Origin of the sequence: Streptosporangium sandarakinum, assembly GCF_050942225.1 — a bacterium.
Lineage (GTDB): Bacteria > Actinomycetota > Actinomycetes > Streptosporangiales > Streptosporangiaceae > Streptosporangium > Streptosporangium nondiastaticum.
In genome coordinates, this window is the sequence record NZ_CP192034.1 from 1,918,339 (window position 1) to 2,033,442 (window position 115,104).

96 protein-coding genes and 2 pseudogenes (2 of these 98 cut by a window edge) are annotated in these 115,104 nt (G+C 73.5%); 50 read left to right on the forward strand and 48 right to left on the reverse strand.

Annotated features, from left to right (window positions below; all coding sequences use genetic code 11):
• From ACQP10_RS09060 to ACQP10_RS09070, 3 genes are all read right to left on the reverse strand, one after another.
• Positions 1–46 carry the beginning of a hypothetical protein gene (locus ACQP10_RS09060; protein ID WP_433541208.1) on the reverse strand. 1,178 nt of this gene lie to the left of the window's left edge, so the window shows 46 of its 1,224 coding nt (coding positions 1–46); the start codon lies at positions 44–46; its stop codon lies off the left edge, out of view.
• A 135-nt stretch (positions 47–181) separates the two neighbouring features.
• Positions 182–832 (reverse strand): trypsin-like serine peptidase, encoded by a 651-nt coding sequence (locus ACQP10_RS09065; RefSeq protein ID WP_433541209.1) that lies wholly within the window; start codon positions 830–832, stop codon positions 182–184.
• Complete coding sequence (locus tag ACQP10_RS09070; protein ID WP_433541210.1) at positions 829–1,272, reverse strand: hypothetical protein; 444 nt, start codon at positions 1,270–1,272, stop codon at positions 829–831. Before ACQP10_RS09070 ends, ACQP10_RS09065 begins: the two co-directional genes overlap by 4 nt.
• 208 nt (positions 1,273–1,480) lie before the next feature.
• On the opposite strand from ACQP10_RS09070, the gene dxr reads away from it, so the two are divergent.
• From dxr to ACQP10_RS09090, 4 genes are all read left to right on the forward strand, one after another.
• Positions 1,481–2,653, forward strand: a complete 1,173-nt coding sequence (gene dxr / locus ACQP10_RS09075) for a 1-deoxy-D-xylulose-5-phosphate reductoisomerase (RefSeq protein ID WP_433541211.1) — start codon at positions 1,481–1,483, stop codon at positions 2,651–2,653.
• A 36-nt stretch (positions 2,654–2,689) separates the two neighbouring features.
• Positions 2,690–3,859, forward strand: a complete 1,170-nt coding sequence (gene ispG, locus ACQP10_RS09080) for a flavodoxin-dependent (E)-4-hydroxy-3-methylbut-2-enyl-diphosphate synthase (RefSeq protein ID WP_179819018.1) — start codon at positions 2,690–2,692, stop codon at positions 3,857–3,859.
• Between the two features lie 126 nt (positions 3,860–3,985).
• The gene (locus ACQP10_RS09085; RefSeq protein ID WP_433541212.1) at positions 3,986–5,671 is read left to right on the forward strand and encodes an alpha/beta hydrolase; all 1,686 of its coding nucleotides are present in this window, start codon (positions 3,986–3,988) and stop codon (positions 5,669–5,671) included.
• A 56-nt stretch (positions 5,672–5,727) separates the two neighbouring features.
• Positions 5,728–6,570 (forward strand): GNAT family N-acetyltransferase, encoded by an 843-nt coding sequence (locus ACQP10_RS09090; RefSeq protein ID WP_179822919.1) that lies wholly within the window; start codon positions 5,728–5,730, stop codon positions 6,568–6,570.
• A gap of 106 nt (positions 6,571–6,676) precedes the next feature.
• Here ACQP10_RS09090 and ACQP10_RS09095 read toward each other — a convergent pair whose 3' ends face one another.
• Together ACQP10_RS09095 and ACQP10_RS09100 are read right to left on the reverse strand one after the other, a co-directional pair.
• The gene (locus tag ACQP10_RS09095) at positions 6,677–7,054 is read right to left on the reverse strand and encodes a DUF3037 domain-containing protein (protein ID WP_229810903.1); all 378 of its coding nucleotides are present in this window, start codon (positions 7,052–7,054) and stop codon (positions 6,677–6,679) included.
• A complete protein-coding gene (locus ACQP10_RS09100) occupies positions 7,051–7,872 on the reverse strand; it encodes a HipA family kinase (protein ID WP_390002434.1) in 822 nt (273 codons plus the stop codon). Before ACQP10_RS09100 ends, ACQP10_RS09095 begins: the two co-directional genes overlap by 4 nt.
• A 246-nt stretch (positions 7,873–8,118) precedes the next feature.
• Here ACQP10_RS09100 and ACQP10_RS09105 point away from each other — a divergent pair, with 246 nt between their 5' ends.
• Together ACQP10_RS09105 and ACQP10_RS09110 are read left to right on the forward strand one after the other, a co-directional pair.
• Positions 8,119–10,224: a protein kinase domain-containing protein gene (locus ACQP10_RS09105; protein ID WP_433541213.1), complete on the forward strand. Its 2,106-nt coding sequence runs from the start codon at positions 8,119–8,121 to the stop codon at positions 10,222–10,224.
• 285 nt (positions 10,225–10,509) lie between these two features.
• Positions 10,510–12,753, forward strand: a complete 2,244-nt coding sequence (locus ACQP10_RS09110; protein WP_399499777.1) for an MMPL family transporter — start codon at positions 10,510–10,512, stop codon at positions 12,751–12,753.
• Between the two features lie 96 nt (positions 12,754–12,849).
• On the opposite strand, the gene ACQP10_RS09115 is transcribed toward ACQP10_RS09110, so the two are convergent.
• The gene (locus ACQP10_RS09115; RefSeq protein WP_433541887.1) at positions 12,850–13,509 is read right to left on the reverse strand and encodes a response regulator; all 660 of its coding nucleotides are present in this window, start codon (positions 13,507–13,509) and stop codon (positions 12,850–12,852) included.
• Between the two features lie 35 nt (positions 13,510–13,544).
• Positions 13,545–14,759, reverse strand: a complete 1,215-nt coding sequence (locus ACQP10_RS09120; protein WP_433541214.1) for a sensor histidine kinase — start codon at positions 14,757–14,759, stop codon at positions 13,545–13,547.
• A 256-nt stretch (positions 14,760–15,015) separates the two neighbouring features.
• On the opposite strand from ACQP10_RS09120, the gene ACQP10_RS09125 reads away from it, so the two are divergent.
• The 3 genes from ACQP10_RS09125 to ACQP10_RS09135 all read left to right on the forward strand — a co-directional run bounded on the left by ACQP10_RS09125 (position 15,016) and on the right by ACQP10_RS09135 (position 19,387).
• A complete protein-coding gene (locus ACQP10_RS09125) occupies positions 15,016–16,077 on the forward strand; it encodes a lipocalin-like domain-containing protein (protein ID WP_346020792.1) in 1,062 nt (353 codons plus the stop codon).
• 758 nt (positions 16,078–16,835) lie between these two features.
• Positions 16,836–17,426 (forward strand): SSI family serine proteinase inhibitor, encoded by a 591-nt coding sequence (locus tag ACQP10_RS09130; RefSeq protein ID WP_433541215.1) that lies wholly within the window; start codon positions 16,836–16,838, stop codon positions 17,424–17,426.
• A 146-nt stretch (positions 17,427–17,572) separates the two neighbouring features.
• Complete coding sequence (locus ACQP10_RS09135) at positions 17,573–19,387, forward strand: trypsin-like peptidase domain-containing protein (protein WP_386150439.1); 1,815 nt, start codon at positions 17,573–17,575, stop codon at positions 19,385–19,387.
• 108 nt (positions 19,388–19,495) lie between these two features.
• Here the strand turns inward: ACQP10_RS09135 and ACQP10_RS09140 are convergent, their stop codons facing one another.
• The 4 genes and pseudogenes from ACQP10_RS09140 to ACQP10_RS09155 form a co-directional block, all read right to left on the reverse strand.
• Entirely contained in the window at positions 19,496–21,538 is a 2,043-nt protein-coding gene (locus ACQP10_RS09140) for a CHAP domain-containing protein (protein ID WP_433541216.1), read from the reverse strand.
• A gap of 249 nt (positions 21,539–21,787) precedes the next feature.
• Positions 21,788–22,129, reverse strand: a complete 342-nt coding sequence (locus tag ACQP10_RS09145; protein WP_179819007.1) for a VOC family protein — start codon at positions 22,127–22,129, stop codon at positions 21,788–21,790.
• Between the two features lie 110 nt (positions 22,130–22,239).
• On the reverse strand, positions 22,240–23,433 hold the full coding sequence (locus tag ACQP10_RS09150) for a hypothetical protein (protein WP_433541974.1): 1,194 nt from the start codon (positions 23,431–23,433) through the stop codon (positions 22,240–22,242).
• Positions 23,434–23,627: 194 nt separating this feature from the next.
• Positions 23,628–24,086, reverse strand: a pseudogene (locus ACQP10_RS09155) (protein kinase domain-containing protein); the annotation flags it as partial.
• 130 nt (positions 24,087–24,216) lie between these two features.
• Between ACQP10_RS09155 and ACQP10_RS09160 the strand changes: the two are divergent.
• The 3 genes from ACQP10_RS09160 to ACQP10_RS09170 all read left to right on the forward strand — a co-directional run bounded on the left by ACQP10_RS09160 (position 24,217) and on the right by ACQP10_RS09170 (position 26,806).
• Complete coding sequence (locus tag ACQP10_RS09160; protein WP_346020786.1) at positions 24,217–25,776, forward strand: BCCT family transporter; 1,560 nt, start codon at positions 24,217–24,219, stop codon at positions 25,774–25,776.
• Between the two features lie 146 nt (positions 25,777–25,922).
• Positions 25,923–26,270, forward strand: coding sequence for a DUF3147 family protein (locus ACQP10_RS09165; protein WP_346020785.1), 348 nt, complete (start codon positions 25,923–25,925; stop codon positions 26,268–26,270).
• Positions 26,267–26,806, forward strand: coding sequence for a DUF3147 family protein (locus tag ACQP10_RS09170; protein ID WP_399499773.1), 540 nt, complete (start codon positions 26,267–26,269; stop codon positions 26,804–26,806). Before ACQP10_RS09165 ends, ACQP10_RS09170 begins: the two co-directional genes overlap by 4 nt.
• 119 nt (positions 26,807–26,925) lie before the next feature.
• Here ACQP10_RS09170 and ACQP10_RS09175 read toward each other — a convergent pair whose 3' ends face one another.
• The gene (locus ACQP10_RS09175; RefSeq protein WP_346020783.1) at positions 26,926–27,180 is read right to left on the reverse strand and encodes a GntR family transcriptional regulator; all 255 of its coding nucleotides are present in this window, start codon (positions 27,178–27,180) and stop codon (positions 26,926–26,928) included.
• Positions 27,181–27,345: 165 nt separating this feature from the next.
• On the opposite strand from ACQP10_RS09175, the gene ACQP10_RS09180 reads away from it, so the two are divergent.
• Entirely contained in the window at positions 27,346–28,605 is a 1,260-nt protein-coding gene (locus ACQP10_RS09180) for an alpha/beta fold hydrolase (protein ID WP_346020782.1), read from the forward strand.
• A 91-nt stretch (positions 28,606–28,696) separates the two neighbouring features.
• Here ACQP10_RS09180 and ACQP10_RS09185 read toward each other — a convergent pair whose 3' ends face one another.
• The 5 genes from ACQP10_RS09185 to ACQP10_RS09205 all read right to left on the reverse strand — a co-directional run bounded on the left by ACQP10_RS09185 (position 28,697) and on the right by ACQP10_RS09205 (position 34,943).
• On the reverse strand, positions 28,697–30,112 hold the full coding sequence (locus ACQP10_RS09185; protein ID WP_433541217.1) for an ATP-binding protein: 1,416 nt from the start codon (positions 30,110–30,112) through the stop codon (positions 28,697–28,699).
• A gap of 70 nt (positions 30,113–30,182) precedes the next feature.
• Complete coding sequence (locus tag ACQP10_RS09190; RefSeq protein ID WP_346020780.1) at positions 30,183–31,850, reverse strand: FAD-dependent oxidoreductase; 1,668 nt, start codon at positions 31,848–31,850, stop codon at positions 30,183–30,185.
• Between the two features lie 76 nt (positions 31,851–31,926).
• Positions 31,927–32,613 carry a TrmB family transcriptional regulator gene (locus tag ACQP10_RS09195; protein WP_433541218.1) on the reverse strand — a complete coding sequence of 229 codons (687 nt, stop codon included), beginning with the start codon at positions 32,611–32,613 and terminating at the stop codon, positions 31,927–31,929.
• Positions 32,614–33,035: 422 nt separating this feature from the next.
• The gene (gene glnII, locus ACQP10_RS09200) at positions 33,036–34,049 is read right to left on the reverse strand and encodes a glutamine synthetase (protein WP_346020778.1); all 1,014 of its coding nucleotides are present in this window, start codon (positions 34,047–34,049) and stop codon (positions 33,036–33,038) included.
• A gap of 246 nt (positions 34,050–34,295) precedes the next feature.
• The gene (locus ACQP10_RS09205) at positions 34,296–34,943 is read right to left on the reverse strand and encodes a MerR family transcriptional regulator (protein WP_346020777.1); all 648 of its coding nucleotides are present in this window, start codon (positions 34,941–34,943) and stop codon (positions 34,296–34,298) included.
• 238 nt (positions 34,944–35,181) lie between these two features.
• Here ACQP10_RS09205 and ACQP10_RS09210 point away from each other — a divergent pair, with 238 nt between their 5' ends.
• The 5 genes from ACQP10_RS09210 (at position 35,182) to ACQP10_RS09230 (ending at position 40,213) form a co-directional block, all read left to right on the forward strand.
• Positions 35,182–36,057, forward strand: coding sequence for a MurR/RpiR family transcriptional regulator (locus ACQP10_RS09210; RefSeq protein WP_346020776.1), 876 nt, complete (start codon positions 35,182–35,184; stop codon positions 36,055–36,057).
• 3 nt (positions 36,058–36,060) lie between these two features.
• Complete coding sequence (locus ACQP10_RS09215) at positions 36,061–36,831, forward strand: sugar isomerase domain-containing protein (protein ID WP_433541219.1); 771 nt, start codon at positions 36,061–36,063, stop codon at positions 36,829–36,831.
• Positions 36,832–36,850: 19 nt separating this feature from the next.
• Positions 36,851–38,260 (forward strand): N-acetylglucosamine/diacetylchitobiose ABC transporter substrate-binding protein, encoded by a 1,410-nt coding sequence (gene ngcE, locus ACQP10_RS09220; protein ID WP_346020774.1) that lies wholly within the window; start codon positions 36,851–36,853, stop codon positions 38,258–38,260.
• 139 nt (positions 38,261–38,399) lie between these two features.
• Positions 38,400–39,302: a carbohydrate ABC transporter permease gene (locus ACQP10_RS09225; protein WP_399499770.1), complete on the forward strand. Its 903-nt coding sequence runs from the start codon at positions 38,400–38,402 to the stop codon at positions 39,300–39,302.
• Positions 39,302–40,213: a carbohydrate ABC transporter permease gene (locus ACQP10_RS09230; RefSeq protein WP_346020772.1), complete on the forward strand. Its 912-nt coding sequence runs from the start codon at positions 39,302–39,304 to the stop codon at positions 40,211–40,213. The genes ACQP10_RS09225 and ACQP10_RS09230 overlap by 1 nt, the downstream gene beginning before the upstream one ends.
• Positions 40,214–40,465: 252 nt before the next feature.
• Here the strand turns inward: ACQP10_RS09230 and ACQP10_RS09235 are convergent, their stop codons facing one another.
• Complete coding sequence (locus ACQP10_RS09235) at positions 40,466–41,182, reverse strand: DNA alkylation repair protein (protein ID WP_346020771.1); 717 nt, start codon at positions 41,180–41,182, stop codon at positions 40,466–40,468.
• A 269-nt stretch (positions 41,183–41,451) separates the two neighbouring features.
• Entirely contained in the window at positions 41,452–42,150 is a 699-nt protein-coding gene (locus tag ACQP10_RS09240) for a TetR/AcrR family transcriptional regulator (protein WP_179818984.1), read from the reverse strand.
• 91 nt (positions 42,151–42,241) lie between these two features.
• Here ACQP10_RS09240 and ACQP10_RS09245 point away from each other — a divergent pair, with 91 nt between their 5' ends.
• On the forward strand, positions 42,242–43,870 hold the full coding sequence (locus ACQP10_RS09245; protein WP_346020770.1) for a sensor histidine kinase: 1,629 nt from the start codon (positions 42,242–42,244) through the stop codon (positions 43,868–43,870).
• Positions 43,871–43,973: 103 nt separating this feature from the next.
• The gene (locus ACQP10_RS09250) at positions 43,974–44,630 is read left to right on the forward strand and encodes a response regulator (protein WP_433541888.1); all 657 of its coding nucleotides are present in this window, start codon (positions 43,974–43,976) and stop codon (positions 44,628–44,630) included.
• A gap of 398 nt (positions 44,631–45,028) precedes the next feature.
• Here ACQP10_RS09250 and ACQP10_RS09255 read toward each other — a convergent pair whose 3' ends face one another.
• Positions 45,029–45,658, reverse strand: coding sequence for a phosphatase PAP2 family protein (locus ACQP10_RS09255; protein ID WP_433541220.1), 630 nt, complete (start codon positions 45,656–45,658; stop codon positions 45,029–45,031).
• A 304-nt stretch (positions 45,659–45,962) separates the two neighbouring features.
• Between ACQP10_RS09255 and ACQP10_RS09260 the strand changes: the two genes are divergently transcribed.
• Positions 45,963–47,483, forward strand: a complete 1,521-nt coding sequence (locus tag ACQP10_RS09260; protein WP_346020768.1) for a glycoside hydrolase family 3 protein — start codon at positions 45,963–45,965, stop codon at positions 47,481–47,483.
• Between the two features lie 136 nt (positions 47,484–47,619).
• On the opposite strand, the gene ACQP10_RS09265 is transcribed toward ACQP10_RS09260, so the two are convergent.
• The 3 genes from ACQP10_RS09265 to ACQP10_RS09275 all read right to left on the reverse strand — a co-directional run bounded on the left by ACQP10_RS09265 (position 47,620) and on the right by ACQP10_RS09275 (position 50,454).
• Positions 47,620–48,408, reverse strand: coding sequence for an aminoglycoside 3'-phosphotransferase (locus ACQP10_RS09265; protein ID WP_433541221.1), 789 nt, complete (start codon positions 48,406–48,408; stop codon positions 47,620–47,622).
• A gap of 144 nt (positions 48,409–48,552) precedes the next feature.
• Positions 48,553–49,422, reverse strand: coding sequence for an AraC family transcriptional regulator (locus tag ACQP10_RS09270; RefSeq protein WP_179818973.1), 870 nt, complete (start codon positions 49,420–49,422; stop codon positions 48,553–48,555).
• 144 nt (positions 49,423–49,566) lie between these two features.
• Positions 49,567–50,454, reverse strand: a complete 888-nt coding sequence (locus ACQP10_RS09275; RefSeq protein WP_346020766.1) for a TetR/AcrR family transcriptional regulator — start codon at positions 50,452–50,454, stop codon at positions 49,567–49,569.
• Positions 50,455–50,518: 64 nt separating this feature from the next.
• Here ACQP10_RS09275 and ACQP10_RS09280 point away from each other — a divergent pair, with 64 nt between their 5' ends.
• Entirely contained in the window at positions 50,519–52,255 is a 1,737-nt protein-coding gene (locus tag ACQP10_RS09280; RefSeq protein WP_433541222.1) for a right-handed parallel beta-helix repeat-containing protein, read from the forward strand.
• A 22-nt stretch (positions 52,256–52,277) separates the two neighbouring features.
• Here the strand turns inward: ACQP10_RS09280 and ACQP10_RS09285 are convergent, their stop codons facing one another.
• Positions 52,278–54,890: a GNAT family N-acetyltransferase gene (locus ACQP10_RS09285; RefSeq protein WP_433541223.1), complete on the reverse strand. Its 2,613-nt coding sequence runs from the start codon at positions 54,888–54,890 to the stop codon at positions 52,278–52,280.
• 144 nt (positions 54,891–55,034) lie between these two features.
• On the opposite strand from ACQP10_RS09285, the gene ACQP10_RS09290 reads away from it, so the two are divergent.
• The 4 genes from ACQP10_RS09290 to ACQP10_RS09305 are packed head-to-tail and all read left to right on the forward strand — an operon-like array spanning position 55,035 to position 60,188.
• Entirely contained in the window at positions 55,035–56,522 is a 1,488-nt protein-coding gene (locus tag ACQP10_RS09290) for a pyridoxal phosphate-dependent decarboxylase family protein (protein ID WP_433541224.1), read from the forward strand.
• Positions 56,523–56,551: 29 nt separating this feature from the next.
• Complete coding sequence (locus ACQP10_RS09295; RefSeq protein ID WP_346020762.1) at positions 56,552–57,841, forward strand: lysine N(6)-hydroxylase/L-ornithine N(5)-oxygenase family protein; 1,290 nt, start codon at positions 56,552–56,554, stop codon at positions 57,839–57,841.
• Positions 57,838–58,389: a GNAT family N-acetyltransferase gene (locus tag ACQP10_RS09300; protein WP_346020761.1), complete on the forward strand. Its 552-nt coding sequence runs from the start codon at positions 57,838–57,840 to the stop codon at positions 58,387–58,389. Before ACQP10_RS09295 ends, ACQP10_RS09300 begins: the two co-directional genes overlap by 4 nt.
• Positions 58,386–60,188 carry an IucA/IucC family protein gene (locus ACQP10_RS09305; protein ID WP_433541225.1) on the forward strand — a complete coding sequence of 601 codons (1,803 nt, stop codon included), beginning with the start codon at positions 58,386–58,388 and terminating at the stop codon, positions 60,186–60,188. The genes ACQP10_RS09300 and ACQP10_RS09305 overlap by 4 nt, the downstream gene beginning before the upstream one ends.
• Positions 60,189–60,335: 147 nt before the next feature.
• Here the strand turns inward: ACQP10_RS09305 and ACQP10_RS09310 are convergent, their stop codons facing one another.
• Positions 60,336–61,928, reverse strand: a complete 1,593-nt coding sequence (locus ACQP10_RS09310) for a serine/threonine-protein kinase (RefSeq protein WP_346020760.1) — start codon at positions 61,926–61,928, stop codon at positions 60,336–60,338.
• Between the two features lie 120 nt (positions 61,929–62,048).
• Entirely contained in the window at positions 62,049–62,624 is a 576-nt protein-coding gene (locus tag ACQP10_RS09315) for a TetR/AcrR family transcriptional regulator (protein ID WP_346020759.1), read from the reverse strand.
• A gap of 76 nt (positions 62,625–62,700) precedes the next feature.
• Here ACQP10_RS09315 and ACQP10_RS09320 point away from each other — a divergent pair, with 76 nt between their 5' ends.
• On the forward strand, positions 62,701–65,238 hold the full coding sequence (locus ACQP10_RS09320) for an MMPL family transporter (RefSeq protein ID WP_346020758.1): 2,538 nt from the start codon (positions 62,701–62,703) through the stop codon (positions 65,236–65,238).
• 311 nt (positions 65,239–65,549) lie between these two features.
• On the opposite strand, the gene ACQP10_RS09325 is transcribed toward ACQP10_RS09320, so the two are convergent.
• A complete protein-coding gene (locus ACQP10_RS09325) occupies positions 65,550–65,825 on the reverse strand; it encodes a heavy-metal-associated domain-containing protein (RefSeq protein ID WP_346020757.1) in 276 nt (91 codons plus the stop codon).
• Between the two features lie 372 nt (positions 65,826–66,197).
• Here ACQP10_RS09325 and bla point away from each other — a divergent pair, with 372 nt between their 5' ends.
• Positions 66,198–67,202 carry a class A beta-lactamase gene (gene bla / locus ACQP10_RS09330; RefSeq protein ID WP_346020756.1) on the forward strand — a complete coding sequence of 335 codons (1,005 nt, stop codon included), beginning with the start codon at positions 66,198–66,200 and terminating at the stop codon, positions 67,200–67,202.
• Between the two features lie 160 nt (positions 67,203–67,362).
• Positions 67,363–68,193: an ATP-grasp domain-containing protein gene (locus ACQP10_RS09335; RefSeq protein WP_346020755.1), complete on the forward strand. Its 831-nt coding sequence runs from the start codon at positions 67,363–67,365 to the stop codon at positions 68,191–68,193.
• A 156-nt stretch (positions 68,194–68,349) separates the two neighbouring features.
• On the opposite strand, the gene ACQP10_RS09340 is transcribed toward ACQP10_RS09335, so the two are convergent.
• Positions 68,350–69,111: an SDR family oxidoreductase gene (locus ACQP10_RS09340; protein WP_346020754.1), complete on the reverse strand. Its 762-nt coding sequence runs from the start codon at positions 69,109–69,111 to the stop codon at positions 68,350–68,352.
• 410 nt (positions 69,112–69,521) lie between these two features.
• On the opposite strand from ACQP10_RS09340, the gene ACQP10_RS09345 reads away from it, so the two are divergent.
• The 6 genes and pseudogenes from ACQP10_RS09345 to ACQP10_RS09370 all read left to right on the forward strand — a co-directional run bounded on the left by ACQP10_RS09345 (position 69,522) and on the right by ACQP10_RS09370 (position 75,867).
• Positions 69,522–71,375 carry an ABC transporter substrate-binding protein gene (locus ACQP10_RS09345; RefSeq protein ID WP_433541226.1) on the forward strand — a complete coding sequence of 618 codons (1,854 nt, stop codon included), beginning with the start codon at positions 69,522–69,524 and terminating at the stop codon, positions 71,373–71,375.
• Between the two features lie 7 nt (positions 71,376–71,382).
• A complete protein-coding gene (locus ACQP10_RS09350; RefSeq protein WP_346020752.1) occupies positions 71,383–72,438 on the forward strand; it encodes an ABC transporter permease in 1,056 nt (351 codons plus the stop codon).
• Positions 72,435–73,430 (forward strand): ABC transporter permease, encoded by a 996-nt coding sequence (locus ACQP10_RS09355; RefSeq protein ID WP_386150410.1) that lies wholly within the window; start codon positions 72,435–72,437, stop codon positions 73,428–73,430. The genes ACQP10_RS09350 and ACQP10_RS09355 overlap by 4 nt, the downstream gene beginning before the upstream one ends.
• Positions 73,427–74,383: pseudogene (locus ACQP10_RS09360) on the forward strand (ABC transporter ATP-binding protein); the annotation flags it as partial. The gene ACQP10_RS09355 and the pseudogene ACQP10_RS09360, both read left to right, overlap by 4 nt.
• A 203-nt stretch (positions 74,384–74,586) precedes the next feature.
• A complete protein-coding gene (locus ACQP10_RS09365) occupies positions 74,587–75,600 on the forward strand; it encodes an ABC transporter ATP-binding protein (protein ID WP_433541227.1) in 1,014 nt (337 codons plus the stop codon).
• 81 nt (positions 75,601–75,681) lie between these two features.
• On the forward strand, positions 75,682–75,867 hold the full coding sequence (locus ACQP10_RS09370; protein ID WP_389956069.1) for a hypothetical protein: 186 nt from the start codon (positions 75,682–75,684) through the stop codon (positions 75,865–75,867).
• Positions 75,868–76,010: 143 nt separating this feature from the next.
• On the opposite strand, the gene ACQP10_RS09375 is transcribed toward ACQP10_RS09370, so the two are convergent.
• Together ACQP10_RS09375 and ACQP10_RS09380 are read right to left on the reverse strand one after the other, a co-directional pair.
• Entirely contained in the window at positions 76,011–77,309 is a 1,299-nt protein-coding gene (locus ACQP10_RS09375; RefSeq protein ID WP_346020748.1) for a DUF2252 domain-containing protein, read from the reverse strand.
• A complete protein-coding gene (locus tag ACQP10_RS09380) occupies positions 77,251–78,120 on the reverse strand; it encodes a class I SAM-dependent methyltransferase (protein ID WP_433541228.1) in 870 nt (289 codons plus the stop codon). The genes ACQP10_RS09375 and ACQP10_RS09380 overlap by 59 nt, the downstream gene beginning before the upstream one ends.
• A gap of 212 nt (positions 78,121–78,332) precedes the next feature.
• Here ACQP10_RS09380 and ACQP10_RS09385 point away from each other — a divergent pair, with 212 nt between their 5' ends.
• Positions 78,333–79,067: an SDR family NAD(P)-dependent oxidoreductase gene (locus ACQP10_RS09385; RefSeq protein ID WP_433541229.1), complete on the forward strand. Its 735-nt coding sequence runs from the start codon at positions 78,333–78,335 to the stop codon at positions 79,065–79,067.
• Between the two features lie 64 nt (positions 79,068–79,131).
• On the opposite strand, the gene hpnH is transcribed toward ACQP10_RS09385, so the two are convergent.
• From hpnH to ACQP10_RS09420, 7 genes are read right to left on the reverse strand one after another with little or no spacing between them, the layout of a single operon-like run.
• Positions 79,132–80,136, reverse strand: coding sequence for an adenosyl-hopene transferase HpnH (hpnH, locus tag ACQP10_RS09390; RefSeq protein WP_179818931.1), 1,005 nt, complete (start codon positions 80,134–80,136; stop codon positions 79,132–79,134).
• 5 nt (positions 80,137–80,141) lie between these two features.
• Positions 80,142–80,876 carry a hypothetical protein gene (locus ACQP10_RS09395; RefSeq protein WP_433541230.1) on the reverse strand — a complete coding sequence of 245 codons (735 nt, stop codon included), beginning with the start codon at positions 80,874–80,876 and terminating at the stop codon, positions 80,142–80,144.
• Positions 80,873–82,942, reverse strand: coding sequence for a squalene--hopene cyclase (gene shc, locus ACQP10_RS09400; RefSeq protein ID WP_433541231.1), 2,070 nt, complete (start codon positions 82,940–82,942; stop codon positions 80,873–80,875). Before shc ends, ACQP10_RS09395 begins: the two co-directional genes overlap by 4 nt.
• On the reverse strand, positions 82,939–84,393 hold the full coding sequence (hpnE, locus tag ACQP10_RS09405) for a hydroxysqualene dehydroxylase HpnE (protein ID WP_390002526.1): 1,455 nt from the start codon (positions 84,391–84,393) through the stop codon (positions 82,939–82,941). The genes shc and hpnE overlap by 4 nt, the downstream gene beginning before the upstream one ends.
• Complete coding sequence (gene hpnD, locus ACQP10_RS09410) at positions 84,390–85,307, reverse strand: presqualene diphosphate synthase HpnD (protein ID WP_399499760.1); 918 nt, start codon at positions 85,305–85,307, stop codon at positions 84,390–84,392. Before hpnD ends, hpnE begins: the two co-directional genes overlap by 4 nt.
• Positions 85,294–86,214, reverse strand: a complete 921-nt coding sequence (gene hpnC, locus ACQP10_RS09415; RefSeq protein ID WP_433541232.1) for a squalene synthase HpnC — start codon at positions 86,212–86,214, stop codon at positions 85,294–85,296. The genes hpnD and hpnC overlap by 14 nt, the downstream gene beginning before the upstream one ends.
• A 54-nt stretch (positions 86,215–86,268) precedes the next feature.
• A complete protein-coding gene (locus ACQP10_RS09420) occupies positions 86,269–87,252 on the reverse strand; it encodes a polysaccharide deacetylase family protein (protein WP_433541233.1) in 984 nt (327 codons plus the stop codon).
• Positions 87,253–87,281: 29 nt separating this feature from the next.
• Here ACQP10_RS09420 and ACQP10_RS09425 point away from each other — a divergent pair, with 29 nt between their 5' ends.
• On the forward strand, positions 87,282–88,439 hold the full coding sequence (locus ACQP10_RS09425) for an MGDG synthase family glycosyltransferase (RefSeq protein ID WP_433541234.1): 1,158 nt from the start codon (positions 87,282–87,284) through the stop codon (positions 88,437–88,439).
• Here the strand turns inward: ACQP10_RS09425 and ACQP10_RS09430 are convergent.
• From ACQP10_RS09430 to ACQP10_RS09450, 5 genes are all read right to left on the reverse strand, one after another.
• A complete protein-coding gene (locus ACQP10_RS09430) occupies positions 88,426–89,265 on the reverse strand; it encodes a DMT family transporter (RefSeq protein WP_179818921.1) in 840 nt (279 codons plus the stop codon). The genes ACQP10_RS09425 and ACQP10_RS09430 overlap by 14 nt on opposite strands.
• 97 nt (positions 89,266–89,362) lie before the next feature.
• Positions 89,363–90,565, reverse strand: coding sequence for an FAD-dependent monooxygenase (locus tag ACQP10_RS09435; RefSeq protein ID WP_346020738.1), 1,203 nt, complete (start codon positions 90,563–90,565; stop codon positions 89,363–89,365).
• Between the two features lie 99 nt (positions 90,566–90,664).
• Positions 90,665–93,988, reverse strand: coding sequence for an AfsR/SARP family transcriptional regulator (locus ACQP10_RS09440; RefSeq protein WP_433541235.1), 3,324 nt, complete (start codon positions 93,986–93,988; stop codon positions 90,665–90,667).
• Positions 93,989–94,052: 64 nt separating this feature from the next.
• Positions 94,053–94,502 carry a flavin reductase family protein gene (locus ACQP10_RS09445; RefSeq protein WP_390002545.1) on the reverse strand — a complete coding sequence of 150 codons (450 nt, stop codon included), beginning with the start codon at positions 94,500–94,502 and terminating at the stop codon, positions 94,053–94,055.
• Positions 94,503–95,153: 651 nt separating this feature from the next.
• A complete protein-coding gene (locus ACQP10_RS09450) occupies positions 95,154–95,474 on the reverse strand; it encodes a hypothetical protein (protein ID WP_433541236.1) in 321 nt (106 codons plus the stop codon).
• A gap of 167 nt (positions 95,475–95,641) precedes the next feature.
• Here ACQP10_RS09450 and ACQP10_RS09455 point away from each other — a divergent pair, with 167 nt between their 5' ends.
• The 3 genes from ACQP10_RS09455 (at position 95,642) to ACQP10_RS09465 (ending at position 98,249) form a co-directional block, all read left to right on the forward strand.
• Positions 95,642–96,388, forward strand: a complete 747-nt coding sequence (locus ACQP10_RS09455) for a GntR family transcriptional regulator (protein WP_346020734.1) — start codon at positions 95,642–95,644, stop codon at positions 96,386–96,388.
• A gap of 402 nt (positions 96,389–96,790) precedes the next feature.
• Positions 96,791–97,495 (forward strand): GNAT family N-acetyltransferase, encoded by a 705-nt coding sequence (locus tag ACQP10_RS09460; RefSeq protein WP_246423920.1) that lies wholly within the window; start codon positions 96,791–96,793, stop codon positions 97,493–97,495.
• Between the two features lie 79 nt (positions 97,496–97,574).
• The gene (locus tag ACQP10_RS09465; protein WP_179818912.1) at positions 97,575–98,249 is read left to right on the forward strand and encodes a copper homeostasis protein CutC; all 675 of its coding nucleotides are present in this window, start codon (positions 97,575–97,577) and stop codon (positions 98,247–98,249) included.
• Between the two features lie 92 nt (positions 98,250–98,341).
• Here ACQP10_RS09465 and ACQP10_RS09470 read toward each other — a convergent pair whose 3' ends face one another.
• Together ACQP10_RS09470 and ACQP10_RS09475 are read right to left on the reverse strand one after the other, a co-directional pair.
• A complete protein-coding gene (locus ACQP10_RS09470; RefSeq protein ID WP_346020732.1) occupies positions 98,342–99,523 on the reverse strand; it encodes a DUF6986 family protein in 1,182 nt (393 codons plus the stop codon).
• 104 nt (positions 99,524–99,627) lie between these two features.
• Positions 99,628–100,932 (reverse strand): FAD-dependent oxidoreductase, encoded by a 1,305-nt coding sequence (locus tag ACQP10_RS09475; RefSeq protein WP_399499755.1) that lies wholly within the window; start codon positions 100,930–100,932, stop codon positions 99,628–99,630.
• Positions 100,933–101,252: 320 nt separating this feature from the next.
• On the opposite strand from ACQP10_RS09475, the gene ACQP10_RS09480 reads away from it, so the two are divergent.
• The 4 genes from ACQP10_RS09480 (at position 101,253) to ACQP10_RS09495 (ending at position 105,958) form a co-directional block, all read left to right on the forward strand.
• Positions 101,253–101,882 carry a hypothetical protein gene (locus ACQP10_RS09480; protein ID WP_346020730.1) on the forward strand — a complete coding sequence of 210 codons (630 nt, stop codon included), beginning with the start codon at positions 101,253–101,255 and terminating at the stop codon, positions 101,880–101,882.
• Positions 101,883–102,080: 198 nt separating this feature from the next.
• A complete protein-coding gene (locus tag ACQP10_RS09485) occupies positions 102,081–103,823 on the forward strand; it encodes a proline--tRNA ligase (RefSeq protein WP_346020729.1) in 1,743 nt (580 codons plus the stop codon).
• Between the two features lie 207 nt (positions 103,824–104,030).
• Positions 104,031–104,762 carry a class I SAM-dependent DNA methyltransferase gene (locus tag ACQP10_RS09490; RefSeq protein WP_346020728.1) on the forward strand — a complete coding sequence of 244 codons (732 nt, stop codon included), beginning with the start codon at positions 104,031–104,033 and terminating at the stop codon, positions 104,760–104,762.
• A 104-nt stretch (positions 104,763–104,866) separates the two neighbouring features.
• Complete coding sequence (locus tag ACQP10_RS09495) at positions 104,867–105,958, forward strand: iron-containing redox enzyme family protein (protein ID WP_346020727.1); 1,092 nt, start codon at positions 104,867–104,869, stop codon at positions 105,956–105,958.
• A gap of 1,148 nt (positions 105,959–107,106) precedes the next feature.
• Here the strand turns inward: ACQP10_RS09495 and ACQP10_RS09500 are convergent.
• The 4 genes from ACQP10_RS09500 to ACQP10_RS09515 all read right to left on the reverse strand — a co-directional run bounded on the left by ACQP10_RS09500 (position 107,107) and on the right by ACQP10_RS09515 (position 108,892).
• Positions 107,107–107,343 (reverse strand): CDGSH iron-sulfur domain-containing protein, encoded by a 237-nt coding sequence (locus ACQP10_RS09500; protein ID WP_390002565.1) that lies wholly within the window; start codon positions 107,341–107,343, stop codon positions 107,107–107,109.
• Positions 107,344–107,492: 149 nt separating this feature from the next.
• The gene (locus tag ACQP10_RS09505; RefSeq protein WP_346020726.1) at positions 107,493–107,681 is read right to left on the reverse strand and encodes a DUF4236 domain-containing protein; all 189 of its coding nucleotides are present in this window, start codon (positions 107,679–107,681) and stop codon (positions 107,493–107,495) included.
• 154 nt (positions 107,682–107,835) lie between these two features.
• Entirely contained in the window at positions 107,836–108,264 is a 429-nt protein-coding gene (locus ACQP10_RS09510) for a ferritin-like domain-containing protein (RefSeq protein ID WP_433541889.1), read from the reverse strand.
• Between the two features lie 100 nt (positions 108,265–108,364).
• Entirely contained in the window at positions 108,365–108,892 is a 528-nt protein-coding gene (locus ACQP10_RS09515; protein WP_346020724.1) for a hypothetical protein, read from the reverse strand.
• A 189-nt stretch (positions 108,893–109,081) separates the two neighbouring features.
• Here ACQP10_RS09515 and rimP point away from each other — a divergent pair, with 189 nt between their 5' ends.
• The 6 genes from rimP to rbfA form a co-directional block, all read left to right on the forward strand.
• Entirely contained in the window at positions 109,082–109,582 is a 501-nt protein-coding gene (gene rimP / locus ACQP10_RS09520) for a ribosome maturation factor RimP (protein WP_346020723.1), read from the forward strand.
• Between the two features lie 11 nt (positions 109,583–109,593).
• Entirely contained in the window at positions 109,594–110,598 is a 1,005-nt protein-coding gene (gene nusA / locus ACQP10_RS09525) for a transcription termination factor NusA (RefSeq protein ID WP_179818898.1), read from the forward strand.
• The gene (locus ACQP10_RS09530; protein ID WP_346020722.1) at positions 110,582–110,884 is read left to right on the forward strand and encodes a YlxR family protein; all 303 of its coding nucleotides are present in this window, start codon (positions 110,582–110,584) and stop codon (positions 110,882–110,884) included. The genes nusA and ACQP10_RS09530 overlap by 17 nt, the downstream gene beginning before the upstream one ends.
• 142 nt (positions 110,885–111,026) lie before the next feature.
• The gene (infB, locus tag ACQP10_RS09535; RefSeq protein ID WP_346020721.1) at positions 111,027–114,161 is read left to right on the forward strand and encodes a translation initiation factor IF-2; all 3,135 of its coding nucleotides are present in this window, start codon (positions 111,027–111,029) and stop codon (positions 114,159–114,161) included.
• 128 nt (positions 114,162–114,289) lie between these two features.
• Complete coding sequence (locus ACQP10_RS09540; protein WP_179818894.1) at positions 114,290–114,589, forward strand: DUF503 domain-containing protein; 300 nt, start codon at positions 114,290–114,292, stop codon at positions 114,587–114,589.
• 64 nt (positions 114,590–114,653) lie between these two features.
• Positions 114,654–115,104 carry the 5' portion of a 30S ribosome-binding factor RbfA gene (gene rbfA, locus ACQP10_RS09545; protein WP_346020720.1) on the forward strand. It continues 38 nt past the right edge of the window, so the window shows 451 of its 489 coding nt (coding positions 1–451); it begins with the start codon at positions 114,654–114,656; its stop codon lies beyond the right edge, outside the window.

Genomic DNA, 115,104 nt, shown 5'->3' on the forward strand with positions numbered 1-115,104 from the left:
CGGCGACGAGCGCGGCACCCGCAAGCAGGGGGAGGCTTGAGGTCATGAGACCCGATTTTGCACTACGTGGTGTGTCGTTGTGACTACTTTCGGTCAATGCGGCATGGTGGCGCGCCGCTCCCGGCGGCCCGGACGGCCCCGCGATCCGGCCCGGTGAGGGGACGGGTCCAGGGCCCGTCCCTCAGGGCGCGGTCGCTCCCTGGGCGGCCTCGTAGACGTCGCGGGCCTCGGCGCCGAAGTACGGGCCGAACATCCATCCGCCGGCGAAGCCGTACTTGAAGCTGTTGACGGAGTTCACCGTGCCCAGCCCGGTGCTCTCGTCGAAGCCGGTGAACCACGGGCCGCCGCTCGACCCGCCGTTCATGGTGCAGTTCAGGCCGATGTCGCGGGACATCATGAAGTCGTCGAACGTCTGGCCGGCGCAGTAGACCAGCTTGGAACCGTCGTAGGGAGCGGCGGCGGGGTAGCCGAAGGCGTGCATCCGCTGACTGCGGGGCTGGTTGAAGGAGACGCCCTGCCCGCCGACGACGTCGGTCAGCGACCTGCCGTCCAGCGGGGCCACCACGGCGGCGGCCACGTCGTAGTTGACGTCCTCGCCGTTGTTCCACTGAGGGGTGGTGTAGAGGGCGGTCGCCACCCAGGTGCCGTACGGGCGCCGGCCGTTCGCGTAGCCGGGGACGAACACCCAGTTGGTGTGGAAGGCGCCGCCCATCCGCACGCAGTGCCCGGCGGTGATCACCGTGCTCTCGTTGTCGCCGGTGACGGCGGTGGCCGAGCAGGAGGCGTTGCGGCCCTGGTAGGTGAAGAACACCCGCCCGGCGGACCTGGTCACCGCCCCGCCGCGGGTCCACGCGGCTCCGCTGGACGTGCGCGCCGCCGCGGCGGCGGCGGGCGTCGCGGTCTCGCCCCCGGGCGGGTGGCCGGGATCTCGACCGGGTCGGCCGCGGCCTGCGCGGCGGTCGCGGCCGCGGTGAGCCGGACGCCCTCCTTTCTGGGCGCGAGCGCGTCGAGCGGCTTGGCGGACTCCATCTTCGCCTCGGTCCAGTAGCGGCGGACGGCGAGCTGCTCGCTCCGGGTGTCGGCGGCCTCCTTCTCGACCGGCTCCGGGGTGGTCTTCGCCGCGGCGGCGTGCGCGGCGGGTCGCGAGGCGGCCCGCGCCGCGGCGGCGCCGGGTGCGGCCGCCGCCGATGCGCCGTGGGCGAACGCCGCGGGCAGCAGGACGCTGCCCGCGGCGAGCGTGAGGGTGGGGACCAGACGTGCCGTACGGCGCATTTCTCTACCTCCGAAAAACCTGAACGATGGGTCGGGAAGCTAGTGCGCCACATGTATGCATTTCTCAAGATTTACGAGTATTGCTATATTTAAATCCGGACTTAAATCTCGCTTTTTATCGCCCGCCTCCCACGTTCCGCGGAACCGGCCGCCGGCGCGGGCGCGACCGGTGGGCGGGAGCCGCGAGAATGGGGCCGTGGACCCAGACATGACACGCTCCGTCGTCCTGCTCGGCTCGACCGGCTCCATCGGAACCCAGTCCCTCGACGTCATCGCCCGCAACCCGGGCGGGTTCCGGGTCGCCGCGCTCGCCGCCGGGGGCGCCCGCGTCGACCTGCTGGCCCGCCAGGCGGCCGAGTTCCGGCCCGAGGCGGTGGCCGTCGCCGACCCCGCGGCCGTCCCCGCGCTGCGCGAGGCCCTGTCCGCGCTCGGCGTGACCGCGAAGGTCCTCGCCGGGCCCGAGGGCGTCGCCGAGGTCGCGGCCTGGCCGTCCGACATGGTGCTCAACGGCATCACCGGCGCGCTGGGGCTGACCTCGACGCTGGCGGCGCTGAAGGCGGGCCGCACGCTGGCCCTCGCCAACAAGGAGTCCCTGATCGTCGGAGGCCCGCTGGTCAAGCGCCTGGCCGGGCCGGGACAACTGATCCCGGTCGACTCCGAGCACAGCGCGCTCGCCCAGTGCCTGTGGGCGGCGAGCCCCACCGGCCACGACCCCTCGGCCGTACGCCGGCTGATCGTCACCGCGAGCGGCGGCCCCTTCCGCGGCAGGCCGCGCGCCGAGCTCACCGGGGTCACCCCGGAGCAGGCGCTGGCCCACCCGACCTGGTCGATGGGGCCGGTCATCACCGTGAACTCCGCCACGCTGGTCAACAAGGGACTGGAGGTCATCGAGGCGCACCTGCTGTTCGACATCGGCTTCGACCGCATCACCGTCGTGGTCCACCCGCAGTCGATGATCCACTCCATGGTCGAGTTCACCGACGGCTCGGTCGTCGCCCAGGCCAGCCCGCCCGACATGCGGCTGCCGATCTCCCTCGCCCTGGGCTGGCCCGGCCGGGTCGCCGGCGCCGCCTCCCCGGTCGACTGGACCCGCGCCCACACCTGGACCTTCGAGCCGCTCGACGACGAGGCGTTCCCCGCCGTCGCGCTGGCCCGGCACGTCGGTGAGGCCGGCGGCACCGCCCCGGCCGTCTACAACGCCGCGAACGAGGTCTGCGTGGAGGCGTTCCTGGCCGGCCGGCTGCCGTTCCCCGGCATCGTCGACACCGTGGCCGCGGTGGTCGCCGAGCACACCGTCACCGAGGCCGGTTCGGTCGAGGAGGTGCTCGCCGCCGACACCTGGGCGCGGGTTCGTGCCCGGGAGCTCACCGGTGCTGCCTAAACTGTGAACGCCGTCGACTTTCACAAGGGCTGAAAAATGACTTCTGTTGCACTCGGTATGCCGTCCGTGAGGACCCGGCCGATCGCCGAGCGTCGCAAATCCCGCCAGATCATGGTCGGTTCCGTGCCGGTCGGCGGGGACGCGCCGGTCTCGGTGCAGTCGATGACCACCACGGTCACCGCCGACATCAACGCCACGCTGCAGCAGATCGCCGAGCTGACCGCCGCGGGCTGCCAGATCGTCCGCGTCGCCGTGCCGTCCCAGGACGACGCCGAAGCGCTGCCGATCATCGCGAAGAAGTCGCAGATCCCGGTGATCGCCGACATCCACTTCCAGCCGAAGTACGTCTTCGCCGCGATCGAGGCGGGCTGCGCGGCGGTCCGGGTCAACCCCGGGAACATCAAGAAGTTCGACGACAAGGTCGGTGAGATCGCCCGCGCCGCGTCCGACCACGGCGTGCCGATCCGGATCGGCGTCAACGCCGGCTCGCTCGACCGCCGCCTGCTGGAGAAGTACGGCAAGGCCACCCCCGAGGCGCTGGTGGAGTCGGCGCTGTGGGAGTGCTCGCTGTTCGAGGAGCACGGCTTCCGCGACATCAAGATCTCGGTCAAGCACAACGACCCGGTCGTGATGGTCCAGGCGTACCGCCTGCTCGCCGCCCGCTGCGACTACCCCCTGCACCTCGGCGTCACCGAGGCGGGCCCGGCGTTCCAGGGCACGATCAAGTCCGCCGTCGCGTTCGGCGCGCTGCTGGCCGAGGGCATCGGCGACACCATCCGGGTGTCGCTGTCGGCCCCGCCGGTCGAGGAGATCAAGGTGGGCGCCGCGATCCTGGAGTCGCTGGGCCTGCGCGAGCGCGGCCTGGAGATCGTCTCCTGCCCGTCCTGCGGCCGCGCCCAGGTCGACGTCTACACCCTGGCCGAGCAGGTGCAGGCCGGGCTCGCCGGGCTGAAGGTCCCGCTGCGCGTCGCGGTGATGGGCTGCGTCGTCAACGGCCCCGGCGAGGCCCGCGAGGCCGACCTCGGCGTCGCCTCCGGCAACGGCAAGGGCCAGATCTTCGTCAAGGGCGAGGTCATCAAGACCGTCCCCGAGTCGCAGATCGTCGAGACCCTCATCGAGGAGGCCCTGCGCCTGGCCGAGGAGATGGGCGTGGAGGTCGACCTCGACGACGAGGACGGCCCCGGCGCCCAGGTCGTCGTCGGCTAGCGGCCGCCCCCGTCTCCCGCGGAGGTAATCGGCCGGGCGCCCGCCGGTAAAGAACCGGCCGTGTCGCCGGTGGTCCCGTCGCATCCCGGGAGACCATCACCTCTGCCGTAGAAGTAGGGGGACGATGTGAAAAGGGTCATCAGGGTCGTCGCGGGCGTCGCGCTGCTGGCCGCCGGGATCGGAGCGCCCCAGGGGGCGGTGGCGCAGCGGCGGGACGAGCCGGTCTGGAAACCCTGCGGCGGGCAGCGCGGCACCGGGATCTTCGGGCCCCCGGCCGTCCCCGGCCGGGCGGCGAACGAGGAGGAGTGCGCCTGGGTGCGGGTGCCGCTCGACTACGGCGACCCGTCCCGGACGATCAGCCTGGCCCTGACCCGGATCCGCGGGACGGCCGCGCCGGGCCGCGACCACCTGGGCGTGCTGCTGGTCAACCCGGGTGGGCCCGGCGCCTCGGGCCGCGATCTGGCCCGGCGGGTCGCCGCCCAGCTCCCTCCCGGTCTGTCCGGCCGGTTCGACGTGGTGGGCTTCGACCCGCGGGGCGTCGGCAGGAGCCGGCCCGCGCTGCGCTGCATGAGCCCCGAGAAGCTCTACGACGCCCCCCGCCCCGACTACGTGCCGCGCGACCGCCGGGAGGAGGGCGTGCTGGTCGGCCGCGCCCGCCGGTACGCCGAGGCGTGCGGGAGCCGATGGAACTGGCTGCTGCCGTACATGACCACCGAGAACTCCGCCCGGGACATGGACGCGATCCGGGAGGCGCTCGGCGAGCGGCGGATCAGCTATCTCGGCTACTCCTACGGCACCTATCTCGGCGCGGTCTACGCCACGCTCTTCCCCGACCGGGTCGGGCGGATGGTCCTGGACAGCGTGGTGGACCCCAAGGGGATCTGGTACGAGTCCAACCTCGCGCAGAACGTCACCTTCGACCGGCGGCACCAGGACTTCCTGCGGTGGACGGCCCGCCACAACGACGTCTACCGGCTCGGCCCGACCCAGAAGGCCGTCTCCTTCGCCTGGTACGCCATGCGCGACCGGCTGCGCGACCACCCGGCGGGGGGCAGGCTCGGCCCGAGCGAGCTCGACGACCTCTACACCGTCGCCGGCTACTCCGACCTGGTCTGGCCCCAGTTCGCCAGGGCGTTCTCCGCCTACGTCCGCAAGGGGGACGCCGGGCCGCTGCTCGCCGCCCACCGCCGCAACGTGGAGACCGACGCCGCGGCCGAGAACAGCTACGCGGTCTACCTCGCGGTGCAGTGCCGCGACGCCCCCTGGCCGCGGGACTGGGGCGCCTGGCGGCGGGACATGACGCGGATGCACAGCCGGGCGCCCTTCCTCACCTGGTCGAACGCCTGGTACAACGCTCCCTGCGCGTTCTGGCCCCAGCGGGGCGGTACACCGGTCAGGCTGCGGGACGACCCGAGGCTGCCGCCGATCATGCTCATCCAGGCCGAGCGGGACGCCGCCACGCCGTACGACGGGGCGCTGCGGCTGCGCCGGCTGTTCACCGCCTCCCGGCTGGTGAGCGCGACGAGCGGTAACCACGGCGTCGCCTTCGACGGGAACGCGTGCGTGGACCGCCGCCTGTTCACCTACCTCAGGGACGGCACCCTGCCCGCGCCCGCCCCGGCGGCGACGTCCGCGCGGCCGGCCGCGTCCGGTGACGCCCGCCGTGCCGGGACGGCCGGGGTCGGGACGGGGGCCGCGTACGGTGCGGCACGTCGTCCCGGAATCGCCGCCGACGTCCGCTGCGCCGGAAACCCCGAGCCCGTGCCCGTCGAGGATCGCCCGGTGGCCCGGCCGATCGCCATGGGGGGATGACGGCCTCTGAGTTGGTTCCTGCCAAAATCGAGGGGGTCGCGTAGGCTGAGGCCGTGATGCTCCGCACGATGGCGTCGCGCGTGCTCGACGACAACGACCGTGACGAGGTTCTGGCGTTGCTCGACGCCGACCCTGTGGCCAACGTCTTCGTGGCCTCCCGGGTCCGTGCCGTCGGGCTCAGCCCGGCCCGGCTCGGCGGGCAGATGTGGGGCTTCGGACCGCGCGGCGGCCTGACCGCCCTCTGCTACGCCGGCGCCAACCTGGTGCCGGTCAACGCCGGCCACGATGCCGTGCACGCCTTCGCCGACCGCGCCCGCAGGCAGGGCCGCCGATGCTCGTCGATCGTCGGCCCGGTCGAGGCCGTCGGGCCGCTGTGGGAGCGGCTGGAGCCCCACTGGGGTCCGGCGCGGGCCGTCCGCTGGGCGCAGCCGGTGATGGCGGCCACCCGGCCGTCGCCGGTGCCGATCGACCCGCTGGTCAGGCGGGTCCGGCCGGACGAGTTCGACATCCTTCTGCCGGCCTGCGTGGCGATGTTCACCGAGGAGGTGGGCGTCTCCCCGGAGCTCGGGGACGGCGGGGCGCTGTACCGCTCCCGGGTCGCCGAGTTGATCCGCATCGGCCGGTCCTACGCGCGGATCGAGGACGGCCGGGTCGTCTTCAAGGCCGAGATCGGCGCGGTGACGCCGCTGGCCTGCCAGGTGCAGGGCGTGTGGGTCCACCCCGGCCTGCGGGGCAGGGGGCACGCGGTGGCCGGGATGGCCGCCGTGGTCAAGCACGCGCTCGACTGCTTCGCGCCCGTGGTCTCGCTGTACGTCAACGACTACAACGCCCCCGCCAGGGCCGTCTACCGCAGGGCCGGGTTCGAGGAGGTCGGCACCTTCATGTCGGTGCTGTTCTGACCGGTCCGGCCGCCTGGCCGCCTCAGGTGTGGAGGCCGGGCCGTGGGGGCGTCAGCCCGGCGGGCCTGCCGGGCCGTGACGAGCCGGGGAGGCCCGCCGTACCGGGTCAGACGCCGCGTACCAGGCAGGTCAGCAGGCGCTCCAGCTCCGCGTCGGGGTCGGCGGTGAGGCCGGCGTGGACCGGGCCGGTCTGCACGATCGTGCTGCGCGGGGCGGTGAGCCAGCGGAACCTGCCGCCCAGCGGCTCGGCGGCCAGCGGGCCCGCGTCGGCGGTGCAGGACCGCTGGTAGACGCCCAGGGCCTGCCGTACCCCCTCGACGTCCGCCCGGGGGTCCAGGGCGCGCAGCCGCGCCTCGTCCAGCTCCACCCGCGCGCACAGGTAGCCGCGCGGCTGGCAGTAGAGCAGCACCCCGGCGTTGATCAGCTCGCCGCGCTCGACGCGGGGGATCACCCGGATCACGGCGTACTCGTAGACGTCCTTCACCGGTTGTCCTTCCAGAACGCGCCCACCGAGCCGGTCTTCTCCTCCCGCCGCGGAGCCTGTCCCGGCTCGGCGGGCGGCTCGGGCACCCACGTCCGCGGCTCCTGGACGCGGGCCAGCAGGTGGTCGACGTACGCCTGCCGTACGGCCTGCGCGCCGTCGAAGCCCGGCTCGTCCTCCAGCCACTCGTCGGGCACCTCGTCCACCACCGCGTCGAGGAGGTCCCGGGTGATCAGCGGGGCGATCTCGGCGTCGGCCCGCGCCGTCTCGGTGGCGAAGGGGGCCAGCACGTGGTCGTCGGCGCGGAAGCCGCGCCGGGGGTCGGCGGTGGGCCAGTTGTGGTGGAACCACAGGGCCGCGCCGTGGTCGATCAGCCAGACGTCCCCGTGCCACAACAGCAGGTTGGGGTTGCGCCAGCTCCGGTCGACGTTGTGGATCAGCGCGTCGAACCAGATCAGCCGGGAGGCGAACTCCGGGTCGGGCGGCCAGGTGAGGGGCTCGAAGCCCAGCGCCCCGGGCAGGAAGTCGACCGCGAGGTTGGCGCCCTCGCTGGCCTTGAGCAGGTCCTGGATCTCCTCGTCGGGTTCGCGGGCGCCGAGCTGGGGATCGATTTCGATCATCTTCAGCTCGGGGGTGCGGAAGCCGAGCCGCCTGGCCAGCTCGGCGCCGATCACCTCGGCCACGAGCACCCGGCGGCCCTGCCCGGCACCGCGGAACTTCACGACATAGGTGCCGAGGTCGTCGGCCTCGACCACCCCGGGCAGCGACCCGCCCTCCCGCAGGGGCGTCACGTAACGGGTCGCCGTGATCTGTTCCAGCACCTCGCCAGGCTACCGGGTCGCCCGGGGACGGGCGGCGGGCGCCGGTTCCGGGCGGGGCCGGTCTCGGACGGGTTCGGTCGTGGGCGGGTCCGGTCATGGGCGGGGCCGGTTTCGGGCGGAAAGGTACTGACCTGAGCATCACATGAGTGTCACGGTCCGGTCGCCGGTGGCCTGGTCACCGTTGACTGCCGGGGACACCTCTTCTTGAGTGGAGGGAGGGGGCGACGGCGGGGGAGGGAGGCTCACGTGCCGACTACGGAGCCGCTCACGTCAGCGGACCCCGGGAGACTCGGGGAGTACGAGATCATCGGCCGCCTGGGGGAGGGCGGCCAGGGAACGGTCTACCTCGCCGCGCACCCCGCGGGCGGGGACGAGCGCTACGCCGTCAAGCTGCTGTACCGGTCGCTCGGGGAGGACCGGCACGCCTTCCTGCGCGAGGCCGAGCTGGCCAAGCAGGTCGCCCGGTTCTGCATCGCCCAGGTCGTCGACGCCGGGCTGGCGGGCGACCGCCCCTACATCGTCAGTGAGTTCGTCGACGGCCCCTCGCTCCAACGGGAGGTCGAGCTCGGCGGCCCCCGTTCGGGTGGCGCCCTGGAACGCCTGGCGATCGGCACGGCCACCGCGCTGGCCGCCATCCACCGGGCCGGGATCGTGCACCGCGACTTCAAGCCGCAGAACGTGCTGCTCGGGCCGGACGGCCCCAGGGTGATCGACTTCGGCCTGGCCAGGGCGCTGGACACCGGCGCCGCCCCGGTGGCCGGCGGCGCGGGCACCCCCGCCTACATGGCGCCCGAGCAGGTGGAGGGGGCCGAGGTGGGCCCGGCGGCCGACGTCTTCGCCTGGGGCGCCACCATGTGCTTCGCGGCCAACGCCTGGCCCCCGTTCGGCCATGACTCGGTCGCGGCGGTGCTGCACCGTGTCCTCACCGCGCCCCCGGAGCTGGGCCGCCTGGACGGCTGGCTCGGCAGGCTGGTCGCGGGCTGCCTGGCCAAGGACTTCCGCGACCGCCCCACGAGCCGGGAGCTGCTGCTCGCGCTCCTCGGCGAGGACGGCGGAGTGCCGGCGCCGGGCGTCACGCCGCCCGCGGGCCGCGCGGCGGGCCGTACCGGGCCGTCGCCGGACCGGGCACCGGGTCCTCCGCCGGGTTTCCCGTCGCTCGCCGGGCAGGCGGGGGATCCTTCGCCGTTCGCGGAGCAGGCAGGGGACCCTTCGCCGTTCGCGGGGCGGGCGGCGGGTCCGTCGTTCACCGGGCGTGCGGCGGGCCACGACGGTCCGCCGGGACCCGGCGCCTTCCCCGCCAGGGCGACCGAGCCGCCCGCCCATTCCGGGAGGGCGGTCACCAGGGCCTCCGTCGCCATGTCCGGGGCGCTGCTGGTCAGCGCGGCGGTGCTGGCGGGGACGCTGATCCCCGCGGTGGGCGGGGGCGGGAACCAGGCCCTGGGCGGCGGGCTGATCGGACCGTCCGCCGAGGCCGGCGTACGGGATCGGCTCACCGCGCATCCCAGCCGGACGGCCCGCCCGGCCGAGAACCCGTCCGGCGTCACCGCGCCGCTCATCCCGCCCACGAATTCCCGGGCGGGGAAGACCTCCGTCCCGCCGGCGGAGAGCGCCTCCACCCCGCCGCCGGCCGCTCCGGGAGTGACCGTTCCGGTGCTCGCCGGGCTCGACCACGCCGAGGCGTCGCGGCTCGTCAGGAAGGCCGGGCTGGTCCTGGGCACGCTCACCCGGACCGACTCCGACCGGCGGATCGGGCAGGTCGTGGGGAGCCGGCCGGAGGCACGGGTCACCGTCGCCCGGGGGAGCAGGGTCGATCTGGAGATCTCGGCGGGGGTGGCCGTCCCGCGGCTGGCCGGCCTGGACACGGAGGCCGCCGGGGCGGCCCTCACCCGGGCGGGCCTGGTCCGGGGGGAGGTCACCACGCGCTGCTCGGCGCGGCCGCGGGGAGAGGTGCTCGCCAGCACCCCCGCCGCGGGCTCGCGGGCCTCCTCCGGAGACCGGGTCGCGCTCATCGTGTCCCGGCGCGGCACACCGGTGCCCTCGCTGGCGGGGCGGACGGCGGAGGCCGCGCGTGACGCGCTGAGCGGGGTGGGCCTCGCCGTACGGCTGCTGCCCCGGCTCGTCGACGACCCGGGGCGGGACGGGAAGGTACTGGAGCAGGACCCGGCGCCGGGCGGGTGCGCCGCGCCGGGCACCACGGTCGTGATCACCGTCGGTGTCGCCGGGCAGTCCGGGCCGGGGCCCGGGAGCCCTCCGACGGGCCGGACCCCTCCGCTCCGCCGGACCCGCCCGCCACGGAGCAGCCCGACCCGTCGGAGGGCCCGGCGGGCGAGGGCTGAGGAGGGCGGGGGCTGAGCAGGGCGGGGCGGTCCCGAGCGGGCCGGAGCGGGGGGCGAGGCGTCGCGACGGCGTGACCTGCGGGATTCGTGAGATTCGCGGGGCCGGTGGGACGTGGGCGGCGTCCTGGGGCGGTCCGGTGGGGATTGATGCGCGCGGGGTTCGGTGGACGAGTGTGTTCATCGTCTCATTCGCTGTCAAGATCGCTTATTTCGTGATATTTCGCAATACGCTCTCCTGGGGATTTCGCGTGCCGTACGAGGGCCGCGCCGGTTTCGAGGGTTCTCAAGGGGACGGTCACCGATGTCGGGCTTGCTGGGGCGGCTGGGAAGTTGGTGCGCGCGGCACGGCAAGGCCGTGCTGGCGCTGTGGGTCGCCGTGGCGGTGCTGCTCACCGCGGGCTCGCTGTTGTTCCCCGGCCCGGTGAACAACAACGTCGCCATCCCCGGCACCGACGCCCAGCGGGCGCACGACCTGATGCGCGAGGGTTTCGGCCCCGGCTACGACACGGGCGGCACGGTCCAGATGGTGCTCTACTCGCCGGACGGGCCCCTCACCGCCCAGAGCCGCAAGAACGCGGTCCAGCGGGCGATGGACGAGATCCGTGCGCTGCCGAACGTGACCGAGGTGCAGACCCCCTACCGGATCGGCGGTCTGGCCTCCAGCCTCCAGATCGGCCTCATCACCGTCAAGCTCCAGGGCCACGACACCGACAAGGTGGCCGAGATCAGCCGCCAGGTCTCGGACGCGGCGGCCCCCGTACGGGCGGCGGGGATCGAGGCGGTGCCCGCCGTCGCCTCCACCCCGGCCGACAAGGAGATCAAGACGGGGACCAGCGAGATCATCGGCGTGCTCTGCGCGCTGCTGGTGCTGCTCTTCGCGTTCGGCACGGTGGTGGCCGCGATGATCCCGATCTTCACGGCGCTGGTCAGCATCGCGACCGGCCTGGGCCTGATCAGCCTGCTCGGGCACCTCGTGGACGTGCCGAAGCAGGCCTCCATCATGGCGACGATGATCGGGCTCGGCGTCGGCATCGACTACGCGCTCTTCCTGCTGAGCCGGCACCGCGGGCTGCTGGCCTCCGGGGTGCCGGTCCACGAGGCGGTGCGCCGGGTCGTGGCGAGCTCCGGCGGCGCGGTGGTCTTCGCGGGCGGCACGGTGATCATCGCGCTCAGCGCGCTCATGCTCGCCGGGTTCCCGATGCTGCAGACGCTCGGCTGGATCACCGGCATCTCGGTCGTCTGCGCGGTGGTCACCGCGGTCACCCTGGTGCCCGCGCTCCTCGGCCTGCTCGGGCACCGGGTGAACGCGCTGCGCCTGCCGTTCGCGGGCGGCCGGAAGGGCGGTCACGGCGCCTCCGGCTGGTCGGCGCTCGGCACCTGGGTCGCCCGTCGCCCCTGGCGGGGCCTCGCGCTCAGCGTCGCGATCCTCGGCGCGCTGACCGCCCCCGCCCTCGGGCTGAAGCTCGGCACGCTCGACGACGGCTACGCCGATAAGGGCACCGACGCCCGCCGCGCCTACGAGCTGCTGGAGGCCGGGTTCGGGCCGGGGTTCAACGGGCCGCTGATCGTGGTGGCCTCACTCGACACGAAGGTCCCGGACCCGGAGTCCGAGCCGGCCGTGCTCAAGGAGCTCAAGAGGAAGGTGACCGCGGTCGACGGCGTGGCGCACGTCGCCGACCCCGTACTGAACGACGCCGGCACCGCCGTGCTGGTCCAGGCGATCCCCGACTACGGCCCCGGCGACCCGCGGGCGCTGGACGTGGTCGAGGGTGTGCGCGCGATCCGCCTCGACGGGGCCGAGCTGCACGTGGGCGGCCAGGTGGCGGGCATGGCCGACGCGAACGCGCGGATGGCCGAGCGCACCCCGATCGTCATGGCCGTCGTGGTGGCGCTGAGCGCGGTGCTGCTGCTCCTGGCGTTCCGGTCGCCCGTGGTGGCGATCAAGGCCGCGGTGATGAACCTGGTCTCGCTCGGCGCGGCGTTCGGCGCGCTGTCGCTGGTCTTCTCCTTCGGCCTGGGCAGCGCCCTGGTCGGCATGGACCCGCCGGTCGGTGTGGACGACTCCTTCCTGACCGCGGTCTTCTTCACGGTGCCGATCGACAGCTACATCCCGCTGATGCTGTTCGCGGTGCTGTTCGGCCTGTCGATGGACTACGAGGTCTTCCTGCTCACCGCCGTACGGCAGGCGTACCTGCGGCACGGCGACAACCGGCGGGCGGTGGCCGAGGGGCTGGGCTCGACCGGCCGGGTCATCACCTCCGCGGCCCTGATCATGGTGGCCGTCTTCGTGGCCTTCATCGCCTACCCCGACCCCATGGTCAAGATCTTCGGTGTCGGTCTCGCCGTCGCCGTCGCGGTGGACGCCACCGTCATCCGCGGCCTCCTGGTGCCGTCGACCATGGCCCTGCTCGGCAGGCTCAACTGGTGGTGCCCGCGGTGGCTGGACCGGATCCTGCCGAACCTCTCCGTGGAGGGGCACGACGAGGAGGAGGAGACCCCGGCGGAGGAGCCGCGCGGCCGGCTCGTCGGCGCCGGCCTGGGCTGACCGCGGCGGCCGCCGTCCGGTCGGCGCCGCATCCGCTGTCGGGCGAGGCCGGGACCCCGCACATCGTGGTCGTCTTCGCGCCGGTGAACGGCGCGTTCATGGGGCAGGGCTGACCAGTCCCGTTCGGTGAGCGATGACGACCAGCTGCGCACGGTCGCGCGCACCCAGTTTCGCCATCGCGTGGCTGACATGGGTGCGCACGGTAGCCGGGCTGAGAAACAACTCGTTACCGATCTCGTGGTTGCTCAGCCCCTGTCCTACCAGGGCCATCACTTCACGCTCGCGCTCGGTCAGCACCGCGAGCCGCTCCTCCGCGGCCCGTGCGACCTGGCGTCGCGCAGCGAACTGGCCGATGAGGCGCCGGGTGATCCGCGGCGCGAGCAGCGCGTCTCCGACGGCGACCACCCGGACGGCGTGCAGGAGCTCCGACGGCCCGGCATCCTTGAGCAGGAAACCGCTGGCACCGGCCTGCAATGCGTCGAAGACGTGGTCGTCGGGGTCGTAGGTGGTGAGGATGAGGACGCGGACCTGTTCCAGTCCGCGCGTCTCGGCGATCTGGGCGGTGGCCTGAATCCCGTCCAGCTTGGGCATGCGGATGTCCATGAGGACCACGTCGGGACGGGTGGCGCGGGTCCGCTCGAAGGCTTCGTGGCCGTTGGTGGCTTCTCCCACCACCGTGATGTCGTCCTCGAGATCGAGCAGGACTTTGAACCCGGAACGCACAAGAGCCTCATCGTCGGCGACCAGCACCCTGATCGGAGCGTTTGCCGATGAGGACCCTGCCGCGGCGTTCACAGGCGCGACCCGGTCGGCGCGAGGGGCAGTCGTGCCTTGACCTCGAACCCGCCGCCTGGAAGCGGACTGGCGTAGAGTTCGCCGCCCAGCAGTTGACAGCGCTCGCGCATGCCGAGGATCCCGCGGCCAAGCTTGGCCGGTAGGTGTGGGTCGGCGGGGACATCGCCTGGGGCGGCACGGCGGCCCTCATCGGTCACGCGGATCTCCAAGGCTTCGATCCCGGGGCTCAGCGCCACCCGCACCCGGGTCGGGCCGACATGGCGGATCACGTTGGTGATCGATTCCTGCAGGATTCGGTAGGCGACACTCCCCACCGCGTTCGGCAGCGGTGCCGCGGGTGAGGTCTCTTCGAGCTCGATGTCGAGCCCGGCCTCGCGTGCCTTGGCGGTCAGTTCCTCGATCTGCCCCAGCCCGGGGTACGGCAGGCGCTCATTGTCGTCGTCACGGAGTACGCCGAGGATGGCTCGCATCTCCCGCAGTGCCCGGGAGCTGGTCTGCTCGATCGCTCGCAGCGCCTCGCGCGCCACTTCCGGCTTCTTGTCGAGTACGTGCGCGGTGACACCGGACTGGACGTTGATGATCGCTATGGCGTGCGCGACGGTGTCGTGGACCTCGCGCGCGATCCGGAGCCGTTCGGCGTCGACCCGAGCCCGCGTCTCCTCCTCGCGGGTCCGTTCAGCCAGCTCAGCCCGCTCCTGAGCATCGGCCGCGATGACCCGCCGGGACCGGACGGACTCGCCGAGAGCCACGCTCATGACCGACGCGCCGATACGGAAGAACACCCAGCCGATGGCGGCGCGTGGCTCGATGTCGGCGGCGGCGACCAGCCAGCCGACGGCGAGCACCGTGCTCCCCACGCCGGCCGTCACCAGCGACCGGCGCCCGTCACCGTGAGCGGCGAGGGTGTACAGGGCGACGAAGAGCCCGAGCCAGCCTGGCCCGTCAGGGAAGTCGAGGGCGTAATACGCCAGGCTGGCGAGCACGGCGGTGACGAACACCGGCACCGGCCACCGGCGGCGGACGGTAACCGCCACGCCACTCACGACCAGCAGGACATATCCCAGGTATCCGAGGTCGGTGAGGGGCCGCGAGGCCCCCTCGGCGGCAATCTTCGCCAGGGTGCCCTGAACCTGCATCACGGTGACAAAGAGCGCGAGCAGCACATCCTGCGCCGGCACAGGCAGGCGCAACGACGTGGCGCGGTGTTCCATGCCGCGATCCTACGGTTCGTGCGCGCGAGAACACTCCGCCCAGACGCGCGTACCGCCTACCACGGCGGGTGTATGTGAGCAGGAGTCGTCTACGCGGAACTGCCTAGACGCCGCCGTCCGCGGTCGGAGGCGGCGACGCCTCAACGACGCGATGATCGACCCCGTGAAGTGGGTGGCCCGCTGTGCTTCGGCTCGCCCGGGGATGGTGCCGACCACTTGAACAGGTGCGTTTCGCCAGCTGGAGATGAGGACTCGTATGCAAAGACAGCTACGTCGATCGGTCACGTCAATCGCCACCCTGGTGCTCGGCGCGGTGCTGACCGCAGGGGTGTCGCCGTCCGCCTCGGCGGCGGCCAAGGCCGGTCCCGAGGCAGCGGGCACGGCTAGGCCGGCGGCGGCCACGGCGGCACCCGCTTTCCCCGCGTTCGTGCGTCTGCCGGCCGATCAGGCGGCGCATCCGGACGCACGCCAGGAATGGTGGTACCTGGTCGGACACGTCAACGCCCGTGGCCACCGGTTCGGCTATCAGGTCACGATCGGCGGCGCCGGTAGACCGCAGGTCATGATCGCGATTTCTGACAAGACGACTGGCGCGTTCTACACGGAGAGCAAGAGTTACTCGCCCGACCAGACCGATTTTTCCACCACCGAGCTGGACATACGCACGCCAACGGCGACGCTGTCCGGGCCTATGGAGGCGATGCGCCTGCGCGCCACGCTGCCGGTCGGCGAAATCGATCTGACGCTCAGGGCACAGGGGCCCGTGCTGTACAACAACGGGACCGGGCTGATCCCCTTCCTCGGCGGCACGAGCTACTACTACTCCCTGCCCAGTCTGGCGACGCAGGGAACGCTCAAGGTGGACGACCGCACCTATCCGGTGACCGGGGAGTCGTGGATGGACCGCCAGTGGGGCACCTGGGACTGGAACACCATGCAGAAGTGGACCTGGATGGCTGTGCAGTTGTCCAACGGGGACCGGGTCAACCTCTGGGATCTGTTCGCTGAGGGCAATGAGTTCCCCTATGCGACCGTGCTGCGCCGGGACGGAACTCACGAGGTCGTCGCGGTGAACCGGCTCGCTGACACCACCTCCGGCTTCTGGACCAGCCCCACCAGCAAGCAGCGGTACGGCACGCGGTGGATCGTGAACATCCCCGCGCTGGATACCAGCCTCACCGTCACCGCCAAGCCGGGAGCCGAACTCCAGAGCGCCTTCGGCGGTCTCTACGAGAGCGCGGCCACGGTCACCGGACGATACCGGGGCAAGCCGATCAACGGGCAGGCGTTCGTCGAGCAGAACGGCAATTGGCGATAGCGCTTCAACGGCTGCCCGACCCCCAAAGACGGCTGGGCGCCTCCGGCGTCGCGGTCACCCTGGTCGTCCACGAGCACAAGCGGCTGGCCGCGGTCTGAACCTGGCCGCGCCGGCCGAGCAGCTCAAGGCGGCCGACGCCGCGGCGCCGTGTCCTCACCGGTTCGCACCTGCTCTTGTTCCGCAAGAGGAGGATGTCGCTCCTGGCCAGGTCCCCGTGGCTTCGGCCGAAAATCGAACGGATATGCCTCTGACCTGTATTGAGCGGCGGGGCTCAGGTCTGGCCCACCAGCCTGAGGCCTCAACATAAGTGCAGGTCAGAGGCATATCCGTTGGATCCTTCGCCATTGCTGCCGGACGCCCATGGGGCGCGCGACACCACGACTCCGGGCGGACGCCTGTTCTCCCACGTGTTCGCCGCGCTCGCGGAGTTCATCCGCGAGCTCATCGTCAGGGCGCCAGCGAGGGCCTGGGCACCGCCCGATGCCTCCCCTGCCGGGCAAGTCTCCATCAAGGCCTGCTTGATCTGGCATGCGGCCTCATCTGCCTACGCCGTCTCCGGACCTCATTCTGAAGCCGTCAATAAACGGTTCAGTGCCGGAAAAACGAGTCGTGGATGACGTTCGGCGGCGAGTCGTCGTGCGACATCTCGGCTTTAGCGGATATATCATTTCCACTGGTCAGGACGCCCATCATCCCCCCGAAAAGACCGGAAAACCCCTTTTCCGGTCTTCAGGAAATGCGTCTTCTTTGGGGATTCCATGCGACGTCTCTTGTGTATGACCGTCACCGGCCTGTCCCTGCTCGGCGGTGTCGCCACCGCCGCCCAGGCGGCCACCGGACCCGGCGACCCCGGATACGACCCCGGGTACGGCCCGAGCTCCGCGCAGGCCCAGACGGACCCCGCCTGGCAGGGGCCGGCGGACCCGGACGGCCTCCAGCCGCCGCCACCCGGGCCCATGCCGCACGGGGCCGGCCGACCCGTACCGCCTCCGCCCGTACCGCGCCCGCCCGTGGGGCCGCCCAGGCCGCCCTACCCCGGCGTCAGGCAGCTCACGCTGTCGGTCGCCAGGGCCTACGGGCCGTTCAGCCAGCCGCGGACCGTCTCGCTGAGCTGCGGGCCGGCGCGCGGCACGCATCCCAACCCGGTCGCGGCGTGCGCGCAGTTGTACCCGGCGCAGGGCAACCCGGCCTACGTCGGTTCCGTGTCGCCGGTCTTCTGCCCGCGCCTGCACCAGCCGGTCAGGGCGAGCGCGTACGGCTTCTGGAACGGCCGGCCCGTCCGGTTCCAGCAGACCTACCCCAACTTCTGCGAGCTGCGCAGGGCGACCGGCGGGGTCTTCGTGTTCTGACCGCCCTCGCCCCCTGAGTCCTCCGGCCGGGGAGGTCCGGTCCCCGGCCGGAGCCCCCGGCGGGGCTGCCAGCCGGTTCCAAGTCCTCCCCAAGTCGTGCCCGGAATGCTCCCGTTCCGGAAAGCGAGTTTGGGGAGAGCAAGCGAATGCAGGCACGAACAACCGTCGCGGCCGGGCTGGCGGGGCTGGTCCTGACCGGCGTCCTGGCGTCGCCGGGAGCCGCCCTGGCGGCCCCGAAGGATCCGGAGATTCCCGTGGGAACGCGGCTGGCGGCCCGGACGCATCCGGCCGTGCAGCTCACCTCGGTGTCCTACGCCGCCGACGTCGCGGTGCCGACTCCGGTGGCGAAGCCGCAGGCGATCAGGAGTCTGACCATGCAGGGGGTCGAGGCCGTCCGGTCCGGCAAGATCTCCTCCGACGACAACAGCATCTACCGGTGGGTCGTCCAGCAGATGGCCAGGAACCCGGGCCGCTACTTCTCACCGGGGAAGCCGGAGCGGGTCGTGAAGGCCACCGCGGGCGGGCTGTGCACGGGCTGGTGGGTCACGCCGGACGGCTACATGGTGACGGCCGCCCACTGCGTCGGCCAGGAGGACGCCGAGCTGGCGCGGACCTTCGCGTCCCAGGCACTCGATAAGATCAACAAGAAGGACGCCGCCGACCTGGTGGCCGGTCTCGGTGAGTTCGCCTCCGACGACGAGATCGTCCGGACCGCCGCCAAGATCTTCCAGGTCTGGAACGCCGACAACATCAAGATCCGTAACGTCGAGAGCTCGCTGTCCCTGCTGCAGAGCCTGCCGGGTGGCGGCGTGGACAAGACCGCCAAGGCGATCCCCATCGAGCTGGTCGCCAAGGGGACGGTCTACCCGGGCAAGGACGTCGCGATCCTCAAGGCCAACGGCATGAGCAATCTGCCGACCGTGCCGCTGGGCGCCGACTCCGACGTGCGGGTCGGCGACACGCTCTACATCAGCGGGTTCCCCGGCACGGTGACGCAGACCTCGATCTTCAACATCGAGTCCAAGCTCGAACCCGCGTTCACCGAGGGTCCCTACAACGCCGCGAGGCAGACCCCCGAGGGCGTGCCGTACATCCAGACGCAGGCGCCCTCCTACCCGGGGAACTCGGGCGGCCCGGTGTTCAGCAGGGACGGCAAGGTCATCGGCATCCTGGTCGGCGGGCTGATCCAGCAGGACGGAGGCTCCACCGAGGGGGAGAGCTTCGTGCTGCCGGTCGGCGTCGTCAAGGAGAAGCTGAACGAGAAGAACATCAGGCCCGCCGAGTCGGTGACGACGAAGAGCTACAACGAGGCGCTGGAGCTGTTCTTCGCCGACCACTACTCCGAGGCGCTGCCGAAGTTCCGGGAGGTCCAGGCGCTGCACCCGAACCACCCCTACGTCGCCCGCTACATCTCCGACTCCCAGCAGGCCATCACCGCGGGCCGGGACAAGAGCTCCAGCCCGATCCTGCCGTGGCTGCTGTGGGGCGGCGGCGGCCTGGCGCTCGTGGTCGCGCTCGGCGCGCTGGCCGCCGTGCTCAGGCGCGGGCGGCGGCCGAAGGCCCCGGCGCCGCCCTTCCCGCAGATCCCGTACGGCGCGCACCAGGCCCCCCCGCCCGCGGGGCACGGACCCGTGCCCTATGACGACCGGTCCGGGCGGTACGACCCGTACGGCGCCGACCCGTACGGCGGACATGACCCGTACAACGCCGATTCGTACGGCGGGCACGACCCGTACAACGCCGATCCGTACGGCGGGCCGCGGCAGCCCGCCCACTCGCGGCGCTCGCCGCACCCCCTCCCGATGGGGCCGGAGGGCGGCCCGGCCGTCGCCCCGCAGCCGCCGTACGGTCAGGCCCCGTCGCGGTCCGGCCCCGGCGCCGACACCCGGATCGCCGGGCTGGAGGCGGAGCTGGAACGACTGCGCCGCGACATCGGCCGGCACCCGGACGACGGACGCTGAGGCGCCGCTCCCGGAGGCCCGGCGGGACTCCGGACGTTCTCATGGACATCCGGAGACCCGTGAGCGCGCCCGCTCCCGGGACCCTCGGAGAGCCGGGAGCGGGAGCGGTCAAACGTGCTCCGGGACCTTCGCCCGGCGGCGTCCCCGGTAGCCGCCGGGCATCAGGGCGTCACCGCCGGCCATGACGTCCCCCTGGACGAGAACGTCCGCGGAGCGGGCCGGGACGTCCCCGGGCCGGGTGCGGGCGGCCGGGACGGCGGGCCCGAGCCGGACGGTCGTGCTGACCACGGACTCGGAACGCCGGTGCCGCCGGCCCCGCAGCGGGGCGTCCGGCACGAAGGTGGACGTCTCCAAGGGGTGCTCGCGGCGGTGCCGCCGGCCCCGCGGCGGGGTGTCCGGCGTGAAGGCGGGGGACTCGGCGGGATGCTCGCGCAGCCGGCGCCTGCCCTGGTAGGGCACCCTGGGGCCGTCGTGGCGGCGGACCGGGGAGGTCTCCCGGCCCGGAGCCCGCTCCGGCCTTCCGGTGTCTCCGGCCCCCGGGGCGTCCCCGGCCGCGCCGGACCGGCTCTCCGGAACGGGGGAGAACCAGCTCTCGGAGACGGCCGCGGACCGGCTCTCCGGCATGGGGGAGAACCAGCTCTCGGGGACGTCGGGGGAACGGCCCCCGGAGGCACCGGAGAGCCAGCTCTCCGCGGTCTCGCTCACGCGGGCGAGGAGGGCGGCAAGGTCGGTCTCCTCGGCGCGCGTGAGACTGGCCGCGGCCGGGAAGGACTCGCCCTCCGCGCCGTGGGAGCCGGTACGGGCGAGGGCGGCCGGCAGGATCTCGTCGGCCCGGTGGACGTGCAGGGGCGGGGCCGTGACGACGCGCTCGGCCGGCGGGACCGCCGCGGTGGTCGTCGAGACGGCCGGCGACGCGGTCGTGATCTCGGGGAGGGACGCGGCCGTGACCTCGGGGAGGACCGTCCCGGCTGTCCGCGGCTCGACGGCCGGGGCGGGGGAGACGGTCGGGGCGGGGAAGACGGTCGGGGCCGAGGCGGGCGCGTTCTTGGTCATCCGGCGGCGGCCCGGGGCGCGGCGGCGGCCGGGGGCCCGGCGGGCGGGCGCCTTCCGCGACGGGGCCGCGGGGGTCGCGCCGGCGAGGGCGAGCCGGGTCCGCGACTGCTTGATCCTGGCGTGGGCGATCATCGCCATCGCGGTGAGCAGGACCGGCGCGAGGACGGTCGGACTGCCGAGCTGGGGGGCGGGCAGCGACAGGTCGCGGCCGGAGGCGACCGGGTCCGCGGCGAGCGCATTGGTGTCCGCGGTGGCCGGCTTGGCGTGCTTTCCGGCCGACGACCCGGACGGCGCGGCGGCCTTTCCGGCCGTCGTACCGGTGATCCCCGCCGTCGCGCCCGTCGTGCCGGTGGTGCCGGTGGCGTCCGCCGTACCGGTGCCGTTGACGGTCGTGGTCGTGGCGGTTTCGGGCCGGGTGGGGGACGGGGAGGGGGCGGCGTGCTTGCCGGGGCCCTTGGCGTGCTTGGGAGCGGCCTTGGCGGTGGTCTTGGCGGTGCTCTTGGGACCGGTCTTCTCGACCGGCACGGGGTCGGGCAGGGCGAACAACGCCAGCACGCCGGGGTCGGGCGAGACCTCCACCGAGTTCTCGGCCCGGACGTCGGAGGAGGTGATGACGGTCTTCTTCTCGGCCGCCTCCTTCTCCAGCCGGGCCTTGATCTTCTCGGGGTAGCCGTAGCCGACGACCTTGTCGGTGTCGCGCACCTTGCGCTTGGCGACCCCGCCGTCGACGTTGCCCTCGATCGTGTGGATCTTCCGGCCCTCGACCTTGGTGACGATCCCCACGTGGTCGATGCGGTCGATCTTGTTCGAGCCGCCCCAGTCGAAGAAGACGATGGCGCCGGGCTTCGGGGTGGTGCCCCAGGCGTCCTGTTCCTTGAACCACCGCGCGTGGTAGACGGTGTAGGCGAACTGCCCCACCCAGCTCTCGTAGCCGAGCTTGTGCGCCGCCCACGACAGGTACATGTCGCACCAGGGGGCGGAGGTGTAGTCGTCCTTCGACTCCACGGTGCCGTCGTACCAGCCGCCGAACTTCGTGTATCCGTCCGACTTCTCGGAGTAACCGAGCTGGCTTTCCAGCAGCTCGATGAACTTCTGCATCTCAGGGGTCATAGAGGGTTTCGCGAGAACCCCGACGGCCGTGCGTGTGTGGTCGCGCCGCCCTCGCGACCTGGACGTCGGGGATGGGGTCGAACGATGGTGCGTTCACGCGGGCCGGTCGGAGAGGGACCGGGGCGCGTGTGGCGGCACCATTGGCCAGTGTCTTCCGTGACGGGAGAGGTTACATACTTCAAGATTAGGTTACGTCACGGTAAAGCGTGCACAGATCTTCAAACTGGGTAAGGCGGGTCAGATGGGTGCGTAGAGGACAAGGACGTTCCCCGAGGGGTCGCGGAGCACCGCCCTCGTCTCGTGCGGCCCCGCCTCCGGATCGCGCACCACCGTCGCGCCCGCGTCCGCCAGTTCCCGTACGGCCCGCGCGACGTCGTCCACCCGGTAGGACGGCGCGGTGACCTCCCCGGCCACCCGCTCCTCCGCCGCCACCAGCGCGACCGTGGCGCCGCCCCCGTCCAGGGCCGCGAACCGGTCGCCGTCGCGGAAGCGCACCGCCAGGCCGAGCGTCCCTGAGTAGAAGGCGATCGCCTCTCCCATGTCGGCCACGGGGATCAGGACGTTGCCAAGCTTGGTCAAAGGAGCCTCCGCGGGGGTCGGTTGTCGATCGACAAGCTAGCGATGCCGGTTTCCAGCTACAAGACGCGGTTACAGGTGATTTTTCGTGAAACCTGGGTACTCGCCGCGCTTCACCAGGGTTCCGGCGGGTCCGGATCCCCGGAGGAACCCGAAAGGCCGGAGACGCCGGAAGGTCCGGAGGCCGCGTCCCGTCCGCAGGGGGGCAGGTCCAGCCGTACGTCCCGGGAGCGCATCTCACCGCCGGGGACGACGGTGGCCGTCACCAGCCGGTGGACGTACTCCCCGCACGGGGGGAGGGCGGCGAACTCCCCGGAGATCCGGCGGGTGTACTCCGTCAGGCCGGACAGCGTCAGGGTGCGGACGCCGCCGGTCAGCCCGCCCTCGCCGCCGACGACCTTCTGGGCGAACCCCAGCCGCACGGTCACCGCCGAGGTGTCCGCGGCCCGCACCCGGAAGCCGATCTCGGCGCCGTCGAACGAGGTGATCTCCACCTCCGCGGCCGGGGCGCCGGGAGAGGGGGTGGGCGAGGGCCCGGCCGGGGACGGCGTGCCCGGGGAGGCCGTCGGTCCCGTCGGGCTCGGCGGGCCGGGGGCGGTGGCCGTCGGGGTGGCGCTCGGCCGGCCCTCCGGCGCGGTGGGTTCCGGATGGCCCTGGCCGCTGTCCGCCGGGGTGGGCTCCGGACGGCTCGGCCGCGCGGTGGGGCCGGGACGCCCGGGACCGCCGGTGGGCGCCGGAGAGACGGGCCGGTCCGTGCGCCCGCCCGGCCCGGTGGGCGCGGGCGGCGCGCTCCGGCCGGGGGCCGCGCTCCTCGGCGGCCCGGGGGAGGGGCTGGGGGCGACGGAGCCCCGGGACCGTTCATGGGCGGCCGGCCGGGTCGTCCTCCGGTCGCCGGAGGCCGCCGTGCCGCCGCCCGCGGGGTGTCCCGGCGCGGGGGTGAAGCAGGCGAGCCTGTCGGGGACCCGGCCCGCGACCACCAGCCCGGTGGTGACCGCGACGCCGATCACCCCCGCCGCCGCCACGATCCGCGGGCCGAGCCTGGGACGGCGCGTCTCGCCCGTCCGTCCGGCCGCGTTCGGCGGCCTCGGGACACCCCTCTTCGGCGCGGTCCTGGCCAGTGGGAACGCCAGCGCCAGCTCGATGGCGAGCTCGGCCAGGCGCTGCCGCCCACGCCGTTCCCAGCCGGGCCCGCAGGCGGCGGACGCGACCGTCTCCAGGTCCGCGGCGAACTCCCGGGCCGTGGCCGGCCGGTCCGCCGGGTCCTCGGCCAGGCCGCGCGACACCAGCCCCGCGAGCTCCGCGGGCACCGTTGGCTCCGCGGGCTCCGTGAGCGCCGCGGGCACTGTGAGCGCCGCGGGTGCCGTGCCGTACGGCGGGCGTCCGGTGAGGCACTCGAAGAACACGCACGCGGCCGCGTACAGGTCACCCGCCGGGCCGGCCGGGCGCCCGTCCCCCGCTCGGGCGCCGCGTGGGGCGGCCCGCCCGGCGGCCCCGGCTCGGCGGTGCGGGCGGCGACGCCGAGGTCCGCCAGCTTGCCGGTGCCGTCCGCCTGGACGAGCACGTTCTCCGGCCGGTGGCCGCGGTGCGCGACCCCGGCGGCGTGCGCGGCCGCGAGGCCCGCCAGCGAGTCCCGCAGCACCACCAGCGCGGCCTCGGGGCCGAGGGCGCCGTGCCGGGCCAGGATCCTCCGGAGCGAGACGCCGTCCACCAGCTCCATCACGATCGCGGCCTGGATCACGTCCTCGTAGTACTCGTGGAGCGAGACCACGTTGGGGTCGCGCAGCTCCGCCAGGACGCGGGCGTCCCGCCGGAACCCGGCCAGGAACCCGGGGGAGTCCCGCAGGGAGGCGCCGAGATACTTGATGGCCACGTAGGCGCCGGTGGCCTCGTAGGTGGCCAGCACCACGCGACCGCCGCCCCCGCTGCCGAGCTCTCGCACCTCGCGGTATCCCGGAACCATCCAGTCCCCCTCCGAGCGCCGTCGATTGTTCGACGGTCTCACCCCCCGGGGTGGTTGTCACGGTTCGCGAACTTCGCACCGGGCAGTAAGGCGAGTACGGGGGATGTGTCGATGACGGGGGCCCGGTTCCATGCGGAAACTCGATGCTCCGCTGGTGGCGGTCGCCGTGGCGCTGCTGCTCGCGATGGTGGCGTGGGGAGTGCTCTCCCCGGGCTCGCTGGACACGGCGGGCACGGGCGCGCTCGGCTGGGTGCTGGACGCCTTCGGCTGGCTGTTCGTGGTCGCCGCCGACCTCTTCCTGGTCCTGGCGGTCGTGCTGGCGGCGAGCAGGTACGGCACGATCCGCCTCGGCAGGGACGACGAGACCCCCGAGTTCTCCAACCTCGCGTGGGTCGCGATGATGTTCAGCGCCGGCATGGGCATCGGCCTCATGTTCTACGGCGTCGCCGAGCCGATCACGCACCTGCTCAGGCCGCCTCCGGGGCTGGGCGTCACGGCGGGCTCGGCGGGGGCCGCGCGGGTCGCGATGGAGTACTCGCTGTTCCACTGGACCCTGCACCCCTGGGCCATCTACGCGGTCACCGGCCTGGCCCTGGCGTACTCGACGTTCCGGATGGGCCGCGGCAACCGGTTCAGCGACGCCTTCACCCCGCTGTTCGGCGGCAGGCCCCGCCCGCACGCGGGACGGGTGCTGGACCTGCTGGCCGTCCTCGCCACGGTCTTCGGCACCGCCACCAGCCTGGGACTGGGAGCCCTGCAGGTGGAGTACGGCCTCAACGAGCTGTTCGGGTTCAGCGGCCGGCGGCTGGAGGTGATCGTCATCATCGTGCTGACCGCCGCGTTCGTCGTCTCGGCCGCGACCGGGGTGCACCGGGGCGTGCAGTGGCTGAGCACCGCCAACATCTACCTGGCCGCCGTCCTGGCCGTGCTCATCTTCGTCTTCGGCCCGACCGTCGCCACCCTCGACCTGCTCCCCGCGTCGGTCGGCGGCTACCTGCAGGACCTCCTCCCGATGTCCTCGCGGACGGGGGCGTTCATCGACAAGAAGTGGCTCGGGACCTGGACCATCTTCTACTGGGCGTGGTGGATGTCGTGGGCGCCGTTCGTCGGGGCCTTCATCGCCCGGATCTCCCGGGGGCGGACCGTCCGCGAGTTCGTCATCGGGGTCCTGCTCGTCCCGTCCGGCGTCAGCGTGGTCTGGTTCGTCATCAGCGGCGGCGCCGCCGTGTGGCTCCAGCGCGCCGGTACGGCGGACTTCTCCGCGACCCTCACCGAGGGGCCGGAGTCGGCGATGTTCACGCTGCTCCACCACCTGCCCCTGACCCTGCTCACCACCGCGATCACCGTGATCCTCGTCGCGCTCTACTTCGTCAGCGGCGCGGACGCGGCCGCGCTCGTCCTCGGCTCGCTCTCCAGCCGGGGGTCGCTCCACCCGCCCCGGCCGCTGGTCGTGATGTGGGGCGTGCTGACCGGCGCGGTCGCCCTGGTGCTCCTGCTGGCCGGCGGCCTGGAGGGGCTGCAACGCGCCACGATCCTGGTCGCGCTGCCGTTCCTGATCGTCATGCTCCTGCTCTGCCTGGCCCTGGTGAAGGAACTGCGCCGGGACCCGGGGGTCGCCGTCCCCCGGGGGCGGCACTACGGCCTGCCGACCGCCATCCGCCGGGCCTGGGGCGAGGACGACGGCTCCTGACGCGCGCCGCTCCGGGCGGCGCCCGCCAGAGCGGGCCGGACCCGGCGCCGGGTTCCGGCGGCCGTACGGCGTGGCGGAGGGCATGATCGGCGGAACCGCGGGCAGCGTGGTGGCCTGGGTGAGGGATGCCCGGGGGAGGAAGTGCCATGGGGCTCGAAGTCGTCAAGGTGTTGCTCAAGGCCGCGGCGGGCGGGTTGTTCGTGCTGCTGTTCGCCGCGCTGGCGGAGATGATCTCCCCGAAGAGGCTGGCGGGCGTGTTCTCCGCGGCTCCGTCCGTGGCCCTGGGCGGCATGCTGGTGACGGCCGCGCTCAGCGGGGTGTCCGACGTCCGCCAGACGGCCCTGGGCATGACGATCGGGGCGGTCGCGTTCGTCGCCTACTGCCTGGTGGGGGTGCCGCTGCTGAAGCGGTGGGGCGCCTGGAAGGGGTCGTCCGCCGCGCTGGGCGTCTGGCTGGCCGTGGCCGTGGCGGGCTACCTGGTGGTGTGGCCGTGACGAACGATCTCCGCGGCGACCACGACGACCGTGACGATCGCGACGACTACGACGACCGTGACGACCGCGACGGTTTCGGCGGTTTCGGCGGCGACCGCGGGCGGAGTGACGAGCGGCGCGACGACGACGAGGTACGGCTCGCCCCCCGCGAGCTCGGGAGGACCAGGCCGCGTGACTGGCTGATCCGGTTCGCCTTCGGCGCCGGGGTGTCCGCCCTCGCCGGGGTGGTCGCCACGGTGGCCGGCCCGCGGTTCGGCGGCCTCTTCCTGGCCTTCCCGGCGATCCTGATGGCGTCGCTGACGCTGGTCGCCAAGAAGGAGAGCGTGCGCCAGGCCCGCAACGAGGCCCGGGGCGCGACCTTCGGCGCGGTGGGACTGTTCGGCTTCGCCGCGGTCACCGCCGCCGCGCTGGCCGGCCGGTGGCCGCTGTGGGCGGCGCTGGCCGCCGCCACCGCGGTGTGGGCCGTCCTCTCGCTGGGCTGCTACCTGCTGGCCAGGGCGTTCGGCGCCGGGGGAGACGAGCCTCCGGCGGGCTGAACCCGTCCGGGCCCGACGCCGCGTCCGCTCCGGACGACTTCCGGCGGCTACGCGCGGACGAGATCGTCCGGCGTCGCACCCGCGGAGCCCGGCGGCCCCGCGCGCCCGGCGGGCGCGGGTCAGCCGCCGCCGGTCTCCTCGGCACGGGAGGACACGAAGTCCCCCGTGCCCTCCAGCGTGTAGAGGAGCCCCTCGTCCCGGAGCACCTGGATCGCCCGCCGCACGTCCTCGGGGTCGAGGCCGTACCGCTCACCGAGGTCCTCCACGGAGGGGATCGGGCGGTCCATCTCCATCTCGCCGCGGGTGATCTGCGCCCGGAGGACGTCAGCGAGCTGCCGGTAGGCGGGGGCGTCCCCGCCGTGGTCGATCGTCACGGCCATGAATCTAGACGCCCGCCCGGGGAACGCCGAGCAGGCGCGCGGCGGGAGCCCGCCTCGCCGGCGCCCGTCCCGGCGCGTCCGGGACGTCCGCCTCACTGGCCTTCCGCCCGGACAGACGGGGGAAGGCCCGCCCGGCCGCTTTCCGGTACCGTTCGGCGGGTGACCGTCCTGCTGCCCGGTGTGGCCCTCACCGACCACGTCTTCACCGTCCCCCTCGACCACGCCGACCCCGGAGGCGAGACCATCGAGGTCTTCGCCCGGGAGGCGGTGGACCCGGCCAGGCAGGGCGAGGACCTGCCGTGGATGCTCTTCCTGCAGGGCGGGCCGGGCGGCAAGTCGCCGCGGCCGACCGGCGCGGACGGCTGGCTGGGGCACGCGCTGAGGACCCACCGGGTGCTCCTGCTCGACCAGCGGGGAACCGGCCGCAGCACCCCGGTCACCGCCGACACCGCCTCCGGCACCGACGCCGGGCTGGCCGCCCGCCTCGCGCACTTCCGCGCCGACGCGATCGTCGCCGACGCCGAGCTGATCCGCCGCGAGCTGTGCGGCGGGCGGCCGTGGGAGACCCTCGGCCAGAGCTACGGCGGGTTCGTCACGCTGACCTACCTGTCGCGGGCGCCCGAGGGGCTCGCGGCCTGCTACGTCACCGGCGGACTGGCCGGGCTCGCGGCGAGCGCCGACGACGTCTACGCGCGGACCTACCCCAGGGTCCGCGCCAAGGTCGAGCGGTACTTCGCCCACCACCCCGGCGACTCCGCCCGCCTGGACGCGATCGCCGACCACCTGCGCGACCGGGAGGTCCTGCTGCCCGACGGCGACCGGCTGACCGTGCGCCGCCTGCAGAGCCTCGGCATGTGCCTGGGGATGAGCGACGGCGCCGCCCGCCTGCACTGGATGCTCGACGAGGCGTGGACCGGCGACCGGCTCTCCGACCTGTTCCGGTACGAGGTCATGATGGCCACCGGCTTCGTCGGCAACCCGCTCTACGCGGTCCTGCACGAGTCGATCTACGCCCAGGGCGGCGCCACCGCCTGGGCCGCGCACCGCCTGCTGCCGGAGGAGTTCGCCGAGGACGCCCGGCCGCTGCTGCCCACCGGGGAGATGATCTATCCCTGGATGTTCGACGAGATCGCCGCGCTCCGCCCCTTCAGGGCCGCCGCGGAGATCATCGCCGCCCGCTCCGACTGGCCCGCCCTCTACGACCCGGTACGGCTGGCGGACAACCGGGTCCCGGTCGCCGCCGCCGTCTACTACGACGACATGTACGTCGACGAGGGGCTGTCGATGGAGACGGCCCGCGCCGTGGGCGGCGTGCGGGCCTGGGTGACCAACGAGTGGGAGCACGACGGCGTGCGCGTCTCCGGCGGCCGGGTCCTCGCCCGCCTGATGGAGACGGTCAAGGGCGTCCACGGCCCCTGACCCGCCGGGCCGCCCGGCCCGCACCCGGCCTCCCGCCCCACCCCGGCTCCCGGGTCCGCCTCATGGACCCGCTCCGGCTCCCGCCGGCCGTTCAGGCGGGCGGTTCGGTGAGCGGGAGCCGTACCTGGAAGCGGGTGTCGCCGGGCACCGACTCCACCCGCAGGTCGCCGCCGTGCCGGCCGGCCACGATGCGGTAGGAGATGTCCAGCCCCAGCCCGGTGCCCTCGCCGACGGCCTTGGTGGTGAAGAACGGCTCGAAGATCCGCTCGTGCAGGTGCTCCGGGACGCCGGGGCCGGTGTCGCAGACCTCCACCAGGGCGGTGGTGTCGTGTTCCACGCGGGTGCGGACGGTCAGCGTGCCGCTGCCGTTCATCGCGTCCAGCGCGTTGTGGATCAGGTTGGTCCACACCTGGTTGAGCTCCCCGGCGTAGCCGGGGATCGGCGGCAGCTCCGGGTCGTAGTCGGTCGCCACGCTCACCCCGGGCGGGATCTTGCCCTTGAACATGGCGAGCGTGCTGTCCAGCAGCTCCCGCACGTCCACCGTCTGGTACGGCGCGCGGTCCATCTGCGAGTACTGCTTAGCGGAGGCCAGCAGCGAGGAGATCCGCCCGGTCGCGTCGGTCACCTCGTCAAGCATCTGACCGATCTCGATGGCCTCCGAGAGCCAGCGCACCGCGCCGGGCAGGTGCTCCTCGCCGACCGCCTCGCGCACCGCGTCCAGCCCGTCGGGGCCGAAGCCCGCGCTCACCAGCGCCGGGGCCAGCTCCCAGCCGTCCGGCACCCCGGCCTCCTCCAGCGCCTCGCCCAGCGCGTCCTCGGCGTCGGAGATCTCCAGCGGGGACCGCGCGGGCGCCTCCCCGGCGCCTTCCGTACAGCCCTCCTGGAGGTCGATCAGGGCGCGCAGCCGGTCGGCGGGGATGCCCGCCTCGGCCAGCGCGGCCAGTTCCCGCCGCGACGAGCGGACCATCTCCCGCAGCTCGCCCACGGCGCGCACGGCCGCCGCCGCCGGGTTGTTGAGCTCGTGGGTGAGCCCGGCGGTGATCGTGCCGAGCGCGGTCAGCCGCTGCCTGCGGTCGATGAAGTCCCGCTGGGCGAGCCCGCCGAGGCGCACCCCGTCGAGCAGGTGCACCGCCATCGGGAACCACTCGCCGATCATGTGGCCGTACTTCCTGGCCGGGAGCACGAAGAGCCGCGACGGCTTGGTCGCGCGCAGCGAGTGGACGTAGGAGTCCGGGGCGCGGTCGCCGAGGTAGGCCGAGATCGCCCCGGCGTAGACGCCGGGCTGGGAGGTGGGGGCCATGGAGACCGGCCCGGCGGGGGTCTCGGTGGTCATCATGACCTCGCCGTCGACGAGCACGAAGAAGGACTCGGCGGGGTCGCCCTGCCGTACGACCGTCTCACCCGCGCCGTAGTCGCGTTCCTCGCCGTGGGAGGCCAGCCAGGCGATCTTCTCGTCGTCGAGCCTCTCGAACAGGAACAGCCCTCTGAGCACTTCCGGATCGGTCATGCGGCCTTCCTCCCAGCCCTCGCGACGCCGCGGGCCCGTGTTCCGCTCGCGGCCCCTCCGGATGCCCCGCTCATGCCTTCTCCAGATAACGGTGGACCAGCGCCACCGCCATGGCCCCCTCGCCGACGGCCGAGGCGACCCGCTTGATGGAGTCGGCCCGCACGTCCCCGGCGGCGAACACACCGGGGACGTTGGTCTCCAGGTGGTACGGCTCACGCTGGAGCGGCCAGTTGCGGGGACGGTTCCCGCCGGAGGTCAGGTCCGGCCCGGTGAGGACGAAGCCCCGGGCGTCACGCTCGACCGTGTCGCCGAGCCAGTCGGTGAACGGCTCGGCGCCGATGAAGACGAACAACCGCTCGGTGTCCACCGTCCGCTCGCCGTCCGGCCCCTTGAGGACCAGCCGCTCCAGGTGGTCGTCGCCCTCGGCGGCGGTGATCTCGGTCCCGGTGTGCACCTCGATGTTCCGCAGCCCGGAGATCTGCTCGATCAGGTAGTGCGACATGGACCTCTCCAGCGAGTCGCCCCTGACGAGGAGATGGACCGTGCGGGCGTACTTCGACAGGTGGACCGCGCACTGCCCGGCCGAGTTCGCCGCGCCGACGACGTAGACGTCGCTGCCGGCGCACTCGGACGCCTCGGTCAGGGCCGCGCCGTAGTAGCAGCCGGAGCCGATGAAACCGTCGAGACCGGGGGCCGTGAGCCGCCGGTAGGCGACGCCGGTGGCCAGGATCACGGTGTGCGCCGCGATGCTGCCGCCGTCGGCGAAGCCGATCACCCGCGCCCGGCCCCTGACCTCCAGACTGGTGACCTGGCGGGCGGTGAGCAGCTCGGCGCCGAACTTCAGGGCCTGGCGGCGGGCTCGGTCGGCGAGCTGGGCGCCGGACAGGCCGTCGGGGAAGCCGAGGTAGTTCTCGATGCGGGAGCTCTGCCCGGCCTGACCGCCGGAGGCGTGCTGCTCGACCAGCACCGTGCGCAGCCCCTCGGAGGCCCCGTAGACCGCCGCGCCCAGCCCGCCCGGGCCGCCGCCGATGACGACCAGGTCGTAGAAGTCGGTGGCCGGGGTGGTGGACAGGCCGACGGCCGCGGCCAGCTCCGGGACGGAGGGGGCGGTGAGCGTCGCGCCCTCGGCCGTGACCACCACCGGAAGCCGGTCGGCCGGCGGGGCCGCGTCCGTCTCGCCCGCCGCGGCGAGCAGCTCGGCGCCCTCGGGGGCGTCGGCCAGCAGCCAGCGGTAGGGCACCTGGTTGCGCGACAGGAAGTCGCGGACCTCGTAGGACCGCGCCGACCAGCGGGCGCCCACCACCCGCAGCTCGCCGGTCTCGCGCCGGTCGGTCCGCTGCCAGGCGTCGAGCTGGGCGTCCAGCACCGGGTAGAGGTTCTCCTCCGGCGGGTCCCACGGCTTGAGCATGTAGTGGTCGAGGTCCACGACGTTGATCGCCTGGATCGCCGCGTCGGTGTCGGCGTAGGCGGTGAGGAGCACGCGGCGGGCGTGGGGGTACAGGTCCATGGCCTGCTCCAGGAACTCCACGCCGTTCATCTGGGGCATGCGGTAGTCGGCGAGGACGATCGCGACGTCGTCGCCGCGCAGCCGCAGCTCGCGGAGGCTCTCCATGCCCTGGGCCGCCGTCTCGGCCCGGACGACGCGGTAGGAGTGGCTGTAGCGGCGTCGCAGGTCACGCGCGACCGACCGCGACACGCCCGGGTCGTCGTCAACCGTAACGATGACCGGTTTATCCATTGTCTGCCTTCCAGGGATACGGCGCCTCCTTGAAGGATGTCATAGGCGGACATACCAATATCGGACGCCTCAAAGATCAGCGACGGACGCCGCTGATGTACTGCGCGGCCAGCAGGACCACGGCGCGGTCCTGGGTGTAGACGCCCCAGCCCGCGCCGTTCGCCAGGCCGCCGATCAGGACCTCCCGGCGGTCGCCCACGACGACGAGGAGGCGGCCCCCGGCGTCCTCGCCGGCCCGGTCTCCCGCCCTGTCCGGCTCGGTCCCGAAGCACGTCACCGACACCTCGACCCCGCGCTTCGCGGCCCTGCGGACCAGCGGGGACAGCAGCGCCGTCTCCTCCGGCCAGGCCGCGACGAGCAGGGCGGAGCGGGCGGCGGCCACCACGTCCCCGGCGCGGGTGAGCAGCGACTCGGCGTCCCTGAGGTTGTGGGTCGGCGGCACCTCGGGCGGCGCGGCGATCGTGGGCAGCGAGGACTGCAGCGACTCCATCGAGTCGTCGAACTCCCGGCGCATGCGCTCCAGCAGGGCCGCGGGCGGCAGCGGCTGGTAGCCGACGGCGCCCTCCTCCTCGTGCAGCTCGTAGGCGGCGCCCCGGGACACCAGCTTGCCCAGCGTCTCGTAGACCGTGCTGCGCGGCACGCCCGAGCGCTTGGCCACCTCGTAGCCGTTGAGCGGCCGTCCGGCCCCGACCAGCGCGACGTACGCCTTGGCCTCGTATCCCGACATGCCCAGGCGCTGCAACTGTTCCACGACGTCTCGCATCGCAGTCATGCTACGGCGCGCTGTCACCGTTTAGTGTTGTCCCAAACCGCCAAATTCGGTCCCATGTTCCAGATCGGAGTCGTGGACCCGGCTCCCGGCCGCTCAACCCGGCGGCCGTTCCACGGGTCGCTCACCGCCGGATTTTCCGGCCGTGCCGGACTTTCCGGCCGCGCGGGGCCTTCGGGCCGGTCGGGGTTTCGGACCGCGCGGTGCCTTCGGGTCGGACGGGGCTTTCGGACCGCGGGGTTTCGGATCACGCGGGGGTTCGGGTCGCGCGGGGCTTCGGACCACGCGCGGCCTTCGGATCGCGTGGGCTTTTCCGCCGGGCCGCCGTACGGAGGACCCCCGGGAACGGCGAAGGGCCGCGGCCGTCCCCGGTGGGGGCGGCCGCGGCCCGGACGTGACGCGCCGGCGCGGGAGGGTCAGACCTGGCCGGCCTTCTCCAGGGCCGTGCAGCAGGTGTCCACCATGAGGCGGGTCACCGTGTAGGGGTCGACGTTGGCGTTGGGGCGGCGGTCCTCGATGTAGCCCTTCTTGTCCACCTCGACCTGCCACGGGATGCGCACCGAGGCGCCGCGGTCGGAGACGCCGTAGCTGAACTGGTCCCACCGGGCGGTCTCGTGGTGGCCGGTGAGGCGGTCCTCGACGCCGTCGCCGTAGTTCCTGACGTGCTCCAGCGCGTTCTCGGCGAGCGCCTCGCAGGCGGTGATGATCGCGTCGTAGCCCTCGCGCATCGCCTTGGTGGAGAAGTTCGTGTGCGCGCCGGCGCCGTTCCAGTCGCCCTTCACCGGCTTGGCGTCGAGCGTGGCGGCGATGTCGAAGTCCTCGGCGACGCGGTAGAGCAGCCAGCGGGCCATCCACAGGTGGTCGGCGACCTCGACGGGTCCGGCCGGGCCGACCTGGAACTCCCACTGGCCCGGCATGACCTCGGCGTTGATGCCGGAGATCGCCAGGCCGGCCTCCAGGCACAGGTCGAGGTGCTTCTCGACGACGTCGCGGCCGAAGACCTCGTCGGCGCCGACGCCGCAGTAGTAGCCGCCCTGCGGGGCGGGGAAGCCGCCCTGCGGGAAGCCGAGCGGGCGGCCCTCCTTGAAGAAGGTGTACTCCTGCTCGATGCCGAACCAGGACTCCTGGTCGGCGAACCGCTCGGCGACCTCCACGAGCCTGGCCCGGGTGTTGCTGACGTGCGGGGTCAGGTCGGTGTTGAGGACCTCGCAGAGCACCAGCACGTTGTCGCCGCCGCGGATCGGGTCCGGGCAGGTGAAGACCGGCTTGAGCACGCGGTCGGAGGACGGGCCCTCGGCCTGGTTGGTGCTGGAACCGTCGAAGCCCCAGAGGGGCAGCTCGGCGCCGTCCGCCAGGATTCTGGTCTTGGAGCGCAGCTTGGCGGTCGGCTTGGTGCCGTCGATCCAGATGTATTCGGCCTTGAAGGTCATCCGCGGACTTCCTTGAGGAGGGAGAGGTCTGGTGCGCTTCAAGACTCGCAAGGAGCGGTTTCCCGGCTGTTGCCCGTATGTGAACAGAATGTTACCGATGCCTGTTTGCCGTATTTTGGGTGATATGTCCCGTTGGGGAGTCCGGTGCGCGGGCCGGCCCGGCACGCCGGTGCGGTCTCGGCGTCCGGTCCGGGCGAGCCGTTCCGGTGTCCGGCCCGGTGTTCGGTCGGGTGGTCGGCCCGGCGTTCAGTCCGGCGAGCCGGCGGCCTCGAAGCGGCCCGCCGAGACCGACTCCTGGGCCAGGCGGCGCATGGCGTCGAAGATCCGGCCGTACACCACGGTCAGGACCACCAGCGCCTCGACCGCGCTCTCCCGGGGGCCGTCGAAGGGGATGACGCCGGTCTCGCGCTCGGTGACCAGCCGGAGCGCGGCCTCGGCGTAGGACCGCAGCCTCTCGCCGGTGGCGGGCATGCCGAGCCGGCCGAGGGTCAGGACGGCCTGGGCCAGCTCGTCGCGGGCGGGCGCGAAGGGGGTGACCCGCCAGTCGAGGTCGTCGACCAGCCGGTCCACCTCGGCGCGGGCGCGCCGCCAGTCCTCGTCGTCGGGCCGGGGCTCGACCGCCGGCGCGAGGGCGTAGTGGGCGGTGCCGAGTACGGTGTGCATGTCCAGGCTCTCGTCGTCCACGGCGGCGAGCACCCTGCGGATGGCGGCGATGGGCAGCCGGCCCACCTCCAGCAGCGCGCGGATCAGGCGCAGCCGGCGCACGTGGCCCTCGCCGTACTCCGCCCGGGTGGCCGACGTCTGCTCCCCTGGAGGGAGGAGACCCTCGCGCAGGTAGTACTTGATGGTCGGGACGGGGACGTCCGTGGCGGCGCTGAGCTGGGAGATCCGCATGACCGGATGGTATCGGCGGCCCGGGCCGCCGCCGGAGCGGCGAGCCGGGCCGGGGCGGACCGGCCGCCATGCGCTGGAACGGCGGGAAGGTCGGGGAGCCGGGCGAAATCCTCGTGATTTCCGAGAATTCATGGGATTTCCTTCTCTGACACGTCGGTTTTCACCGGAAAGCAGCAGGGGGTTGACGCGATCTCCCGGTAAGAATAATTTTCATCCAATCTCCCGGCTGGTGAAAGGAATGTCTGTGGCCGCAGGCGCACTCGGACGCATCCAGACCGAGACGCCCACGCTGCCCGGAGCCCTCCGCCGGGTCGGCGAGGCCATCCTGGCCGACCCCGCCGCGGCCGCCCGCTCCACGATCATGGCGCTCGCCGAGCGCAGCGGCAGCTCCCCGGCGACCGTCACCCGGTTCTGCCGGGTCTTCGGCTTCACCGGCTACGCCGGGCTGCGGGTCGCGCTGGCCACCGAGACCGGGCGGGCCGCGCAGGCCCACTGGGACGCAGGCGTCGGCCACGAGATCGCCCCCACCGACCCCCTGGACGTCGCGATCGGCGTGATGGCCGCCACCGACTCCCGGCTCATCCAGGAGACCGCGGCCCAACTCGACGCCGCCGCCGTCGCGCGGGTCGCCGACGCCGTCGTCGCCGCCCGCCGGACGCTGATCTTCGGCGTCTCCACCAGCGGGTCCGCGGCGAGCATGATGGCCGGGCGGCTGCGCCGGATCGGGATGCCCTGCTGGAGCCACGCCGACGCCCACGAGTCCCTCGCCGAGGCGGCACTGCTGGCCCCCGGCGACGTCGCGATCGGCGTCTCCCACCGGGGCCGCACCCGCGAGGTCCTGGAGCCGCTCGCCGAGGCCGCCGCCCGCGGCGCGACGACCGTCGCCGTCACCTCCTTCGTCCGCTCCCCGCTGGCCGACCTCGCCCGTCTGGTGCTGACCACCGCCAGCAGGGAGACCACCTTCCGGCTGGGCGGCCTGGCCGCCGTCCACTCCCAGCTGTTCGTCCTCGACGCCGTCTACGTCGCCGTCGCGCAGCGCACCTACGAGCAGACCGACCGGGCGTTCGAGCTCACCATCCGGGTGCTCGAAAGCCACCGCGTGGAAAGGAGCTGACGAGTGGAGACCGGCATGGAGGTCGGAGCCGCGGACTACGCCCGCGAGGCGCGGGCGCTGATGGACGAGGTCGTCCGCACGCAGACGGAGGCGGTGGGACGGGCCGCGGCGCTGCTGACCGCGTCCGTCCTGGACGACGGCGTCATCCAGGCGTTCGGCTCCGGCCACTCCGAGGCCATCGCGATGGAGATCGCCGGCCGGGCCGGCGGGCTCGTGCCCACCAACCGGCTCTCGCTGCGCGACCTCGTCCTGTACGGCGGAGCCCCCGTGGACGTGCTCCTCGGCGCTCCCAGCGAGCTGGAACGCGACCTCGGCGTCGCCCGGCGGATCTACGACCTCGCCCCCGTGCGGCCTCAGGACGCGTTCGTGCTGATCTCCAGCTCGGGGGTGAACGGCTCGGTGGTGGAGCTGGCCTCCATCGTCAAGGAGAAGGGCCACGGCCTGGTCGCCGTGACCTCCGTACGGCACAGTACGGAGATGACCTCCCGCCACCCCTCGGGCCGCAAGCTCCTCGACCTCGCCGACGTGGTCCTCGACAACGGCGCGCCGTACGGCGACGCGATGATGCCGCTGCCGGGGGGCGGCACGTTCGGGGCGGTCTCCACCATCACCTCCGCGCTGCTGGCCCAGATGGTCGTCGCCGAGGTGGTGCGCGCCCTGGCCGGGGCGGGCCGCACGCCGCCGGTCTACCGGTCCGTCAACGTGACCGGCGGCGACGAGCACAACCGCGACCTTGAGAACCGCTACGCCGGAAGGATCCGGCGAGGTGCCTGATCACCCCCCAGGAGGAAGAATGACCCAACTGTCCCGGCGCGAGCTGCTGCGCAGCGCGGTCCTCGCGGGAATCGCGCTGCCGGCGCTGTCCGCCTGCGCCACTCCCGCGGGCAACGGCGGAGCCTCCCAGTCCGCGCCGGCCGCCGGAGCCACCAGCGCGGCCAACCCGCTCGGCTTCGCCGAGGGCAAACCCCTGGAGATCTGGATCTTCGACGGCGGCTTCGGCGACGCCTACGCCAAGGACGTCCACGAAGCGCTGATCAAGGCCAAGCACCCCAAGCTGGAGATCAAGCACAACGCGACCAAGGAGATCGCCAAGACCCTCCAGCCGCGCTTCGCCGGCGGCAACCCCCCGGAGTTCATCAACAACTCCGGCGCCGACGCCATGGACTTCGGCGCCCTCGTCCAGGACGGCCAGCTCGCCGACCTCACGCCGCTGTTCGACGCGCCGAGCTGGGACGACCCGGCCGTCAAGGTGCGCGACACGATCGACCCCGTCGCGATCGAGCTGGGCAGCTACGACGGCACGCCGTACGTCCTCAACTACGCCACCACCGTCTGGGGCATCTGGTACTCCAAGAAGCTCTTCGACGCCGAGGGCTGGCAGCCGCCCAAGACCTGGGACGACTTCCTCAAGCTCTGCGAGACCATCAAGAAGGCCGGCAAGATGGCGCCGTTCACCTACGCCGGCAAGCACCCCTTCTACATCTACGAGACCATTCTCACCCTCGCCGCGAAGATCGGCGGCAAGGACGTGCTGAAGAACATCGACAACCTGGAGGACGGCGCCTGGAAGGCCGAGCCGGTCAAGCAGGCCGCCACCGCCTTCGCCGAGCTCGGCGCCAAGTACCTCCTCCAGGGCACCGCCGGCCTGGACCACATCCAGACCCAGACCGCCCACAACAAGGGCCAGGTCGCCATGCTGCCCTGCGGCTCCTGGCTGGAGAACGAGCAGAAGGACACCACCCCCGCCGACTTCGACTACGCGATGTTCCCGCTGCCGGACTTCACCTCCTCCGACGCCCTGCCGTACGGCACGGTGCACGCCCGGCCGGGCGAGGAGTACGTCGTGCCGTCCAAGTCGGGCAACCCCCGGGCGGGCATGGAGTACATGCGCGCGATGCTCTCCAAGGAGGGCGCCGGCAAGTTCATGGAGCTGGTCTCCACGCTCACCATCGTCAAGGGCGCCGGTGAGGGACGCACCCTGAAGCCGGGCCTGAAGAGCTCCTCCGACGTGCTGACCGCGGCCGGTGACAACACCGTCTGGTTCCTGTTCCGCAAGTGGTACGTCGAGATGCACGATGAGGTGGCCGCCGCGACCGGGCAGCTCATGAGCGGCAAGCTGACCGTCGACCAGTGGACGGACCGCGTGCAGAAGAAGGCCGACTCCATCAAGAACGACTCCTCCGTGAAGAAGTTCTCGAGGTAACCGGGGTGAGCGGCGGCACGGCCGGACGGCCGGTGGCAGGGAAGGGCACGGCGCGTACCGCGTGGACTCCGCGTCCGGCGCGTACGGAGCACGCGGTGGGCGCGCCGGGCGCGGCGGCCGGGGAAGCGGAGGACGGCCGGTGAACCACGGCAGGCTGAGGTTCGTCACCGGGTTCCTCGCGGTCCCGGTGGCGCTGTACCTGATCTATGTGATCGCCCCCTACGCGCAGGCGTTCTACATCGCGCTCACCGACTGGCGCGGGGTCACCGCGTCCCCGGGGTTCGTCGGCCTGGAGAACTTCCGCAGGCTTTTCGAGGACGACGTCTTCTGGACGGCGGTCGGCCACAACCTGCTCCTGCTGATCCTGATGCCGCTGCTCACCGTCGGTATCGCCCTCTTCTTCGCGTTCCTGCTCAACGCCGGGGGACGGGGCGGCGCCGCGGGCGTGTGGGGGTCGAAGTTCTACCGGGTGGTGTTCTTCTTCCCCCAGGTGCTGGCCGTGGCCGTGGTCGCGGTGCTGTTCCAGCAGGTCTTCCGGCCTGACCGGAGCGGCATGCTCAACGCGCCGCTGATCGCCCTCGGGTTCGAGCCCGTCGGCTTCCTGTCCGACACCGGCGTGGCGCTGTGGTCGATCCTCGGCGTGCTCGTCTGGCAGGCGGTCGGCTTCTACGTGGTGCTGTTCTCGGCCGGCATCGCCTCCATCCCACGTGACCTGTTCGAGGCGGCGGCGATCGACGGCGCCGGGGGAGCGCAGCTCTTCTTCCGGATCACCCTGCCCCTGCTGTGGGACACCATCCAGGTCGGCTGGGTCTACCTCGGCATCGCGGCGCTGGACGTCTTCGCCGTCGTGTGGGTGATGACGGCCGAGCACGGCGGGCCCGACCACTCCACGACCGTGATGGCCGCGGAGATCTACCGGACGGCCTTCCAGTACTTCAAGTTCGGCTACGCCTCGGCGATGGGCGTGGTGCTCTTCTTCTTCACCATCGGGTTCGCGGCGCTGGCCCTGCGCCTGTCGCGGCGTGAGCGAATCGAGTTCTAGTGGCGGAAGCGGCGATACCCCGCAGCCGGGCCCTCGCCCGGGAGGAGCGCAGGCGGCGGCTCGGCCCGTTCGGGGTCCTGACGCACCTCGCGCTGCTGGTGTGGACGGTCCTGGTCGTGGTCCCGATCGCATGGACCTTCCTGGCGTCGGTCAAGAGCGAGGACGAGATCTTCGGCGACGCCTGGTCGCTGCCGGCCGCCCTGCGCCTCGACAACTGGGCACGGGCGTGGGACCAGGCCCACATCGGCCAGTACATGATCAACAGCGTGGTCGTCGTGGCATTCGGCGTGTTCGGCACCATGCTGTTCGGCTCCATGGCGGCCTACGTGCTGGCCCGCTACCGGTTCGCCGGCAACCGGGCGATCTATCTCCTGTTCGTCTCCGGTCTGGCCTTCCCGGTCTACCTCGCGCTGACCCCGCTGTTCTTCGTCGTGCAGAACATGGGGACGCTGCCGGTGGTCGGGCCGTTCATCGGGCTGAACACCCACGCCGGGCTGGTCCTGGTCTACATCGCCTACTCGCTGCCGTTCACCGTGTTCTTCCTGGCGGCGTTCTTCCGGACGCTGCCCGGCGCGGTGGCCGAGGCCGCCTTCGTGGACGGGGCCTCGCACACCCGGGTGTTCTTCCAGATCATGCTGCCCATGGCCCGGCCGGGCATCGTCAGCGTGACGATCTTCAACGTGCTGGGGCAGTGGAACCAGTACCAGCTCCCGCTGGTGCTGCTCAACTCCGACCGGAGCAAGTGGGTGCTCACCCAGGGCATCGCCGACATCTCCACCGCCGCGGGCTACGACGCCGACTGGTCGGCCCTGTTCGCGGCGCTCAGCATGGCGATCCTGCCGATGCTCGTGGTCTACACGATCTTCCAGAGCCAGATCCAGAAGGGCCTGACCGCCGGGGCGCTCAAGTGACGTCCCGCTGACGCCCCGCTGCGTGCCGCCCTCCGCCCGGCGGCCGGGCATCCGGGCCGGCGGAGGACGGCCGGGCATCCGGGCCGGGGGCCGGGCCGGCGGGCGGCCTCTCCACCTTCCCCGGGAGGGGCCGCCCGGCGGTGCCGGGTCCGGGCGTCCGCCCGCCTGCCGGACCGGCCGTCCGCCGGCCGGATCGCCCGGCGGCGGATCAGGGGGCGGCGGGCCCCGCGGCCCCTCACGTCATCCGGCCCCTCACACCGCCGGGCTCTTCGGGCTCCCGGCGTTCCTGGGATCCGTCAGGTTCTTCAGGGCCTCGCGGCGGCTCAGGCCGGTGATGCCCATGTGATCGACGTAGCGGAGCACCTCGCCGGGGTTGCTCTTGGCGTACTCGCGCAGCGCCCAGCCGATCGCCTTGCGGGCGAAGAAGTCGTTGTCGGACAGGCTCGGCTCGATGCAGGCGTAGAGCAGGCCCGGGTCGGTGGCCCCCCGGAACCGGTTCTGGCACAGGATGGCCGTACGGCGCCGCCACAGGTCGCGGTCGCGGGCCCAGCGCAGCATGAGCGGGCGCATGACGTCGGGGAAGGCCGCCAGCAGGCCGCCGACGCGGTGGACGGCCAGCTCGTCGACGTAGTCCCACCACGCCCCGGTGACGATCATCTCCTCGTACATCGGCAGCGCGTCGAGCGTCTGGTGGGCCCGGTAGAGGCGGAAACCGGTCAGCTCGATCGCGGCGTAGCGCTCCTCGCGGTACTCGGCGTCCCGCCACAGCGTCAGCGCCGCCTCGCGCCACTCGCGCGCGTCCCGCAGCGGGTGCTCGCCGAAGACCCTCCGGAGCGCGGTACGGCGCGGCACCGCCTGGGCCCCGAGGAAGGGCAGATCCGACTTCATGTAGGCCCGCATCGCCTCGGCCTTGCCCGGGTCCGCCGCCTCTGTCAGGGCGATCCGCACGGCCTTGTGCAGTGTGTCCATCACTCCCCGTCCGCCGCGCCGTCCCCGCGCGTGGCCCGCCCGGCGCTCATGGTCAGCTCCTCGTCGGCTCTTCGCCGGATTCTCCTCGGCTCCTTCTCGGCTCCGCCGCCGGTCCGCCCCTCGCCTGCCGCCGGGCGTCGCCGTGCCGGTTCGCATCACCGTGTCGGTTCCGTCCCCGGGCGTCAAGCCGGGCCCGGAAACCGCCGCCCGGGAGCGGCCGTCACCCGGAAGCCGCGGGCCGGGGCGTCCGGCTCGTGGCCCGCGGGCCGTCAGCCCGGGTGGCTGCTGCGCTCGCCGGTGGCCAGGCCGTCGAAGAGGATCATGATGTAGTGCTCGGCGATGGCCGCGGTGTCGAGGCGGCCGTCCGGCCGGAACCAGCGGACCGCGACCCAGATGGTGTCGCGGATCATGCGGTAGGTGAGCTTGGGATCGACGTCGGGACGGATCCCGCCGGTGGCCTGGCCCCGCTTGATCTGCTCGATCCACATCCGCTCGACCTCCTCCTCGGCCTTCACCAGGTAGCCGAAGCGGTCGCCGGGCAGGGATCGCAGGTAGTTCCAGTCGTTCTGCATGACGGTGACCGCGGCGCGGTGCGGCTTCAGCGCGGCGAACCCGGTGCGGACCATCTCCGCCAGGACCTCGCGCGGTTCGCCCCCGCGCGCCAGCACGGCGCGGTAGCGGCCCACCAGGTCGTCGAGGAAGGTGGTCAGCACCTCGTCGACGATCGACTCCTTGGAGTCGAAGTGGTGGTAGAGGCTCCCGGACAGGATGCCGGCCTCCACCGCGATCTCGCGGACGGTCGTGGCCTGGAACCCCTTGCGGGCGAAGAGCTCGGCGGCCAGCTGGACGAGGTGGTCACGGCGCTCGGAGGCCGAGCCGGACGCGGTCGCGCGCCTGGCCGCGCCCTGGCGCCTGGCCGGGGCGCCGGTCGTGCCGCCGGAGTTCTTTCGCGGGTTCACGTCACCCATTATGGTCCTTTGCGCAATCGCTTGTTCACCGGAACATACCAGCTCACGCCCGTTTTCCCTGGCGGGCCGCTGTCCGGATACCGTGGCCCGCGTGAGGCGGAAGGCGACGGCGGCCAGGGATCTCCTGCTGTGGGCGGTGCTGTGCCTGCCCCTGCTGTGGGGCGGCCGGTCCGTCCTGCTGGCCGACCGCTACACCCCCTGGGAGATCGCCGCCGGGGCCGCCGCCATCGGGGCGGCCGTGGCGCTGGGCCGGTCGCGCCCGCTTCCGGCGATGCTCGTCACCGCGGCGCTCTGGCTGGCCGCGGCCGGGACCGGCAAGGCGGTGGGCTGCTTCCCGGCGCTGGCCGTCATGAGCTACCTGGCGGGCCTGCGCGTGCCGCGGGTGCGGCCCGCGCTGATCGCGCTGGGCGCCGGCACGGCCGCGACGGTGCTCGCCGTACCGGTGCTGAGCCGTGACACCGGGGACTGGTTCGTGACGGTCGCCGGGATCGCCCTGTTCGGGGTCGTCCCCTGGCTGGCGGGGCACGCCCGGCACCAGCACCTGGAGCTGGTCCGCGCGGGCTGGGAACGGGCCGAACGGCTGGAGCGTGAGCAGCGCGCCGTCGCCGAGCAGGTACGGCTGCGCGAGCGCGCCCGCATCGCCGGGGACATGCACGACCTGCTGGGCCACGAGCTGAGCCTGGTCGCGCTGCGGATCGGCGCGCTGGAGGTGGCCCCCGACCTCGCGGAACGCCACCGGGAGATCGCCGGGCAGGCCCGGTCGGCGGTCACCGCCGCCGCCGGCCGCCTCCGGGAGATCGTCGAGGTGCTCCGCGACGACACCGCCCCCGACCCGGTGCGGCACGGCGTCGCCGACCTCGTCGAGCGGGCCCGGGCGGCGGGCATGGACGTCGAACTGCACGGCCCCGGGGAGGACGGCCTCGCCCCGATGGCCGGGCAGGCCGTACGGCGGGTCGTGCAGGAGGGCCTGACCAACGCGGCCAAGCACGCGGCCGGAGCGCCGGTGACGGTCCGGCTGGACCGGACCGCGGACGAGACCGTGGTGACAGTGGTGACCGGCCTCGGCGGCCCGCCGCCCCGCGCCGCGGGCACCCCTGCGGCCGGGACCGGCCCGGCGGACCCGGGCCGGCCGGGAAACGGGGCGGGAGCGGCGACCGGGGCGGCGGACCCGGGCGGGGCGGGACCGGGCGGGGGGTACGGGCTCGTCGGGCTGGCCGAGCGGGTGCGCCTGTGCGGCGGGTCGCTCCACGCGGGGGAGCGGGCCGGCGGGTTCGAGCTGACGGCCAGGCTGCCCCGCGTCCCCGGTCCGGTGCGGGACGTCCCCGTGCCGTCCGCCGACCACCTGCGGCGGGCCCGGCGCCGGGTGCGCCGCACCCGGGTGGTGGCGCTCACCGCCGCCCTGCTCACGGTCATCGGGACGGCGGCCGCCGTGGTGGGGTACACCGCCTACGACGCCGCCACCTCCGTGCTGTCCCCGGCCGGCTTCGGGCGGCTCCGGACGGGGATGGAGCAGGCCGCGGTGGAGGCCCTGCTCCCGGCCAGGACGCGGATCGACGGCCCGGCGGTGGGGGAGCCGCCGGTGCCCGCGGGGGCCCGGTGCCGGTACTACGGCACGCACGCCGACCCCTTCGGCGCGCGGGGCGGGGAGCTGTACCGGCTGTGCTTCGCGGGCGGGCGGCTGGTGGGCAAGGATTTCCTGCCCGTCGGCCGGGTTCCGTAGAGTCGGGCGGCGGCCGGGGCCCGCCGGGCCGGAGGGCCGTGGGGGTTCACGCGGGATTCGCGTGAGGGGTGCGTGGGATTTGCGAGGTTCGGAGGGGGACATGGTGGTCCGGGTCGTGCTGGCCGACGACGAGGCCGTGGTCCGCGCGGGGGTGCGGATGATCCTGTCCGCCGATCCCGGGATCGAGGTGGTCGCCGAGGCCGGTGACGGCCGGTCCCTGGTCGATCTGGTGCGCGTCCACCGGCCGGACGTCGCGCTGGTGGACATCCGGATGCCCGGGCTCGACGGGCTGGCCGCGGTCCCTGAGCTGCGCCGGATCGCCCCCGGTACGGCGGTGCTGATCATGACCGCCTTCGGTGAGGACGCCGCCATCGCCAGGGCGCTCGGTGACGGCGCGGCCGGTTTCCTGCTCAAGACCGGTGACCCGCGCGAGTTCCTGCTCGGGGTGCGGGCGGTCGCCGAGGGCGCCGCCTACCTGTCGCCCCGGGTCGCCTCCCGGGTGATCGACGGCATCACCGGCGACCGGCTCGCCAGGAGCGCCGCCGCCCGCGACCGGATCGGCGCGCTCACCGGCCGCGAGCGGGAGGTCCTCGGCCTGCTCGGCGCGGGGCTGTCCAACGCGGAGATCGCCCGCCGCCTGCACCTGGCCGAGGGCAGCGTCAAGACGTACGTGAGCACGATCCTGGGCCGGCTCGGCGTGCGCAACCGGGTGCAGGCCGCAATCCTGGCCCACGAGGCGGGGCTGGCCGCGCGGTCCTGAGCGGACTCCGCCGCGGTGAGGGGGCCGGGGCGCGGGGCGCCCGTACCCGGTGGTGCCACGGCGCCCGAAGAGGCGTCCGGAGAGATGTCCGGAGCGGCGCGGGGGAGCGGGCCGGAGGCGGGCCGGGGCCTGGACCCTCGGAGGTCCAGGCCCGGAGACTCAGCAGCCGTCGGTCGAGTAGCAGCCCTTCACGTACCACTTGCCGCTGTAGTAGGCGCCGCTGCCGGCCTTACGGGCATTCATGATCGCTTGTCGGCACCCGCTTCACAAGGGGGCGGCGTGGTTTCCCGGCGGGTCGGGTGTTCCCGGCGCGGACGAGGCCGTGGAGGGCCCCGGGACCCGTTCCGTGGAGCTTCTTCCGCGGAGCTTCGCCGTGGCGGGGATCCACGGAACAGGTCCTAGCGGCGGGCCGTCCTGGTGTCCAGCACCAGCGTCCGGAGGGTGGCGTGCGCGCGCCACCGGCCGACCAGCCTCGTCACCGGTACGGCCAGGGCCCACATGACCAGCGGCGCCACCACCGCGCCGAGCAGCAGGCCGGCCAGGACGTCGTGCGGGAAGTGGACGCCGACGAACACCCGGGAGAAGGCCCCCAGCGCCGCCAGCACCGGCACGTAGAGCAGCGTGCGGCGCCAGGCGACGGCCAGCGCCACGGCGGTGGCGCCGGCGAGCGTCGCGTGGTTGCTCGGCAGCGACCAGTCCCCGAACTCCGGGCACGGGACGAGGGTGACCACGCCGTGGACCAAGCGGCAGGGGCGGTCGATCCGCAGCACGTCCTTGACGATCTCGCTGACCAGGTAGGACGCCACCATCGCGGCGGGGGCGAGGAGCGCCAGCGCCATGGCCCGGTCGTCGCGCCGCCTGGCCCGCCACCAGGCGGCGAGATACAGGACGGCGAAGACCAGCAGTACGGCCTCGGTGCCGATCTCGGCCAGCTCCTGGAACCAGTGCGGGGTGGTCCGGGCGAACGCGGTGATCTGCCGGTACCACTCGGCGCTCACGTCGGGGACGTCTTCGATCTCGTTGGGCACGCTTCCTCCGTGTCGTTCCATGCGGTGCTGATGACCGTAGGGAACGGGAGGTGCGGCCGGCCGTCGCCGAACGTCGCCGGCTGCCGTTGACTTTGGTCAATGCCGCCCACGCCGACCGGGACCCGCGGGGAACGGGACCGGTTACCGGGGCGAAGGCCCACGGTCAGCCCCCTGGTAATTAGTAAACTTTCCTATTAGATTTGCGGGGAGTCCCGGGAGAGCGCTCTCGCCGGGAAGGCCCCTGGGACAACGTGCTGCCCGCGCGCCCACGGCAGGAGACGCCGTCGCCGGGCGAGGAGGATGCATGAAGCGCGGCCGAGAGCTGCTTCGCCTGGCGGACACCGTCGTTCTCCCCGGATTCGAGGGGAGGACCCCGCCCGACTGGCTCCGGCGGCGGCTGTCCGACGGCCTGACCGGAGTGGTGCTCTTCTCCCGCAACATCGCCTCTCCGAGCCAGGTCGCGGACCTCACCGCGGCGCTGCGCGCGGAGAACCCGCAGGTCCTCGTCGGGATCGACGAGGAGGCGGGGGAGGTCACCCGCCTGGAGGCCGCCACCGGCAGCGGCAGGCCGGGGAACTTCGCCCTGGGCGTGGTGGACGATCCCGGCCTCACCGAGGAGATCGCCCGCGACCTCGGGCGCGACCTCGCCCTGGCCGGGATCAACCTCGACTTCGCCCCTTCGGCGGACGTGAACTCCAACCCGCGCAACCCGGTCATCGGTCTGCGTTCCTTCGGCGCCGGCCCGGCCCTGGTCGCCCGGCACACCGCCGCCTGGATCCGCGGTCTGCAGTCGGCCGGGGTCGCCGCCTGCGCCAAGCACTTCCCCGGGCACGGCGACACCTCCGTCGACTCCCACCACGGCCTGCCGATCGTCGGCGCCGACGCGGACGAGCTGCGCGAGGTGGCGCTGCCGCCCTTCCGCGCGGCCGTGGCCGAGGGGGTGCGGGCGGTCATGACCGGTCACCTGCTGGTCCCGGCGATCGACCGCGCCCAGCCCGCCACGCTCAGCGGTCCGGTGCTGCGCGACCTGCTCCGCGACGAGCTGGGCTTCGAGGGCGTCATCGTCACCGACGGCATCGAGATGGAGGCGGTCTCCGGGCCCCACGGCATCGGCGGCGCGTCCGCGCTGGCCATCGCCGCCGGAGCCGACGCGATCTGCGTGGGCGGCGAGCACGCCGACGAGCGGACCGCCGTCGAGGTGCGCGACGCCATCGCCGACGCCGTGATCGAGGGCAGGCTCCCCGAGGAACGGCTGGCCGACGCGGCCGAGCGGGTCTGCGACCTGGCCCTCTGGGCCGCCTCCGCGGGACCCGCCCGCCGGTCCGCCGTCTCCGCGTCCCCCGGGGACGTCCCCGTCGGCCTGGCCGCCGCCCGGCGGGCGCTGCGGGTCACCCGGCGCTCCTCGGCCGCCGTCATCCCGCTGCCCGCCCCGCCTCACGTGCTCGAACTCGCCCCCGAGATGAACCTCGCCATCGACCCGCACACCCCCTGGGGCGTCGGCGAGCCGCTCGGCAAGCTGCTGCCCGGCACCACGGTGACCCGCCTGACCGCCCCCGAGGCCACCGGGGGAGCGGTCGAGGCGGCCCTGGCCACGGCGGCCGGACGTCCTCTGGTCGCCGTCGTCCGCGACGCCCACCGCCACGCCTGGCAGACCGCCGTCCTCGAACACCTGCTGGCCGCCCGCCCGGACGCCGTCGTGGTCGAGATGGGGCTGCCCGACCGCTGCGACCTCGGCGCGGTCCACGTGGCGACGTACGGCGCCGCCCGCGTCTGCGGCCAGGCCGCCGCCGAGCTGCTCGCCGGGTGCGCGGGCTCTGACGGCTAAATCGGACATACTTCGTAAAGGGTGTCCTTCTCGGAAGAACCGATAAGCCAGAGATAACGCCGGAGCGGGGCGGAACGAATCCCCGAACGGGGACCCGCCCGGCCGTCCCTCGCGGAGGCCGGGCGGACGCGGCCGGTCAGGTCATGTCCCACAGCAGGCGGTAGTAGGCGATGCGCTCGGGGTCCGGGGCGACCCCGTACGCGTCGTAGAGGATGCCTTCGTATCCCGGGCCGTAGTTCCACTCCGTGCTCCACGCCGCGACCGCGAGGTCGGCCCACCGGTCGGCCACGCCGAGCGAGCCGAGGTCGACGTGCGCGGCGAACGCGCCGTCGTCGCGCAGCAGGGCGTTGGGGGCGCACGCGTCGCCGTGGCAGACGACCAGGCGGTCGATCGGGGGCGGCTCGCCGATGCGCGCCCGGGCCTCGGCGAGGCCGTCGGCCGGTCCATCCCCGGCGGCGATGCGCTCGTCCGCGCGGACGAGCCGCCGCTCGACGCCCCAGTCGAACGGGCACTCCTCCACGGGCAGGGCGTCGTGCAGCAGGCGCAGTCCCCGGCCGACCGCGGCGGCCGCGGTCGCCGGTTCGGCGGTCCACCGGGGGTCCACCGCCGACCGGCCGGGGATCGCCGCCGTGACCAGCCACGCGCCGTCGGCGTCCGAGCCGTGCTCGATGACCCGCGGGACGGGCACCCACCGCTGAGCCCAGGCCAGGCGCTCCGCCTCGCCGGCGAGGTCGATCTCCGGGGTGCCCGCGGCGACCCACTTGGCGTAACGGGCGCCGCCGGAGGCGTCCTGGAGGCGGAACGTCAGGCCGCCGAGCTCGTTGCGCCACACCGGGGTGACGGTGTCGTCGCCGGCGAGCGCCGCGACGACGGCGGGGACGGCCACCGGCCCGGTCGGGATCTCGGAGATGACGGGGAGGCTCATGACAGACATGATCCTCCCCGCTCCGGGCCGGTGGCCAACGGTTTCCCGCGGGCGGGTCCGCACGGGACCGCCGGACGGCCCACCCCGGACGCACGTCTCCCACGGGCAGGCGTTTCTCGTGGGCAGGCGTCTCCCGCGGGCCGATCAGCCCTCGGTCCGCTCCACGGGCAGCCACAGCTCGGCGGCGGCCTCCTTGCCGTCCTGTGACATCCGGGTGAGCCGCATGATCTCCGGCCCCGGCCTGGTGCGGTACGGGTTGGACGGGAACCACTGCGAGTAGGCGTCCGCCCAGATGCGCTGCAGCGCCTCCGGGACCGGTCCCGAGCTCTCGAAGACCACCCACGTCCCCGCCGGGACGACGAGGGCGTCCAGGTCCCCGGGCGCGTCGGCGCCGGTCACCACGCCGTGGTAGTAGTCCAGCTCGCTGCCCTCCGCGCGGCCGGGGTCGATGTCGTCGCACACCGAGACGATCCCCCGCGGCTCCTGGTCGGAGAGCGCCGCCATCCGCCCCAGCGTCTCCTGGTCGATGCTCCGGATGTGGTCGGCCATCGGCTGGTTCACCCCCAGGTGGACGAGGGGGATTCGCGCCTTCCTGCCGACCACGCGGAACTCGTCCTTCTCCACGATCCGGTACCGCATGCTCATGCTCCCTTCGATGACGAGGCGGAAGGACATGGGGGGCTGGAAGCGCAGGGCCGCGCCGGTCCGCCTGGCCTCGCCGGGGCCGATGCCGTGCACGGCGCGGAACGCGCGGGCGAACGCCTCGCTGGAGCCGTAGCCGTACCGCACCGCCACGTCGAGCAGCGTCTCCTCCCCGGCGATCACCAGGGCACCGGCGACGCTGAGCCGCCGGCGGCGGACGTACTCCGACAGCGGCATGCCGGCCAGCGCGGAGAACATCCGCCGGAAGTGGTACTCCGACGTGACGGCGATCCGTGCCAGTTCGGCGACGTCGATCCGCTCGTCGAGGTGCTCCTCGATGTGCCGCATGGCCTGGTTCAGCCGGTCCAGCATCCCCGTCTCCTTCTCTTTCGCGTCATCACGCTAGGCGTGGCGAACCAGGCCGGACCCGACATTCCATGCCCGCTCGGATCGGGTACGGCGCCTGCCGTGTCGGCCGGGTCATACGGGTACGGGGCCTGCTCGTCCGGGCCGTTCCTAGGCGTCGGCCCTGCGCCTGCGGTAGGCGCGCTGCCGGCAGGCCCGCGAGCAGTACACGCGGGGGCGGCCCGAGGGGGCGGCGTCCAGCGGGGTGCCGCATTCGGGGCAGCTCTCCGGACTTGTTTCGTCACGACTTTCGTCACTCTCTCTTTCGCGTTCGCGGACGAGCACCTCGACGCCGTCCAGGAGGCGGCGCAGGCCGAACGTGAAGGAGTCCTCCGGGTGGTCCCAGCCGCCCGTCTCCCACAGGCGGGTGAGCGTGGGGTAGCGGTCGAGCCGTTCGTACAGGGAGTCGCGGGCGCCCCACCAGTCCTGCTCGGACACGCCGCTGCGCCGCTCCTCGCGTCGCGTCTCGGCCAGGAGCAGGGCCTCGGCGTCCACGAACCGGCCGAGCAGGTCGATCACCGCGATCACCTCGGACGGTCGCAGCGCGGTGCCGGTCAGCGTGCCGAGCATGTAGTCGTAGTGGGCCACGGCGTTGGGCCCCGGCAGGTGACGGGAGCCGCGCACCTCGGCCAGCCAGGGATGCCGCCCGCGGAGCTCCCACCCCTGCCGGGCCACCTCCACGAGCCGCTCCCGCCAGCCCCCCTCGGCGCCCGGTCCCTCCTCCGGCGCCTCGGCGAGCACCTCGCCCAGGACCTCGTCCCGCATCAGGTCCACGAGCTGGTCGCGCCCGGGAACGTGCCGGTACAGCGACATGGTCGTGAAGCCGAGCCGGTCGGCGACCTTGCGCATCGACAGCCCCTCCAGGCCCTCGGCGTCGGCCAGCTCGATGGCGGCGCGCACGATCCGGCGCAGGCTGAGGCCCGGTCGCGGCTCGCGTTCCACCTCCCGCCACAGCAGCTCCACCCCGTGGTCGGGGTCCCCGGCTCTGCCCTGCGCCATTGGCACCTCCTGTGTTTATGGTGTAATACCTTGTGTACGGTATAAACAGCAAAGGCGGTCAAGCATGTTCCATCTTCACGTCGCCCCCGACGGGGACGACTCCTGGCCCGGCTCCCTCGAACGCCCCTTCGCCACCCTGGAACGGGCCCGGTCGGCCGCCAGGGAGGCGGGCGGAGACGTCGTCGTCCTGCTCCGGGGCGGCACCCACGAACTCGCCCGGCCCCTCGAACTCACCGAGGCCGACTCGGGCGTCGTCTACCAGGCGTACGGGTACGGCACCCCCGCGCGGGAGGAGGCCGTGCTGAGCGGCGGCCGGACGATCACCGGCTGGCGCGAGCGCGACGGCGTCTGGACGGCCGAGGTCGGCGACCTGGAGACCCGCCAGCTCCACGTCGACGGCCGCCGCGCCGCCCGCGCCGGCATCCCGGGCCTGCCGGGCTCGTCCCCGGCCGCGACCGCCACCGGATACGTCACCGACAGCGCCGAGCCGCTCGGCTGGCGCAGCCCCCGCGACGTGGAGTTCGTCCACCGGGGCGTCTACCCGTGGACGGAGGCCCGCCTGGGCGTCGCGGACGTCTCCCGCGACGGCGGCCTGACGGCGATCACCATGGCCCGGCCCGCCTTCGACTGGGCCGCCGAGCTGTACGACTCCACGTGGGACGGCGTCACCTCCACCGGCCCCGGCCTGCCCACCCGGATCGAGAACGACCCGAGCTTCCTGCGCGAGCCGGGCACCTTCGTGCTCGACCGCTCCCGCCCCGGCGACCACGTGCTGCGCTACCTGCCCCGCCCCGGTGAGGACCCCGCGCGCACCCGGGTGGTCGCCCCGGTGCTGGAGACCCTGCTGCGCGTGGCCGGCGCGCGGGGGACGGCGTTCCTGGGGCTGGTGTTCGCCGACGCGACCTGGCTGCGCCCGAGCTGTCCCGAGGGCTTCGTGCACTACCACGGCAGCGGCTACTACGAGGGCGGCGGCGTCGGGGTGGCGGTCCTGGGGGAGGGGGCGTCCGTGACGTATCCCGCCGCTTCCGTGACGATTCCCGCCTGTGTCGTCTTCGAGGACACCGTGGACGCGGTGGTCGAGGGCTGCCGGTTCACCCGGCTCGGGGCGTCCGGGCTGGGCGTGTCCGGCGGCGAAGGGCTCACCGTGCGCGGATGCGACTTCGACACCCTCTCCGCCGGAGCCGTCGTGGTGTCCGGCAGCCGGGGCACGGTGATCGAGGACAACCTGGTGCGCGGCATCGGGCTCGAATACCGCGGATCGCCCGGCATCTCGATCATGGGGACGTCCGGCTGCGTCGTCGCGCACAACGAGATCGGCGACGTGCCGCACTGCGGGATCACGGCCGGACCCGGCGAGGGCACCCGGATCCTGAACAACCGCACCGCCGACACCATGCAGGTCCTGGCCGACGGCGGCGGGGTCTACCTGTCCGGGCCGCAGGGCGACTCGCACGGCAACGGCGCGCTGGTGCGGGGCAACGTCATCGAGGACACCCGCACGCCGTACAACTTCGGGCTCTACACCGACTACGGGGCCTCATGGGTGACGGTCGAGGGCAACGTCGTCGCCCGCGCCGACAACACGGCCGTGCTGCACGTGGGGCCGCCGCTGGAGAACGTCGTCTACCGGGGCAACTTCTGGGACGCCGACCCGCTCGGCCACGACGACCCGCCGAGCGGCGTCACCTACGAGGGGAACGTCACCATCAAGGACGAGCACGAGCTGAACGCCGCCACCGCCGCCATCCGGGCGCGGGCCGGACGGCGGCACCGGGACCGGGACCGGTCGGCCGGGGCCTGAGCCGTCGCGGCCGGCGACGAGGTCAGCGGGCGTCCGGGTGGTCGCCGAACAGCGCGGTGAACCGCTCGCGCGTGAGGAACGCCAGCTGCGCCCGCTTGGTCGGCATGTCGATCTCGCCCTCGAAGGTGAAGCCGGTGATCTTCAGCCGGTTCAGGGCCCGCTCGTTGCGGGCGTCGGGCTCGACGACCAGGCGGCGCGCCTCGGGGTCGCGGAACAGGAACCGGAGCAGGGCCGGGACCACCGCCCCGGTCAGGCCGTGGGGCGGCTGCTGCCCGGGTGCGAGCAACAGGTGCATGCCGACGTCACCGGATCGCACGTCGTAGCGCTCGCCGACCGGGTCGGCGTCCGGCTCGTAGCTCTGGAACAGCCCGATCGGCCGGTCGTCGAGCCGGATCAGGAACGCGTGGTGGGTGGGCAGGCCGTCGACCAGCTCGTAGATCTCCCGGACCTGCTCGACGGAGTGGTCGAGCATGCCCCAGAACGTGGCGCGGGGCTGGGTGACCCAGCCGTGCACCAGTTCGGCGTCCGTCTGCGGGTTCAGCACGGTCAGGCTCAACCGGCCCATGCCCGGTAGGTCCTCTTCGTACACGACCACGGCCATCGTCGGGTCTCCTTCCAGGGGGATGAGGTCGCCGGCGGCCCAGTGCGCCGACTGGTCGAGGAAATGCGGGTCGCCGGCGCGGCCGGAGGATCCGAACGGGACGATCCATCGGCTGGCGGCCCGGTCGCCCACCTGCCAGACGTAGCGGGCGGCGGGCCCGCGCCGGCAGACGTCGGAGACCCCGGGCACGCTGTCGGTGGCCAGCACCGCGTCGTTGTCGCCGGCGAGCCGGACGCGGGCGCGCAGAGCCGCGACGGCGGCGCCCACCGCCGGATCGGCGCCGAGGTGCACCGGGTGCAGCAGGTGACGCTCGCCCCAGGCGTCCGGCTCCGGACCGGCCGCCACCTCGTCGAGCGCCGCCGCGGCCGGCGGCAGCGGGTCACCGCCCAGCCTCGGCAGTCCGGTGACGAGGCCGTCGAGAGCCAGGCCCACGCGCGTGGCCGGGTCGGTCCACGGGGCGAAGCGCTCGTCGAAGGCGCTCGGTGCCCGCAGCGGCCGCAGGGCGGGCTCCTCCGCCAGCCGCCGGGCGAGGGCGGCCCGCCAGGCGGCGAACGCGCCGGCGTCGGCGCTGTCGGCGTCCATGCGGCCGGACCAGGCGAGGAGCCGGTCGCGCAGGATCGCCCCGGCCGGGCTCAGCCGCCGCGCGGGCAGCCGCCGGAGCAGGCTCAGCAGGGCGGCGTGGTCGGCGAGCGTGTCGGTGTGCACGGTGCCGGCGGGCGCGCCGTCGGCCAGTAGCGCCCGGATGCGGCGGGCGCGGTGCGGCGGAGCGAAGTCGCGGCCGAGCTCCGCGTTGTCCCTCGCGCGACGGTCGTTGGCGTGCACCTCGACGTCCGGCACGACGACGGACGGCATCGGGGCGTACCCGGCGTGCCAGCGGTAGCGGGGGTCCCAGCCCGGGACCGGCTCGTCGCGGCAGCGGTCGTCGCGGATCGGCACCCGGCCGGCGACCAGGCGCAGCACCGTGCCGGTGTCGTCGGCGACGAGGACGCTGTTGACCGGCTCCACCCAGTCGCGCAGGGCCTCGGCGACATCGCCGGCGCGGCGGGCACGCAGCAGCGGCAGCAGCGCGTCGAAGCCCAGATCGCCGTCGACACGGGTGGGCGTACGCAGGCTGATCGCCTCGCCGGTGGTCCGGTCGACGTCGATGACCGGGCCGCGTGCCGTTTCGATGATCTCAACCTCGACCGGGTCGCCGCCGCGTACCGCGATCCGTTCGACGTGGTGTGGCACGGCGGTCCAGCCGTCCGCCTCCCGGACCTCGATCCGCCCGTCGCGGCGGCGCAGCCGTTCGCGGTAGAGGTCCTGGTAGTCGGCCATGGCGTTGGTGACGGCCCAGGCGACCGGGCCGGCGTGGCCGAAGTGCGGCACGCCCGGAACGCCGGGGAAGGCCAGCCCGGCCACGTCGAATTCGGGGCAGGAGAGGCGGACCTGCTGGTAGATCCCCGGCAGTTCGAGTACGCGGTGCGGGTCGCCGGCGATCACGGTGGGCCGTCCGGCGCCCGGGTCCCCCGCCACCGCCCAGGCGTTGCTGCCCGCGCCCGCCGGCCCCTCCATGGCGAAGAGGTCGCCGGCCCCGGGACCCAGGGTGGCGCTGACGTGGGCGCGCCACAGCTTGTTCGGGAAGGTCGAGAAGAGGATGTGCTGAACGAGGAAGACGCCGAGCGGCGACCAGGGCCGCCACGGGTCGGGAGCGCAGCCGGCCGCGCCGAATTCCGGAGCGTCGGCGTGCGGCAGGGCGTCGTTGACGCCGTCCACGTAGGCCTCGATCCAGCGCCTGGTCTCCGGGAGCAGTCGCTGGAAGCAGCGGCGGGCGGTGTCGTCCAGCCGGGCCCGCCGGGCGAAACGGTCCCAGGGCACGTGTGCGGGGCCCAGTCGTTCGGCCAGCCGGCCCTCGGAGCGCCATTTCTCGGTCTGCACCTGCCAGGCGCGATCGGTGACGGCCGTGAAGCCCTGCACGTAGGCCAGGTCCTCGACAGTGTCGCCCCACATGTGTGGAATGCCCCACTGATTCCGTCGGGCGGCCCCCCTCCTCACATGATCCTCCTTAGGTTACCCTCTCCTAACTAAGGATTACCTTACTGGAGAAAGCGTGAAGGTTGATCCACTCGTACGCCCGCCACTGTCCAGCCGATCCGGCCGCCGCCACCTGATCCCTCGTAACCCACGGAGGAAGACCTGATGCCCCCCGCCGCCCGCGAGCATCTGCTCACCAACGCCACGGCCGATCGGTACCTGCGCACGGTCACCGACGGCGCGGCCCGTGTCGCCGCCCGGATTGCCGGGGCCGATCGGCCGTTCACCGGGATCGCCCCGGAGCACCTCGCCCTGGAGGTCGCCACGGTCGACCTCGACCGGCCCCTGGGCGACGCGGCCGCCGCCCTGGACGAGCTGAACGACGTGTACCTGCGCGACGCGGTGTACTTCCACCACCCCCGCTACCTGGCCCACCTCAACTGCCCGGTGGTGATCCCGGCGTTGCTGGGCGAGACGGTGCTGGCCGCGGTCAACTCCTCGCTGGACACCTGGGACCAGAGCGCGGGCGGCACGCTGATCGAGCAGCGTCTGATCGACTGGACCGCCCGACGGGCCGGCCTCGGCCCGCTCGCCGACGGGGTCTTCACCAGCGGCGGCAGCCAGTCCAACCTGCAGGCCCTGCTGCTGGCCCGGGAGGAGGCACTCGCCGCGTCCGGACCACCGCGCGCGGAGACACTGCCCCGGCTGCGCGTCCTCGCCTCCGCCGCCGGCCACTTCAGCGTGCAGAAGTCGGCGAAGCTGCTCGGCCTGGCCCCCGACGCGGTCGTCACCGTCGAGGTCGACGCGGACCGGCGGATGCGCCCGGCCGCGCTCGACCGAGCGTTCGAGTGCTGCCGCCGTGACGGCCTCACCGTCATGGCCGTGGTCGCCACCGCCGGCACGACCGACTTCGGCTCGATCGACCCGCTGCCGGAAATCGCCCGGCGCTGCGCGGCGGGCGGCGCCTGGCTGCACGTCGACGCCGCGTACGGATGCGGGTTGCTGGTCTCACGCACCCGCCGCCACCTGCTCGACGGCATCGAGCGGGCCGACTCGGTCACCGTGGACTACCACAAGTCGTTCTTCCAGCCGGTCAGCTCCAGCGCGCTGCTGGTGCGCGACGGCCGCGCCCTGCGGCACGCCACCTACCACGCCGACTACCTCAACCCCGAGCGGACGGTGGCCGAGCGCATTCCCAACCAGGTGAACAAGAGCCTGCAGACCACCCGCCGCTTCGACGCGCTCAAGCTGTGGATGACCCTGCGCGTCATGGGCGCCGACGCGATCGGCGAACTCTTCGACGACGTGGTGGACCGTGCCGCGGCCGCCTGGAGTCTGCTCAGCGAGGATCCCCGCTTCGAGGTCGTCACCCGCTCGCAGCTGAGCACCGTCGTGTTCCGCTACCTGCCGACCGGGCCGGGGCGCGCGTACGCCGACGAGGCCAACCTGCACGCCCGGGCGGCGCTGGCCGCCTCCGGTGACGCGGTGGTCGCGGGCACCACGGTCGACGGCCGGCACTTCCTCAAGTTCACCCTGCTCAACCCCGAGACGACGATCGACGACATCGCCGCCGTCGTGGAACTCGTCGCCGAGCACGCCGACCGGTACGTCGAACGTGTGATCGGCCCGATTCCCGCCTGCACCGCCTCGTGACCCGCCACTCGACCACCGGGAGACCCGCCATGCCGACCCACGACTTCATCGCGATCGGGCTCGGCCCGTTCAACCTGGGGCTGGCCTGCCTGACCGAGCCGATCGCCGAACTGGACGGGCTGTTCCTGGAGGCCCGCCCGCGGGCGGACTTCGGCTGGCACACCGGGATGGTGATGGACGGCACGCACCTGCAGACACCCTTCCTCTGCGACCTGGTGACCCTCGCCGACCCGACGTCGCCGTACTCGTTCCTCAACTACCTCAAGCAGTCCGGGCGCCTCTACCCCTTCTACATCCGGGAGGACTTCTATCCGCTGCGCAGCGAGTACAACAACTACTGCCGCTGGGTCGCGGACCGGCTGAGCAACGTGCGTTTCGGCCAGGCCGTGACCGAGGTGCGCTACGACGACCGGGACGGGCTCTACGTCGTCCGGGCCGGCGAGCGGCACACGTACCGCGCCCGGCGTCTCGTCCTCGGGACCGGGACGCAGCCGCACATCCCGGAGGCCTGCCGGCACCTCGGCGGCGACGTGGTGCACAACTCGGCGTACCTGACGCACCGCGACGCCCTGCGCCGCAAGCGCAGCATCACCGTCGTCGGCAGCGGGCAGAGCGCCGCCGAGGTCTACCACGACCTGCTCGGCACCATCGACACCGACGGATACCAGCTCAACTGGATCACCCGGTCGCCGCGGTTCTTCCCGCTGGAGTACACGAAGCTGACGCTGGAGATGACGTCACCGGACTACATCGACTACTTCCACGCGCTGCCCGAGCCGACCCGGTACCGCCTGGAGAGCGAGCAGAAGGGACTGTTCAAGGGGATCAGCGCCGAACTGGTCAACGCCATCTACGACCTGCTGTACGCCAAGAGCGTCGACCGGCCGGTGCCCACCCGCCTGCTGACCAACACCGCGCTGACCGGCGCCGCCCACGACAGGGCCACCGGCACGTACACCCTGGATCTGCGCCACGAGGAGCAAGGGCGCGAATTCACGCTGACCACCGAGGCCCTGGTGCTGGCCACCGGATACCGGCACACCGTACCGGCGTTCCTGGAGCCGATCAGAGACCGGATCCGGTGGGACGCGGCCGGCCGCTACGACGTGGCCCGCAACTACAGCATCGACGTCACCGGCCGCGGCATCTTCGTGCAGAACGCCGGCACGCACACGCACAGCGTCACCTCGCCGGATCTCGGCATGGGCGCCTATCGCAACTCGTCGATCGTGCGTGAGCTGCTCGGCCGCGAGCACTACCCGATCGAGAAGAGCATCGCCTTCCAGGAGTTCGGCGCGCCGGCGGGGGCGCCGGCATGACCGCCGCCTTCGTTCACGGCGAGTACTCGCTGCGCCCGCTCGACGTCGAGGCCGACATCGGGCTTCTGCACCGCTGGGTGACGCACCCCAAGGCGGTGTACTGGATGATGCAGGACGCCGACGTGGCCGACGTCGCCGCCGAGTACCGGCGCATCGCCGCGCACCCGCACCACGAGGCGTACCTGGGCCTGTACCGCGGTGAGCCGGCATTCCTGGCCGAACGCTACGACCCCCGGCACGTCGAGCTGGTCGGACTGTACGAGCCCGAGGACGGCGACATCGGCATGCACTTCCTCACCGCGCCGGCCGGGACGCCGGTGCACGGCTTCACCCGCGCGGTGATCACCACCGTGATGGCCTGGCTCTTCGCCGACCCCGCCGTGCGCCGGGTGGTCGTCGAACCCGACATCCGCAACACCGCCGTACACGCCCTCAACGCCGTCGTCGGCTTCACCGCCGTCGGCCCGATCGCCAAGCCCGAGAAGACCGCACTGCTCAGCGTATGCACCCGCGCGCAGTTCCTCGCCGCCACCGGAGTACCCACGTGATCAACGCCGCCATCGCCCACCTCGTCCCCGCGCACTGGGAGCGCGCCAACCGGCTGCTCGTGCGCAAGGCGCTCGCCGAGTTCGTCCACGAGCGGCTGCTGACCCCGGTCCCCGACGGCGACGGCTTCTCGGTCCGCGGCGACGACGGCGCGGTGGAGTACCGGTTCACCGCCCGTATGTACGCCCTCGACCACTGGGAGATCGACGCGGACGGCATCACCCGGCACCGGGCCGGCGCCGAGCTGCCGCTGGACGCGCTGGACCTCTTCCTCGACATGCGCGGCGCGCTCGGACTGCGCGACGAGATCCTGCCGGTGTACCTGGAGGAGATCACCGCCACCCTGGCGAGCAGCGCCTGGAAGCTCGGCCACCGCACCCGGTGCGCCCGGGAACTGGCCACCGCCGACTTCCAGGCCATCGAGTCCGGAATGACCGAGGGACACCCCGGCTTCGTCGCCAACAACGGCCGGATCGGCTTCGGCGTCGACGACTACCACCGGTACGCGCCGGAGGTGGCGGCGCCGGTCCGGCTGGTCTGGCTGGCCGCACACCGCGACCACGCCACGTTCACCTGCAGCGCGGACACCGACTACGACCGCCATGTCCGCGACGAGCTCGGCGCGGACACCGTCGCCGCGTTCGCCGCCACCCTGGCCGACCTCGGCCTCGACCCGGCCGACTACCTGTTTCTGCCGGCGCACCCGTGGCAGTGGTGGAACAAGCTGTCGGTGACCTTCGCCGGCGAGCTCGCCACCCGCCGGCTGGTCTTCCTCGGCCGCGGACCCGACGAGTACGTGGCCCAGCAGTCGATCCGCACCTTCTTCAATGTCTCCGATCCGGCGCGGCACTACGTCAAGACCTCCGTGTCGGTGCTGAACATGGGCTTCATGCGCGGACTGTCCGCGGCGTACATGCAGGCCACCCCCGCCATCAACGACTGGCTGGCGGAGCTGGTCGCGGGCGACGAGGTGTTCCGGGCGAGCGGGCTCACCATCCTGCGCGAACGCGCCGCGATCGGTTACCGGCACCGGCGGTTCGAGGCGGCCACCGACCGCTACTCGCCCTACCGCAAGATGCTCGCCGCGCTGTGGCGCGAGAGCCCGGTGCCGGCGCTGCGGCCCGGCGAGCGGCTCGCCACCATGGCCTCGCTGCTGCATGTCGACCAGCAGGGCCATTCCCTGGCCGCGGCGCTCATCGAACGCTCCGGGCTGCCGCCACGGGTATGGCTGCGCCGCTACCTGGACGCCTACCTCACCCCGCTGCTGCACGCGTTCTACGCGTACGACCTGGCGTTCATGCCGCACGGCGAGAACGTCATCCTGGTGCTCGCCGACGACGCGGTGAACCGAGTGATCTTCAAGGACATCGCCGAGGAGATCGTCGTCATGGACGCCGACGCGCCGCTGCCCGAGTCCGTGGAGCGCATCCGCGCCGACGTGCCGGAGGACATGCGGCTGCTGTCCATCTTCACCGACGTGTTCGACGGTTTCCTGCGCTACCTCAACGTCATTCTCGCCGAACGGGAACTGCTCACGCAGGAGGAGTTCTGGGGCACGGTGGCCGAATGCGCTCTCGCGTACCAGGAAGGCGCCACCCACCTGGCTGATCGATTCGCCCGCTACGACCTGTTCGCAGCGGAGTTCGCGCTGTCCTGCCTCAACCGGCTCCAGCTGCGCGACAACCAGCAGATGGTGGACCTCGCCGACCCGTCGGCCGCGCTGCAACTGGTCGGCACGCTGCGCAACCCGATCGCCGCCTTCGCGCCCCGGCGGACGGACACGGTCCTGGCCGCGTCGTGACCGTGGCCACCGCACCGGCGCGGCAGCGGTGCCGGTGCGGTGGACGCGTCACGGCGGTGCCGGTCCGCCTCTCGCGTCGCGACGCCGCCTGACCGGTGCGCACGGCGGTCAGGCCGGGCGGCCGACCTGCCCCGGGCTCCGGGCGCGCTAGTCGTCGTCCTCGTCAGAGGAGTGGTCCCTGGGCGCGTCGAGGCCGGCGCCGCCGAGGAACGCGGTCAGGGGGCCGTCGGCGAGCCTGCCCTTGCTACGGGCCTTGAGCAGGTCCCGTCCCGCCTCCTGGATCTTCCTGCCCGCCTCGCGGGCCTTGCCCTCGGCGAGCTTGCGGGACGCCTCCCGGATCCTGTGGTGCGTCTTGCGCGCCAGGCGCGGGTCGATGCCGCCGCGCTCCTGCTGGGCGGTCACGGCCCGGTCGAAGGCCGCCAGCCAGGCACGCGGATCCCGTACGGCGGGCCGGGCCGGGGCCGCCGTACGGGTCGGCATGGGCGTCGGCGTGAGGGCCGGCCGTGCCGTGGGCGGGGTGGTCGGGGCCGGGGTGGCGGAGGGCTCCCGCTCGCGGACCGGTTCCACGGGGGCGGCGGCGGACACGGTGGCGGTGACGGTCCCGTCGGAGTCGGACGAGCCCGAGAACAGGGTCGCCGCCCCCACGGTGGCGATCACGATGGCCACGAGGGCCGCGCCGACCTGAAGGAGGAGCCGCCGGTCCCCTCTCGGCCCGGCGGACCGGCCGGGCCGTACGGCGGGCGGAGCGACCGGCGGGACCGGCGGGGCCGCGAACACGGTGGTGTCGCCCGCACGGGCCGCCACCGGGGGATCGGCCGGGTGGGCGCCGGACGGGGCGGGCGGTGCCGGGAAGGCGGGCCGTACGGGGGGACCGGCCGGGCGGGCGGCCGGGGCGGCGGGGCGGGCCGGGGGGCGGACCGAGCGGGCGATGCCGTCCAGGACCTGGCGCACCTGCTCGGCCCCGGCGGGCCGCCCGCCCGGGTTCTTGGCGAGCATGGCCATGACGAGCCGTTCCAGCTCGGCGGGGACGTCCGGCCGGTGGACGCCGAGCGGATCGGGGGAGCGGTGGACGTGCTGGTGGACCAGCTCGGGCACCGAGCCGGTGAACGGCGGGCGCCCGCACAGCAGCTCGTAGGCGACGCAGCCGAGCCCGTACAGGTCGGAGGCCGCCTCCCCGCCGGACTCGCCGATCTGCTCGGGCGCGAGGTAGGCGGCGGTGCCCACGATGGCGCCGGTCGTGGTCGGCCGGGCGGCCTCGCCGGCGATGCGCGCGAGACCGAAGCCGACGACCTTCAGCGTGCCGTCACCGCTCAGGTGGAGGTTGGCGGGCTTGACGTCGCGGTGCACCACCCCGGCGCGGTGCGCCGCCGCCAGCCCCGCCGCGGCCTGGGCGAGCAGGAGGCAGGTCTCGGCCACCGGCAGCGGGCCGCGGGCCGCCAGTTCGGCGGCGAGGTCGCGGCCGGTCAGCAGCTCCATGACCATGAAGCGGCGGTTCGCCTCCTGGCCGACGTCCAGCAGGGTGACCGTGTTGGGGTGCACGATCTGCGCCGCCGCCCGTATCTCGCGGGCGAACCGCTCGGCTGCGGCGACACCGCCGGTCGACGGGTCAAGGATCTTGACGGCGACCGCCACGTCGAGCCGGTGGTCGTATCCCCGCCACACCTCGGCCACGGCGCCCCGGCCGATCCGCTCCACGAGCCGATACCGCCCCACGATCAGATCAGGCGTCACATCCGGCATACCCGCCCCTACTGACTCCGTCCCGGCAACTCGGGCCAACCTTACGGGTGCCCCGGCTGTCGCGGGGACGGCTCGGGGGCGCGGGTGACGCCCGCACGCGTCATGACCTGGGCCGCGCGGTCAGTCCGGCGGAACCAGAAGGGCGTCGACGAGCCGTACGGCGTCCGCGCTCTCCCCGGGGCGCCCGCTGAGGGCCTTGACGATCATGGCGCCCACCAGGGCCTCGCCCAGTTCCGTGACGGGCGCGTCGCCGCGCAGCTGGCCGGCCTCGACCCCCGTGGCGAGGCGCGCGGCGAGCGAGGAGTCTCCGCCGAGGCTGTCCCGCAGCCGGCCGCCGATCTGCTCGTTCGCCGTCGCGGCGGCGATCAGCGAGATCATCAGCCCGCGTCCGTCCGGCTCCTGAAGAAGCTGGAAGAGCTGCTCCAGCCACGCGATGAGATCGGCGCGCAGATCTCCGGTGTCCGGGATCGTCAGCCGGGACGGCAGCAGCATCCCGTCCAGGAGGCAGTCCGCCACGAGGTCGCTCTTGGCCGGCCACCAGCGGTAGATCGTCTGCTTGCTCACTCCCGCCTCGGCGGCGATCCCTTCGATCGACAGGTGCTCATAGCCCCGCTGGGCGAACAGCCTCGCGGTCGCCTGAAGGATCGCCAGTCGCGCGCTTTCGCTGCGGGGCGCCCCGCGACGTTGGTTCGGCATGGCCCTCATGCTAACAAATTCACCAATACGGTGCGTTGCGTATTACTATTCCCGGGAACTTTGAAGGGACGAATACATGGCCGAACTCCTCTACCGGCTGGGCAGGGCCGCCGCACGGCGCGCGTGGATCACGATCGGCGCGTGGGTGGCGCTGCTGATCCTGGCCGGCGTGAGCTTCGCGGCCGGTTCCGGAACGCTGACCTCGAACTTCGACATCCCCAACACGGCCTCGTCGAAGGTCATCGACGAGCTCAGCGACACGCTCCCCGACTTCGCCGGGGCGTCCGGCACCGTCGTGTTCCACACCGCCGACGGCTCGGCGTTCACCCGGGAGCAACAGGGGCGGATCAGCGCACTGGTCGCGGAAGCCGACGGCCTCAAGGGCGTCGCGCAGGTCGTCGACCCGTTCGAGACCGAGCGGCAGCGGGCGGACCAGGAGCGGAAACTCGCCGACGGCAAGCGGCAGATCAAGGACGGCCGCGCCCGGCTGGACGACGGCCGGTCGCAGCTGGACGCCGGTGCGAAGCAGCTCGCGGACGCCCAGGCCCGGCTCGACGCGGCGCGCAAGCAGATGAAGGCGGCGGGCGCGCCGGCGCAGCGGCTCGCGGCGCTAGACGCGCAGCAGAAGCTGCTGGACAAGCAGAAGGCGACGCTCGCGAAGCAACAGAAGAAGATCGACGATTCGCGTGCCGAGCTCAAGGGGAACGACGAGGAGCTCGCGCTCGGCGAGCGACTGCTCGCCCACGCGTCGAAGATCCGCATGGTCTCGGAGGACGGCTCCGCCGCCCGGGTGACGATCGCGTTCACCGAGCCCCGCATGGAGCTGGCCCCCGAGACGAAGGACGGGGTCATCGACCACTTCACGTCGAAGCCGATCGACGGTGTCGGGGCCGACTTCTCCACCGACATCGCGCAGGGCGTCCCGCAGATCATCGGCGTCGGCGAAGCGGTCGGCGTCGTGATCGCCGCGGTCGTCCTGCTCGTCATGCTCGGCAGCGTCGTGGCCGCGTCGTTCCCGATCGTCACGGCGCTCGTCGGCGTGGCCACCGGCGTCCTGGCGGCCCTCGCCTTCTCGGGCATGGTGCAGATGGCCTCGGTGACCCCGGTCCTCGGCGTCATGCTGGGCCTGGCCGTCGGGATCGACTACTCGCTGTTCATCGTCAACCGCCACCGCAAGCAGCTGCTGCAGGGCGTCGGCGTCCACGAGTCCATCGGTCTCGCCAACGGCACCGCCGGCAACGCCGTCGTGTTCGCCGGGTCGACCGTGATCGTCGCCCTGCTCGCGCTCAACATCACCGGCGTCCCGTTCCTCGGCCTGATGGGCACGGTCGGCGCCGCGTGCGTGCTGATCGCCGTACTCGTCGCGATCACGCTCACGCCCGCCCTGCTCGGACTCACGGGCATGCGCGTGCTCTCCCGCAGGAACCGTGAACGCGTGCCGGCGGCTCCGGCCGCTGCGGATGCCGCGCCGTCCGCCGTGCCGGCGGGCAAGCCCGTCAAGCCCATGCCGACGTGGCGTGCGATCGTGACGGCCCTCGTCTCGGTGGCCGCCCTGCTCGTCGTCGCGATCCCGGTCCTGTCCATGCGGCTCGGCCTTCCCGACGGTTCGTCCGAGCCGAACGGGTCGACCACGAACACGGCCTTCACCGTCACCGAGCGCGAATTCGGCGCGGGTGCGAACGGGCCGCTCATCGTGGTCGCCACCCTCCCCGCCGCGGTGCCGGACGACGACCTCACCACGGCCGAGGTGACCATCGCGGACGCCCTCGCGGATCTCGACGACATAGCCGCGGTCGCCCCCGCCGGCGTGTCCGACGACAAGAGGGTCATAGCGTTCCAGGTCGCGCCCTCCGAAGGGCCGAACAGCGAATCGACCGAGCAGCTCGTCCGTGACCTGCGCACGATGAAGCCCATCTTCGTGGAAGCCGTGAACGGCGACGCATCGCTCGGGGTGGCGGGCCAGGCGGCGATCAACATCGACATCTCCGAAAGCCTCGCGGAGGTCCTGCCGCTGTACCTCACGATCGTGGTCGGCCTGTCGCTTCTCATCATGATCGTGGTCTTCCGCTCGTTCCTGGTGCCGCTGGTCGCGACCGGCGGGTTCATCCTGTCGCTGCTGGCGACCTTCGGAGCGGTCGTCGCCGTGTTCCAGTGGGGCTGGTTCGCCGGCCCGCTCGGCATCGACGGGGTCGGCCCGATCCTGAGCTTCCTGCCGGTGATCCTGGTCGGCATCCTGTTCGGCCTCGCGATGGACTACCAGCTGTTCCTCGCCTCCGGCATGCGCGAGGCGTACGTGCACGGGTCACCGGCGCGTCTCGCGGTCATGCAGGGCCTGCGCGCCGGCCGCTCGGTGGTCATAGCGGCGGGCGTCATCATGGTGGCGGTGTTCGGCGGGTTCGTGTTCAGCGAGTCGATCATCATCCGCTCGGTCGGGTTCGGCCTGGCCTTCGGGGTGCTCCTGGACGCGTTCATCGTGCGACTGCTGCTGATGCCGGCGCTCATGCACCTGCTCGGAAAGTCGGCCTGGTGGATCCCGAAGTGGCTCGACCGGATCATGCCGAACGTGGACGTCGAGGGCGCGGCGCTCGAACGGCGGCACCCCCTCCACCACTGAGGCGTGTCCCGCCCGGTATCGCACCCGGGGCGGCCGGGCACTTCCCCCTGATGCGCGGACACCCTGGTCTCCAGATCATGGAGACCAGGGTGTCTTCTCATCTCCATGAAGTCCCGCTCGGCCGAGCTCGAAGTCGTGGAGCGCCGAAACGGCATTCCGCGAACAACGGCTGACGGTTCGCCGCGCCGGCGAAGGCGATGACATAGGCGTTGAAAACCCAAGGGGTCGGGTGCGATGTCGAATCGGGCCGGTCCCGCGGGTGGGCGTGCATGCCGGTGCACGCCCACCGCCTTCTTCCGGGGCCCGCTCCTCTAGGACCGGCTCGCCAGCGCGTAGCCCGCCTGCTCCACCGCGGCCCGGATCTCCTCGTCGGTGAATCCCGAGCCGTTGACAGTGACCGAGCCGGTGGGGAGATCGACGGCCACGCCGGTGACACCGCCGACCTTGCCGATCTCACCGGAGACCGACGAGACGCAGTGCCCGCAGGTCATCCCGCTCACCGAATAGGTCTTGCCGTCCGCCGTGCCCACCTCGACGGGCGCCTCGGTCCGAGCGGTCTCCGTGCCGCACGCGCACGCAGTGCACATGTCCGTCCTCCTTCTCTTTTACCCCCTGGGGGTATCCTCGGGCGAGACTGTAACATACCCGTAGGGGGTTTGTCTTCCCCGGTTCGCTCCCCAGGGGAGTCGGGCGAGGGCCGTCCGGCCGGTCCCGCCCCGCCGTCGCCGCGCCTCTTGGGCCGGGGCCGCGGCGGGCGCGTCGCCCGCCGGAGCCGGGCGGGTCGAGGACGCGCCGCAAGGACCGCGTCGCCCCGGCCGCCATGATCGTCTTTTTGGCGGGTCTGGCCTGGTCTTATATCGCTCTCGGTATCGATGTCGCGGTCATACGAATATTGGACATCCACCGATCCCCTCTGGTGTGCTCGCAGCTCCGTTGTTGTCGAGAGCTAAGGACGCGGAATGCGACCCCTGCACACCCGGCGTTTCCCCGCGGCGCTGAAGGCCGCCGCGTTGACCGTCTCCGTTCTGGCGGGTGGCACGATCTACGGCCCGGGCACGGCCACGGCGGCCGTCCAGACCTCCGCCGCGGCCGTCCACGCGCCGACGGCGCAGGTCCGGTACGACCGGCAGGCCGCCGCGCCGTCCGGCCAGGCCGAGGCCGGTCGCCGGCTGCGCGCGCTGGAGGCGTCGTTCGACGGCCGCATCGGCGTCTACGCCGTCGACACGGCCACCGGGAAGAAGATCACCCACCGGGCCGGGGAGCGTTTCCCGCTGCTGTCCACTTTCAAGGCGGTGGCCGCCGCCGCGGTGCTGAACAAGGCCCGCACGACCGAGCCCGGACTGATGGACAAGGTCGTCCACTGGACGCAGGACGAGGTGAAGGAGAACTCGCCGGTCACCGAGGACCACGTGGAGGACGGGCTGACCGTCGCCGAGCTGTGCGAGGCGGCCATCACCCAGAGCGACAACACGGCCGGCAACATGCTGCTGAAGCAGATCGGCGGCCCGGCCGGACTCACCCGGTACTTCCGCACCCTCAAGGACCCGATCTCCCGCCTGGACCGCTGGGAGACCGAGCTGAACATCTGGAGTCCCAAGGAGAAGCGGGACACCACCACCCCCGCGGCCGTCGCGGCCGACCTGCGCGAGCTGACGCTCGGTGACGCGCTGAACGCCAAGGACCGGGCGCGGCTGAACGGGTGGCTGCGCGCGAACAAGACCGGTGACAAGCGCATCCGCGCCGGGCTGCCCAAGAGCTGGACCATCGGCGACAAGACCGGCGCGAGCTCGTACCACGGCTCGACGAACGACATCGCCGTCGTCTGGCCGGAGAACGCCAAGGCCCCGCTGGTCATGGCGATCTACACCACCCACCGGGCCGCCAAGGCGCCCAACGACGACAAGGCCGTCGCCGACACCGCGACCATCGTCGCCGAGGCCCTCGGCAAGCTCCCCAGGAGCTGATCCGGGCTCGGCGAACGCCGCCTTCCGGCCCAGGCCGCACCCGTCGGCCGCCTCTGTCGCCTCTGCCGCCTTCCGGGCCAGGCGTCACCAATTCTGTAGAAATGCTCGGTTTTATGTAATGTTCATACGATTCTTTGATCACTTACGTATGGGACATCAAGTGAGCGTTTCTGCGGCCTATGTGACATTCGCCGATCCGGACGGGATGGACGACGAGAAGGAGACCGCTCTCGCGGCCTGGGCCGATGCCGGGATCACCGGGCGCGTCGTGCGCTGGGACGATCCCGAGGCGGACTGGGCAGGCTTCGACGCCGTCGTGGTCCGTTCCCCCTGGGACTACATCGACCGCCGTGAGGAGTTCCTCGGCTGGGCCCGTCGCGTCGAGCGGGTCACCCGGCTGCTGAACCCGGCCGCCGTGCTGGAGCGCAACACCGACAAGACCTACATGCGGGACCTGGACGCGCCCTTCATCCCGACTCACTGGATCGGGCCGGGTGAGGCGCCCGACCTGCCGGTCCTGGACGAGTACGTGGTCAAGCCCGCCGTCTCGGCCGGGGCGCGCGACACGATCAGGACCCGCGACCGCGGCAAGGCCGAGGCCCACGCCGCCCGGATCGCCGCCGAGGGCCGGACCGCGATGGTCCAGCCGTACCTGGACATGGTCGAGGCCGAGGGGGAGACCTCGCTGCTGTACTTCGGCGGCCGGTTCAGCCACGCCGTACGGCGCAGCGCGGCGCTGGCCGCCGGGTCCGCCACCGATCGGCAGAACAGCCGGGCCGAGCTGCGCGACCCCGCGGCCGACCAGGTCGCGCTGGCCGAACGGGTGCTCGGTGAGCTGCCGGACCTGCTCTACGCCCGCGTCGACATGGTCCGCCTGGCCGACGGGACCCCGGTCCTCATCGAGCTGGAGCTGACCGAGCCCTACCTGTTCCTGCGCTACGCGCCCGGCGCCGCCGAGCGCCTCGCCCGCGCCCTCGCCGACGCGATCTGACCCGCCCGCCGCGCCCCGCGCGGTCCTGACCGGAAGGCCCGGCGCGGCGCGCGAGCGGCCCGGGGAGGGAACCGATACGGCGTGCGCCCCGGCGCAGTGGGGCGCACGCCGTACGGGGCTCATCTCGGCGTCGTCACCGCCGGAGGCGGGAGCGGGTCAGCCGTGCGCGGTGATCCCGCCGTCCACCGGGATGACCGTCCCGGTCAGGTAGGCCCCCGCCCGCGAGGCGAGGAAGATCGCGGTACCGGCCATGTCCTCGGGGGTGCCGATGCGGCCGAGCGGTACGTGCGACTCGATCGCCGAGCGGGTCGCCGGGTCGTTCAGCGCGAACGCCATCATCTTCGACTCGAACGGCCCGGGCGCGATGGCGTTGACCGTGATCGAGTCCGCGGCGAGCCGCTGGGACAGGTGCCGGGTCAGCATGTGGACGGCCGCCTTGGTCGCCGAGTAGGCGTAGGTCTCCATGGCCGGGACGCGGATGCCGTCCACGGAACCGACGTTGATCACCCTGGCCGGGTCGCCGGGGCTCGCGGCGGCGCGCAGCAGCGGCAGGAACCGCCGGGTCAGGCCGAACACGCCCTTGACGTTGATCCCCCAGAGCTTGTCGAAGGCCGCCTCGGGATACTCCTCAAGGGGCGCGCCCCAGGTGGCGCCGGCGTTGTTGACCAGCACGTCCAGCCGCGACTCCCGCGCCGAGACCGCCTCCACCAGCGCGGCGGCGCCGTCCTCGGTGGACAGGTCGGCCGGTACGGCGACGCAGCCCAGCTCGGCGGCGGTCTTCTCCGCCTCGGCGGCCTTGCGCGAGGAGATGTAGACGGTGGCCCCGGCCCGCACGAAACCCGCCGCGATCATGCGGCCGATGCCCCGGGAGCCGCCGGTGACGACGACCGTCTTGCCTTCCACGGAGAACAGAGTCATGTTCTGCAGCATGCCGTACCGGCGGCTTCACCGTCCACGCGGTCCCGTCCCCCGCCTCCCGTGCCGCCGGGGGCGCGAGGGCCGTTTCATGAGCCGGGAGGGCCGCGCGGGAGGGCGCGGGGGCCGCCTCCGGTGCGCTTCCGGACCGCGTAGGACACCCCTTCCGGGACCGTGAGGGACACCCCTTCCGGGCCGTGTCGAACGCCCTTTCCGGGCTGTCCGTCGTCGCTTCCCACAGTCACCCGTGCGCCGTCAAGCCCGTCTCACCGGGGGTTCGGGCCGTGACTGAAAAGAAATATCACGCCAGGAAACGAGAGTGAAACAATCTTCCACCATTCGTTGACACGCGCCGTCCCTATGGTGTGCCTTCTTCTACAACGATTCACCGGTTCGAAGGTGGGACAGAAACGATGACCAGATTGGGCGGGCGCCTCGCGGCGCTGGGCGTGGCGCTGGTGATGGCCACACTCCCCGCTGCGCAAGGGCAGGCGCAGACACAGGCCACTCGGGCGCAGACCGTACAGCAGAAGGCTCCCGCGGCCGGAAAGAAGATCGTCCGCATCGGCGCGACGCAGGCCGTCGACTCGATGAGCCCGTTCCTGGCGGTCCGGCTGGTCTCCTCGTCGGTCCACCGGTGGATCTACAGCTACCTCACGGTCCCCGACCCCAAGACCCTGCAGCCGAGCCCCGAGCTGGCCGAGTCGTGGGAGACCTCCGACGACAAGCTGACGTGGACCTTCAAGATCCGCGACACCAAGTGGTCCGACGGCCAGCCGGTCACCGCGCAGGACGTCGCGTGGACGTTCAACACGATCATGACGAACGACGCGGCCAAGCAGGGCAACGGCCCGGCCGTGGAGAACTTCGAGAGCGTCACCGCCACCGACGACCGGACCCTGGTCATCAAGACCAAGAAGCCGCAGGCGTCGATGCTGGACAACCCCATCCCGATCGTGCCCAAGCACGTCTGGGAGAAGGCCGGCGACCCCGGCCAGTTCCAGAACGACCAGTACCCGATCGTCGGCTCCGGCCCCTTCATCGCGGTCGAGCACAAGAAGGACGCCTACGTCAGGCTTGAGGCCAACCCCAACTACTGGCGGGGCAAGCCCAAGATCGACGAGCTGGACGTCGTCTTCTACGAGAACCCCGAGGCCGCCATCACCGGCCTGAAGAAGGGCGACATCGACCTGATCGGCCGCCTGGACGCCCCGCAGTACGAGGCGCTCAAGGGCGACCCGAACATCGTGCAGTGGAACGGCAACGGCCGCCGGGCCGCCTACCTCCAGATCAACCACGGCGCCACCACGATCGACGACAAGCCGGTCGGCGACGGCCACCCGGCGCTGAAGGACCCGAAGGTCCGCCAGGCCATCCACTACGCGATCGACAAGCAGGCCCTGGTCGACCAGGTGCAGAACGGCCTGGCCGTGCCCGCCGACGGGTCGATCATCCCGCCGATGTACAAGGACTTCTTCTGGCAGGCCGAGGGTGACGAGAAGGTCACCTTCGACGTCGCCAAGGCCAACCAGATCCTCGACGACGCCGGCTACAAGAAGGGCTCGGACGGCGTCCGGACCATGCCCGACGGCAAGCGCAAGCTGGAGATGCGGTTCAGCATCCACACCGACACCCCCGTCGAGGAGAAGCTCGCCCAGTACCTCACCGGCTGGTTCAAGCAGATCGGCATCACGCTGACCACCAGGAAGCTCGACTCGACCAAGTTCACCGAGGAGACCGGCTTCACCGGCCTGTTCGACATCGCCATCAGCGGCTGGTCGGTCAACCCCGACCCCGAGGAGATCCTCGCCACCCACCTGTGCAGCCGCAGGCCCACGGCCAGTGGCGACGGCGGCGGCACCGAGTCGTTCTACTGCAACCCCGACTACGAGAAGCTCTACCAGGAGCAGCTCAGCGAGCTCGACCGCGCCAAGCGCGCCGAGGTCATCAAGAAGATGGAGAAGCAGCTCTACACCGACGCCCCGGTGATCGCCCTCTACTACCAGAACGACCTGGAGGGCTACCGCAAGGACCGGATCTCCAGCATCACCCCGATGCCGGAGGACAAGGGCCTCTTCTACGGCGCCAGCGGCCACTGGCCGATCTACTCGCTGGACGCCCCGGCCCCGGCGGCCGCGGGTTCCGCCGGTGACGGCGGCTCCAGCACCGGCCCGATCATCGGCGGCATCGCGGCCGTCGTGGTCATCGGCGCCCTGGGCTTCTTCCTGGCCCGCCGCCGCCGTTCCGTCACCGACGACCGCGAGTAGCGTCTCGATGACGGCACCTCTCGACACGGAGCCCGCCGCCGCGACCGCGGTGGCGGGCCCCGCCACGGAACGCAGCGCCCATCGGGGGGTGCTGCGCTACGCGCTGACGAAACTCGGCGGGGCCCTGCTCAGCATCGGCATGGTCATCGTCGCGACGTTCTTCCTGTTCCGGCTGATCCCCGGCGACCCCGCGATCGCCTACACGCGCGACGTGCCGCTCAGCCCGGACCAGCTCGACCTGCTGCGCCGCCAGATGGGCCTGGACAAGCCCCTGATGCAGCAGTTCCTCGACTTCGTGCTGCGGACCCTGCGCCTGGACTTCGGCACCTCCTACGAGTACCGGCGCCCGGTCCTCGACCTCATCGGCGAGCGGCTGGGTCCCACGCTGGTGCTGGTCGGCACCGGCCTGGTCATCTCGGTCAGCCTGGGCCTGTGGCAGGGCACCCGGGCGGCGTGGAAGCACGGCAGCCGGTTCGACCGGATGTCCACCGGCGTCTCGCTCGTGCTGTGGTCGGTGCCGACGTTCTGGCTCGGCCTGCTGCTGCTGATGGTCTTCGCCGCCGGCATCGGCCCGATCCCGGGGATCTTCCCCACCCGCGGCATGGAGGGCGTGGACGCGCCCGACGGCCTGGCCTACATCCCGCACGTCGCCATGCACCTGGTGCTGCCGTGCCTGACCCTGGTCGCCGTGGTCTACGCCCAGTACCTGCTGGTCATGCGGTCCTCGCTGCTGGACGAGATCGGCCAGGACTACGTGACCACCGCCCGCGCCAAGGGCCTGCGCGACGACCAGGTTCGCCGCCGGCACGCGGTGCCCAACGCGCTGCTGCCGACCATCACGCTGGTGTTCATCAACATCGGCTTCGTCGTCGGCGGGGCGGTTTCGGTGGAGACCGTCTACTCCTGGCCGGGCCTGGGCCTGCTGTTCTACGAGGCCATCAAGGGCCCGGATTTCGCCGTCATGCAGGGGACGTTCATCGTGGTGTGCACCGCCGTGATCATCATGAACACGCTCGCCGACGTGGCCTACCGCGTCCTGGACCCGAGGGTGAGGTCGGCGTGAGCACTCCGAACACCGCGAACCCGGGGAACACCGGAAGCACCGGGAACCCGGGCGGCGGAAGCACGACCGGCGCGGGGAACACGGCGGGCACCGCCGGCACCGTCAGCACCGCCGGCTTCGCCAGGGCCCGCCGCAGGCTCGCGCTGGCGCGCTTCTGGCGCGAGTACCGCCGCCAGCGCGCCGGACTGTACGGCGCGGCGATCCTGATCGTGGCCGTCGTCCTGGCCCTCCTGACCCCGCTGCTCACCGACTCCGCCGGACTCGACGTCACCCAGGCGACCGGGGCGAAGATGGCCCCCCCGAGCCTGGAGTTCCCGTTCGGCACCGACGAGTCGGGCCGGTCGGTCCTGCTGATGGTGCTGTGGGGCTCGCGGGTCTCGCTGCTCGTCGGCTTCCTGGCGGCGCTGCTCAGCATGGTCATCGGCACGGTGGTCGGCATCGCGGCCGGCCACTTCCGAGGCTGGACCTCCGCCGTGCTGATGCGGATCACCGACTGGTTCCTGGTCCTGCCCTCGCTCGTGCTGGCCCTGGTGCTCGCGGCCATCCTCGGCGGCAGCATCGCCACGATCATCGTGGCGATCGGCGTGACGTCCTGGGCGTCCACGGCCAGGCAGATCCGGGCGCAGACGCTGTCGGTGGAGGCCAGGCCGTACATCGAGCGGTCCCGGGCGCTGGGCGCCGGGCACTGGCACGTCATGACCCGCCACGTGCTGCCGAACGTCGCCCCGCTGGTGCTGGCCAACACCACCCTCCAGGTGGCGCACGCCATCGTCACCGAGTCGACGCTGGCCTTCCTCGGCGCCTCCTCCGGCCAGGTGTCGTGGGGCGGCCTGCTGCGCGGCTCCTACGACTGGGGCGCCGCCACCGCCGGAGCCTGGTGGTACATCCTCGCGCCGGGTCTGTGCATCGTCGCGGTCGTGATGGCGTTCACGCTGTGCGGCCGGACACTGGAGGCCGTACTCAACCCACGCCTGCGGGGAGTTTCCCGATGAGCCTGCTTCAGCTTCGCGACGTCTCGGTGACCTACCGGGTCGCCTCCGGCGAGGTGCCGGCCGTACGGGGGGTCTCCCTGGACCTCGCGGCCGGCCAGGCCCTCGGCGTCGCCGGGGAGTCGGGGTCGGGCAAGTCGACGCTGGCCATGGCCCTGCTGCGGCTGCTGCCCCGCGACGCCCGGGTGACCGGCGAGATCCTGCTCGACGGCGAGGACGTCCTCACCATGAAGTGGGGACGGCTGCGCGCGGTCCGCTGGGCGTCGGCGTCGGTCGTCTTCCAGGGGGCGCAGCACGCCCTGAACCCGGTGCGCCGCATCGAGGAGCAGATCGCCGAGCCGTTGCTGGTGCACGGCAAGGCCACCGCCGCCCAGGCCCGTCGCAGGGTCGCCGAACTGCTGGAGCAGGTCGGCCTGCCCGCCTGGCGGGGCCGCAACTATCCGCACGAACTGTCGGGCGGGCAGCGCCAGCGCGTGATGATCGCCATGGCGCTGGCCTGCTCGCCGCGCCTGATCATCGCCGACGAGCCGACGACCGCGCTGGACGTGATGATCCAGGCGCAGGTGCTCACACTGATCCGCTCGCTCATCGCCGAGCACGGCATCAGCATGATCATGATCTCGCACGACCTGTCGGTCCTGGCCTCCATGTGCGACCGGCTGGCGGTCATGTACGCGGGCCAGGTGGTGGAGCACGGGCCCTCGCGGGAGGTGTTCGCCGGCGCCCGCCACCCCTACAGCCGCGCGCTGTCGGCTGCCTTCCCCACGGTCGGCGACCCCGCCTCCCGGCTGGCGCCCCGGGGCCTGGCCGGCGACCCGCCCGACCCCATGCACCTGCCGTCCGGCTGCTCCTTCCACCCGCGCTGCGACGTCGCCCTGCCCTCCTGCGCGTCGCGGCCGATCGAGCTGTGGCCCGCCGGGGAGGGGCGCCGGGCCGCGTGCGTGCACGTCCTGCCGGACCCGGCGCTGCCCGAGGACCTCCCGGCGGGCTCCGGGGAGGTCCCGGACGGCTCCGGGGAACCGCCGAACGGGGCGCACGCCGTACCGGCCGGCACCGGCGGAGGCGGCGTGGAGATCGGCACGGGGACCGGCACGGGAGAGCACGGCGCCGACGCCGTCGAGCACGACATTCCGGTCATGCGACCGGCGAAGGAGGTCCAGTGAACGGGCGAAGCGGCGGCACGGACGCCGAGACCCCCCTGCTGGAGGCCCGTGACCTGCACGTGGAGTTCAACGCGCGCGGACGGCGCGCCCGCGCGGTGGACGGGGTCAACCTCGCCGTCGGCCGGCGGGAGATCATCGCCCTGGTCGGCGAGTCCGGCTGCGGCAAGACGACCCTGGCGCGCACCCTGCTCGGGCTGGAGCGCCCCACCTCCGGTGAGGTCCGCTACGACGGCGCCCCGCTGAACTACTCCTCGCGGGCCCTGAAGGCCTACCGGCGCGAGGTGCAGCTGGTGCTCCAGGACCCGATGGGGTCGCTCAACCCCCGGCACACCGTCTACGAGGCGGTGGCCGAGGGACCGCGCATCCACGGCATGGCCGACGAGCACGAGCGGGTCGTCTCGGCGCTGTCCCGGGCCGGGCTGCGCCCGCCCGAGCGGTTCCTGCAGTCCTACCCGCACGAGCTGTCCGGCGGCCAGCGCCAGCGCGTCGTCATCGCCGGCGCGCTGGCCCTCGACCCCGGGGTGCTGATCGCCGACGAGCCGGTGGCCTCGCTGGACGCCTCGGTGCGCGGAGAGATCCTCGCCCTGCTGCTGCGGCTGCGCGACGAACTGGGTCTGTCGGCGCTGGTCGTCACGCACGACCTCGGGCTGGCCTGGAACATCGCCGACCGCGTCGCGGTGATGTATCTCGGCCGGATCGTCGAGGCCGGGCCCGTCGAGCAGATCCTGACCTCGCCGTCGCACCCCTACACCCAGGCGCTGCTGTCGGTGCTGCCGGAGTCGCCCGAGCCCGTGGTGCTGGGCGGCGAGCCGCCGGACCCGACCCGCATCCCCGGCGGCTGCCGCTTCCACCCGCGTTGCCAGGTCCTCGCCTCCGGCGCGGCGGCCGAGGCGGGGGTGGACGGGCGGTGCAGGTCCCAGCTCCTGGACATCCTGCCCGCCGCGCCGTCGTCGGGGGAGGCCCACGTGGCCTGCCACTACGCGGAGGCCACCGCCCCGGCCCGCTCCTGACGCCCGCGCTCTCCGAGCCCGCCGGGACATACACCGGCTCCCGGCGGGCACATCTTCCCCGCACGAGGAGGAGGGGAACACATGTCACAGCCAGAGGAGAACAGGTCGCTCGCCGACCGGCGGGACGATCCCGAGGCGTACGCCGAGCCCGACATCGCGGGCGAGTTCACCACGTCGGAGACCGACCCGGCGGGCCAGCCGGAGTCCGACCCCGACGAGCACGTCTACGGGGAGGCCGAGGGCTACGAGAGGCCGACCGAGGCCTGACACGGCCCTCGGCCCGGCACGGCCTTCGGCCCGGCACGGCCTTCGGCCTGACACGGCCTTCAGCTGGACACGGCCGCCCGCGCGGCCCGCCGTACGGACGTCCGGAGCGCCTGGAGCGTCCGGGGCGGGCCGCGCCGGCGCGGTCAGAGGCCGGGGAGACGGCCGTTGCGGAAGAGATCCACGAAGAGCTGGTGGTCGGCCCTGGCCCGCGCGCCGTAGGCGTGCGCGAAGCCGACGAGCATGGCGGTGAAGCCGGCCGCGTCACCGCCGATCACCGCGACGATCGCATCCTCGGTGGAGAAGTCGACCAGGTCGTGGCTGGACTCGTCGTCGGCCACCGAGTGCATGCGGGCCACCGCCCGGCCCAGGTCCTCGATCACCGAGGCGAGGTCCTCGGGCTCGTTGACGTCGCCCCAGTCGAGGTCGGCGGAGTAGGGGGAGACCTCGGCCACGAGCTGGCCCACGCCGTTCAGCGTGGTGTGGCCGAGCCAGGGGTCGGCGTACGCCTGCAGGGCCCGCTGCGACTCGGCCGTACGGTGGCCCTGGTGCCTGAAGTAGCCGCTCACCCGCTCGTCGGTGATGTACCGGGCGACCGCCGGGACCTGCGCCTGCTTCATGTAGAGGATGACGTCGTTCTCCAGGGCCTGGGTGTGGCCCTCCAGCAGCATGTTGTACGACGGCAGTCCCGCCGAGCCGATGCCGACGCCCGTGCGGAGCGCGAAGTCCTTGATCCTGTGCTCGACCGGCGAGACCGTGGGCAGCGTGGTCAGGTAGTCGCGGAAGGCCGCCTCCACCGCCTGCCGGGTCTCGTCGTCGATGGGGCGGCGGCCCTCCATCACGGCGAACCTGCGGTCGAAGTCCTCGACGGTGGTCTCGGCGTCCAGCAGCGACACCCGCGTGTTCAGCCGGGCGAGCTGCAGCACCCGGTGGAGCACCCCGGTGGTGGTCTCCAGGGTCAGCGAGCCGATCGCGTCGTCCCCGCCCTCGGAGATGGCGGTCAGCTCGGCCAGGTAGGCGTGGGCGAAGCCGGTCACCAGACCGGTGATCGCCTCGTCCGACAGGGCCTTGGCGTACCCGATGAGCGCGACGCTGGCCGCGAACCGCTTGAGGTCCCAGACGTAGGGGCCGACGTACGCCTCGTCGAAGTCGTTGACGTTGAAGACCAGGACGCCCGAGGCGTTCATGTAGGTCCCGAAGTTCTCGGCGTGCAGGTCACCGTGGATCCACACCCGCCTCGTCCGCTCGTCGAGGAACGCGTCGTCGGCGAACGCCCCCGTCATGTCCGCGTAGAACAGGGCCGCGCTGCCGCGGTAGAAGGCGAAGGGGGAGGCGGCCATCTTCCGGAACTTGCGCCGGAAGGCGGCGGGGTCGCGCTTCATGGCGTCACCGAACTCGGTGACCAGCACGTCGAGGATGTGGGCCGAGCGCCCATCGTCGGTCATGGCGCGCACGATAGGGGGAACGGGAAGGCCCCGCCAACCCGGGGTGCCGGCATCCTGGAACCGCGAGGTCACGGGCGGGTACGGGACGTCGGAACGGGCCGGATGCGATGGGGGCACGAGCCGAACGCGGCGGGACGGGTCCGCTCCGGTGCCGGTCCGGACGGAGGTCAGCCGGCGGGCGGGGCCGAGGCCGTACCGAGAACGAGGACGGAGATCGGGGTGGGGATCCCGGCGAAGACGAACCGGTCCAGCGCGGTGATGGTGAACCCGGCCGCCCGGACGGCCGCGGCGCTGTCCCGGCCGGTGTGGCAGCCGCCCGCCAGCCGGGGCCAGACCGTCGCGTCCAGCAGGCGCTGGACGCGGGCCAGGCCGGGGAGTCGGCGCGCACGTGCTCCAGGAAGCGCAGCCGCTCGCCGGGGACGAGCACCCGGCGCACCTCCCGCAGCCCGGCCACCGGGTCGGGCAGCGAGCACAGCACCAGTGACGCCACCGCGGCGTCGAAGCTCCGGTCCCGGGCGGGAAGCCGGTCGGCCAGCCCGGCGACCACCTCGACCGGGACCGGAGCCCGGCGCGCGGCCCGCGTGGCCCGGCGGCGCAGCTCCGGCTCCGGCTCGACGGCGAGCACGCCGGTCACGGCCGGTGGGTAGTGGGCGAAGTTCAGGCCGTTCCCCGCCCCGACCTCGATCACCCGGCCGGACAGCCCGGCGAGCAGCTCCCGGCGGCGTTCGGCCAGGCCGAGCCGCTCCAGCACCTCGCTGACGCCGGTGTAGCAGCGCGCGAAGACGGGGTGCCGCACCGCCGTCCCGCTCACCGCCCCACCTCCGTCCTGCTCACCCCGGCCACCGGCGCGCCGTCCCGTCTCCCCGGTCCTCGCCCGCCACCGCGGCTCGGTCCCTCCGCTCCCCACGTCTCCGTCGCCCCACCGGCGCGGCGACGGGTACGGCGGGCCGCCGCGGGGAAGGACGCCGGATACGGCGTTGACGATGTTCCGGTTCTCCCCCCGGTGACGAGGGTGGTGTGGCCATGAGAATCGCGGGCGCCCGCGTGCTGATCACCGGCGCGTCGTCCGGCATCGGGGCCGCGACCGCGCAGGCCATGGCGGCGGCCGGGGCCCGCCTGGTGCTGGCCGGCCGCGACACAGGCAGGCTGGACGCCGTCGCCGCCGGGACCGGCGGACGGGCGCTGGCCGGCGACCTCGTGACGGACGCCGCGGACCTGGCCCGGCGCGCCGGGCCGGTGGACGTCCTGGTCGCCAACGCCGGCGCCGGGTGGGCCGGACCGTTGGAGACGATGCCGGACGACGCCATCGAACGCCTGGTCGCGGGCAACCTGACCGCCCCCATCCGGCTGACCCGCCTCCTGCTGCCCGCCATGGTGGAACGCGGGCGGGGACACGTCGTCTTCGTCGCGTCGATCGCCGGGGCGGTCGGCGTGCCGGGGGAGGCGGTGTACGCGGCGACCAAGGCCGGCCTCCTCTGCTTCGCCGAGAGCCTCCGGTACGAGCTGCGCGGGGTCGGCGTGTCGGTCGTGCTGCCCGGCGTGGTGGACACCCCGTTCTTCGAACGGCGCGGCACGCCGTACACCCGCCGGTGGCCGGCGCCGATCCCCGCCGAGCGGGTCGCCCGGGCGATCGTCGCGGCCGTCGAGCGCGGCCGTACCGAGTCGTACGTCCCCGGCTGGCTGCGCTTCCCGGCCCGGCTGAGGGGCGCGGCCCCCGGCCCCTTCCGGGCGCTCGCCGGGCTGTCCGCGGAACGGTGACCGCCGCCGCGCACCCGGCGGTGACCTCCGCCGGGTGCGGGACGGTGGCGCCCCGGGGGCCGGTTCAGGCCTCGCGCAGCGCACGCAGCGACTCCCGCAGGGAGGACAGCGTGGCGAAGACGGCCGTCGGCTCGTACCCGCAGTGGGCCATGCAGTTGGCGCACCGCGGGTCGCGGCCCCGTCCGTAGGAGTCCCAGTCGGTCTCCTCCAGCAGCTCCCGGTAGGTCGCCGCGTAGCCGTCGGCCATGAGGTAGCAGGGCCGCTGCCAGCCGAACACCGAGTAGGACGGGATGGCCCACGCCGTGCACGGGAAGTCGGCCCTCCCCTCCAGGAAGTCCAGGAACAGGGGTGTGTGGTTGAACCTCCACCGCCGCCGGTTCCCGCCGGAGAACGCCTTGCGGAACAGCTCCCGCGTCTCCCGCACGCCGAGGAAGCGGTCCTGGTCGGGCGCCTTCTCGTACGCGTACCCGGGGGAGATCATCATCTGGTCGACCTTCAGCTCGTCGTTGAGGTAGTCGAGCACCTCGATGACGGTCTGCGGGCTGTCGGTGTTGAAGAAGGTGGTGTTCGTGGTGACCCGGAAGCCGCGCCGCCGGCACTCCCTGACCGCGGCGACGGCCGCGTCGAACACCCCCTCCTTGCACACCGACTCGTCGTGACGCTCGCGCAGGCCGTCCAGGTGGACCGTCCAGGCGAAGTACGGCGAGGGCTCGAACTCGTCGATCTTGCGCGGGATCAGCAGCGCGTTGGTGCACAGGAACACGTACTTCTTCCGGGAGACCAGTTCCCGGACGAGCTCCCCGATCCGCGGGTGCATCAGCGGCTCCCCGCCCGCGATCGACACCATGGGGGCGCCGCACTCCTCGGCGGCGGCCACGGCCCGCGCGACGTCCATGCGCTGCTTCAGCACCCCCGCGGGATGCTGGATCTTCCCGCAGCCCGAACAGGCCAGGTTGCACGCGAACAGGGGCTCCAGCTCCAGCAGGAGCGGGAACCTCTTCCGCCCGCGAAGTCGCTGGCCGAGGATGTAACCGCCGATGCGCAGGCACTGGCGTACTGGCATCGCCATCCGGATCACCCCTCCCTGGATGACGGAAACGGACGTTCTTCCCGGGGCACGGAGCCGTCGTCCGCCTCCGGGCCTGTTCTGCGGCCGGCGCCCGTCGCGCGGCCGGTGTCCATCGAGTGGCCGACACTCGTCGCGCGGTCGGCGCCCGTCGCGCGGTCGTCGTCCGTCGGGTGGTCGGCGCCGGAGGCGTGTGCCGCCCAGCGGGCCAGCGCCGGGCCGATCCGCCGCAGCACCCGGTACGCCACGACGCCGTACGCCGGGACCGCCCACGGCGACCGGACGTCGGCGATGACGCGCAGCGCGGCGAACGGCAGGTCGCCCGCCGCCTCCGCGAGCGGCCAGGTCTCCATGTCGACGGCCAGCGCCCCCCGCTCGGCGAGCAGCCCCCGTTCGGCGCCGGTCACCACGTGGTCGCAGGTCACCAGCGGCCCGGTCCGCACCGGCAGGCCGTGCCGGGCCAGCTCGGCGGCGAGGAACGGCGCCCAGGGGCAGGGCAGCGCCCGCTCCCCGAAGCGGACCTCGGTCGCCACCAGCACGTCGCCCGCGCGCAGGTCCTCCCGTACGGCGCCGCCGAATCCGGCCACGGCCAGCGCGTCCGCGGACGGCAGCCGCGCCGCCGCCCGCGCGGCCCGCTCCGGCCCCATCCCGGTGCGGAGCACCAGCGCGTCCCCGGCCGGCAGGCCGTGCCGTACGGCCCGCGCCTCGATCCCCAGGGCGGTGCAGACCAGCAGGGCGGTCACGGCGGGGCCTCCCCGCCGGTCCGCCGCTCCCGGCGCAGGTAGCGGCCGAGCGCGCTGACCGGGAAGACGAGCCGGTAGAGGTGGTAGTTGATGGAGAAGTCGCCGGGGAAACCGGTCCCGGTGAAGTACGGCTCGTCCCACGTGCCGTCCGGCCGCTGGTTGTCGGCCAGCCACGCCACGCCCCGGTCCACCGCCGGCGAGCGTTCCCCGGCGGCGAGCAGCGCCAGCAGCGCCCACGCCGTCTGCGAGGGCGTGGACGCGCCGCGCCCGATCCACGCCGGGTCGGTGTAGGAACGAAGGTCCTCGCCCCAGCCGCCGTCGGCGTTCTGGTGGCGCTCCAGCCAGGCGACGGCCCGCCGGATCCAGGGGCCGTCCGGCCGCACGCCGGCCGCGACGAGCGCGGGCACCACCGCCCCGGTGCCGTAGACGTGGTTGACGCCCCAGCGGCCGAACCACGACCCGTCGGCCTCCTGCGCCCGCAGCAGCCACACCACGGCCCGCCGCAGGGCGGGGGAGCCGGGGGCCTCGTGGGCGAGCGCCTCGGCGACGTGGGCGGTGACGTCGGCGGACGGCGGGTCGATGACCGCGCCGAAGTCGCAGAACGGCAGCTTCGTGCACAGCACCCGGGTGTTGTCGGCGTCGAAGGCGCCGTAGCCGCCGTCGCGGGAGGCCATGCCGGTCATCCAGCGCACCGCCCGGTCGACCGCCGGCCGCACCCCCGGGTGGCGCACCCGGCGCAGGGCGAGGACCGCCTCGGCGGTGTCGTCGATGTCGGGGTAGCCGTCGTTGTCGAACTCGAACGCCCACCCGCCGGGCGGCAGGTCCGGCCGCCGTACCGACCAGTCGCCCGGCCCGCGGATCTCCTCGGCGAGCACCCAGTCCGTGGCCCGCAGCAGGGCCGGGTGGTCGCCGGACAGGCCCGCGTCCAGCAGGCCGTTGACCGCGAGCACGGTGTCCCACACCGGCGACTGGCACGCCTCCAGCCGGCGCGTCCCGGCTTCCCTGATCGTGAAGCGGTCGATCCCCTCCACGCCCTTCCGCATCACCGGGTGGTCGAGGTGGTAGCCCTGGAGGTGAAGGGCGATCAGCGAGTACACCCAGGGCGGCTGGATGCCGCCCCACGACCCGTCGGCCTCCTGCCGCGCGACGATCCACTCGGCGGCGCGGCGCAGCGCGGCCCGCCGCAGGCCCGGGACGGGCCGCCGCTCGTACCCGCGCAGGACCCGGTCGAGGGCGGCGAACGCCGCCTCCCATCCGGGGCGGGGCCACCCACCGGGCCGGCGGCCGGTGCGCAGCTCGTCCAGGTCGAACGGGAGCGGCCGCACCGGCCGATGGGCGGCCACGACGGTGAGCGGCACGACCGTCTGCCGGGCCCAGCAGGCCCAGTCGTAGACGTTGAGCGGGAACCACGGCGGCAGGAAGATCATCTCCGGGGGGAGCGCCGGAAGCCGCTCCCACGGCCACCGCCCGAACAGCGCCAGCCAGATCCGGGTGAACACCCGGGCCTCCTCGACGCCTCCCATGTCCCGGACGAAACCGGCCGCGGCCCGCATGTGGGCGGCGTCGGGCGGGTCGCCGGCGAGCCGCAGCGCCGTGTACGCCTCCACCGTGGTGGACAGGTCGCCGGGCCCGTCGTGGAAGGTGGCCCACGTCCCGTCGCCGCGCTGCTCGGAGCGGATCCACCGGGCCGCCGCGGCGGTGTCCTCCTCGGTGCGGATGCCGAGGAACTCCCGCAGCAGCAGGTCCTCGGCGTCCATGGTCACGTTGGTCTGCAGCTCGCCCTTCCACCACCCCTCGGGGGACTGCAGGCCGAGCAGGTGCTCGCACGCCGCGTCCAGGGCGAGCGCGGCGCGTCCGGCCAGGCCGGTCGTCCCGGCCGGTGCGACGGTCACGGCGGACGCGGCGATCACCGGGGCGGCGAGGGGCACGGCGGTTCCGGCGGCCGGGACGGCCGGGGTGATCGCGGGGACCCCGGCGACCCCGGCGACCCCGGCCCCTTCTGCGACCCCGGTGGTTCCGGTGGTCGCGGTGGCCCCTCCGGTGTCCCCGGCGGTCTCGGTGGTCATGTCAGTGCCTCCCGGTGGTGGGACGTCCGGGGAGATCGGGCCGCCGGCCCGCCGAGGTGGCGTCCGGCCAGGCGGGCCGCGCAGAGCCCGCTGCGCACGGCGGCCTCCATGGTGTCGGGCCAGCCCGTGTCGGTCCACGCGCCGGCGAGGAAGACCCCGGGCCACCGGGTGGCGGCTCCGGGACGCAGCGCGCCGCTGCCGGGACGCTGGCGGAAGGTGGCGCGACGCTCCCTGGTGACGAAGAAGTCGACGATCTCGGCCCGCCGGGCGGCGGGGAAGATCCGCTCCAGCGCGGGCTCGAACACGGCCCGCAGCAGCGCGGTGGGCGTGTCGATCCAGCGGTCCGCCGCCGAGACCGACACGGCGAGGTACTGTCCGCGTTCCAGCCCCGCCACCCGCGACCGGTCGAAGACCCACTGCACGGGAGAGCCCACGACCGCCGCGAACGGCGTCTCGGTGACCCGCCGGTCGTAGACGATGTGCACGTTGACGATCGGGCTCGCGTCCAGGCCGCTCCAGCGCCGGACGCCGGGCACGGCGTCCTCGGGGAGCAGCGCCGCGGCCTGCTCGTGCGGCGCGGCCACGATGACGGCGGACGCCTCGATTCGGCCGCCGCCCACGGTGACCGCCGGACCCGGCCCGACGGCGGTGACCTTCGACGACAGGTGCACTGCGCCGCCGAGCCGCTCGACGGCGGCCCGCGCCGCGGCGCCGTGCAGCTCGCCCAGGGGTACGGCGGGCAGCCCGATGTCGGCCGCGTCCGCCCGGCCGAACAACGCCGTTTTGAAGACCATCGCGGCCGGGCCCAGGGCCACGTCCTCGACGGCGGCGTTCAGCGCCGCCATCGCGAACAGCTCCCACAGCGCCCGCCGCGCGGCTTCGCTCTGCCCGTGGGCGGCCAGCCAGCTCCCGAGGTCGATCCGGTCCAGCGCGGGGTCCGCCGGGTCGAGCCGGCGCAGGGCCAGCGAGGCCCGCATCGCGCGCAGCCGGTCGGCCGGTCCCAGCAGCGGGTACCGCGCCAGCGCCGGCAGCAGGTGGAACGGCCCCGGCAGGGCCGTGCGCCGCAGCCGCCCGGACCGCCCCCAGGGGGTGAGCACCGGCACGTCGAACCGGTCCTGCAGGTGCACCAGCCCGGTGCGGCCGAGCCGGTCGAGCAGGCCCCGGTAGGCCGTGCAGCAGCGCAGGAACACGTGCTGGCCGTTGTCGACCGTCAGGCCGCCGCGGTTGAAGGAGTGGGTCGCGCCGCCCAGCCTCGGCCGGGCCTCGAACAGGGTCACGCGGTGACCGGCCTCCCCGAGCGCGACGGCGGCGGCGATGCCCGCCAGGCCGCCGCCGACGACCACGACCGGAGCGCCGTCCCGCGCCGGGACGCTCCCCGCCGGAGGGTCCCACGCCGGGCCGTCCGGGGCGCCTGCCCCGGGACCGCCCGGCACCGTACCGCCGCCCCTCATCGGACCGTCCCCGCGAGCGCGCCCACCGCCACCATCGCCTTCCGCCACGGGGGCAGCGACAGCCGCGTGGCCAGCGCCACGGCGGGGTCCGCCGCGATCCCGCCGAGCAGGCACCGGTAGATGCCGGCCATCGCCGCCGTGCACGCCGCGCTGCGCCCGTCCAGTACGGGCAGCAGGCGCATGCCCTCGGTGAACCAGGCGCGCGCCCGGTCGGCCTCGAACCGCACCAGGGCGGCGAGCCGGTCCGGCGGGTCGGCGAGCCCGCCGGAGGAGTCGACGTCCAGGGTGCACCCGAACCGGTCGAGATCCTCGGCGGGAAGGTAGATCCGCCCGGCCAGCCGATCCTCGCGCACGTCCCTGAGGATGTTCGTGATCTGCAGCGCCACCCCCAGCGCGTCGGCCAGCGGCTCGGCCTCGCGGACGTCCCGGTCGCCCTGGACGCCGAAGACGCCGAGCGACAGCCGCCCGATCGACCCGGCGACGCACCGGCAGTACGCCAGCAGCTCCTCGAACCGCGCGTAGCGCGTCCCCCGCACGTCCGCGGCGCACCCGTCGATCAGCTCCCCGAACGCCCGCAGGGGGATGGGGTAGCGCAGGGCGGCGTGACGCAGCGCGACCAGCACCGGGTCCTCGGGGCCGGGCGGCGGCAAGCCGGGCGCGGCGCGGACGCCGGACGGCTCCGGCACCCCGGAGCACACCGTGTCCAGTGCCGCCCGCGCCTCGCGCAGCCGCGCGAGACGCCGCTCGGCGGGCTCGTCCCCGTCGGCGATGTCGTCGATCCGGCGGGCGAACGCGTAGACGGCGCTGAGCGCGCGGCGCTTGGGCGGCGGCAGCAGCCGCATGCCGTAGAAGAAGTTGCGCGCCTCCCGGCTGACGACCTGCTCGCAGTGCCGGTAGGCGTCAGAGACGTCCACGGCCGCTCCCCCCTCGTGTGCCTCGTGCCAGGACGCCCAGCCACGTCGAGAGAAGCCGGACGCGGTGCGGGCGCACGGCCCGCCCGACGACGTCGTGACCGGCCCGTCTCAGCGCCGCGACGGTGGCCCTGCCGCCCGCGACGTAACCCGCCACGGCGACGCGGGCGACGCCTCCCATCGAGGAGACGAGCGGTTCCCCCTCGTCGAGCAGCCGTTCGGCCCGCGTCGTCTGGAGGGCGACGACGTCGCGCAACCTCGCCGGGGTGGTCTCCCCGGCGAGGTCGCGCTCGCCGCAGCCGAACCGGCGCAGGTCCTCCTCGGGGAGGTAGACGCGGCCCCGCGCGTGGTCCTCACCCACGTCCTGGCAGTGCTCGACGATCTGCAGCGCCGTGCAGACGCGGTCGGACAGGGCCATTCGCCCGGCGGTCGCCAGGCCGAAGACGTGCAGCACGATGTGGCCGACGGGGTTCGCCGACAGCTCGCAGTAGGCCAGCAGGTCCTTGAAGGTGCCGTACCGGCCGACGGTCTGGTCGCGCCGGTTGGCCTCGACCAGCCGGTGGAACGGCTCGGCGGGGACGGCGCGGGTCTCGACGACCGGTGTCAGGGCGCGGACGACCGGCAGGCGGGGGAGCCGCCCGGTGTACAGGAGATCGAGGTCGGCGTCGACGTCGTCGAGCAGCCGCAGCGGGTCGCGGACGTGGCCCTCGTCACCGACGTCGTCGACGAACCGCGCGAAGCCGTACACCGAAAGGAGGTGACGGCGGATATCGCGCGGCAGTACCAGTGCGGCCACCGGGAAATTCTCCCCGTGTGCTTTGGGCGTGATGCCCGCCGCATCGTCCTCCCCCGAATGCATGAACAGAGGATGTCCCTCGTCGTGCAGGGCAAACATGGGCTTGCGGCCCATTGATGTTTACCGGAAATGAGGTGGGAGAGCGTTTGATGTTTTGCCCTTGCCTAGTCATTGGAAAGCGCCGGGCTTTTCCTTCCGGGTGGTAGGTAGTGGATTGTCATGAAAGCCGTTCCAGGGGCCCGGGGCGTTTTCCGCGTCGCCGGTGTTCCCCGGCGCGGCGGTCTCGGGGGCGTCGTGGAGGACCGGGTGCCGGCGGACGGCGCCGCGGGAGCCGCTGGAGCCGCTGACGCCGTGGTCCCGCAGCGGTCCGACCCGCAGGCCCGCGGAGCGGCAGCGCGCCACCAGCTCCGGCAGGGCGCCGAGCCCCGAGCGCCAGGACCCGGGAGCGGAGGTGTGGTCGGAGTCGTGCAGCAGGAGCGTGGCCCCGCCGCGCAGGCCGGGGGCCAGGGCGGCCAGTACGGAGGACGGCGTCGCCGACCGGGTCCAGTCGCGACCCCAGGCGGTCCACAGCACCGGGCGCAGGCCCAGGACCCGCGCGGCGACCAGGGCCTCGGCGCTGAGCACGCCGTAGGGCGGCCGGTACCAGATGGGGCGGACGCCGGTGACGTCCGCCACCAGCCGGGCCGCCGCGCCGATCTCGGCCGCCGTCCGGCCCGGCGCGGCGGCGAGGGCGTTGCCGTGGTGCCAGCCGTGCACCGCGATCTCGTGGCCGTCGGCGACGACGCGCCGGCCCAGCGCGGGATGGCGTTCGAGCATCTCGCCGAGCACGAAGAACGTGGCCCGGCAGCCGAGCCGCGCCAACTCGTCGAGGAAACGCGGGGTGGAGCGCGGGTCGGGCCCGTCGTCGAAGGTCAGGGCGACGTGGTCGGCCGCCCCCGCCCCGGCCAGTCCGGGCAGCAGGCGCCGTACGGCGGGCAGCCAGGTCGCCGCCGGTCCCACGTGGAGCAGCGCCAGGCCGGCGACCGCCAGTGCGGCACGACCCGGCGCTCCGGGCGTGTGCGCGGCCGGCGCGGCACGGCCCGCCTTCCCGGGGCCCGTCCTCCCGCGACCCGGTTCACCGGAGCCGGCCGGGACCGGCGCGGAACGTCTCACCCCTCAGAGTCTGCGCGAGAGGGGACGCGATGCCAACGCGGCGCACGGTGCTGATCCTCAGCGCGAGCATGGGCGCCGGGCACGACGCGGTCGCGGCGGAGCTGGCCAGGCGACTGTCGGCCGGGGGCGTCGACGCCGAGGTGGCCGACGTGCTGGAGCTGCTGCCGCTCCGGCTCGGGGCGGGACTGCGCCGGTGGTACGGCTGGATGATGCGCTCGGCCCCCTGGATGTACGCGCTGATCTACCGGGCCTTCTTCACGCCGGGCCGGACGCCCCCGGTGTCGCCGCTGACGCTCCTGGCCGCGGCCGGGCTGCGCCGGCTGGTACGCCGCAGGCCGCCGTCCGAGGTCGTCTCGACCTTCCACCTGGCCGCGCAGGCGGCCGGGCACCTGCGGCGGCGCGGCCTCCTGCGGGCGCCCAGCACGGTCCTGCTGACCGACTTCGCGGCGCACCGCCTCTGGCTGCACCCGGGCAACGACCGTTACCTGTGCCCGGACCGGGCGACCGCGCGCGCCGTGCGGGCCGTCACCGGCCGTCCGGCCGCCTGCCACGCCCCCGTCGTGCGACCGGAGTTCCGCCGCCCCGGCCCCGGCTCCACTCCCGGATCGGGACCGGACAACGGCCCCGGCCCCGGCTCGGTCCCTGACACCGGTCCCGGTACGGCGTGGCTCCCGCCCGGCGCGCGGGCGGGGGAGCGGCTGGTCCTGGTCTCGGCGGGTTCGTGGGGCGTGGGGGAGGTGGAGGAGACGGCCGGCGTCCTGGCGGGTTCGGGACGGTACGTGCCAGTCGTGCTGTGCGGGCGCAACCGGGAGCTGCGCCGCCGCCTGGCAGGCACCGCGATCGCCCTCGGCTGGTGCGACGACATGCCGGGGCTGATGGCCGCCGCCTACGCGCTGGTGGACAACGCGGCGGGTCTGACGTGCCGGGAGGCGATGGCGGCCGGGGTGCCGGTCCTCTCCTGCCGGCCGATCCCCGGGCACGGCAGGGACGGCGTCCTGGCCATGGCGCGAGCCGGGCTGAGCGTGTACGTCCCCGGCCCAGGGGAGCTGCCCGCCGCGCTGGACCGGCTGGGGCGCGACGGGGAACGCGACCGGCGGGCGGCCCGGGCGGCGGCGCTGTTCGCCGCGCCGCCCGTCGAGTCGTTCTTCGGCCTCGCGGACCCCCTCGTCCGGTTCATCCCTGGATGAACCGCGAGCGGGCCAGCCGTACGGTGCCATAGAGGATCAGTCCAAGGCCGGCCAGCTCCGCAACGATCCACGGACCCAGCCGGATCGTCTCGTCGAACAGCGCGACGCCGTACACGATGCTGATCACCGGATCGACGACGCTGAGCGCCGGCTGCACGACCACCAGGCTTCCGCTTCGCAGCGCCTCCTGTAAGAGCACCACGCTCACCAGGCCGGCCGCGACCATGGCGTACGGCGACCAGGTGGTCAGCACCCCGGTCCCCTCCGCGGAGAGGACATGGGTGGCCTCCTTCATCAGCGTGGCGGTGAAGGCGAACCCCAGGGCGGAGGCGGTGCCGAGCAGGGCCGCGCGGAGGTGTCCGCGGGAGGCCCTCGCCGCCGCGATGAGACCTCCCATCACGCAGACCGTCACCGTGACGGTGATCAGCCATTCGTCCGGGTCGGGATAGCTCCGCCCGGGTGAGGGGGAGGCGGCCACCAGCAGGAGGGCGAGTCCTCCGGTCAGGGAGCCGATGGCCAGCCACGTCTCCGGGTTCGGCCGGATATCGAAGATCTTCGCGGCGAGGGCGATCGTGAAGGGCAGCTCGGTGATGAGGAGGGGCTGCACGAGCGTGAGGCCGCCGGTGGCCAGCGCCGCGGCCTGGAAGAGGAAGCCTCCGATGAGCGCGCCGATGCCGCCCAGCCACACCGGGTTCCGCACCAGCCGCCAGGCCAGCGTGAAACCGGACACCCCGCTCTCCGGGAGGGCGCGTGCCGCCTTGCGCTGCAGCACCGAGGCGGTGGCGTTGCACGCGGCGGCGCACAGGGCCAGGATGACCGCGATCATCGGCTTTCCACGTTCCGGCCCCCGGCCGCGCGGTGACCGGGACCACCGGATCGTGCCGTTCGCTCCATGGTGCTGTGGTACCCAGGGCGACACCGGGTCAGAGGCCGTAGTTTTTCAAGGTGATCGCCTCGGCCGTCCTGCGGGCCCCCTTGGCGATCATGCCCTTCCACGGCACGTACGGCAGCAGCCGGTAGTTCTGGCTCATGAACCAGGCGACGAAGCGGTTCTCCGGGACCATCACCTTCGCGGTCCCCTCGGCCCCCTTCTGGCAGCCGTCGGCGTAGCCGCGCATCTCCTCCTCATAGCGGGCGAACGCCGTACGGTGGTCGCCGCCGGCCGCCGCCAGCTCCCCGGCCAGGACGTACGCCCCCACCATGGCCATGCCGGTGCCCATGCCCGACAGCGGCGAGGGGCAGGCGGCGGCGTCGCCGAGCAGGACGGCCCGGCCCCGCGACCAGCCGTCCACGCGGACCTGGCTGACGGAGTCGAAGTAGAAGTCGGGCGCGTCCCACATCGCCTCCAGCAGCCGCGGGGTCTCCCAGCCGACCCCGGCGAACGCCTCGGCGAGGATCTTCTTCTGCTGCCCGGTGTCGTGGCGGTCGTAGGGCTGCTTCGGCGAGCCGAAGTAGAACGTGGCCTTGGCCTCGGTGTTGTTCCGGGAGCTGTAGAGGCCGACGAGCCTGCCGGGGGTGTTGTACAGGTGCCCGGTGTGGTCGAGCCCGAGGAAGTTGTCGGTGGTGAAGACCGCGCAGTGCAGCCCCAGGTCCTTCACGTACCGGGACTCCGGGCCGAAGGCCAGCGAGCGCACCGTCGAGTGCAGGCCGTCGGCGCCCACCACGAGGTCGAACCTGCGGGGCGCGCCCCGCTCGAAGGTGACCTCGACGCCGTGCTCGTCCTCCGTCATGGCGGCTATGGAGTCGCCGAAGACGTACTCGACGTCGTCCCGGGTCGCCTCGTACAGGATGCGGGCCAGGTCACCGCGGAGGATCTCGATGTCGCCGCTGAAGAGGTCGGCGGGCATCGCGGCCAGCTTCTTCCCGGATTCGTTGACGTACCACATCGCGCCCATGCCCGTCCGGGCGCGCCGGACGTCGTCCAGGATGCCCATCCGCTCCAGGACGGTCAGGTGGGCCCGGCCGCGGAAGTCGACCGCGTAGCCGCCGTCGCGCAGCGCGGGCGCCCGCTCCACCACGGTGGGGTTGAAGCCGTGACGGCGCAGCCAGTAGGCGAGCGCGGGACCGGCGACGCTCGCGCCGGAGATCAGGACGTTCTTGCTCTTGAGCCGCGAAGTGGTGTTCATGACGGCAAGCCTGTCCGGGGGCGCTCACCGCGCCCTCACCCCCGCCGCACCGCCTCCCGCGCGCCTCACCGGCCGCTCACCGGAGGCTCACCGGCCGCCTCAGCCCTCGGCGGCGAAGCCGAGGGCCGGCGAGGAACGGATGACGTGCTCGGGCACCCCGGCCAGGCGCAACGCCTCCTCCGGGGTCAGCCGCAGCCCCTCGCGGCGGGCCGCCTCGTACGCCCGCTCGCCCAGCGCGTCCCGCGCGGCGGACGCCGTCCGGGCCGCGTCCGGGTCATCGGCGGCCATGACGCCGCGCAGCGCGGTGGCCGCGCCGAGCAGCCGGGCCGCCGAGGCGGCGTCGCCCTCGGCCAGCGCGGTCCCGGAGAGGCATTCCACCGCCCTGGCGCCGTCGGGAAGCGGCCCCGATCTCACCGCCAGCTCGGCGGCCTGCCGGTACCGCGCCCGCGCCTCGGCGATCCGGCCCCGGTACTCCTCGACCCGGCCGAGCCCGATGAGCGCGCCCACGTGGTTGCCCACGCTCCTGACCCAGTGCGGGTCGAAACGCTCCAGTGCCTCCTCGTACAGCCTCCGCGCCCCGGTCAGGTCTCCCTCCAGCCGGGCGATGTCGCCGAGGCCGCGCAGCGCGGCGGCCAGGCAGGTGGGGCTGCCCGCGCGGCGTGCCAGCTCGGCGGCCCGCGCGTAGTCGGCGCGCGCCCCGGCGAGGTGAGCCAGGCGGACCCGGTGGTCGCCCCGGTTGCACAGCAGGTCCGAACTGTCCTCGTCCGCCCCCAGCTCCTCGGTGAGGGTCAGCGCCTCGTCGGTCAGCGCGATCGCCCGCGCCGGGTCGTCGCACCATCCGGCCAGCCCGGCCAGCGCGTCCAGGGCCAGCGCCGTCCCCCAGCGGTCGCCGAGCGCCCGGAAGGCGTCGGCGGCGGCGGTGAACTCCCGCTCGGCCTGGGCGAGGTCACCGCTCGCCAGCTGCGGGTAGCCCCAGACCAGGCAGGAGGCCGCCCGCTCCCACGGGTCGGGGGAGGTCCGCCCGCGTGTGATCACCGAGAGGGCGACCTCCACGTCCTCGCCGGACCCGCCGCTGTTGAGCATCGGCCACAGGAACGTGGTGAGCGGGTTGCGCCGCGGCCGGTCCGGGCGCAGGACGATCGCCTCCGCGGCCCCCCGGTGACGTTCCCACGCCCGCCTGCCGGCCTCGCCGGCCGCGGCGGTGAGCGCGCACATGACGTAGTCGTCCCCGAACGCCGGGTCGGGGTCGGGGCCGATCGCCTCCAGCAGCGCGACGGCCTGCGCCATCACCGAGGAACGCATGCCGCGCATCCACAGATAGCCCGACATGGCCCCCAGCAGGCCCAGGCCGGTCGCGGTCTCCCCGGTCTCGACGGCCCAGCGCAGCGCCGCGTGGAGGTTCTCGTGCTCGGCGGTGAGGACCTCCAGCCGGCGGAGCTGCCCGGTGCGCAGCAGGCCGGGCGCGGCGTCCCTGACCAGATCCAGGAAGTGGCCGGCGTGCGCCCGCCGTACGGCGCCGGCCTCCCCGGCCTCCTCCAGCCGCTCGGCGCAGTAGGCGCGGATCGTCTCCAGCATGCGGTAGCGCCCGCCGCCGAACTCCACGAAGGACTTGTCGGCCAGCGAGTCGAGCACGTCCTCGGCGTCCTCGATCCCGCAGACGCGCTCCGCGGCCCCGGCGGTCGCGCCGCCGGAGAAGACCGTCAGCCGCCTGGCCGCGACCCGCTCCTCCTCGCTCAGCAGGTCCCAGCTCCACGCCACGACCGCGCGCAGCGTCCGGTGCCTGGCGTCGGCCGCGCGGCTGCCGCGCGACAGCAGGCGGAACCGGTCGTCCAGGCGGGCGGCGATCTCCGTCACGTCGTGGGTGCGGGTCCTCGCCGCGGCCAGTTCGATCGCCAGCGGCAGGCCGTCGAGCGCCGCGCAGACGCGCCGCACGGCCTCGGCCTCGGTCACGGCTTCGGTTCCGGCCACGGCCTCGGTTCCGGTCTCGGTTCCGGTCCCGGTCCGGGCGAAGCCGGGCCGTACGGCCGAGGCCCGGTCGGTGAACAGGCGCGCCGCCTGGTCCGGCGCCAGCGGGCGGACCGGCCACAGGTGCTCGCCGGTGATGCCGAGCGGTTCGCGGCTGGTGGCCAGGACGCGCAACCCGGGGCAGGCGGCCAGCAGGTGCCCGGCCAGCTCGGCGACGGCCGCGACGACGTGCTCGCAGTTGTCGAGGACCAGCAGCGGAGGCCGGTCGGCCAGCGCCGCGACCAGTCGGGACAGGGGCGTGGTCCCGGCCGGTACGGCGAGCAGCCCGCCCTCGCGCAGGCCGAGCGCGCCGAGCAGGGCCCGTGGCAGCTCCGTGCCGTCACGCAGTGGCGCCAGCTCGACGAAGCAGACGCCGGACCGGCCGCTCACCGCCTCGACCGCCAGCCGGGTCTTGCCCGCGCCGCCGGGGCCGAGCAGGGTGACCAGGCGCGCGGAGTCCAGGAGGCGGGCGATCTCGGTGAGGTCCCCGGCACGGCCGACGAAGCTCGTCAGCTGCGCGGGCGGCGCGGCGAGCGCGGGCGGCGCGCCCGAGGCGGACGGTCCCGGCACACCGGTCCCTCCGGTCGCCCCGGCCGTCACAGGAGACGCGAACGACCCGGTCGCCCCGGTCGCCCCGGCCGTCATGGGAGGCGCGGGCGGCGCGGTCGGGCCGGGGACGGCGGGCACCTCTCCCCGGAGGATGGACCGGTGGATCGCGGCCAGCCCGGCGGAGGGGTCGGCGCCGAGCTCGTCGGCCAGCAGCCGCCGGGTCTCCTCGAAGGCCACCAGTGCCTCGGCCTGCCTGCCGTCGGCCGCGAGGGCCCGCATGAGCAGGCCGCGCAGCCGCTCCCGCAGCGGATGCCGGTCCGCCAGCTCCCGCAGCTCCGGTACGGCGGAGCGGTGCCCGCCCAGGCGCAGGTCCGCCTCGATCCGGTCCTCCAGCGCGCCAAGCCTGCGCTCCTCCAGCCGCGTGACCAGGGCCTGGACGGACCCGGCCGCGGCGGCGTCGGCCAGTGCCGGCCCCCGCCACAGGTCCAGGGCCTCGCGCAGCAGCGTGGCGGCCCGCGCCGCGTCCCCGGTCGTGAGCGCCCGCCGTCCCTCGTCGGCCAGCCGTTCGAAGCGGTGGGCGTCCACGTCGCCGGGGCCGGCCGCGAGCCGGTAGCCCGGCGGGGCCGCCTCGATCGTCGCGCCGGGGCCCAGGGCCCGGCGCAGCCGGGAGATCTGCGACTGCAGGGCGTGCCCGGCGCCGTCCGGCGGCCGCTCGCCGTACAGGTCGTCGATGAGGCGATCGGCCGCCACCGCCTCTCCGGGCCGGGCCAGCAGCAGGGTCAGCAGCGCCCGCCGGGCCGGCCCCCCGAGGTTCACCTCGCCCTCGTCGTCCCGCCACGCCTGTGTGGTCCCAAGAATCCCGAATCGCACCCGGCAATTGTCCCCGCCTTCCGCCGGTGCCGGGAGCGGTGGGGGACGCCGGGGCGGGGAGGCGTCAGAGGTGGAGGGCGCCGTAGCGGCCCCGGAAGAACACCAGCGGCCCGCCGCTCGCGTGAACGTCCAGGTCACGCACCCGGCAGACCACGATCATGTGGTCCCCGGCGGGATACTCGGCCTCGACCGAGCAGTCGATCCAGGCCAGCGCCCCGTCGAACACCGGGTTGCCCGCGGGGGAGGGGGTCCAGTCCAGGCCGGCGAACTTGTCCCCGCCGCTGGCGGCCAGGGCGTCGCAGACCGGCCTCTGGTGTTCGGCGAGCACGTTGACCGTCAGGACGTCGGCGGGCCGGAGGTGCGGCCAGCTCGTGCTGGTCCTGCCCACGCAGAAGGCCACCAGCGGGGGATCGAGGGAGACGGAGGTGAAGGAGCCGACGGCCAGGCCGTGCGGGCGGCCGCCGGGGGCGAGCGCGGTGACGGCGACGACGCCGGTGGCGAAGTGACCGAGCACCGAGCGGAACCGCCGCTCGTCGACGCCTCGCGGGCGGCCCCCGGGCCCTCCGGCCGTTCGCGGGCCGCCGGGCGTCTCCGGACCCTCGCGTGCTTCCGGGCCGCCGGGCGCGCCCCACCGGCCGGGCGCTCCGCCGGGTACGCCGCGGGGCGTGTCCCGATCGCCTGGCGGGTCCTGGGGAAGGCCGCTGTGCATGCTGACTCCGTCGAGGCCGGCCCCGCGCCCCTCGGGGGCGGGGCTTGGGCGGCGGCCCGGCTCCGGTGCCCGGGTCGCGTAGGAGCCCATGTTCGCATCCGCGGCCCGGGACGCGCGCCGGGCCCCCGGGCTCGCCGGGCCCTCCGGATCTCCGTCATGGAGGGCGGGGCGGACGGCGGCACGGCCGGACCGGAACCGCCCGCGGCGGGCGCGCCTTCCCCGGGTGTGCCCGCCGGGACATCCGGGACGGGAGGTGCCGTGGCGGGGACGCCCGCGGCCGGGGACCCCGGGGCGGAGAGACGCGGGACGGGAGGGGCCGCGCCGGAAGGGGCCGAGGCTGATGGCGCTGAGGACGCGGGATACGCGTCCTGGCGGGCGTGGGGGACCCGCCAGGACGCGCTCCGCCCCGGCGCGCCGGCCCGAGGACCCCGGCGAGGGGTGGGGTCCTCAGGCCGTTCAGTCGCGCACGGAGTAGGTGACGGGAGAGGCGGGGGCGCGAAAGCCCGTCCTCTCCCGGACGGGGGCGGCGAACGCGGGTCTCCGGTAGTGCAGGGAGATGACGCGGGCCGCCCCCGCGGGGTCGTCGGCGGGGTGGCAGGTCTCGCGGCCTTCCTCGTCCCAGACGAAGAGCCCGCTTCTGCACCAGACGGTCAGGTCTGTCTGGACCGAGAGGACCGACATCCCGTTCCCGTTGCTCTGGTAGGTGTGGGTGAACCCCTGGCGGTGCAGCGCGTAGCGCAGTAAACGCGTTGCCTCGCGGGGTTCGCGCCAGGGCACATATGGCGCGTCCGCGGGGACCGGCAACACCCGGACCTTCACCCCCTCGCCGACCTTTCGATGGATTTGTACCAACGATTGGATGATGCGGGTTGCGGGAGGTTGGGTCAAGGGCCGGTTTCCCGCTAGAACCAGATCGTCTAGTTTGTTGGCACAAAGGGGACTTAATGCCACGGTCAACGCTGTATCAGCAGGTGGCCTCCGAACTCAGGAGGACCATCTACTCCGGTGCGCTCGGACCGGGGGATCAGCTGCCGACCGAGGCGGAGCTCATGCTGGCCCATCAGGTGAGCCGGAACACCGTGCGGCTCGCCCTGGGCGAGCTGGTCAACGAGGGCCTGGTCACCCGCACCCCCCGCCGGGGGACCGTGGTCAGGGAGCGCCGCCCGCTGCTCATGCACCCCCAGCGCGAGCTGCGGCCCCAGTCGGGGGAGACCCGCGAGGCGTTCGCCTGGGCCGTCTCCCAGGAGGGACGCTCGCCCGGCCAGCACATCGAGGTCTCGATCGTACGGCCGGCCGAGGAGATCGCCAGCAGACTGGAGCTGGCCGACGACGAGCACGCCGTGGTCCGCCGCCGGCTGCGGTTCGTGGACGGCCAGCCGTACAACACCAACGACTCCTACTTCCCGCTGGAGCTGGTCTCCGACTCCGAGATCGCCCGCCCCGGCGACATCACCCGGGGGGCCAACCGGGTGCTGGAGGAGCTCGGCCACCCCCAGGTCCGGGTCGTCGACGACATCTGGGCGCGCATGCCCACCAGTTCGGAGGCGGACCGGCTCCAGCTCCAGCAGGGCACGCCGGTCATGGTCTACGTCCGGGTCGGCTACGACTCCTCCGACGCCCCGGTGCGCGTCGCGGTGTCCGTGCTGCCCGCCGACAAGCATCTGATCAGATACGAGCTGGAAAGCCGTTGACGCCTCCGTGACCGCCCGGACGGGGCGGCCCCAGTCCCGCCCGCCCCGCGGGCGAGGACCGGGCCGCGCCCGCGGTCCCGGCGGGCACGGCGTTCCCTCCCCACTCGCGTCCGGCCTCGGGCCCCACCGTCGGTGCGTCTCCGAGGACCGTCCCCGGCCTGGCCCCATGGACCACCACGGGCCCGGTTCAGGGCGCCGCCGGGCCGCCTCCGAGGGCCGTCGGCTCCCCGGGCGCCGCCGCCGGGCGGTCTCCGCCGGAGCCTGCTCCCGGCCCCCCTCCGCGTTCCCCTTACGCGTCTTCGACCCCTAGGCGTTCCGCCTGGCCGGACACGGTCGCCGTATGCCATCGGACCGGCACTCTCCGTGTCCTCTTCTCCACCCATCGCAACGAAGGGATGCACCATGCACTCCGGTACCGCTCGCCCCACCCACCCCACCACCACCGCCCGTCTCACCCTGCGCAGGGCGGACGGGAGCGACCTCGCGGGCGTGCTCGCGCTCCTGGCCGAGACCGCCGACTGGCTCAACCGCCGCGGCGTGCGGCAGTGGCCCGCGGGGGGCTTCCCGGCCGAGCGCATCAGCCCGCTGATCGAGGAGGGAACCATGTACGTGCTCGACGGCGAGGACGGCCCCGCGGCCACCCTCGCCCTGGACGGTCACGCCGACCCCGAGTTCTGGACCGCCGAGGACGCTCCCGGGACGGCGCTCTACGTCCACAAGCTGTCCGTCTCCCGCGCCTGTGCGGGGCTCGGCCTGGGGCAGGCCCTGCTCGACTGGGCGGGCCTGCGGGCGCTGGCGGCGGGCCGCAGGTGGCTGCGCCTCGACTGCTCCAAGGACAACCCCGGGCTCCAGCGGTACTACCGCGGCCAGCGATTCACCCACCTGCGCACGGTGGACCTGCCGCACCGCGCCTCCGGGGCGCTGTTCCAGAGGGCGGGCGGCCTGCGTGGCGACGTCCTCGCCGGTGCGTTGCCGTTCGCCGACCTCCGCGGCCCGCTGACGGGCCCGCTGACCGGCCAGCCGGCCGTCCCGGGTGAGCCGGCCGTGGCCGGCGGGGCGGGCGCGGAGGACGGCGGCTCGCCGCGGACCGTCGGGGTTCGTCGATGAGAGGCCGTGGACCGTCCCTGGAACGGCGCCGCTGAACCAAGGAGATCCCAGGACAAAGTCATCGGATAGCCTCACCTCCATGACCAGATCCTTGCTTGAGGTGATCGCCCTCGACGTGCGCGACGCCGTCGCGGCGGAGGAGGGCGGCGCCGACCGCCTGGAGATCGTGGCGGACATGGCGGCCGACGGGCTCACCCCGGCGGTGGAGACGGTCGCCGCGATCTCCAAGGAATGCGCGCTGCCACAGATGGTCATGCTGCGCGGTGAGGCGTCGTTCCTGGCCACGCCCGAGTCGCTGGAGGGCCTGCGGCGCGACGCCCGGGCCCTCGCCGACGCGGGCGCGGCCGGGTTCGTGTTCGGTTTCCTCGACGCCGCGGGGGCGGTCGACCTGGCCGCCACCGAGGCGCTCATCCACGCCGTCACGCCGCTGCCGTGGACCTTCCACCGCGCCGTCGACCACGCGGCCGACGTCAGGGCGAGCTGGCGGGCCGTGCGGTTGCTGCCCAACCTCGCCACCGTGCTCACCTCGGGCGCCCCCGGCGGCGTGCGGGACGGCCTGGACGTCCTCCGGGCCCGCTGCTCCGCCGGAGACGGGCCGCTGATCATGGCGGGCGGCGGGCTGCGGCCGTCCCACGTCCCGGTTCTGCAGGAGTACGGCGTGCGGGCCTTCCACGTCGGCAGCGCCGTACGGGCGTCGTGGTCCCACCCGGTGGACCCGCACCGCGTCCGCCAGTGGCGGCAGCTGATCGACTGACGCCCGCCGCGCGGCCCGCCCGCCGCACGGTCCCCGCCCTACGGCCCCGCCGGACGGGCGGCCCGCCGCGCCCGGCCGGACCGGACCCGGGGTCAGGCGTTCCCGAGGGCCAGGTCGGCGCGGCGCAGGGCGGCGGCCACGGTCCTGATCGTGGCGGGCTCCTCCAGCGTCCCGCCCTCGGCCGCGCGCCGCTCCTCCCAGGCCCGCACCCTGCCGAGGTACTCGTCGTAGCGGGACAGGTGGAAGTGGTAGACCGCGACGTAGCGGCTGACCAGGTGCGCCGGGTGCATGTCCCAGCCCTGGTAGAAGCCGTCCGCCAGGGAGTGCCGGATCAGGCTCACGTGCCGCCACCACAGGTTGCGCACGGCGTACCGGTCGTCGGAGGCGGGCGCGGCGGCCAGCGAGCCGTCCGACAGCTCCACCCCGGTCCCGGCGAACGCCGCCCGCATGACCTGGCGGGCGTGGTCGCACGCGGGGTGGTCCAGCCGCTGCTCGTGCGGGGGCAGCGAACAGCTCGCCGTGTAGTCGAAGACGCCGAAGTGCGCGGCGGCCAGCCTGCCGCCGAGTGCGGCGGCCAGCCCGGCGTCGAGGAACCGCAGCGTCTGGACGGCCTCGACCTGCATCTCGAACCGCAGCTCGCCCTCACCCAGCCCCAGCCCCTTCTCCAGGGCGGCGAGGCAGGCGGCGAACTGCTCCAGGTAGTCCCGCATCAGCACCTTGGGGAAGGTGACCACGAATCCCGGGGGCAGGTGACCCGCCCGCTCGACCACCCCGGTGAGGAAGGCGTCCAGCGTCCGGACGCTCCTGGCCGGGTCGCCGTCGGCGAACGACTTCACCCGCAACCCCCACCGGCGGGGGAGCGTTCCACCGGCGTGCATGGCGGCGACCGCCTCGGCGGCCCGGACGGCGTGGCCGTCCTCCTCGGCGGGGCTCCCGCCGTAACCGTCCTCGAAGTCGATCCGCAGGTCCTCGACCGGTTCGGCGGCGAGCTTCGCCGTCACCCTCTCGTGCACGGCCCTGGCCGTCTGCTCGTGCATCTCGAAGAACCGGGCCGTGTCCTTCCTGGACAGGTGCCGGCGCATCAGGTCCAGCGCGGCCTCGCCCCAGGCCGCGACCGTGCCCGCGTCGAAGCGGTCGGCGGGCACGTAGACGGTGTGCACCGGCTGCCACCCCATCTCCTCCGGGGAGGCCGGGGGGTAGGTCGCCGTCTGCTCGCGGTGGGCCTGCTCGAAGCCGGGTATCAGAGCCAGCGGGTCGCCGAGCGTGACGCGCATGGGGGTTGCTCCTTGTGGTGCGTGATGGGCGTTCGGAGGGCTTTCGGCCGTTCCTGAAGTGGACGCGCCGGACGCCCTCCGGGTGGACACGCCCGCCGTACGGCTCAGCGGCCCGAGGCGGCGTGCATGGCGGCCAGGCCCAGGAGCTTGACGCGCTCGCCGCGTCCCAGGCTCCGCGCCAGATCGGCCTCGGCCGCCTCGATGGCCAGCCACTCCCGGTAGGTGATCGGGGAGACGCCCCGGGAGGCCAGCAGGGCGTCGATGTCGCCGCGCCGTACCGGGTCGCGGGCGAGGCCGGTGAGGTCGGCGAGGAGGGTGCGGACCGTCTCGGCGGCGTCGGACTTGTTGGTGCCGATCACCCCGGTGGGACCGCGCTTGAGCCATCCCGCGACGTACTCGCGGTCGCGGACCCGCCCGGCCTCGTTCGGCACGGTCATGGTCTCCTCGGAGAACGGCACGCCGGGCAGCGGGACGCTGCGGTAGCCGACCGAGCGCAGCACCATGCCCACCGGGAGGGTCTCGAACTCGCCGGTGCCCACGACCCGGCCCCCTTCCAGGCGGGTGCGCTCCAGCCGCAGGCCCGTCACCCGGTCCTCCCCGAGGATCTCCACCGGGCGCATCCAGAACCGCACCTCCAGCCGCCGGGGACGGCCCGCCGGGTCGCGGGCGGCCCAGCCCCGCAGCACCTCGACGTTGCCCCGCACCTGCCGCGGCAGGCCCGTGACGTCGGCCACCGCCTCCTCCCGCCGCACGCACACGTCGGCGTTGGCCAGCTCGCCCAGCTCCCGCAGCTCCTTGAGGGTGAACTTGGCGTGCTCCGGCCCGCGGCGGCCGATCATGTGGACGGTCCTGACCCGGCTGCCGGCCAGACGGGCCAGCACCTCCTCCGGAACGTCGGTGGCGCGCAGCTCCTCGGCGGTCTTGGCCAGGATCCGCACCACGTCCACCGCCACGTTGCCCACGCCGACCACCGCGACCTCGGGGCAGTCGAGGACGAACCGGTCGGCCGGCATGTCGGGGTGGCCGCAGTACCAGTTCACGAAGTCGGTGGCCGCCACGCTGCCCGGCAGATCCTCGCCGGGGATCCCCATCCGCCGGTCCACCATCGCGCCGGTGCAGTAGACCACGGCGTCGTAGCAGCCGAGCAGGTCGGCGGCGCCCACGTCCCGGCCGAACTCCACGCCGCCCAGGAACCGGACGTTGGGCAGCTCCAGCACCCGGCGCAGGTATCCGGCGATCGACTTGATGGAGGTGTGGTCGGGGGCCACGCCGTACCGGACCAGCCCGTACGGCGTGGGCAGCCGTTCCAGGACGTCCACCTCGACCCCGGCGCCCGCCTGTTTCGTCAGCGCCTCGGCGGTGTAGATCCCGGCGGGGCCCGACCCGACAATCGCCACTCGCAGTGACACGCGGCCTCCTCGGCGTCGGACGTCGCGGTCGCGGGTCCCGCCCCGGCGGACCGGAAGGCCCGGGGCGGCCCGGGGCGTCCGGGGCGGCGGCCCCGCGACGGCGACGACCGTATCGACGGCTCTCACCTCCGACTCTGTACCACCGGAGCCGTCGCCGCCAGAGCGGCCCGCCGGGGAGGCCGAAACCGTCCCGGCGGAGTCCGCGTGGAGTGGCACCGCTGGGAGCTGTCCCGGTTTAACGGCGCTTGGTGGAATTTTGTGCATTCTTGCAGGTCACATATGCTTTCCGAGGCCACGAGCAGGTGATGATCGGGGGATCTGTGGCACCGCTTGAACGAAGCTTCGATTACGACTGCGCGGAACTGGACCGCCGGCAGCGCGGCATCGTGCTGCACATGGTGCTGTCGCTCGTCGTGGGGATGCTGCTCGGCAGCCTGGGCGCGGTGCTGTCGCACGCGCACAACCCGCTGGGCTCACTCTACGAGCCCTACGCCTACGTGCTGCTCGTCGTCGTGGCGGGATACACCGCCGCCGGACTCGGCTGGGCGGCGCTGAGCTGCGCGCTGGCCACCTTCGGCCCGCTGCTGTCACTGCTGGCCGCCACGCTCTTCGACCCCGGGACCATGGTCCTGGGCGCGGGCAGCGCCGCCGCCATGAACGTCACGGTGGCGACCCTGGTCGTGATCGGCGTCCTGGCCCACCTCGCCCGGCGCGGCACACTGTGGGGCGACCTGGCGGGCGGCGTGCTGGCCGGGCTCGTCGCGATCGACGGCCTGGACAAGGCGCTGCCCGGCGGGCCGGAGTACGTCCCGGGCTTCTGGCCGTGGAAGACCCTGGTCGTCGGGGCGCTGGTGCTGGGCCTGCTCGTCACGACGCGCCCCGGGTGGGGCCGCGCCCGCTCGGCGGCGGTGGCGCTCGCCGTCGTGGCCGCCTGCACCGCGTTCCTCTGAGCGGTGTTTCCCCGAGCGGTGTTCCTCTGAGCGGTGTTCCTCCGGGCGGTGTTCCCCCGAGCCGTGGGACGGCCGTGTGGACCGTGGGCCGCCGGGGCGTCAGGGCGGCGGGGCGGCGGGGAACGCCGGATGACCGGCAACCCGGTTGCGCGACTCGATAGCCTGTAGCCATTCAATCCCTGCTAGGTAGGAGTAGCCGTGCTGCTGCGCATGTCGTCGCTGTTTCTTCGAACTCTGAGGGACGACCCGGCAGACGCGGAGGTCCCGAGCCACAAGCTGCTCGTCCGCGCCGGATACGTCCGCCGCGTCGCGCCCGGCATCTACTCCTGGCTGCCGCTCGGCAAGATGGTCCTGGAGAACGTCGCGCGCGTCGTGCGCGAGGAGATGGACCGCATGGGCGGCCAGGAGGTGCTCTTCCCCGCCCTGCTGCCGCGCGAGTACTACGAGAACACCGGCCGCTGGACCGAGTACGGCGACACGCTCTTCCGTCTCAAGGACCGCAAGGGCGCCGACTACCTCCTCGGGCCCACCCACGAGGAGATGTTCACCGACATGGTCAAGGGGGAGTACTCCTCCTACAAGGACTACCCGGTGACGCTGTACCAGATCCAGACGAAGTACCGCGACGAGGCCCGCCCCCGGGCCGGGATCCTGCGCGGTCGCGAGTTCGTCATGAAGGACTCCTACTCCTTCGACCTCGACGACGACGGCCTCAAGCGCTCCTACGAGCGGCACCGCGAGGCCTACATCCGCATCTTCGACCGGCTCGGCATCGACTACCGCATCTGCTTCGCCACCTCCGGCGCGATGGGCGGCTCGGCCTCCGAGGAGTTCCTCGCCCCCGCCGAGACCGGCGAGGACACCTTCGTGGCCTGCCACAACTGCGGCTACGCGGCCAACGCCGAGGCGGTCACCACCCCGGCCCCGGCCGCGGTCACCGGCGAGCAGCCCGCCATGGAGGTCCTCGACACCCCCGGCACGCCGACCATCGAGACGCTGGTCACGCACCTCAACACCCACCACGGCCTGGACCTCACCGCGGACCGGACGCTCAAGAACGTCGTGGTCAAGGTCACGACGCCCGGCTCCGACAAGATCGAGACCCTGGTGATCGGCGTGCCCGGCGACCGCGAGGTCGACTTCAAGCGCCTGGAGGCGGCGCTCGCCCCCGGCGAGCCCGTCATCTTCGAGGCCGAGGACTTCGTCAAGCACCCCGGCCTGGTCCGCGGCTACATCGGCCCCCAGGTGCTCAGGGACCTCGGCATCCGCTACCTCGTCGACCCCCGCGTGGTGGACGGCAGCGCGTGGGTGACCGGCGCCAACGAGCCGGGCCGGCACGCGGTGAACGTCGTCGCCGGGCGCGACTTCGTCGCCGACGGCACGATCGAGGCCGCCGAGGTCAGGGCGGGTGACGCCTGCCCGGTCTGCGGCTCCGGCCTGTCCATCGACCGCGGCATCGAGATCGGCCACATCTTCCAGCTCGGCCGCAAGTACGCCGACGCGGCCAAGCTCGACGCCCTCGGCCCCGACGGCAAGCCGATCCGCATCACCATGGGCTCCTACGGCGTCGGCGTCTCCCGCGCCGTGGCCGTGCTGACCGAGCAGCGGCACGACGAGCTGGGTCTGCGCTGGCCCCGCGAGGTCGCCCCGGCCGACGTCCACATCGTCGGCACCGGCAAGGACGACCAGATCGAGGTCGCCGGCCGGATCGCCGGGGAGCTGGAGGCGCGCGGCCTGCGCGTCCTGCTGGACGACCGCGCGGGCGTCTCCCCGGGCGTGAAGTTCAAGGACGCCGAGCTGCTCGGCATGCCGACGATCCTGATCGTCGGACGCGGCCTGGCCCAGGGTGTCGTCGAGCTGCGCGACCGCGCCACCGGCGCGAAGGAGGAGATCCCCGTCGCCGAGGCCGCCGACCGCGTCGAGGCCGCCTGCCGCGCCTGAGGTCCCGCGCACCCGCGGCCCCGGCGCGCGGAACCCCGCGCACCTGAGGTCTCCGCCCCCGGGGCCCGCGCACCTGGGGTCTCCGCGCCGAGGCCCCGCGCACCCGAAGCCCCCGCGCCCGGTCCGTCCCCCGGACCGGGCGCGGGGGTTTTTGTGGGCTTATGGAAGGGAAAGTACTTTTTGTGCTTTTCGGGGGGTGGGGGACGCATGGTGCAGGAGTTCGACCCTTCCGCCTACGGCCGCGCCGCCGCCGACGTCTACGACGAGGTCGTGACGCACCTGCCCACCGAGCCCGCGGTGGACCGGCTGCAGGAGCTGGCCGAGGGCCGGGCCGTCCTGGAGTTCGGCGTCGGCACCGGCCGGCTGGCCCTCCCGCTGGCCGCCAGGGGGCTCACCGTCGCGGGCATCGACGGCTCGGCCGAGATGACGGCGGTACTGCGCGCCAAGCCCGGCGGCGACCGCGTTCCGGTGACGCTGGGCGACTTCTCCACCACCCGGGTGGACGGCGAGTTCGGCCTCGTCGTCCTCGCCTGCAACACGATCTACGCGCTGCCCTCGCAGGACGCCCAGGTCGACTGCTTCCGCAACGCCGCCGCCCACCTCGTGCCCGGCGGCCGGTTCGTGGTCGAGGCGTGGGTGCCCGACGTGGGGGCGTTCCGCCACGGCACGGCGCTGCGGCTGGTGTCGCTGCGCGAGGACGAGGTGGTCGCCGAGGCGGCCCGGCTGTCACCCGCCGACCAGATGATGTACACCACCAAGATCGTCCTGACCTCCGGCGGGGTGCGGCTGCTGCCCGCCAACCACCGCTACGCCTGGCCCGCCGAGCTCGACCTCATGGCACGCCTGGCGGGCATGCGGCTCGAACACCGCTGGTCCGACTGGCAGGCCGCCCCGTTCACCGGCGACAGCCGGGGGCACGTGTCGGTCTACCGGCGCTGAACCGGACCCGCCGTATCCCCGGAATCATCCCCGAGACGTCCCCGCGACGCCTCCCGGAACGTCCCCGAGCCCCGCACCGCCGTACCGTCCTGGAGTTCCGTGAAATGCAGCTACCCGCCCCTCGGGGGCCTCTCACCGACTTCCTCTTCGACCGGCTGGTCCGCCCACCGCACGACCTCGGTCCGGCGCCGGAACCCGCGGGGGGACCGCCCATCGGGGACGAGGACCTCCAGCTCGCCCTCTTCACCTGCTACGAGCTGCACTACCAGGGGTTCGGCGAGGTCGACGAGGACTGGGAGTGGGAGCCGTCGCTGCTGGCGGTCAGGTGGACGCTGGAACGGCGGTTCGAGGCGGGCCTCGCGGAGGCCGTGCCCCGGCCGCCCGCCGCACCGCCGGGGACGCCCGCGCGCATGCGCCGGGCGCTCGCCGAGCTGGTCGCCGCCGCCGACGGCGGCCCGTCACTGGCGGTGTTCCTGGAACGGCGGGCCGACCTGGAGCGGTTCCGCGAGTTCGTCGTCCACCGCTCCGTCTACCACCTCAAGGAGGCCGACCCGCACACCTGGGCGATCCCACGGCTGCGCGGCCCGGCCAAGGCCGCCCTCGTGGAGATCCAGGCCGACGAGTACGGCGGCGGCCGGCCCGGACGCATGCACTCGGAGCTGTTCCGGGCCACGATGCGCGGTCTCGGCCTGGACGACTCCTACGGCGCCCACCTCGGCCGGGTCCCGGCGGTCACGCTGGCGACCGGCAACGTCATCTCGCTGTTCGGACTGCACCGGCGGCACCGGGGCGCGCTGCTGGGCCACCTCGCGGCCTTCGAGATGACCTCCTCGGTCCCCAACCGCAGGTACGCCCGGGGACTGCGCCGCCTCGGCGGCGACGACGCGGCCTGCCGCTTCTACGACGAGCACGTGCAGGCCGACGCGGTCCACGAGCAGATCGCCGCGCACGACATGTGCGGCGCGTTCGCCGCCGACCACCCCGACCTGGCCGCCGACGTCCTGTACGGCGCGGCGTGCGCCCTCACCCTGGACCGGCTCTTCGCCGAGCACCTCCTGGGGAGCTGGGAGCGCGGGGTCACCTCGCTGCGCGAGGCCGGGTCGCGCGGGACCGCGCCGGACGGGAACGGGCCGCGCGGAACCGGGCGGGACGGGAACGGGCCGCGCGGAACCGGTCTGGCGGTGAGCGGCCGATGACGGACGACGGCCGGGCGGGAGGCCCCGGCCTCGACTACGTCCTGCCGCTGCGCTGGGACGACGGCGACGAGGCGGGCCTGGCGGAGCTGACGGGCTACCTGCGCCGGCTCGCCCGCCACGCGCGGGTCATCGTCGTCGACGGCTCCCCGTCCCCGGTCTTCGAGCGGCACGCCGCCGCCTGGGCCGGGATCGCCGAGCACCTCCGGCCCGACGACGACCTCGCCTTCGTCAACGGCAAGGTCAACGGGGTGGTCACCGGGATGCGCCGGGCCCGCGCCGAGCGCGTGGTCATCGCCGACGACGACGTGCGCTACGGCGCGGCGGAACTGGCCGCGATCGGCGCCCTGCTCAGGCGGGCCGACCTGGTCAGGCCGCAGAACCACTTCGACCCGCTGCCCTGGCACGCCCGCTGGGACACCGCCAGGACCCTCCTCAACCGCGCCTTCGGCGCCGACTACCCGGGCACCTTCGGCGTGCGCCGGTCGGTCTTCCACGAGATGGGCGGCTACGACGGCGACGTGCTGTTCGAGAACCTGGAGCTCATCCGCACGGTCCGCGCCCACGGCGGGCGGGAGTGCCACCCGCTCGGCCTGTACGTCCGCCGCCTGCCGCCGGACCCGGCCCGGTTCTGGTCGCAGCGCGTCCGGCAGGCCTATGACGACCTCGCGCAGCCCGCCCGGCTGGCGGTGTTCCTGTCCGTGCTGCCCGCGCTGGCCGCCGCGGTGTCGCGCCGCCGGTACGGGATGGTCCTGGCCTGCGCCGGATCGGCGGTCGGGATCGCCGAGACCGGTCGCCGCCGGGCCGGCGGGCGGCGGGTCTTCCCCTTCTCCGCCGCGCTGTTCGCGCCGGTGTGGCTTCTGGAGCGGGCGGCCTGCGCCTGGCTGGCGCTGGCGGCGCGGTTGTTCCTCGGCGGCGTGCCGTACGCGGGCCGCCGGATGCGGACGGCGGCGCATTCGATCCGGTGGATCAGGGCGCACCGGAACCGCCGGACCGGCGGGACCGGCGTGGCCGGAGACGTCCGGGCCGAGGCGCCCGGAGCGGGGGAGCGAGGCCCGGCGGAGACCTCCGGACCGGGAGGGCGCCACCCGGCGGGAGGCTTCGGGCCGGGAGCGCGCCGCGGGACCGGAGCCCCGGGACCGGGGACGCCGTCAGGCGGGCGGCTCGGGCTCGCTCGGGGCGCGGAAGCGGGCGGGCCGGTGCGAGCCGTCGCAGAAGGGCTTGGCCGCCGATCGCCCGCAGCGGCACAGCGCCACCGTGGACCGGCCGGGGTCGATGACGGCGCCGTCCTGGGTGGTGAGGACGAACGGGCCCCGCAGTAGCAGCGGCCCGTCCTCGCACGGGGTCACCGTGACACGGTCATCCCCTATGTCCGTTTTATCCGTCACGTGGCGACTGTGCCCCCGGACCGGGGCGGGAAACGCCCGTGCCGCTCCGGACGCGGGGGAGACGCCGCGCGCCTGTCCGGGGGGCGCGGGAGGCGTCGCGCGCCCGTCCGGGGGGTGCGGGAGACGCCGCGCCCCCGGACGGAGGCGGCTCAGCGAGAACCGCTGAGGGTCTTGCGCCAGTGGAACCCGCCGGGCAGGTTCACGCTCAGCGTCCGCCTGCCGTCGGCGGCCTTCGTGACGCGGAAGGCCCGGTTGCCCCAGCTGTGCCCGACGCCGCGGCGCGACAGGTTGAGACGGAACGGACCGAACTTCAGTGACTTCCGGTATTCCCAGCCCATTGCTTCCTCCTTGACCGTCTGCCCCCTTCAGCTACCCGGTCGGCCGGAGGCAAACGGCCCGCGTGATCCGGAACCGCGTCGAACGGCCCGCGCGGGGCGCCGCGACCGAACGGCCCATGGCCCGCGGCGGTCCCGGGTCGCGCGGCGCCCGCGTTCAGGACGGCGGGGACGGCGCCGGGGTGGGAGCGGGGGAGGGGGACGCGGGGGCGGGCATGCCGGGGAATGTCTCGATCTCCGGGCGCAGGCCGTACGCCCGCACGACGCACTCCTGCATGGCCAGCGCGGCCATCCGCCGGACGGCCGGGTCGCCGGACGCGACGGCCTCGAGGTAGGCGGCGGTCACCCCCCGCTCCACCGACACGGCCAGCTCCACCACCTGGTCGGGGGTGGAGGGTACGGCGGGCAGCCGGTAGCTCGCGTCGGGCTCGGCCGGGGTGCCGCCACGCTCGATGATCATGGCGCGGAGCCGGTCGCGACGGGCGCGGTGGGCGGTGAAGGCGGCGGTCATGGTGGAGCGCAGCGCTCCCTCGGCCCGCGCGGCGAGGACCCCGTAGGCGTAGACGGCCGCGTGCTCGGCCGCCAGCGCCGTGTCGAGCCCCCGCCGGCTCCGGGGGCGGGGGTGGCCGGCGCGACCGCTCCCGCGGCCCCCGCCGGCCTCGCGTTCCGCGCGGTGTCCGGGGCCCTCACAGCGGCCTCGCCAGGGCCACGGCGTGGGCGGCCTCGCAGGCGCCGATGGAGGCGACCAGCTGGGCCAGCGCGGGTGAGGCGCCCTCGGCCTGCCGGGGGCGCGAGTCGGCGGCCTTCCGCTCGGCGGCCCGCAGGCTCCGCAGGGAGGCGCGGGGCTCTGGCGCGGGCGTCCCGGAGGCGGACGGCGCGGAAGGCGCGGCGGCGCCCCCGGAGGGCCCCGGCGTCGCGGAGGCCCCGGCGCCCCGGGCGGCCGGAGGAAGCCTCCGGCGCAGCTCGGCGAGGTGGGCCTCGTGCCGCCGTTTGAAGGGCAGAAGCTTGGCCGAGGGGGCGGAGGCGTACAGCCCGATGATCCGCTCCTTGTCGGCGATGAGCTGCCTGAGCAGCACGGTATCCGGGTCCGGCGGCTCGGCGCGCTGGTGCTCGGGCTCCTCGGCGGCGCACCCGCCGACCGTCGCGGCGACCGTCGCGGCGGCGGCCCCGACGGCGGTGTCCCGCAGCAGGTCACGCCGGGACAGGAAACGCACGGACGACCTCCGGTTACGGGTGGGCTGCTGACGCATCTAGCATCGTAAGGGCTGGGAAACCATTCACCGCGCTTCTCGGACGGGCTCGCCGCGCCGAGTGGCGCTTCTTCCGCGCCCTGATGTGGATAGGCTTGTGAACCGCAAGGGCGAGGTCCGCCCGGCTGTAGATCGTGAAAATGGGAGGTCGGCATGGGCAGCGCCATATCCCGCGACCGCCTGATGAAGCTCCTGGAACCCGTCGCCCTCGCCTCCGGGCTCGACCTGGAGGACGTCACGGTCACTCCGGCGGGCAAGCGGCGCCTGCTGCGTGTCATCGTCGACCGCGACGGCGGCGTCAGCCTGGACGACGTCGCCGAGGTCAGCCAGGCCGTCTCCGAGGCGCTGGACGCCGGAGACGTGATGGGAAGCTCCCCCTACGTGCTGGAGGTCTCCTCCCCCGGGGTCGACCGCCCGCTCACCGAGCCGCGCCACTGGCGCCGGGCGGTGCGCCGGCTGGTCAAGGCCGACCTGCGGGACGGCACGAGCGTGGAGGGCCGGATCGTCGCCACCGACGAGACCGGTGTGGAGTTCGACGTGGCGGGCACGCCGCGCCGCGTCGAGTACGAGGACCTGGCCCGAGGACGGGTGCAGGTGGAGTTCCGCCGGTTCGACGACGCCGATGACGACGGCGAAGACGGCGACGAGGGCTAAGGGGGAGCCTCGTGGACATCGACATGAGCGTCCTGCGCAGCCTGGAACGCGAGAAGGACATCTCCTTCGACCTGGTCGTCAAGGCCATCGAGGACGCGCTGCTGATCGCGTACTTCCGGAGCGAGGGGGCGGCGGCCAAGGCCCGCGCCGAGCTCGACCGCAAGACCGGGCACGTGACCATTTACGCCGCGGAGCTGGACGACGGCGGCCAGGTGGTCCGGGAGTACGACGACACCCCGGGCAACTTCAGCCGCATCGCCGCGACCACCGCCAAGCAGGTCATCCTGCAGCAGCTCCGGGACGCCGAGGACGAGATCAACTTCGGCGAGTTCGCCAGCCGCGAGGGCGAGCTGGTGGCCGGGATCATCCAGCAGGGCAAGGACCCGCGGGTCGTCCTGGTGGACCTCGGCAAGATCGAGGCCGTGCTGCCGCACAACGAGCAGGTGCCCGGTGAGGAGTACGTCCACGGCGAGCGGATCCGCTGCTACGTCGTGCAGGTCAAGAAGGGTCCCAAGGGGCCGTCGGTGACCCTGTCGCGCACCCACCCCGGCCTGGTGAAGAAGCTGTTCGCCCTGGAGGTGCCGGAGATCGCCGACGGCACCGTCGAGATCGCGGCCATCGCCCGCGAGGCGGGCCACCGTACGAAGATCGCGGTCCGTTCCCGGCGGCCCGGCGTCAACGCCAAGGGCGCCTGCATCGGCCCGATGGGCTCGCGGGTGCGCAACGTGATGGCCGAACTCCACGGCGAGAAGATCGACATCATCGACTGGTCGGAGGACCCGGCGGAGTTCGTCGGGAATGCCCTGTCGCCCTCGCGTGTTTCGCATGTCGAGGTGATCGACACCGAGGGGCGTGCCGCCCGCGTGACCGTGCCGGACTACCAGCTCTCCCTGGCGATCGGCAAGGAGGGGCAGAACGCCCGGCTGGCCAATCGCCTCACCGGGTGGCGCATCGACATCCGGTCAGACACCCAGACGGGGGAGGCGGCCGGTTCCGCAGATGCGCCCACGCGGTAAGCTGGAATATGGTGACCAGGCCACCCCACTGCGAACGTGTGTGGGGTGCCGGGTTCGCACGGTTTCCTCCGAGCTGCTCCGCCTGGTGGCGGTCGAGGGCGTCATCGTCCCCGACCTGCGAAGACGGCTCCACGGGCGTGGTGCTTCACTGCACCCCTCCCTGAGCTGCCTGGAGCTCGCCGAGCGGCGGCGGGCGTTTCCGCGGGCGTTTCGCGTCGCGGGACCGCTTGACCCGTCGCCGGTACGGGCTCACCTGGAAGAGCTCCACTCCGAAAGGATCGGGTGAAATGGTTGCCAACTGTCATGTAGGACGCCGAGTTGATGGGCTGGTCAGATAGCTATGAGCGCCTGATGAGCATGCGGCGATGAGTACGTCTACGTAACGACGGTCCGGCGGCTGTGCCTCCCGGGCCGAGTAAGGGAGTGCAGTGGCGAAGGTCCGGGTATACGAGCTCGCCAAGGAGTTCGGCGTCGAGAGCAAGGTCGTCATGGCCAAGCTCCAGGAGATGGGCGAGTTCGTGCGTTCGGCGTCCTCGACCATCGAGGCGCCGGTGGTCCGTCGGCTCACCGAAGCTTTGGGCGGCCCCGCCAAGGGGTCGTCCGACAGGGGCGGCAACAGGCCGTCCAGGCCGCCGCAGGCGGCACCCCGGCCGGCCGAAGGCCAGGCCGGAACCGGCGCCCCCGCGGCGCCGCGATCCTCAGTTCCCAGGCCGGGACCTGTTCCCAAGCCGGGCCCGCGGCCCGGCCCCGTGGCCCGTCCCGCGGCCCCCGCGCCGCAGGCTCAGCAGGCCCCGCAGGTCTCCCAGCCCCAGCAGCAGCAGCCGCCCTCGCCGGTCCAGCCGCCGCGCTTCGAGGCGCCCCGGTCCGAGGCGCCCCGGTCCGAGGCGCCCCGGTCCGAGGCCGGGCGCCCGGCTCCCGGCCCCAGGCCGGGTCCGCGTCCGGGTCCGCGTCCCGCCCAGGGTTCGCGTCCCGAGGCGGCGCGTCCGGAGGGCCGCCCCGCGGGCGGTCCCGGCGGCGCCCCCTCGGCTCCGCGTTCCGGCGCCGGCGCCGGCGGTCCCAAGCCCGGCCCGCGTCCGGGCCCGCGCGGCCCGCGTCCCGGCAACAACCCGTTCTCCTCGAACGCCAGCGGCATGGGCCAGGCCCGTCCGCCGCGTCCCGGCGGTCGTGACGGAGGCCCGGGCGACCGTGGCCCGCGTCCCGGCCCGCGCGACGGCGGTCCCCGCGAGCAGGGACAGCGCGAAGGCGCCGGACCTCGTCCGGGTCCCCGCCCCGGCCCGGCCGGCGCGGCCGGACCGCGTCCGGGTCCCGGCGCGGGTGGTCCGCGCCCGGGTGGCGGCGCCGGTGTCGCCGGCCCGCGTCCCGGCGGTCCGCGTCCCAGCCCGATGATGATGCCGCAGGGCCGTCCCGCCGGTCCCGGCGGTGGCGCCGGCCGTCCCGGTGGCGGCGGTGGCCGTCCCGGTGGTGGCGCCGGTCGTCCCGGTGGCGGCGGTGGCCGTCCGGGTGGCGGCGGGTTCGCCGGCCGTCCCGGTGGCGGCGGTGGCCGTCCCGGCGTCGGCACCGGTGGTCCCGGTGGCGGCGGTGGCGGTGGCTTCGCCGGTCGTCCCGGTGGCGGCGGTGGCCGTGGCCGCGGTGGCGGCACGGCGGGCGCCTTCGGCCGTCCGGGCGGACGCCCGACCCGTGGTCGCAAGTCCAAGCGCCAGCGGCGCCAGGAGTTCGACAACATGCAGGCCCCGGCGATCGGCGGCGTGCAGGTTCAGCGCGGCAACGGCCAGACGATCCGGCTGTCGCGCGGCGCCTCCCTGTCGGACTTCGCCGACAAGATCGGCGCGAACCCGGCGTCCCTGGTGCAGATCATGCTGCACCTGGGCGAGATGGTGACCGCCACGCAGTCGGTCAACGAGGAGACGCTGCAGCTCCTGGCCGCCGAGCTGGACTACAACCTGCTCGTGGTCAGCCCGGAGGAGGAGGACCGCGAGCTCCTCGAGTCCTTCGACATCGAGTTCGGCGAGGACGAGGGCGACGAGGGCGACCTGGTCGCGCGTCCGCCGGTGGTGACCGTCATGGGTCACGTCGACCACGGTAAGACCAAGCTGCTCGACGCGATCCGGCACACCAACGAGGTCGCGCGGGAGGCCGGTGGCATCACCCAGCACATCGGCGCCTACCAGATCGCCGCCGAGCACGAGGGCGAAGACCGGAAGATCACCTTCATCGACACCCCGGGTCACGAGGCGTTCACCGCCATGCGTGCCCGCGGTGCCAAGGTCACCGACATCGCCGTCCTGGTGGTCGCGGCCGACGACGGTGTGAAGCCGCAGACCATCGAGGCGCTGAACCACGCCCAGGCGGCCGAGGTTCCGGTCGTGGTCGCGGTCAACAAGGTCGACAAGGAGGGCGCCGACCCCAACAAGGTCCGTGCCCAGCTCACCGAGTACGGCCTGGTGGCCGAGGAGTACGGCGGCAGCACGCTGTTCGTCGACATCTCCGCCAAGAACGGGACCGGCATCGACGACCTGCTCGAGGCCATCCTGCTCACCGCGGACGCCGAGCTGGACCTGCGGGCCAACGACGCGATGGACGCCCAGGGCGTCGCCATCGAGGCGCACCTCGACAGGGGCCGCGGCCCGGTCGCGACCGTGCTGGTGCAGCGCGGCACGCTCCGCGTCGGCGACTCGATCGTCTGTGGCGAGGCCTTCGGCCGCGTCCGGGCGATGCTGGACGACAACGGCGTGTCGATCGACGAGGCCGGCCCGTCGCGTCCGGTCCAGGTCCTCGGTCTGACCGCGGTGCCGGGCGCCGGTGACAACTTCATCGTCGTCACCGACGACCGCATGGCGCGTCAGATCGCCCAGCAGCGGGCGGCGCGCAAGCGCACCGCGGACATGGCCAGGTCCGGCCGTCGCCGCACCCTCGAAGAGCTCTTCAGCGAGATGGAGAAGGGCCAGGTCGACGAGCTCAAGCTCATCATCAAGGGTGACGTCTCCGGTTCGGTCGAGGCCCTCGAGGACGCCCTGCTCAAGATCGACGTCGGTGACGAGGTGCGCCTGCGGGTGCTCCACCGCGCCGTCGGCGCCATCACCGAGTACGACGTCAACCTGGCCGTCGCCGACGACAACGCCGTCATCATCGGCTTCAACGTGCGTCCGGAGGTCCGGGCGCGCGACCTGGCCGAGCGCGAGGGCGTCGACATCCGCTACTACTCGGTCATCTACCAGGCGATCGAGGAGATCGAGGCGGCCCTCAAGGGCATGCTCAAGCCCGAGTTCGAAGAGGTCCAGATGGGCACCGCCGAAGTCCGCGAGGTCTTCAAGGTGCCGAAGATCGGCAACATCGCCGGTGCGCTGGTCCGTTCGGGCACGATCGTCCGCAACAGCAAGGCGAGGCTCATCCGCAACGGGGTCGTCATCTCCGACAACCTCACGGTCTCCTCGCTGCGCCGGTTCAAGGACGACGCGACCGAGGTCCGCGAGGGCTTCGAGTGCGGTATCGGTGTCGGCTACAGCGACATCAAGATCGACGACGTCATCGAGACGTTCGAGATGCGGGAGAAGCCGCGCGTCTGATGTCCCGGTCCGGTGACGGGCCGCCCGCCGGCTGGAAGGCCCTCGCCCACCTCGTGGGCGGGGGCCACCGGCCGGCGGGCGGTGCCGCGCCCGCCGGCGGCACGATGACACTCGTGGCGTGATCCGACATGTATGTAGGTGCCCTCACACTGGACATCCTGCTCGGCGACGTCCGCTCGCTGAAGCAGAAGCGCTCCGTGGTGCGACCCATCATCGCCGAGGTGCAGCGACGGTTCCCGGGTGTGGCCGTCGCCGAGACCGGCCATCTGGACCTGCACCGCCGTACGGAGATCGGAATCGCGGTCGTCTCGGCGACCGCCGCGAACTGCGGCGCGGTCATGGACGACTGCGAGCGCCTGGTCGCGTTCCACCCGGAGATCGAGCTGCTGTCGGCCAGGCAGCGGCTCTACAACGACAACGAGGACTAGCCGCAGACGGCCGGCCGCCCCCCGTTTGCGTCCGGCCGTACTGTGAGAAGGGGGGAGAGCGAACATGGACGCAGGACGCGCACGTAAGATCGCCGACCGGATCCAGCAGATCGTCGCCGAGATGCTGGAGCGCCGGATCAAGGACCCTCGGCTCGGTTTCGTGACGGTGACCGACACGCGGGTCACCAACGACCTGAGTGAGGCGACGGTGTTCTACACCGTGTTCGGCTCCGAGGCCGAGCGGGCCGACTCGGCGGCGGCGCTGGAGAGCGCCAAGGGGCTCATCCGCTCGGAGGTGGGCCGCCAGACCGGCCTGCGGCACACGCCGACGCTGCTGTTCACCCACGACCCCCTCCCCGACAACGCCCGGCACCTCGACGACCTGTTCGCCGAGGCGAGGGCCAGGGACGCCGAGATCGCCAAGCGGGCGGAGACCGCGCGGCACGCCGGTGAGGCCGACCCCTACCGCAGGCCCGAGGACAGGGACGGCTCCGAGGAGGCCGAGGAGGCCGAGG

Bases quoted from the DNA above. Each gene is read 5' to 3' on its own strand.
- ACQP10_RS09090 (WP_179822919.1), top strand. From the start codon at position 5,728: ATGCTCCGCACGATGGCGTCGCGCGTGCTCGACGACAACGACCGTGAC.
- ACQP10_RS09385 (WP_433541229.1), top strand. From the start codon at position 78,333: ATGAGAATCGCGGGCGCCCGCGTGCTGATCACCGGCGCGTCGTCCGGC.
- ACQP10_RS09470 (WP_346020732.1), bottom strand. From the start codon at position 99,523: ATGCGCGTCACGCTCGGCGACCCGCTGGCTCTGATACCCGGCTTCGAG.
- ACQP10_RS09210 (WP_346020776.1), top strand. From the start codon at position 35,182: ATGTCTGTGGCCGCAGGCGCACTCGGACGCATCCAGACCGAGACGCCC.
- ACQP10_RS09275 (WP_346020766.1), bottom strand. From the start codon at position 50,454: ATGGCGCAGGGCAGAGCCGGGGACCCCGACCACGGGGTGGAGCTGCTG.
- ACQP10_RS09460 (WP_246423920.1), top strand. From the start codon at position 96,791: ATGCACTCCGGTACCGCTCGCCCCACCCACCCCACCACCACCGCCCGT.
- ACQP10_RS09110 (WP_399499777.1), top strand. From the start codon at position 10,510: ATGTCGGGCTTGCTGGGGCGGCTGGGAAGTTGGTGCGCGCGGCACGGC.
- ACQP10_RS09135 (WP_386150439.1), top strand. From the start codon at position 17,573: ATGCAGGCACGAACAACCGTCGCGGCCGGGCTGGCGGGGCTGGTCCTG.
- ACQP10_RS09350 (WP_346020752.1), top strand. From the start codon at position 71,383: ATGACGGCACCTCTCGACACGGAGCCCGCCGCCGCGACCGCGGTGGCG.
- ACQP10_RS09295 (WP_346020762.1), top strand. From the start codon at position 56,552: ATGCCGACCCACGACTTCATCGCGATCGGGCTCGGCCCGTTCAACCTG.
- ACQP10_RS09540 (WP_179818894.1), top strand. From the start codon at position 114,290: ATGTATGTAGGTGCCCTCACACTGGACATCCTGCTCGGCGACGTCCGC.
- ACQP10_RS09265 (WP_433541221.1), bottom strand. From the start codon at position 48,408: ATGAGCCTCCCCGTCATCTCCGAGATCCCGACCGGGCCGGTGGCCGTC.
- ACQP10_RS09490 (WP_346020728.1), top strand. From the start codon at position 104,031: ATGGTGCAGGAGTTCGACCCTTCCGCCTACGGCCGCGCCGCCGCCGAC.
- hpnE (WP_390002526.1), bottom strand. From the start codon at position 84,393: ATGAGGGGCGGCGGTACGGTGCCGGGCGGTCCCGGGGCAGGCGCCCCG.
- hpnH (WP_179818931.1), bottom strand. From the start codon at position 80,136: ATGGCGATGCCAGTACGCCAGTGCCTGCGCATCGGCGGTTACATCCTC.
- ACQP10_RS09375 (WP_346020748.1), bottom strand. From the start codon at position 77,309: ATGACCGACGATGGGCGCTCGGCCCACATCCTCGACGTGCTGGTCACC.
- ngcE (WP_346020774.1), top strand. From the start codon at position 36,851: ATGACCCAACTGTCCCGGCGCGAGCTGCTGCGCAGCGCGGTCCTCGCG.
- ACQP10_RS09430 (WP_179818921.1), bottom strand. From the start codon at position 89,265: ATGATCGCGGTCATCCTGGCCCTGTGCGCCGCCGCGTGCAACGCCACC.
- ACQP10_RS09280 (WP_433541222.1), top strand. From the start codon at position 50,519: ATGTTCCATCTTCACGTCGCCCCCGACGGGGACGACTCCTGGCCCGGC.
- ACQP10_RS09325 (WP_346020757.1), bottom strand. From the start codon at position 65,825: ATGTGCACTGCGTGCGCGTGCGGCACGGAGACCGCTCGGACCGAGGCG.
- glnII (WP_346020778.1), bottom strand. From the start codon at position 34,049: ATGACCTTCAAGGCCGAATACATCTGGATCGACGGCACCAAGCCGACC.
- ACQP10_RS09425 (WP_433541234.1), top strand. From the start codon at position 87,282: ATGCCAACGCGGCGCACGGTGCTGATCCTCAGCGCGAGCATGGGCGCC.
- ACQP10_RS09125 (WP_346020792.1), top strand. From the start codon at position 15,016: ATGCAAAGACAGCTACGTCGATCGGTCACGTCAATCGCCACCCTGGTG.
- ACQP10_RS09340 (WP_346020754.1), bottom strand. From the start codon at position 69,111: ATGACTCTGTTCTCCGTGGAAGGCAAGACGGTCGTCGTCACCGGCGGC.
- rimP (WP_346020723.1), top strand. From the start codon at position 109,082: ATGGGCAGCGCCATATCCCGCGACCGCCTGATGAAGCTCCTGGAACCC.
- ACQP10_RS09190 (WP_346020780.1), bottom strand. From the start codon at position 31,850: ATGGATAAACCGGTCATCGTTACGGTTGACGACGACCCGGGCGTGTCG.
- ACQP10_RS09320 (WP_346020758.1), top strand. From the start codon at position 62,701: ATGGCCGAACTCCTCTACCGGCTGGGCAGGGCCGCCGCACGGCGCGCG.
- ACQP10_RS09140 (WP_433541216.1), bottom strand. From the start codon at position 21,538: ATGCAGAAGTTCATCGAGCTGCTGGAAAGCCAGCTCGGTTACTCCGAG.
- ACQP10_RS09310 (WP_346020760.1), bottom strand. From the start codon at position 61,928: ATGCCGGATGTGACGCCTGATCTGATCGTGGGGCGGTATCGGCTCGTG.
- ACQP10_RS09345 (WP_433541226.1), top strand. From the start codon at position 69,522: ATGACCAGATTGGGCGGGCGCCTCGCGGCGCTGGGCGTGGCGCTGGTG.
- ACQP10_RS09370 (WP_389956069.1), top strand. From the start codon at position 75,682: ATGTCACAGCCAGAGGAGAACAGGTCGCTCGCCGACCGGCGGGACGAT.
- ACQP10_RS09270 (WP_179818973.1), bottom strand. From the start codon at position 49,422: ATGCTGGACCGGCTGAACCAGGCCATGCGGCACATCGAGGAGCACCTC.
- ACQP10_RS09495 (WP_346020727.1), top strand. From the start codon at position 104,867: ATGCAGCTACCCGCCCCTCGGGGGCCTCTCACCGACTTCCTCTTCGAC.
- ACQP10_RS09290 (WP_433541224.1), top strand. From the start codon at position 55,035: ATGCCCCCCGCCGCCCGCGAGCATCTGCTCACCAACGCCACGGCCGAT.
- ACQP10_RS09195 (WP_433541218.1), bottom strand. From the start codon at position 32,613: ATGCGAGACGTCGTGGAACAGTTGCAGCGCCTGGGCATGTCGGGATAC.
- ACQP10_RS09435 (WP_346020738.1), bottom strand. From the start codon at position 90,565: ATGAACACCACTTCGCGGCTCAAGAGCAAGAACGTCCTGATCTCCGGC.
- ACQP10_RS09260 (WP_346020768.1), top strand. From the start codon at position 45,963: ATGAAGCGCGGCCGAGAGCTGCTTCGCCTGGCGGACACCGTCGTTCTC.
- ACQP10_RS09130 (WP_433541215.1), top strand. From the start codon at position 16,836: ATGCGACGTCTCTTGTGTATGACCGTCACCGGCCTGTCCCTGCTCGGC.
- ACQP10_RS09185 (WP_433541217.1), bottom strand. From the start codon at position 30,112: ATGACCGATCCGGAAGTGCTCAGAGGGCTGTTCCTGTTCGAGAGGCTC.
- ACQP10_RS09505 (WP_346020726.1), bottom strand. From the start codon at position 107,681: ATGGGCTGGGAATACCGGAAGTCACTGAAGTTCGGTCCGTTCCGTCTC.
- ACQP10_RS09315 (WP_346020759.1), bottom strand. From the start codon at position 62,624: ATGCCGAACCAACGTCGCGGGGCGCCCCGCAGCGAAAGCGCGCGACTG.
- ACQP10_RS09300 (WP_346020761.1), top strand. From the start codon at position 57,838: ATGACCGCCGCCTTCGTTCACGGCGAGTACTCGCTGCGCCCGCTCGAC.
- ispG (WP_179819018.1), top strand. From the start codon at position 2,690: ATGACTTCTGTTGCACTCGGTATGCCGTCCGTGAGGACCCGGCCGATC.
- ACQP10_RS09530 (WP_346020722.1), top strand. From the start codon at position 110,582: ATGCGCCCACGCGGTAAGCTGGAATATGGTGACCAGGCCACCCCACTG.
- ACQP10_RS09070 (WP_433541210.1), bottom strand. From the start codon at position 1,272: ATGCGCCGTACGGCACGTCTGGTCCCCACCCTCACGCTCGCCGCGGGC.
- ACQP10_RS09160 (WP_346020786.1), top strand. From the start codon at position 24,217: ATGCGGAAACTCGATGCTCCGCTGGTGGCGGTCGCCGTGGCGCTGCTG.
- ACQP10_RS09455 (WP_346020734.1), top strand. From the start codon at position 95,642: ATGCCACGGTCAACGCTGTATCAGCAGGTGGCCTCCGAACTCAGGAGG.
- hpnC (WP_433541232.1), bottom strand. From the start codon at position 86,214: ATGGGCCGCAAGCCCATGTTTGCCCTGCACGACGAGGGACATCCTCTG.
- dxr (WP_433541211.1), top strand. From the start codon at position 1,481: ATGACACGCTCCGTCGTCCTGCTCGGCTCGACCGGCTCCATCGGAACC.
- ACQP10_RS09465 (WP_179818912.1), top strand. From the start codon at position 97,575: ATGACCAGATCCTTGCTTGAGGTGATCGCCCTCGACGTGCGCGACGCC.
- shc (WP_433541231.1), bottom strand. From the start codon at position 82,942: ATGACCACCGAGACCGCCGGGGACACCGGAGGGGCCACCGCGACCACC.
- ACQP10_RS09120 (WP_433541214.1), bottom strand. From the start codon at position 14,759: ATGGAACACCGCGCCACGTCGTTGCGCCTGCCTGTGCCGGCGCAGGAT.
- ACQP10_RS09165 (WP_346020785.1), top strand. From the start codon at position 25,923: ATGGGGCTCGAAGTCGTCAAGGTGTTGCTCAAGGCCGCGGCGGGCGGG.
- ACQP10_RS09235 (WP_346020771.1), bottom strand. From the start codon at position 41,182: ATGGACACACTGCACAAGGCCGTGCGGATCGCCCTGACAGAGGCGGCG.
- bla (WP_346020756.1), top strand. From the start codon at position 66,198: ATGCGACCCCTGCACACCCGGCGTTTCCCCGCGGCGCTGAAGGCCGCC.
- ACQP10_RS09205 (WP_346020777.1), bottom strand. From the start codon at position 34,943: ATGCGGATCTCCCAGCTCAGCGCCGCCACGGACGTCCCCGTCCCGACC.
- ACQP10_RS09240 (WP_179818984.1), bottom strand. From the start codon at position 42,150: ATGGGTGACGTGAACCCGCGAAAGAACTCCGGCGGCACGACCGGCGCC.